The organism is Streptomyces gelaticus, assembly GCF_014649535.1.
Lineage (GTDB): Bacteria > Actinomycetota > Actinomycetes > Streptomycetales > Streptomycetaceae > Streptomyces > Streptomyces gelaticus.
The window spans coordinates 290,281-405,623 of record NZ_BMTF01000004.1 but is presented as its reverse complement, the minus strand read 5'-3'; the positions used below and the strand labels follow the sequence as shown (position 1 = coordinate 405,623).

Here is a 115,343-nt window from a genome sequence, read left to right as displayed (position 1 = left end):
GGCTCCACCCGGTGCGCCCAGTGCGCGGCGGTGCCGGTGAGCACCACCCCGGGAGACGCGCCGGGAGACCGGGGCGACGGGACGGACCGCACGCCGCCCGCCGCGCGCTACGCCCCCGGCGTCCTCGTCCCCGTCGTCACCGCGCTCTCCTGCGCGGTCCTCGCGGCGGCCACCGGGCTCCGCCCCGAACTGGCCGTCTGGCTGCTGCTGGCCCCCGTCGCCGTACTCCTGGCGACCGTCGACCGCCGCGTCCACCGGCTGCCCGACCGGCTGACCCTGCCCGCCGCCGGGGCCCTCGCCGTACTCCTCGGCGCCGCCGCGCTGCTCCCCGAGCACGCCGGATCCTGGCTGTCCGCACTCCTCGGCGGAACCGCCCTCGGCGGCTTCTACTTCCTGCTCTTCCTCATCAACCCGAACGGAATGGGCTTCGGGGACGTCAAGCTCGCCCTGTCGCTGGGCATGGCCCTCGGCTGGTACGGCTGGGCCGTGGTGTTCGCCGGGGGCTTCGCCGGGTTCCTGCTCGGTGCGGCGTACGGGTTCGGGCTGATGGTCCTGAAGCGGGCCGGGCGCAAGACCGGCATCCCGTTCGGCCCGTTCATGATCACGGGAGCGCTGCTGGGCATGCTGCTCGGTGCACTGACCGCCTGACCCGCCGTAAGACCTGACCCCGCCGTAAGGGCTGTCCCGTAATCCCCGGCCCCGCCGCAATCCGGTCGCGTCGCCCGGCGCCCGGCTGACACCATGCCCGCATGTCCGGAGCACCCGAAGAAGCGGCGGCCGAAGCAGAACGAGCACGGTTCGAAGCCCTCGTCACGGAGGCGGCCACCGTCTCCGTCGACGGCTGGGACTTCTCCTGGCTCGACGGCCGGGCCACCGAACAACGCCCCTCCTGGGGCTACGCCCGCGCCATGGCGGACCGCATGGGGCGGGCCAGGGCCGCGCTCGACATCCAGACCGGCGGCGGCGAGGTCCTCGCCTCCGTACCGAAGCTGCCCCCGCTCACCGTCGCCACCGAGTCCTGGCCGCCGAACATCGCCCGCGCCACCGCGCTCCTGCACCCGCTCGGTGCGGCCGTGGTCGCCGACCCGGACGAGCCGCCGCTGCCGTTCGGCGACAACGCCTTCGACCTGGTGGTCAGCCGGCACCCGGTGACCACCTGGTGGACGGAGATCGCGCGGGTGCTCGTCCCCGGCGGCACGTACTTCTCGCAACAGGTCGGCCCGGCCAGCGTCTTCGAGCTCGTCGAGTACTTCCTCGGCCCGCAGCCCGCCGAGGTGCGCGGCGCCCGCGACCCCGAGCAGGCGCGGGCGGCGGCCGGGGCGGCCGGGCTGGACGTGGTCGATCTGCGGGCCGAGACCCTGCGCACCGAGTTCTTCGACATCGGCGCCGTCGTCTACTTCCTGCGCAAGGTGATCTGGATGGTTCCCGGTTTCACCGTCGAGGAGTACCGGCCGCGACTGGCGGAGCTGCACCGTCTGATCGAGACCGAGGGGCCGTTCGTCGCCCACACCACCCGGTTCCTGATCGAGGCCCGCAAACCGGACGCCGGCCCCTGAGGGTCTGTCGGGTGACCTCCGACCGGGCGACCACGCCCTGGCGCGCACGCTTCCCGCGTTGTCGTCGGTCGCCAACGCCCTCCGCCTTGGAATCGCGCGCACCGGACAGCGTTCGCTTTCCGATCTGAGGTCACCTGACAGGCTTTGAGACGCCCCGCCGTCCGCGGCCGGAGGATGCGACCCTGGGCGTGAACCCCTGGGGAAGGAAGTGGCGCATGAGGGCAGGGAACGAAGAGGACGCACCGCGGGTCCCGCGGCAGGGGAAGGCCGACTGGCTCAGAGGCGCGCGGATCATCGGAGTGCTCGGTGTCTTCTACCGCCCGGAGGGACGGCTGGGGGAGCCGGAGGCCGTCGAATTCCTGCTGGCCGACGGCCAGTCGGTGCTTCTGACCTGCGCCTCCGACGGGACCCTGCGCGTCGGACCGGGCGCCTGGCCGAGGCTGCCCGAGTGGTGCGTACCGTCGGGGCAGTGGGAGTTCGCCACCGTGCCGACCCTGCCGCAGCCGCCCGACGGCGGCTGGACGGTCACCCGCACCGAGGAGCGTGGGAACGAGAACGGCCAGGTGCGCGAGGCCGTCATCCGCTGCGAGGGCGGCAGATTCGTGGTCATCGGCGGCGACACCGTGGCGATCCGCTTCACCCGGTGCCACCGCGGCGCACCGGCCGGCACCTGAACGCGCCCGCCCTCGTACGCCACCCGGTCGGACGCCTCGCAAACCAGCGCCCCGTCAGGTCGGCGTCTGTCCCATACTCGGCCCATGACCTCTGCCGGCCGTACCACCCGCGTCCTCGCCGCAGCGGCGGCGCTCGTCCTCGTCCCCGTCCTCGTCGGCTGCGGCACGGAGCGGGCCGGGTCCGGGGCGGCGGCCGAGGGGCCCGGCGCGAGCAGCGCACCGCCCCCCGGGGGCGCCTCCCCCGGCGGCGGTCCGGTCGACGGCAGCGACGCCTCGAAGTACCGGGAGAACCATGCCTTCCAGTCCACCGCCGAGCTGACCCCGGCCGACCGCGCCCGGGGTGAAGCCGAGGTGAAGAAGGTCAAGGCCGGTCTGGCCGGGATCGCGGAGGGCCGCAGGACCACCGAGCCCCGGATCCGGGCGGCCCTCACCGAACTGGGCTATGCCCCCGCCGCCATCACCACCGGCACGTTCGGTCCGCACCGCAACACCTTCGTCCTCGACCTCGGCGCGATCTGCGTGGAGGGCTCCCTGGACGGCATGGTCAACGGACTGGTCACCGCCGAGGCGCACGGCAAGTACCTCGAAGGTACGGGCTGTGTGAAGCCGGTCGGCGGCCACTGAGAGACCGGCGGGAGGCCAACCGGACAGGCATGCGCGCAACGGAGTCCGGCGAATTCGGAGAGTGATTGTGGAGTGGCGTGGCGCGCAGCACCACTTACGAAGGGTTATGGTGGAAACCCCCCCTCGGGCCGGTCCGTATCCCCCCCACGGACCGGCCCGTTTTTTGTCGGCCCGCGGCGCAGGCCGCACCGGCCCCCGCGGAACCGTCCCTTCCGTCAGCCCCGTCCGGCCCAGATGTTGGCGCCCTCGGTGTCCACGGCGAAGGTGTCGATCTCCTTCAGCTCCTCAGCGGTCAACGGCTGCCCGGCGAGCGCCGCGACGTTCTCCTCCAGCTGCTTCACACTCGACGCGCCGATCAGGGCGGACGTCATACGGCTGTCGCGCAGCACCCAGCACAGCGCCAGCTGGGCGAGCGACTGACCACGGCGCCGGGCGATGTCGTTCAGCCCGTTCAGCCGACGCACCACCTCGCCCGAGAGCAGACCGGGATCCAGGGACTTGCCCTGGGTGGCGCGGGAACCCTCCGGGATGCCCGTCAGGTACTTCCCGGTGAGCAGACCCTGGGCGAGCGGCACGAAGGAGATGCAGCCCATACCGGCCGTCTCCAGGGTGTCGAGCAGGTCGTCGTCCTCGATCCAGCGGTTGATCATCGAGTAGGACGGCTGGTGGATCAGCGCCGGTACGCCCATCTCCCTGAGCAGCCCGGCCGCCTCGGCGGTCTGCTCCGCGTTGTACGAGGACACCCCCACGTACAGCGCCTTGCCCTGCCGGACGGCGGAGGCCAGCGCCCCCATCGTCTCCTCCAGCGGGGTCTCCGGGTCGAAGCGGTGGGAGTAGAAGATGTCGACGTAATCCAGCCCCATCCGGTTCAGCGAGGCGTCGAGCGACGACAGCAGGTACTTGCGGGAGCCCCATTCGCCGTACGGGCCGGGGTGCATCTCGTAGCCGGCCTTGGTGGAGATGATCAGCTCGTCCCGGTACGGGGCGAAGTCCTGGCGGAAGAGCTTGCCGAAATTGAGCTCGGCGGAGCCGGGCGGCGGTCCGTAGTTGTTGGCCAGGTCGAAGTGGGTCACCCCGAGGTCGAAGGCACGGCGCAGGATCGCCCGCTGGGAGTCCAGCGTGCGGTCGTCGCCGAAGTTGTGCCAGAGGCCGAGGGAGAAGGCGGGAAGCTTGAGACCGCTGCGGCCGCTGCGGCGGTACTCCATGGAGTCGTAGCGCGAACCGGCGGCCCGGTAGGAGAGGGAAGAATCAGTCACGTTTCTCTCCTTATCACGGACTTGTGACAGGCCGGGTTGGGCCGGTGCCCCGCCTGCGCAGTAATGTGGCGGCTTCGGGGACTGCCACGGCACGGCGGGGCGACGGACCCCGTGGACCAGTGCGGCGATCCCCAGGGAGACGACGACCCCGGACCCCGGGCAGGGGGCGGGCGGGCCCGCACGGAACCGAGAGGTGAACTCAGTGAACTTGCGCGACCTGGTGTACGGGCTCTACGCGCGCCGGGTGGAAGCCCGCCTCGACCACACCCAGGTGCCCAAGCACATCGGCGTCATCCTCGACGGCAACCGGCGCTGGGCGAAGGCGTCCGGCGGCACGGCCGCGCAGGGGCACCAGGCCGGCGCGGACAAGATCAAGGACCTGCTCGGCTGGTGCAGCGAGACGGATGTGGAAGTCGTCACGCTCTGGCTGCTCTCCACCGACAACTTCGACCGCCCCGAGTCCGAGCTGAAGCCCCTCCTCGGGATCATCGAGAACACCGTGCGCGACCTCGCGGCGGACGGTCGCTGGCGGGTCCACCACGTCGGCACGCTCGACCTGCTGCCCGCCCACACCCAGACGGTGCTCAAGGAGGCCGAGCAGGTCACGGCCGGTGTCGACGGAATACTGGTCAATGTCGCCGTCGGCTACGGCGGGCGCCAGGAGATCGCCGACGCGGTCCGCTCGCTGCTGCTGGACCACTCCGCCAAGGGGACCTCGTTCGAGGACCTGGCGGAGATCGTCTCCACCGACATGATCTCCGAGCACCTCTACACCCGGGGCCAGCCCGACCCGGACCTGGTCATCCGTACCAGCGGCGAGCAGCGGCTGTCCGGCTTCATGCTCTGGCAGACCGCGCACTCCGAGTACTACTTCTGCGAGGTTTTCTGGCCGGCCTTCCGTAAGGTCGACTTCCTCCGCGCGCTGCGCGACTACGCCGCCCGGGGCCGCCGCTACGGCGGCTAGGACAGGCCCTGCCCCGCCCACAGACCCGCCCGGCCCGTCCCGGGCGCAACTCCCAGCTCACCGCCCGCTTCAGGGCGGCATGGCTTCGCGTGTTCGAGGGAATACCCCTGACAGGTCGACGTCCGGTCACCAACCAGGCGGACGTCGTGTCCAAGTGAGCGGCATGGAGTCCGTTCGCCCGGGAGGCCCTTTGCACACGAAGGACCGCAGGAACCACGCGGCCGACGCGGAGGGCCGGTGCCCGGCCCGCGCATCGGGGCCCACGCCCGGCCCGTCCTCTCCCATTGGGATGCTCCGCGACGCCGTCGCACCCCAACCTCGTCCGAGGGGGTACGTCCTTCCGTGGTGACCAGCACAAAGCGCCGCATGTCCGACAGGCGCACCTACGTTCTCGACACCAGCGTCCTGCTGGCCGATCCCAACGCCATGGCCCGGTTCGACGAGCACGAAGTCGTGCTCCCGATCGTCGTGGTCACGGAACTGGAGGCCAAACGGCACCACCCGGAGCTCGGATACTTCGCCCGGCAGGCCCTGCGCCTGCTGGACGACTTCCGGGTCCGGTACGGCCGGCTCGACGCCCCGATCCAGATCGGGGATCTGGGTGGGACGCTGCGCGTCGAACTCAACCATTCCGACCCCGGCGTACTGCCCGCCGGCTACCGGTTGGGGGACAACGACTCACGGATCCTCGCGGTCGCGCGCAACCTCCAGGCCGAGGGGTACGACGTCACGGTCGTCTCCAAGGACCTGCCCCTGCGCATCAAGGCGTCCTCGGTCGGCCTCCTCGCGGAGGAGTACCGCGCCGAGCTCGCCATCACCGACTCCGGCTGGACGGGCATGTCGGAGCTCTCCCTCGGCGGCGAGCAGGTGGATCTGCTCTACGGGGAGGAGACGCTGTACGTACCCGAAGCCGCCGAACTGCCCGTGCACACCGGACTGGTCCTCCAGTCCGAGCGGGGCAAGGCGCTCGGCCGGGTCACCGCCGAGGGCAATGTGCGCCTGGTGCGCGGCGACCGGGAGGTATTCGGCATCCACGGCCGCAGCGCCGAACAGCGCATCGCCCTCGATCTGCTCCTGGACCAGGAAGTCGGCATCGTGTCCCTGGGCGGCCGGGCCGGCACCGGCAAGTCGGCGCTGGCGCTCTGCGCCGGACTCGAAGCCGTCCTGGAGCGCAGGCAGCACCAGAAGGTGATGGTCTTCCGCCCGCTGTACGCGGTCGGCGGGCAGGAGCTGGGCTATCTCCCCGGCACCGAGGCCGAGAAGATGAGTCCCTGGGCGCAGGCCGTCTTCGACACGCTCTCGGCGGTCGCCGGGCGCGAGGTCATCGAGGAGGTGCTGGGGCGCGGGATGCTGGAGATCCTGCCGCTCACCCACATCCGGGGCCGCTCGCTCCACGACGCCTTCGTGATCGTCGACGAGGCCCAGTCGCTCGAACGGAACGTCCTGCTGACCGTGTTGTCCCGGATCGGGGCGAATTCCCGGGTGGTGCTCACGCATGACGTGGCCCAGCGGGACAACCTCAGGGTCGGCCGGTACGACGGAGTCGTCGCCGTGGTCGAGAAACTGAAGGGCCATCCGCTCTTCGCGCATGTCACCCTCACCCGCTCCGAGCGCTCGCACATCGCCGCGCTGGTGACCGAAATGCTGGAGGAAGGCCAGATCTGATACGGGTTACGACAGTTGGTGCCGCCCGGTGAGCGAAGCAGCTTAGCCGGGCGGCATCGTGTTGCGGCGCCATTTCCGTAAATCACTTGCTCCAAACGAGGTGTGAGCTTTCACACGCAACGGAGAATTGCTTCCCGGTGTGCCGTTCCGGCAGAGTCTTGCTTCCGTCAGGCCCCGCATACGGCACACCCGCACCTCCAGAGGTGCCACGCACCACACAACTCAACAATCGCCGTCCGTATGCCGCCCGCGAGCACCACGCGGCGCTTCCTCCGGGAAGTCGCCCACCGGGTCCGTGCCTCCCGTGACCCAAGCAGTAGGGAGGCCAGCGCCAGGGGCACGATTGCGCCCGCGAGGTCACCTAAGCGGGCGATGCTGGAAGGACACCGTGTGAGCCGGATCTCGGTCCGGGGGTTCGCCGTGGCATCCGCCACTGCCGTAACCACCGTTGGCGCCGTCGTTGGCGTTGCTTCGGGCGGCGCTGCCGCTGCCGACGACAACAACTTCGAGGCGACCGCAGCCGACACCACGCTGCTCGCAGACATTCCCGCGGGCCAGCAGGCCCAGGTGCAGACCGCCTCGCTGACGCAGCAGGCCGACGCCCAGGCGTCCGCGGCCGACGCCGCGGCGAAGAAGTCCGTGGAGGAAGCGGCCCGCATCCAGGCCGCCAAGGACGCCAAGTCGAAGAAGGCGGCGGCCGAGGAAAGGCTGGAGAAGGAGCGCCAGGAGAAGAAGGAGCGCGCCGAACGCGCCAGCCGCTCCTCGGTCCGCAGCGCCGCCTCCTTCGCCACGCAGAGCTCGTACTCCGTGGCCGAGGTCCAGGCGATGGCCCGTCAGATGGTGCCCGCCGACCAGTTCCAGTGCTTCAGCAACATCGTGAACCACGAGTCGACCTGGAACTACCGGGCGAGCAACCCGTCCTCCGGTGCCTACGGCCTCGTCCAGGCGCTGCCCGGCTCGAAGATGTCGTCCGCCGGTGCCGACTGGCAGACCAACCCGGCCACCCAGATCAAGTGGGGCCTCAGCTACATGGACGGCCGTTACGGCAGCCCGTGCGGCGCCTGGTCCTTCTGGCAGGCCAACCACTGGTACTAGAACCCCCGAGGTTCCGGTTTCAACCACGCAGAGCCCCTCGCCGTCCTACGGTGAGGGGCTTCGTGCGTGTACGGTCGGTCCGCACCGCTCGGCGGGGGAGCGGCGGGGAGAGAAGACGGGGGAAGAGGAACGATCATGTCGAAACTTCCGGGGTGGCTCGGCCGGCTCGGGGCCGAACTGACCGAACTGGGCGACCGGCTGGAGCAGCGCCGGGCCGAGGCCGCGGGGGACGAGACCGGCCTGCCGGTGCCCGACCCCGCAGTGCCCGCCGGAAACGTTCCGTCCGGGGGCGTTCCGGGCGAGGAGGCGCGGCGCGGTGCCGGGGCCGACCGGGTGCCGCCGCCGCCCTCGTACGCCCCCTCCGTCGCCGCCCGGCCCGATCCGGTCGCGGCGATCCCCTGGGGGATGCGGGTCGCGGCCGAGGCGGGCTGGCGGCTGCTCGTCCTGGCGGGCACCCTCTGGGTACTGATGCGGGTCATCAGCGCGGTGGAGCTGGTGGTCCTGGCCTTCGTCGCCGCGCTGCTCGTCACCGCGATGCTGCAACCGACCGTCGCCCGGCTGAGGCACTACGGGCTGCCGCGCGGCCTGGCCACCGCCGTCACGGCGGTCCTGGGTTTCGTCATCATGGGCCTGGTCGGCTGGTTCGTGGTCTGGCAGGTCATGGACAACATCGACACCCTCTCCGACAAGGTGCGCACGGGTATCGAGGACCTGAAGAACTGGCTGCTCGACAGCCCCTTCCATGTCACCGAGCAGCAGATCAACGATGTCGCGAAGAACCTCAGCGACACCATCGGCACCAACACCGAGCAGATAACCTCCGCCGGACTGGAGGGCGTCACCGTGATGGTGGAGCTCCTCACCGGGATGCTGCTGGCGATGTTCTCGACGCTCTTCCTGCTGTACGACGGGAGGCGCATCTGGCACTGGATGCTGAAGCTGGTGCCGGCCCAGGCCCGGCCGGGTGTCGCGGGCGCCGGGCCGCGCGCCTGGCGGACGCTGACCGCCTATGTGCGGGGCACCGTCCTGGTGGCGCTGATCGACGCGATCTTCATCGGGCTCGGGATCTTCTTCCTCGATGTGCCGATGGCGGTGCCGCTGGCCGTCTTCATCTTCCTCTTCGCCTTCATCCCGCTGGTCGGTGCCGTGATCTCCGGGGCGCTGGCGGTGGTCGTCGCGCTGGTCACCCAGGGCGTGTTCACCGCCCTGATGGTGCTGGCCGTGGTGCTCGCCGTGCAGCAGATCGAGGGCCATGTGCTCCAGCCGTTCATCCTGGGACGCGCGGTGCGGGTGCATCCGCTCGCCGTCGTCCTCTCGGTCGCCGCGGGCGGCATGATCGCCGGCATCGGCGGCGCGGTCGTCGCGGTGCCGCTGGTCGCGGTCACCAACACGGTGGTCGGCTATCTGCGGGCGTACGGGCAGGAGCAGGCGCTGCGCTACGCGCCGTCCCCACGCGGGGCGACCGCGATCGACGTCGCGCCGACGCCCGCGCCGGGATCGCCGCCCGAGGACATCGACCACGGCGGCGACGACGAGAACGGCGTCGACGGAGACATGAAGAAGGGCCGCGGCAAGTAGGGCCCACGGGCGGAAGGGAGAAGGGCCCCGGAGACGGTCGGTCGTCCCGGGGCCCTTCTCGTACAAGGGGTGCTGCTGGTCCTACTCGGCGAGCACGGCCTCGGCATCGAGGGTCACGCCGACCGCCTGGATCACCGAGGCGATCTTGACGGCTTCCTGAATGGTCTCACGGTCCACGCCGGCCTTGCGCAGCACCTGCTCGTGGGAGTCCAGGCACTGGCCGCAGCCGTTGATCGCGGAGACGGCGAGCGACCACAGCTCGAAGTCGATCTTCTCCACGCCGGGCTTGCCGATGACGTTCATCCGCAGACCCGCCCGGAGCGTCCCGTACTCGGGGTCCGACAGCAGGTGCCGGGTCCGGTAGAAGACGTTGTTCATCGCCATGATGGCGGCGGCCGACTTCGCGGCGGTGTACGCCTCCGCGGAGAGGTTGGCCTTGGCCTCGGGCTCCAGCTCGCGCAGCACCTTCGGCGAGCGCGAGGCGATTGCGCAGGCGAGGACGGTGCCCCAGAGCTGCTGCTGCGGGAGCTCGCTGTTCCCGATGACCGAACCGAGGTTCAGCTTCAGGTCCTTGGCGAAGTCCGGAACGGCGGCCTTCAGTTCGTCGAGTGCCATGTCGCTGTCAGCTCACTCGCCGGCGAGAAGCGCGACCGGGTCGAGGGTGTTCTCGCCCTTGGTCCAGTTGCACGGGCACAGCTCGTCGGTCTGCAGGGCGTCCAGGACCCGCAGGACCTCCTTGGGGTTACGGCCCACGGAACCGGCGGTCACCATCGTGAACTGGATCTCGTTGTTCTGGTCGACGATGAAGACGGCGCGCTGGGCGAAGCCGTCCTCGCCCTCGATGCCGAGGTCACGCATGAGCTCGTGCTTCGAGTCGGCCATCATCGGGAAGGGCAGGTCGGTCAGGTCCGGGTGGTCCTTGCGCCAGGCGTGGTGCACGAACTCGGAGTCACCGGAGAAGCCGAGGATCTGGGCGTCACGGTCGGCGAACTCGTCGTTCAGCTTGCCGAAAGCGGCGATCTCGGTGGGACACACGAAGGTGAAGTCCTTCGGCCACGCGAAGACGATCTTCCACTTGCCCTCGTAGGTCTTGTGGTTGATCTGCTCGAACTCCTTGCCGCTCTCCAGCGAGACACAAGCAGTCAGGTCGAACTCGGGGAACTTGTCACCGACAGTGAGCACGCGCTCTCCTTGCAGCGTAGGAATTCCCTTTTGGGGTCTTCCTGAGGGTTGGACGGAGTCCACCTTGGCACAGAGTGCATTGATCGCGGAAATAGCTACACTCGACCGTGATGATCGGAGGTGCCTATCAGTGGCTCAGGGCAATACGGGCAGTCGGCCCAAACAACCCAGTCTGTCGCAGCTGCGCGCCTTCGTGGCCGTCGCGGAGCACCTGCACTTCAGGGATGCGGCAGCAGCAATCGGGATGAGCCAGCCGGCGCTCTCCGGGGCGGTCTCGGCGCTGGAGGAGGCACTGGGCGTCCAGCTCATCGAGCGTACGACGCGCAAGGTACTGCTGTCGCCCGCCGGGGAGCGGCTCGCGGTGCGGGCCCGGGTGGTGCTGGAGGCCGTCGGTGAGCTGATGGAGGAGGCCGACGCGGTCCGGGCGCCGTTCACCGGGGTGCTCAGACTCGGCGTGATCCCGACCGTCGCCCCGTACCTGCTGCCGACCGTGCTCCGGCTGGTCCACGAGCGCTATCCGGAGCTCGACCTCCAGGTGCACGAGGAGCAGACCTCCTCGCTGCTGGAGGGGCTGGCCGCGGGAAGGCTGGACCTGCTCCTGCTCGCGGTGCCGCTCGGGGTGCCCGGGGTGACCGAACTCCCGCTCTTCGACGAGGACTTCGTGCTGGTGATGGAGCAGGACCACTGGCTGGGCGGGCGCGCCGACATACCGCGCGAGGCGCTGCGCGAGCTTCCGCTGCTCCTGCTCGACGAGGGGCACTGCCTGCGCGACCAGGCCCTGGACGTCTGCCGGGAGGCGGGACGCACGGAGGGGGCGCCGGTCACCACGACCGCGGCCGGGCTCTCCACACTGGTCCAGCTCGTGGCCGGCGGGCTCGGTGTGACGCTGCTTCCGCGGACCGCGGTGACGGTCGAGACCGGCCGCAACGACGCGCTGGCCACCGGGTACTTCGCGGAACCGGCGCCGTCGAGGCGGGTGGCGCTGGGGATGCGTACGGGGGCGGCGCGGCACGAGGAGTTCAAGGAGTTCGCGGCGGCGCTGCGGGAGGCGATGGCGGCGCTGCCGGTCCGGGTGACGGACGGCACACGGAGCGACTGAAGGGGTGCGGCCCGGTGGAACCGCACCCCTTCGGTCGGTTGCTCCGTCACTCCGTACGCAGGCCGTCCGGGCGCATCATGCGCCACAGCGGCGGCAGCGACACCAGCGTGACCAGCAGGATCAGCGCCGCGCCCGCCCCGGTCATCGGCAGGAAGAGCCACCAGTCGGTGACCTCCTTGTCGAGCATGGTGATCAGCGTCGCGCCCAGGCCGAGCCCGCCCGCCACGGCCACCGTCAGCCCGATGAGCACCGGCACGGCGGTCTGCCAGAGGACCGACCAGGCGAGGGTGGACCGCCGGGTGCCGAAGGCGACCAGCACCGAGAGCAGCCGCTTGCGTTCACGCAGCTGCTCCAGCTGGGCGACCAGCATCGCGGCGGCGATCAGCAGCAGCGTCGCGGTCGCACCGACCTGGAGGCCGCGCTGCACACTGGCGTACTTCTCGTCGCGGGCCACCGACTTGACGGACGAGACCCGCATCGCGGGGTCGAGCCCGGCCGCGGTGTTGCGCACGTACTCCGCGACGTCCTCGACGCTCTCGTCGACCCGGATCTGCGACTGGGTCGTCGCGCCCGGCAGCGTGCTCGGGTCGATCGCGCCGGTGGTGGCCATGATGCCCCAGGAGTCCTCGCCCAGCGGATCGTGGCGGGCGACGACCGTCGGGGAGTCGGCGGGCAGGGTCCATCGCATCGACTTCCCGCCGGGAGTGTCGCTGATGGCGACCTCCTTGCCCTTGCGGGCAGTCTGGTCGACCCAGTCGGACAGCTCCTTGTCGTTCCTGGGGTGGACCACGAAGGTGTCACCGTCCTTGCAGGAATCGATCCGGGCCAGCTCGCGCAGGGTCCCGCAGTCGCCGACGATGAGGCTGGTGGTGGGCTGGATCTCGTCGTCCTTGTACGTGCCGGGCCGGGTGACGTACACCTCGACCTTGCCGATGACGGCCTCCACGCCCTTGGTCGCCTTGAACTCCTTGATGGTGCGGGCGGCCGCCTCCGAGGTGACCTTCTGCGAGAAGGTGTAGAACTGGGCCCGCGAGGGGTCCTGCCCGGTCATCCTGTTGAACTCGTCGCCCACCGCGGCGAACAGCATCTGCAGTGCCACCGCGCCCGCGACCGCGACCGTGATGCCGCTGACCGCGCGGGAGGCCGCGCCGCTGCTCAGCCGGAGCCTGCGGGTGGCCAGCTGCCAGGGCACCGGACCGCCGTGCAGCCGGTTCACGCACGCCTCGACCAGCCAGGGCAGCAGCAGCGCGAGCCCGACCAGGACCAGCACGGCGCCGCCCGCGATCGGGTACGGATCGACCGGGGCGGACTTGTCGACCTTGCCGGTCAGGCCGAGCACCGCCAGACCGGCGACCGGCATCAGCAGCCGCCACCAGAACCGGCGCCTGCGGTCGCGGCCGCCCCGTACGACACCGAGGGGCTCGATCACCACGGAGCGCAGGGCGGCCAGCGTGACCAGCATCGCCGTCAGCGGAACGGCGACGACGACCAGCGCCGTCAGCCGGAGGTCGGGCACCAGGTCGGACGGGAAGACGCTGACGCCCCACATCTCGATGTGACCGACGAAGCGACGCCCCACCAGGAAGAGCACCACACCGGTCAGCAGGCCGAGGAGCGCCCCGAACACGGCCTCGCCGGCCGCGATCCGGCGGGTCGTCCGGACGTCCGTGCCGATCAGGCGCAGCGCGGCGAGCCGGCGGTCGCGGCGGTCGCCGCCGAACCGCACCGCCGTCACGATGAAGATCGCGACCGGCACCAGCAGCACCACACAGATCATGATGATCAGCACGATGAGGACGGGCGGCATCTCCTCGCCCTCGCCCGGATCGCCGTAGCCGGCGATCCGGTGGCCGCCGTCGGCGGGGGCCAGGGTGTCGCTGCCCGCGTAGTAGACCAGGTCTCCCGGCGAGACCAGGCCGGAGTCGGCGATCGTGCCGGTGATCCGGTACGGCAGCCGTTCCCTGAGGAGGCTGCCCTCCGAGGAGTCCAGCAGCTCCTTCAGCGCGGGGGAGACCACCATCTCGTCCGCGCCGGGGAAGCGCGCGACACCAGGTGGGACGACCGGGTGCGTGCCGTCCGCGCGCATCAGCCAGCCCTCGACGGTACGGCCGCGGAACTCGGACTCCGCGCTGATCCGGAGCACCGAGGTGTCGGACTTCCTGGCGTGCGCGTCGGGCCCGCCGGGGGCGACGCTCTCGGCGCGGGCCTGGCTGCGCTGAGAGCGTTCGTGGAGCAGATGCGGCGCGGAGGCGGCGGTCAGGAGCAGCGCCACACCGAGGCCGACACCGACGGCGGTCAGTGCGGTGCGGACCCAGCCCTCGCGCCCGCCGCCCGCGGCGAGCCGGATGCCGAGGCCGAGGTCGCGCAACCAGGCGGCTACGCCGGTGGGCGGGGTGGGCACGGGCGGGGCCTCGGCCGGGACGCCCTGGTGCTCGAGCAGGGTCATCCGGCGTGCTCCAGGTCGCGGGTCCGGCCGTCGCGCACGGTGACGTCGCGGTCGGAGTACGCGGCGACCCGCGCCTCGTGGGTCACCAGGACCACGGCGACATTGGCGGACCGGGCCGCCTCGGTGAGCAGCTGCATGACCCGCTCGCCGTTGAGGGAGTCCAGGGCGCCGGTCGGCTCGTCCGCGAAGATCACCTTCGGGGAGGCGGCCAGTGCGCGGGCCACGGCGACGCGCTGGCCCTGGCCGCCGGAGACCTCGCCGGGGCGCTGGGCGCCGACGGCTTCGACCTCCAGGCGCTCCAGCCAGTGGCGGGCGGTGCGCTCGGCGTCCTTGCGCCTGGCGCCGGCCAGACGGAGCGGCAGGGCGACGTTCTCCACACAGGTCAGCTCGGGGACGAGCTGGCCGAACTGGAAGACGAAGCCGAACTCGGTGCGGCGCAGGGCGCTGCGTTCGGCGTCCGGCATGGCGGAGAGCTCGCGGCCCGCGTAGGTGATCGTGCCCCGGTCGGGCGTGACGATTCCGGCGAGGCAGTGCAGCAGCGTCGACTTGCCGGAGCCGGAGGGGCCCAGCACGGCGACGACCTCGCCGGGGTGGATGGAGAACGAGGCGCCGTCGAGCGCGGGCGTCCGGCCGTACGTCTTGTACAGGCTGTCGGCGCAGAGCAGGGAGCCGGCGGGGATCATGCGCGCACCTCCGCGGCGAGCCGGTCGAGGCGGGCGGCGGTCAGTTCCAGCCAGCGCAGATCGGCTTCGAGGTGGAAGAGGGCGTGGTCGCAGATCAGCTGATCGGCGAGGTCGCCCTTGCGCTTGCGGTCGGTGAGGATGCGCATGAGGCGCAGGTGCTCGGTGCGCTGGGTGTCCAGCAGGGCCTCGGCGCTGCGGCCGGTGAGCAGGGCCAGGACGACCTTGGTGTAGAGCGTGGACTGGAGGTACGGCTCGGGCTTCTCCGGCTGCGCGAGCCAGGCGCCGACATCGGTGATCCCGGCCTCGGTGATGGCGTACCGCTTGCGCTCGGGGCCGCCGCCGCTCTCGACGCCGTCGACCTCGACGAGGCCGTTCTTGAGCAGCCGCGACATGGTCGAGTAGACCTGGCCGTAGTGCAGCGGGCGGTCGTGGCCGAACTTCTCGTCGAACGCGCGCTTGAGGTCGTAGCCGTGGCGGGGGCCGGACTCCAGGAGCCCGAGCAGGGTGTGGCCGATAGACATGCCGAGCACTGTACACGGCGTGTATACCCGTGGTGTATACCCGGGTCCCCGCCCCGGGATCCCCGGCGCTCAGTCGCCGGACTGTCCCGGCGCGTCCTTCGGGGGCCGCCCCCGGCGGGGGATCGGCCGCGCCGTGCCCGGCAGGCGGCCCGCCTCCGCCAGCGCCCTGCGCAGCAGGAACTCGATCTGGGCGTTCGCGCTGCGCAGCTCGTCGGAGGCCCAGCGGGCCAGCGCGTCATGCACCGCGGGATCCAGCCGCAGCAGCATCTGCTTGCGCTGCGGCGGGGTCCTGCGGGCCGGCGGGGTCTGTTCGGTCACTGGTAAAGAGTGCCCGTGTTCAGGACCGGCTGCGCCGCGCGGTCACCGCACAGCACCACCATCAGATTGCTGACCATGGAGGCCTTGCGCTCCGCGTCGAGCTCGACGATGTCCTGCTCGGCGATCCGGGTGAGCGCCATCTCGACCATGCCGACCGCGCCCTCGACGATCTGCTGCCGGGCCGCGACCACCGCGCCGGCCTGCTGGCGCTGGAGCATCGCGGAGGCGATCTCGGGGGCGTACGCGAGGTGGCTGAAGCGCGATTCGATGATCCGTACGCCGGCGGCCTGCACCCGGGCGGTGAGTTCCACGGCCAGCTTCTCGGTGATCTCCTCCGCGTTGCCGCGCAGCGAGAGGCCGCCCTCCTCGTGGGCGTCGTACGGGTACTCGATCGCGATGTGCCGGACGGCCGCCTCGGTCTGGGTGGCGACGAACTCCAGGAAATCGTCGACCTCGAAGAGCGCCTGCGCGGTGTCCTCGACCTTCCAGACGACGATCGCCGCGAGCTCGATCGGGTTGCCGTAGGCGTCGTTGACCTTCAGCACCGCGGTCTCGTGGTTGCGGACCCGGGTGGAGATCTTCCGGCTGCTGGTGAGCGGGTTGATCCAGCGCAGCCCGTCGGTGCGGATCGTGCCGACGTAGCGGCCGAAGAGCTGGATCACCCGGGCCTCGCCCGGTGCGACCATCTTCACACCCGTCATGCAGAAGAACGAGGCGATGGCGAGCAGGACGCCGAAGATGCAGACCGGGACGCCCGGGCCGGGGTTTCCGTTCGAGGCGACGACGCCGCCGAGGATCACGAGACCGATACCGGCGATCACCCCCAGCACGGTCAGCAGCAGGCCGAGACCGCCCGGGATGCTGTGCGCCGTCACCTCCCTCACCTGCGGTTCGGGCATCTGAGGGGCGTCGGGCGTGAGGTCGGCGGCAAGGGTGGCCACATCGTGCGGGCTGTCGTGGTCGGGCATGGGATCCCCCGTTTCGTGGACTGACCAGGTGCTATCAATGTGATTACACATTACCTGGATTCGCAACCTTGGGCATGCTTCATGAGTCGGTTCCCTTGGGAACGGGTGCTGATTGTCACGTCCGGAAAAGACCGCATCGCTCGCTTTTTGTCCTTGCCGACGGTGTTAGCTGGTTTGGCTGAGCGGATCTGGTCGAGCAGAGAAACAGGAGCAAAACAGCGATGGGTCGAGCGGATGCGCGACGAGCCCAGCGGCGCGGAGCCCGACGGGCCGCGAAGAGCGGCGGCATACGCAGACTCTTCACCTGGAAGAAGATGCTGGGCGCCTTCTTCGGATTCTGCCTGCTGATCATGGGCGCCTTCGTCGCGCTCTACATGTACGTGGACATCCCGAAGGCCAATGCCCTGGCCGAGCGGCAGAGCAACGTCTACCAGTACAGCGACGGGACGCTGCTGACCCGCACCGGCAACGGGGTCAACCGCCAGATCGTGGACCTGGCCGAGGTGCCCCTGGAGGTGCAGCACACCTTCGTAGCCGCCGAGAACAAGTCCTTCTACGACGACAAGGGCGTCGACCTGAAGGGCACCGCGCGCGGCCTGATCAACACCCTCAGCGGCAAGGGCAAGCAGGGTGGCTCGACCATCACCCAGCAGTACGTGAAGAACTACTACCTGACGCAGGACCCGACGATCAGCCGGAAGCTCAAGGAACTGGTGATCTCGCTCAAGGTCGACAGCAAGAAGAGCAAGGAATACATCCTCGCCGGGTACATCAACACCGCGTACTACGGACGCGGGGCGAGCGGTATCCAGGCCGCCGCGCAGGCCTACTACGGGGTCGACGCCAAGGACCTCGACGTCTCCCAGGGCGCCTACCTGGCCTCCGTGCTCCAGGCCCCCAGCCAGTACGACTGGGCGACCGCGAGCGAGACCGGCAAGAAGCTGGTCAAGGACCGCTGGGGCTACACGCTCGACAACATGGTCGAGATGCACTGGCTCGACAAGGCCGAACGCGACAAGCTCACGTTCCCGGTCCCGGACAAGCCCAAGCCCGCCCAGGGCATGGAGGGCCAGACCGGCTATATCGTCGAGGCGGCCAACAAGGAGCTGGAGAAGCAGGGCATCACCCCGGAGATGCGGCAGGCCGGCGGCTGGACCTTCACGCTCAACATCGACAAGAAGCGGCAGAAGCAGCTGGAGCAGTCCGTCGACCGCCAGCTGGAGTCCAAGCTGGACCGCAAGGGCAACAAGGTCGACGCGACCGTCCAGGCCGGTGCCACCTCGGTGGACCCGAAGACCGGCGGCGTCGTCGCGCTCTACGGCGGCGTGGACTACGTCAAGCACTACTACTCCAACGCCACGCGCCAGGACTACCAGCCCGCCTCCACCTTCAAGCCCCTGGTGCTCGCCTCCGCGCTGGAGAACGAGTCGAAGACCCAGGACGGCGACCTGATCGGTGTCAACACCCGCTACGACGGCACCAGCAAGCGGCCCGTGGTGGGCAGCGACACCCCGTTCGCCCCGGAGAACGAGGACAACCGGAGCTACGGCGACGTCACCGTGCAGAAGGCGATGAACGCGTCGATCAACTCGGTCTTCGCGCAGATGGTCGTCGACGTCGGCCCGTCCGCGGTGAAGAAGACCGCGCTGTCCCTCGGCGTACCGGACAAGAACTTCCCCGAGCGCCCCGCCATCACGCTCGGCACCATGAACGCCTCGACCTGGGACATGGCGGGCGCGTACGCCACGCTCGACAACCACGGCAAGAAGGTCACCCCGTTCATCGTGAAGTCGGCCAAGCACCGCGAGCGGACGGTCGAGCCGGTCGAGGGCATCGGCAGCCAGGTGATCAGCCGCAAGTCCGCCGACACCGTGACCTCCGTCCTGACCGGCGTCGTGGACAGCGGATCCGGCCGGGCGGCCGACACCTCGGCGTACGAGGCGGCGGGCAAGACGGGTACGTCGGAGAACAACAAGTCGGCCTGGTTCGCCGGCTACACGCCCGAGCTCACCACCGTCGTCGCGCTCTTCGGTGAATCGCCCAAGGAGGGCGGCGGCCAGGTCAGCCTGACCGGCACGGCCAACTCCGGCCGGGCCAACGGTGGTGGCTTCCCGGCGCAGATCTGGGCGGACTACACGCTCGGCGCGCTGGGCGGCGGCTCCAGTGCCCAGTTCGACCTGGAGGACGTCGAGCGCGGCGAGGTCACCCTGCCGACCACACCGCCGACGACCCCCTCGCAGTCGGCGAGCAGCGACACGACTCCCTCCCGGTCGCCGGACGTGCCCTCGCAGAGCCCGAGCCGGTCGCCCGAGGCGCCGCCGAGCCAGTCGCCGGACGTACCGCCGCCGAGCCAGTCCCCGGACGTGCCGCCGAGCCAGTCCCCGGGCCAGCCGGGCGGCGGGGTCCCCGGCAAACCGGCCGACGGCAACGAGAACAACGTCGCCAACAACGCTCCTCCCGCGCGGTGAGTGCTTGAGCCGGCGGTGAACACATGGGTCAGGGGCGGTGCCGGCCGGCACCGCCCCTGACCCATGTCTCCCGCGTACGGCGGTGTCAGCCGCCGTTGACCTTCTTGGCGATCCGGTCGCCGAGGTCCTTGTCCACGTTGCGCCAGTACTGCAGCGCGCGTTCCAGGACCGGGGCGCTCACACCGTCCAGCAGATGGCCGGAAATGTTCGACACCAACCGCTCGCGCGCCGCGTCGTCCAGGACCTTGCGGACCATCGTGCCCGCCTGGCCCCAGTCGTCGTCCTCACGGTGCAGCTTGTACGCCTCGTGGACCATCTCGCCCGCCGTCGCCCAGCCCGCGGGGTCGCCGTAGCGCGCGGTGTCCGCGGCCGGGCCGCCGTAGGAGTTCGGCGCGTAGACCGCTCCCGTATGGTTCGGTTCGTACCGCATCGGGCCGTCCTTCGCGTACGAGTTCCGGCCGAACCGCGGGCGGTTCGGGGGCAGTTGCGCGTAGTTCGGGCCGATCCGGTACCGGTGGGTGTCCGGGTAGGAGAAGAGCCGGCCGAGCAGCATCTTGTCGGGCGACGGGCCGATGCCGGGCACCAGGTTCGACGGCTCGAAGGACGCCTGCTCGATATGGACGAAGAAGTCCTCCGGGTTCTCGTTCAGCGTCATCCGGCCGACCTCGATCTCCGGGTAGTCGCCGTGCGGCCACACCTTGGTGAGGTCGAAGGGGTTGAACCGGTAGTCCGGCGCGTCGTCGAACGGCATGATCTGGACGTAGAGCGTCCAGCTCGGGTGGTCACCGCGCTTGATCGCCTCGAACAGGTCGCGACGGTGGACGTCGCCGTCCACACCGGCCATCCGGTCGGCCTCGTCCTGCGTGTAGAAGTCGATGCCCTGGTCGGTCTTGAAGCGGTACTTCACCCAGAACCGCTCGCCGCCCGCGTTGACCCACATATAGGTGTGCGAGCTGTAGCCGTTCATGTTGCGGTACGTCTTCGGGATACCCCGGTCGCCCATCAGCCACGTCACCATGTGCGCGGACTCGGGGGACAGGGTCCAGAAGTCCCACTGCATGTCGTGGTCGCGCACCGCGCTGTCCGGACGGCGCTTCTGCGAGCGGATGAAGTCCTGGAACTTCATCGGGTCACGTACGAAGAAGACCGGCGTGTTGTTGCCGACCATGTCGTAGTTGCCCTGCTCCGTGTAGAACTTCAGGGCGAACCCGCGAGGGTCGCGCCAGGTGTCCGGGGAGCCCTGCTCGCCGGCGACCGTGGAGAAGCGGGCGAGCATGGCGGTCTGCTTGCCCGGCTGGAAGAGGTCGGCCTTGGTGAACTGGCTGATGTCATTGGTCACCTTGAAGGTGCCGTACGCGCCTGATCCCTTGGCGTGGACCACTCGTTCGGGAACCCGTTCACGGTTGAACTGGGCCATCTTCTCGATGAGGTAGTGGTCCTGGAGCAGGATCGGACCGTCGGCTCCGACAGTGAGCGAGTGCTCATCGCTCTCCACCGGGATTCCGGCGTTGTTCGTGGTGTAGGGGGTGTTCCTGGTCTTGGGTTCCTCGGACACGAGCGTCCTCCCGTCAGTGGGGGTTTCGGTCAGGTCGTCTCGTTCACGACTGAAGTCAAACCCGCCGACAGGAGGTCGGCAACATTTCGCTACCGTGCGTACAGGGCTCTGCCCTGCGCCCGCTCCGGACCCCTTTGCCCGGCCCTGTTACTGGCCCCCCGACGGCATCTCGAACCAGACCACCTTGCCGGTCGAAAGGCGCGTCGCCCCCCACCGCCTGGCCAGCCGGTTCACCAGGAACAGGCCGCGACCGCCCTCGTCCATGTCACGCGCCCGGCGCTGCCGGGGCAGCTGCGGGGAGTCGTCGCCGACTTCGCAGCGCAGGATGTCGGTGCGCAGCAGCCGCAGCGTCACCGGGCGCTCCGCGTAACGGACCGCGTTGGTGACCACCTCGCTCACCAGCAGCTCCACCGCGTCGGAGAGATCGTCGAGACCCCAGCGGCCGAGCGCGCGGCGGGCCAGCCTGCGGGCCCGGCCCGGCGCGGTCTCCTCCGGTTCGAGGTGCCAGTACGCGACATCGCTCGGCGCGATCCCGTCGAAGCGGGCGGCGAGCAGCGCGATGTCGTCGTCCCGGTCGCCGGGGCCGAGCATGTCCAGGACGTCGTCGCACAGCGCCTCCAGCGGCGGCGAGTGGTCCGGGCCGGTCAGCCGGGCGGTGGCGGCGAGGCGTTCGCGCAGCAGCTCGATCCCGGTCCAGACGTCCCGCAGCCGGGACTCCACCAGGCCGTCGGTGTACAGGAGCAGCGTGGCGCCCGCGGGCGCGTCCAGCTCGACGGCCTCGAAGTCCACCCCGCCGACGCCGATCGGGGCGCCCGACGGCACCCGCAGCACCTCCGCACGGCCGCCCAGATGGAGAAGGACGGGCGGCGGATGCCCGGCGTTGGCGATGGTGATCCGGTGTGAGACCGGGTCGTACACCGCGTACAGGCAGGTCGCCATGCGGTCGCTGCCGAGCCGCTGCGCCTGCTCGCAGAGGTGGTGCAGCACCTCCTGCGGCGGCAGGTCGAGCTGGGCCAGGGTCTGCGCCGTGGTGCGCAGCTGGCCCATGATCGCCGCGGACGTCATGGAGTGACCCATGACGTCGCCGACGACCAGGGCGACCCGGCTGCCGGGCAACGGGATCGCGTCGTACCAGTCGCCGCCGACCCGGGCCGTCTCGGCGGCCGGCAGATAGCGGGAGGCGAGCCGGACGCCGGTCGGCTGCGGCAGCGAGTCGGGCAGCATGGTGCGCTGGAGCTCGTCGGCGATGTACGCCTCGCGTCCGTACAGCACGGCCTTGTCGATGCCGAGCGCGGTGTGCGTCGCCAGCTGGGCCGCGACCAGCAGATCGTTGGACTCGAAGGACGGCCGTTCCGTCCCGCGCAGGAAGACGGCGGCGCCGATCACCCGCCGCCGGCCGCGGAGCGGGGCGAGGATCGCACGGTGTCCGGTGGGCACGGTCCGGCCGGCGCCGAGCAGCTCGGGCAGCGCGGCGCGGGCCGCCGCGGAGTCCCCGAAGACCGGGCGCACCCCGCGCAGCACCTCGGCCAGCGCGCCGCCCGACCGGACCTCGCACAGCTCGGCCGCGGGCGTCAGATCGCTGTGCGGATCGATGACCGGCAGCCGCAGACGCTCGGTCTCCGGCGAGCTCTCCGTCTCCTCCTCGCTCAGCCGCAGCCGGTCGGACCGGCGCAGGCGCAGCACGAAGGGGGAGACCGGCCGCTCGTCGCCGACCGGGAGCGGGTCGCGGAGGTAGACCAGTATGGCGTCGGAGAACGTGGGCACGCTGGCCCGGCACAGGCCCAGCACGATCTCGTCCAGGTCTATGCCGCGGGCGATCCGCCGGGTGGCGGCCCCGACGAAACGCAGCCGGTCGCCCTCGCGACGGGCCGCGGCCTGTGGGTCGAGTCCTGCGGGGCCGGTGCTCCCCGCGGGGCCGGCTCCCGCTCCCGGCGCCACGGCCGGGTTGGGGATCGCGGCGGTGACAGGGGAAGCGGCCGACGCGGCGTCCTGCTGCCGCGGCCGGGTGCGTTCCTGCGACCGGGCGGCGAGAGGCTGCCGGCCTTCGTGGGAGGTGGGATGCTCCGTCACGCGTGGGATTCCGTCCGTCCGGGCCGGTTGTATGAGGCAATCACCAGTTGGGGCGTTACTGTGCCCCGGCAGGAGCGGCGATAACAACGGCTGTCACCGGATGCCCCGGAACGAGGGGCTGAAACCGGATGCTCGCGAGGTGGGTCGGTGACAACGTTTCCGGCGACGGGGCGGGCAACAGCGAGCACGTCTCCACCCCCTCGTAGTGGTTCATACGATTCATACGACTGATGTGGCTCATGTAGCTCATTCAGTGCGTGGTGCTGTTGCGGTGACTTGTGGTCAGGTCCTTTGCCGCGCCTTCCGGTTGGAGCGGAGCGGCACTCCGGAGGACGATCCTACGTTTGTCCCCCTGGGGTGCATCAAGGGTCTCACGACGGCATATGCGAGGGGGTGCGGTCCCAGTCATCCGGAAGCGCGGGAACCCGCCATTGTGGATCGGGCCGCCAGTTCTCCCAGCCGTCCCGGAACGGGGCACCCCAGTCCTGGATCAGTTCGACGGCCGCCCGGCCCGCCTCCCGCACCCGCTGCGCGGTCCGCGGGGTCATCAGACCGGCCCGCTGCGCCATGGCGAACTCGTCCTCGTCGCGCCAGACCCAGCTGCGGTCGGGGTAGACGGAGATGTCGAGAAAGTGATCCTCGGAATCGACGCCGCCCTGCCAGCGGGTGTGCGGTTCCTCCAGATTCACGTACCAGCTGCGGAACTGCCAGACCGGCTCCCAGAACAGCCAGACCGACCAGGGGTCGCCGGGCCGGGCGAGCTTCAGCACGCCGTTTCCCAGCCAGGGGGAGCGGGCGGTGGCGCGCGGGGCGGTGTAGCGGGTGGCGAGCGGCTCGGCGTGCACGTCCCGGCCGTTCGCCAGCACCGGCTTCACGCACTCGGTGCCGGGCGCCACCCACACCGCGAGCAGCTCGTCGGTGTCCTGGACGACGGTGACGGGGCGGCAGATGTGGAACGGGTCCGGGGCGCGCTCCGGCGCCCCGGACCCGGCCGGCGCGCCGTTGCGGCGGTAGCGCCACAGGATCTGATCACCCGGCGCCCAGTGCTCGATGTCTCCGGTACCTGCCATGGACGGATCTTAGAGGGATCCGGAGAGCCCGGGCTGCGGCACAGGTCACGGGCGGGTCATGCGCAGCACGTCGAGCGCCTCGTCGAGCTGTTCCACGGTGAGGTCGCCGCGCTCGACGTACCCCGACTCCAGCACCACCTCGCGAATGGTCCGGCGCTGCGCGAGGGACTTCTTGGCGACCTTCGCCGCCTCCTCGTAGCCGATGTACTTGTTCAGCGGGGTGACGACGGAGGGCGAGGACTCGGCGTACTCCCGGGCCCGCTCCGCGTTCGCCGTGATCCCGTCGACCGTGCGGTCCGCGAGCAGCCGGGAGGCGTTGGCCAGCAGCCGGACCGACTCCAGCAGGTTCTTCGCGATGACCGGAAGCATCACGTTCAGCTCGAAGTTGCCCGCCGCGCCCGCCGTGGCGACCGTCACGTCGTTCCCCGTCACCTGCGCGGCGACCATCAGCACGGCCTCGGGGACGACCGGGTTCACCTTGCCCGGCATGATCGACGAGCCCGGCTGGAGGTCGGGGAGGTTGATCTCGGCCAGTCCGGTGCGCGGTCCGGACGCCATCCAGCGCAGATCGTTGGAGATCTTGGTGAGTGAGACGGCGATGGTACGGAGCTGGCCCGAGGTCTCCACGAGTCCGTCCCGGGCGCCCTGCGCCTCGAAGTGGTCCCGGGCCTCCGTCAGCGGCAGCCCGGTGGTGCGGGCGACCTCGGCGATGACGGCGGCGGAGAAGCCGGATGGTGTGTTGATGCCGGTGCCGACGGCCGTGCCGCCCAGGGGCAGCTCGGCGAGGCGGGGGAGGGAGGCGCGCAGCCGCTCGACCCCGTACCTGATCTGTGCCGCGTAGCCGCCGAACTCCTGGCCGAGGGTGACGGGCGTGGCGTCCATCAGGTGCGTACGCCCCGACTTGACCACCGTCGCGAATTCGGCGGACTTTCGTTCGAGGGAGGAGGCCAGATGCTCCAGTGCGGGGATCAGGTCGCCGGTGACGGCCGCCGTCGCGGCGATGTGGATGGAGGACGGGAAGACGTCGTTGGACGACTGCGAGGCGTTGACGTGGTCGTTGGGGTGGACCTCGCGGCCCAGGCGTTCGGTGGCGAGCGTGGCCACCACCTCGTTGGTGTTCATGTTGGACGAGGTGCCCGAGCCGGTCTGGAAGACGTCGACCGGGAAGTGGTCGTCCCAGCGTCCCGAGGCGACCTCGGCGGCGGCCTCCTGGACGGCCGCGGCGATCTCCGGGTCGAGCACCTCCAGCTCGGCGTTCACCTTGGCGGCGGCGGCCTTGATCCTGGCCAGGGCCTCGATGTGGGCCCGCTCCAGGCGCTGCCCGGAGACCGGGAAGTTCTCCACCGCGCGCTGTGTCTGGGCCCGCCACTTGGCGTCCGCGGGCACCCTCACCTCCCCCATCGAATCGTGCTCGATGCGGAAATCCGTACCGCCCGCGGGGACCTGTGCGCCGGCCTGTGACTCATCCATCTCGTTCAACCTCCTGAAAAAGTTGAGCACTTGTCTCGTTCTGTCTATTCCCAAGTCGCCTACCGACCAGTAAATACCGGGGGTAACCACAACCCGGGGAGGCGCAATGAGGCGCACCAGGCACAGACTTCGCTGTACGGTCGCGGCCGCCGCGGCCATGGCGGCGGCACTCGGCGGCATGACGGCCGCCGCCGCGCCGGCCGGCGCGACGGACCGGTCCGGCTCCAGCACTACCGCATCCACCCCCCTGTCGCCCGAGCTGGAGGCCATCCGCGCCGCCGAGGCCACCCGGCTGTACGGCGACCCGGCCGAGCGCCCGCTCGCCCAGCGCAAGACCGGGCTGATCTCGCTCGGCGACAGCGAGATCTCCGGCGAGGGCGTCGGCACGTACGAGGCCGGCACCAACGGCCCCGACAACTGGTGCCACCGCTCACCCGACTCGGCCATCCACCGCACCGGCATCCCGGCCGACGTCACGTACAACGTCTCCTGCTCCGGCGCGTACACCGGCAACATCGTGATCGGCGGCTCCAAGCAGTACGCCGACGAGCTGGTGCAGAGCGACAACCTCGCCATCAAGGCCCGCAACACCCGCATCAAGATGATCGTGCTCGTCGCGGGTGCCAACGACGACCTCCAGTTCGGCCCGGTCATGACGGACTGCGTCACGCGCTGGGTGCTCTCCCAGGGCACTTGCCAGCCCAAGTACGAGGGCGGCTGGCAGGCGCGCGTCGACGGGCTCGTCCCCAAGGTCGAGAAGACGGTGCGCGACCTGAAGACCGTCATGTCCGGGGCCGGCTACGCCGACAGCGACTACAAGCTCGTGGTCATGGGCTACCCGAGCCCCATCGGCCCGGACTTCTACGACAACCCGAACTTCCCCGGGAAGCTTCCCGGGGGCTGCGCCGGATACGACTCCGACGCCGCCTGGGGCCGCAACACCGCCGTGCCCGCCTTCGAGCGCGGCATGCGCAAGGTCGCCACCGACACCGGGGCCGTCTACCTCGACAACTCCCGGCTCTTCCACGGCCACGAGGTCTGCAGCGAGTCCACCTGGGCCCGCGGTCTCTACATCGACCTCGGGCACTTCCCGCCGGACTCCAACTCCCTGCGGCAGTCCTACCACCCGAACGCGAGCGGCCACGGGGCCTTCGCGTCCTGCCTGACCCAGATCTACAACTCGAACCTGCGCGAGGCGAGCTGCGCCGACCCGGCGAGCACCGGAAAGCCGGTCCTGCAGGCCGGGGCGTGGGACGACCTGTTCAAACCCCTGAAGAACGAGGCCACGGGCACCTGCATGGACGCCCCCGGCTCGGTCACCCGCAATGACACGAAGGTCGGCGGCTGGGACTGCCACGGCGGCCGCAACCAGGGCTGGTGGTACGACTCCGGTACGAAGACCCTCCGTACGGCGCTGAGCCACGACCGGTGCCTGGACGTGCCGGGCGCCGACTACAAGGCGGGCGCCACGCTCATCCTGTACAACTGCTCGGGCGTGGCCAACCAGCAGTTCGTGAAGGAGTCGGGCACCCTGCGCCCGGCGGCCTCGACCGGGCTGTGCCTGACGCTGTCCGGTGCGAAGGAGCCGCTGAAGCTGCAGAGCTGCGACGGCGGCGCGCAGCAGCGCTTCGCGTAGCGGGACCGGTCCACCAGTGCGTGGAGGGACGGGGCGGGCCGCCCCGCCCCTCCGGGCCGTTCGGCGCAGTTCAGCCGGACGTCACGAACGCGCCGAGCGCGGCCGCCAGATGACCGGGGTCCGCTGCCCCGCACAGCTCGCGCGAGGAGTGCATGGACAGCCCGGGCACCCCCACGTCGACCGTCGGCACGCCCAGCCGGGCCGCGGTGATCGGGCCGATCGAGGTGCCGCACGGCATCGCGTTGTTGGAGACGAAGGGCTGCCACGGCACACCCGCCCGCTCGCACGCCGCCGCGAACACCGCCATGCCGGTGCTGTCGGTGGCGTACCGCTGGTTGACGTTGACCTTCAGCGCGGGGCCGCCGTTCGGCAGCGGACGGTGCTCCGGGTCGTGCCGCTCCGCGTAGTTCGGGTGCACCGCGTGGGCCATGTCGGCGGAGACGCAGAAGGCACCGGACAGGGCCCGTGACCAGTCCTCCTGGCTGCCGCCGCGGGCGGTGACCGAGCGGCTCAGGACCCGTTCCAGCAGCGGCCCCTGGGCACCCGTATCCGAACCGCTGCCGACCTCCTCGTGGTCGAAGGCGGCCAGCACGGGGATGTACGCGGGCGCTTCGGCCACGGTCGCCGCACCCGTCAGGGCCGTGACGCCCGCGTGCACGGAGACCAGGTTGTCCAGCCGCGCCGACACCACGAACTCCTGCTCCGCGCCCAGGTACCCGGGCGGCTGGATGTCGTGCAGCATCAGGTCCCAGCCGAGCACCTCGTCCGGCTCCGCCTCGGCGGCCGCCGCGACCCGCCGCAGCAGCGCGCCCTCCTCGCGCGCGCCGAGCGCCCACACCGGGGCGAGGTGGCGCTGCCGGTCGAGGGCGAGCCCCTCGTTGACCGTACGGTCCAGGTGGATGGCCAACTGGGGCACCCGCAGCAGGGGTTCGTCGATCCGGACGAGCCGGGAGCCGGTGCCGCCGCCCGGGGTGCGCAGCGCGAGCCGCCCCGAGATGCCGAGGTCGCGGTCGAGCCAGGTGTTCAGCGGTACGCCGCCGTAGATCTCCACACCGATCTGCCGCCAGCCCGCGGAGGCGGTGTCGGGGGCGGGCTTGACCCGGAGATTCGGGGAATCGGTGTGGGCGCCGACGATCCGGAAAGGGGTGTGCGCCGGGGCGCCCTCCGGGACGTACCAGGCGATCAGCGCACCACCGCGGGCGACGAAGCTGCCACCGGTGGTGCCCGTCCAGTCGTCCGTGCCCCGCAGTTCGCGGAAGCCGGCCTTCTCCAGGCGCTGGGCGGCACTGGCCACCGCGTGGTACGGGGAAGGACTGGTGCTGATGAAGGACAGCAGGTCGTCGCTGTGGCTGCGGTGGGGAAGCGGCGTCATGCGGCGTCCGCCTTTCCGGTGTTCGACGGTGAGGGTGGAGGAACCCGCGCCGGGCCGCCGGATGCGGCGCGGTGCGGGAGGCGTTCGAGGCCGGGAGCGGTGTGCTCCAGGAATGTCCGACAACCCACCAAAGCGGCCCGGTACGGCGCAAGTCCGTCGCGCGGCCCGCTGCGTGAAAGCGGCGCCGGCGCACCGGCCGCGGGCACCGTGCCGGGCAGGGGCGCGCCGGGAGCGTGCGGGACGGCGGGCCGGGCGCCGGGCCCCACGCTGATCGCCGCAAGATTGGCTGAATATCGTCGTACACGAATCCGGTGTCGTCGTACGCGGATCCGGTGCATCCCGGGAGCCGTCACCGCACCCGCCCGTCGCACCCCGTGCCGGAGCGATCGGAGCCGGAGCGGGCGGCGGGGACACCGGCCCGCCGGCGCAGCCCGGACACCCGGACGAGGAACACCACCGCGACAACGACGGCCGCCCCGTGCGACCAGGCGACGACGGTCAGCGGGCTGTACCTGTCGAGTGCCGCCGCGACCAGGATCATGCCGACGCCGAAGCCGAGGTTCTCGACGGTCGCGGAGAGCCCGAAGGCATGACCGCGCAGATCGGTGGGGAGCGTCTGCAGATGGGAGGTGTACGAAACCTCCGTGAGCCCGTCGGCCGCCCCCGCCGCAAGGGCGATCACGACGGTCGCCGCCCACGGGAACCCGGCGAACGCCAGGACGAACGCCACCGACATCAGACAGGTGCCGTACCCGAAGCCCGGCGCGCCCACCGTCCGCCCGGTGCGCTCGACGTACCGCTGGATCACCTGCTGCGCGGCGACGTTCCCCAGCGCCCACAGACACCAGAACGCGCTGACGAACACGGCGGGGTGCGCGGCGTCGAGCGCGGCGGAGTGGACCGGCAGCGCGGCATTGTGGGAGGACGAACCGAAGGTGTCCACACTCCGCAGCACCACCATCAGACCGAGACCGGGCGCGGCGGCCGACGCGAGGAACGCGCCCGGCCGCCGCCACCGCCCCTTCCGCGTACCCCGGCCGGGCGCCGGACCGCGTCTGCGACCAGGCCCTCGCGGCCTATCGGCGCGCGCTCGCGGACGGAAGCCTTCCGGCGGGCGAGGTGCCCGGCTGTCTGAGCGCCCTGCATCTGATGGTGGCGGACCGCGACGCCCCGGGACGCCTCATCCCCGTACCGCCCGAGACCGCTTCGTTCGATGTGCTCGGGCCCATCGAGGCGGCGATCGCCCGGCAGCGCCGCACGCTGCGTTCGGCGCGCGCCGCCCTGACCCTGTTCGAGGGCCTGTACGCCGACGCGCACCGGCTCGAATCACCCGCCCTCACCCGGCTCTCCGGCGAGGCCGTCATCGGGAAGGCGCTCGACGCGGGCGTCGCGGGCTGCCGGGAGGAGGTCCGCACCGCCCACCCGGGCGGCGGCCGTCCCGTGCACGTGCACGTGCTGGAGGAGTCGCTGCCCAGGGATCTGCGCAATCTGCGGCGGGGCATCCGGCAGCGGACCATCTACCAGCACACGGTCCGCTCGGACCGTACGACGCTCGCCTACATCGAGCAGGTGACCACCGAGGGCGCCGAGGTCGGAACGCTCGCCGAAGTCGCCGACCGGATCATCGTCTTCGACCGGAACCTCGCGTTCGTCCCGTTCTCCGACGACCCGCACCGGGCCCTGCGCATCCAGCACCCGTCCCTGGTCCGCTTCCTGGTCCGGCACTTCGACGAGGCCTGGGCCCGCGCGGTCCCGGTCCGCCCGGAACGGGTGCCGCTGCGCACCCCGGTCGTCACCTCCGACCTGCAACGGACCATCCTGCAGGCGGTCGTGGGCGGTGAGACGGACGAGTCGATCGCCCGGCGGCTCGGCATGAGCCGCCGCAGCGTCGCCGAGCACGTGCGCAGGGTCTCCGAGCAGCTGGGCAGCAACAGCCGGGCCCAACTCGGCTATCTGGTCGCGACGTCGGGCCCGTTCTCATGCGCGCCCCCGTACCGGGGCGGCGGGTCTCAGGCGAGACCCGGACCGCGCACCGGAATGCTGGTGAACGTCGGTGCCGGGGCGGGCTCGGTGAAGAAGTCGTTGCCCTTGTCGTCGACGACGATGAACGCGGGGAAGTCCTCGACCTCGATCTTCCAGACCGCTTCCATGCCGAGCTCCTCGTACTCGACGACCTCGACCTTCTTGATGCAGTCCTGCGCGAGCCGGGCCGCCGGGCCGCCGATCGAGCCGAGGTAGAAACCGCCGTGCGCGTCGCACGCGTCGGTGACCTGCTTGGACCGGTTGCCCTTGGCGAGCATCACCTTGGAGCCGCCCGCGGCCTGGAACTGCGCGACATAGCTGTCCATGCGGCCGGCTGTCGTCGGACCGAAGGAGCCGGAGGCGTACCCCTCGGGCGTCTTCGCCGGGCCCGCGTAGTAGACCGGGTGGTCCTTCAGGTACTGCGGCATCTCCTCGCCCGCGTCCAGCCGCTCCTTGATCTTGGCGTGCGCGATGTCACGGGCCACGACCAGCGGGCCGGTCAGCGAGAGCCGGGTCTTGACCGGGTACTTGGTCAGCTCGGCGAGGATCTCGTCCATCGGCCGGTTGAGGTCGATCCTCACGACCTCGCCCGCGTCCAGGTGGGAGTCCTCGGTCTCCGGCAGGAAGCGTGCCGGGTCCTTCTCCAGCTGCTCCAGGAAGACGCCCTCGGCGGTGATCTTCGCGGTGGCCTGGCGGTCCGCCGAGCAGGACACGGCGATCGCGACGGGCAGCGAGGCGCCGTGCCGGGGAAGGCGGACGACGCGCACGTCGTGGCAGAAGTACTTGCCGCCGAACTGGGCGCCGATGCCGATCTTCTGCGTCAGCTCGAAGACCTTCTCCTCCAGCTCCTTGTCCCGGAAGCCGTGGCCGGTGGGGGAGCCCTCGGCCGGCAGCTCGTCGAGGTAGTGCGCGGAGGCGTACTTCGCGGTCTTGAGCGCGAACTCGGCCGACGTACCGCCGACGACGATCGCCAGGTGGTACGGCGGGCAGGCAGCCGTACCCAGCGAACGGATCTTCTCCTCCAGGAACTTCATCATGGAGGCCTCGTTCAGCACGGCCTTCGTCTCCTGGAAGAGGAACGACTTGTTGGCCGAGCCGCCGCCCTTCGCCATGAAGAGGAACTTGTACGCGCCGCCGTCGGTGGCGTACAGCTCGATCTGCGCGGGCAGGTTCGAGCCGGTGTTCTTCTCCTCCCACATGGTGAGCGGAGCCATCTGCGAATAGCGGAGGTTGAGCTTGGTGTAGGCGTCGAAGATGCCGTGCGACAGCGCCTCCTCGTCACCGCCCTCGGTGAGGACGTTCTGCCCGCGCTTGCCCATCACGATCGCGGTGCCGGTGTCCTGACACATCGGCAGCACGCCCGCCGCGGCGATGTTCGCGTTCTTCAGCAGGTCGAGCGCGACGAACTTGTCGTTCGACGACGCCTCGGGGTCGTCCACGATCCGCCGCAGCTGCGCCAGGTGGGCGGGGCGCAGATAGTGCGAGATGTCGTGCATGGCCTCGGCGGCCAGAGTGCGCAGAGCCTGAGGGGAGACCTTGAGGAACGTACGACCGTCGGCCTCGAAGGTGGAGACGCCCTCGGAGGTCACCAGACGGTACGGCGTGGTGTCCTCTCCCAGGGGGAGCAGATCGGAGTACGCAAACTCTGGCATTACGGCCATTCCTCACTCGGCAGACAGCGGCTGACCTCCCTTGGGCAGCACCCACCAGGGTAGAACGCCGCAGGGATGCCGAAGTTGTGAGGTAAGGCTCAGTTCGACCGCCCGCCCGGGCCCGGGGGGCCGACACGGCGGAGGCCGGACAGCCCCTAGTCGCGATCTATCGCGTTTGGGTACCCTGGGCCGGTGGACCTCGAAAAGCAGCCCCAGCAGCCAGCGGCCCCGGTGGAACCGGCCGGCATCCGCGCCTCCGACGCGGACCGCGACCGGATCGCGGACATCCTGCGGGAAGCCATGGCCGAGGGTCGGCTCACCGCCGACGAGCACGCCGAGCGGGTCGACGCGGTCTACCGCGCCAAGACCGTGGGCGAGCTGGAGCCGCTGGTACGGGATCTGCCCGCCCCGGCAGGCGCCGCCCGCCCGGCCACCCCCGGCGCCCACGGCCAGGAGGGCCCGGTGGGCCCCGCCGACAACCTGGTGGCGATCTTCAGCAGTTCGACCCGCAAGGGTCGCTGGCGGGTCGGCAGCCGGACGAACGCCTTCGCGCTCTTCGGCAGCGTGGAGGTCGATCTGACCGAGGCGCTTTTCGGTCAGAGACTCACCGTCATCAACGCGACTTCCGTCTTCGGGAGTGTCGACGTCAGGGTCCCCGAGAACATCTCGCTGCGCGGCAGCGGAACGGGCATCTTCGGTAATTTCGAAGTCGCCACACTGGAATCCGCGGACCCCGAAGCGCCGGTGGTCGTCGTCAACGGCTATTCCGTGTTCGGCAGCGTCGAAGCGAAGCCCAAGCGCGGGAAGTTCATCACGGATCTCCAGGAACGGCTGCGCAAACGCCTCGGATAGGGCGGTGCTTCTCGTCGCGCCTGCGACAACTGCGAGAAATCACGGAAACTCCCCGCGGAACCCGACCGGCCCCGGCCGACCCTTCGAAAACAAGCCAAATTCCTGGTCGACGGGAATTCCGCACTCTGGAACCGGGTGCCACTCAGTGCATGGGCGCGCGCACAGCGGGTAGGGAATGCTGCATCGTCTCTCGCTCGCGAAGCCGTCGTCAGGAGTAGACCGTGCTGCAACTGCCGCATCAGCCCCTGCAGGTCGCCGCCGTCCCTTCCCAGCGCACCCCCGCGCGGGAGGACCAGGCCGGCCCCTGGCACTCGGAGGCGGTGTGCCGCCGGGACGAAGCCGGGCTGTTCTTCGCCCCGTCGAAGGAGCCGACTGCTGCCAGACTCGCGCGCGAGGAGTCCGCGAAGCGGGTCTGTGCGCGCTGCCCGGTGATGATCGAATGCCAGGAGCACGCGCTCATACAGCCGGAGCCGTACGGGGTGTGGGGCGGGCTCACCGCCGCCGAACGCCGCGTGGTGCTCGCCCGCCGCAGACGGCGCGAGATGGAGCTCAAGGCCTCGTCCGCGTCGGCCGGCGCGGCGGGCCGCATCGCCGCGGCGGGCTGACCGTCCCGGGTGCGGCCCGGGTCCGTACGGCCCCGCACGCGCGCACTGCCCCGACGGCGGCTACGCGAAGAGGCGCCCCCACCGCACACGGGGGCGCCTCTTCGCGTTCTGCCTCTGCTGCTTCGGGACCCACTGCTTCCGGAGCGACTGCCTCGGGACCCACAGCTTCCGGACCTACAGATTCCGGATCTACGTCTGCTGCTTCCGGATCTACTTCGCGCGGTCGAAGTCGATCGCGCTGTAGGCACGCAGCTTCGAGAGCCGGTGCGTGGAGTCGATCTTCCGGATGGTGCCGGACTTGGACCGCATGACGATCGACTCGGTGGTGGCCGTCTCCGCGCGGTACCGCACACCGCGCATCAGCTCACCGTCCGTGATACCGGTCGCGACGAAGAACACGTTGTCGCCGCTGACCAGGTCGTCGGTGGACAGCACCCGGTCCAGGTCGTGCCCGGCGTCCAGGGCGCGCTGGCGCTCGGCCTCGTCCTTGGGCCAGAGCTTGCCCTGGATGACACCGCCGAGGCACTTTATGGCGCAGGCGGAGATGATGCCCTCGGGGGTGCCGCCGATGCCCATCAGCAGGTCGACGCCGGTCCCCTCGCGGGCGGCCATGATCGAGCCCGCGACATCGCCGTCGGAGATGAACTTGATCCGGGCGCCGGTCTCGCGGATCTCCTTGACGATGCCCTCGTGGCGCGGGCGGTCGAGGACGACGACGGTGACGTCCTCGGGGGCGGAGTTCTTCGCCTTCGCGACACGGCGGATGTTCACCGAGACGGGGGCGTTGATGTCGACGAAGTCGGCGGCCTCGGGGCCGGTGACCAGCTTGTCCATGTAGAAGACGGCCGACGGGTCGAACATGGCGCCGCGGTCCGCGGCGGCCAGTACGGCGATCGCGTTCGGCATGCCCTTGGCGTTCAGGGTCGTGCCGTCGATCGGGTCCACGGCGATGTCGACCTCGGCGCCGGTGCCGTCACCCACGCGCTCGCCGTTGAACAGCATGGGGGCTTCGTCCTTCTCGCCCTCGCCGATGACGACGACGCCGTTCATCGAGACGGTGGAGACGAGGGTCCGCATGGCCTTCACGGCGGCACCGTCAGCGCCGATCTTGTCGCCGCGGCCCACCCAGCGCCCGGCCGCCATGGCGGCGGCCTCCGTGACCCTGACCAGCTCCAGGGCGAGGTTGCGGTCGGGGGCCTCGGGGGAGACCTCGAGCTGAGACGGCAGATGATGCTCGGACATCGAAGCGCACCTTTCTGTACGGCGACGACCGGAAGAGGGTGCTGTGACTCTATCGTCAGGTCGATAAAATGAGCAGACCGGGTCACTTTTGAGCGGTCCGCCCCCGGGTCGGGCCCATCCGGCCTAATGCGACCATGGACCCGTGGCTAGCAAGCGAGGCAAGCAGACGGTGCGGGACATGCTCCTGTCGATGGCGGTCATCTGCGCCGCGGCGGGTGTTATTTACATCTTCGTTCCGCACGACGAGAACGCCAACCCGGTCAAGGCGATCGACTACCGGGTGGAGCTACAGACGGCCCGGCGCGCGGCGCCGTACCCGGTGGCCGCGCCGGACGGGCTGACCGGGAAGTGGAAGCCGACCTCGGTCAGCTACGACCGCAAGGCGGGCGACGCCTGGCACCTGGGCTTCCTCGACCCGGAGGGCAAGTACGTCGCGGTGGAGCAGTCCACGTCTCCGGCGAAGAAGTACGTGACCGAGGTCAGCCAGGACGCCAGGAACACCGGGCGTACGCAGCAGGTCGCGGGCGAGACCTGGCAGCACTGGGAGGGCTCGAAGTACGACGCCCTCGTGCGCCACGACAAGGAATCGACCACGGTGGTCACGGGTTCCGCCTCGCCGGAGCGGCTGGCGGAGATGGCCGCGGCACTCAAGGCGTCCTGACGCCGCCGGGGCGGCCGTCCCGACGCCGTCGAGGTGTACGGCGAAGGCCCTGGAGCACCGAGTGCTCCAGGGCCTTCCGCATGCGCGTGGCGACGGTCAGACGGTCGTGACGACCTCGTCGTAGGCGAGGCGTGGCAGACGCGGGAACCAGGCGTCCTCGCCCGGCTTGCCGATGTTGACGACCATCAGCACGCTGTGGTCGCCGTCCAGGAACTCCTTCTCGATGCCCGCGGCGTCGAAGCCGGTCATCGGGCCCGCGGCCAGGCCGGCGGCGCGGACGCCGACGATGAAGTAGGCGGCCTGCAGCGCGCCGTTCAGCGTCGCGGCCGACTCGCGGACCGGGCGCTCGGAGAAGAACGCGTCCTTGGCCTGCGGGAAGTGCGGCAGGAGGGCCGGGAGCTCCTCGTGGAACTCGTTGTCGGTGGCCAGGATCGCGACCAGCGGGGCGGTCGAGGTCTTCGGCTGGTTGCCCTCGGCCATGTGCTTCACGAGACGCGCGCGGGCCTCGTCGGAGCGGACCAGGACGACGCGCAGCGGCGACTGGTTGAACGCGGTCGGCCCGTACTTGACCAGGTCGTAGATGGCCTGGACCTGCTCGTCGGTCACCGGCTCGTCGGTGAAGGTGTTGGCCGTGCGGGCCTCGCGGAAGAGGAGGTCCTGGGCGGCGGGGTCAAGAGCGAGGGACATCGTGCGTATTACCTTCCGGGCGTACACGTGGATCGAGCGACGCGGACCACGCTAACCGAGAGGTAGGTTAACTTTCAACTAAAAGTGGAGTGGAGTGATTCGTTCCACAGTGGTCCCCGATCATTGCCGCCAGTGGGCCCGGAAGCAGTGGGTGCGGAAGTCGTCGGCCCGGAAGCCGTCGGCCCACGCCGGTCCCGGCGGTCGCCGCCCGCGGTCTCAGTCGCTGCCGGTCGCCGTGCCGCCGTTCTCCAGGGCGTCGGCCGGGCCCGCCAGAGCCGCGTCCAGTCGGGCGCGCGCGCCTTCCAGCCAGTGCCGGCACACCTTCGCCAGCTCCTCGCCCCGCTCCCAGAGCGCGAGCGACTCCTCCAGCGTCGTACCGCCCGCCTCCAGGCGGCGCACCACCTCGATCAGCTCGTCGCGGGCCTGCTCGTAGCCGAGCGTGCCCGTGGTACCAGCCGCCGTAGTCGCGTCGTCCGTCATGCGTTCCACCCTACGTTCCGGCCCATGGCGGGCCATTGACCTCGTCCGTCCCTGCCCGCCGGAGCCTCCCCGGAGGCGGTCACTCGCCGACCCTTACGGCGAACTCGCCGCCCGAGACCCGGGCCCGGAGCACCTCGCCCGGTGCCCCCGCGTCCTCGGGCGTCCGTACGACATGGCCGTCCGCCCGTTGCAGCACCGCGTAGCCGCGCTCCAGCGTCGCCGCCGGTGACAGGGCGACCACCCGCGCCCGGGTGTGGGCGAGCTCCGAGTCCGCCCGGTCCAGCAGATGGCCCAGCACCCGCCGGCTCCGCCCGATCAGTGCGTCGACCTCCGCCGCGCGCTCGTCCACCATCCGCTGGGGATGCTCCATCGAGGGCCGGCCCAGGGCGTGCGCCAGGCCCCGCTCCTCGCGGTCCAGCAGTCCCCGCACCGTCCGCAGCGCACGGTCGCGCAGCTGCCCCACCCGGTCCAGCTCCTCGCCCACGTCCGGCACGACCTTCTTCGCCGCGTCGGTCGGCGTGGAGGCGCGCAGGTCCGCGACCAGGTCGAGCAGCGGGGAGTCCGGCTCATGGCCGATCGCCGACACCACCGGCGTACGGCAGGCGGCCACCGTCCGGATCAGCTGCTCGTCGGAGAACGGCAGCAGGTCCTCCACGCTGCCGCCGCCCCGCGCCACGATGATCACGTCGACATCCGGGAGGTCGTCCAGCTCCTTCACCGCCTGGACCACCTGATTCACCGCGTGCACACCCTGCACCGCCGCGTTGCGCACCTCGAAGCGGACCGCGGGCCACCGTCGCCGGGCGTTCTCCAGCACATCGCGCTCGGCCGCCGACGCCCGTCCGCAGACCAGGCCGATCAGCTGCGGCAGGAACGGCAGCGGCTTCTTCCGGTCGAGCGCGAAGAGCCCCTCCGAGGCCAGCGACTTCTTCAGCTGCTCCAGCCGGACCAGCAGCTCGCCGATGCCGACCGGCCGTATCTCCGTGGCCCTGAGGGACAGCTGACCGCGCGGCGCGTACCACTCGGGCCTGGCCAGGACGACGACCCGCGCCCCCTCCGTCACCACATCCGCGATCCGGTCGAATACCTGCCGGAAGCAGGTCACGCTCACCGAGATGTCCTGCGAGGGGTCGCGCAGGGTCAGGAACACCACCCCGGCGCCCGGCCGCCGCGACAGCTGGGTGATCTGCCCCTCGACCCAGACCGCCCCGAGCCGGTCGATCCAGCCCCCGATGAGCCGTGACACTTCACCTACGGGCAGCGGAGCTTCCGCGGACGTCTGGAGAGCCATGCGAGCGAGCGTATCCGCCCCCACCGACAATCGGGCGGCACGCACGAAGCCCGCGCCGCCCCGGCCGCCCCCGGCTCAGGCCCTGCGCCGCCCCCACTGCAATGCCAGCACCACCAGCCCCACCCCGAACCAGCACAACCCCACCACCTGGGCGCTCCAGGTCGCCTCCACGATCACCGCGATCAGCACCCCCGCACCCACCACCGGCACCAGTACATGCCGCCACCAGCTCGGCGGCCCCTCCATCCGGCGCACGACGAACCAGCCGACCACCGACGCGTGCAGCAGCACGAAGGCCGTGAGCGCGCCGATGTCGACGACCGACACCAGATGATCGAGCCCGTCGGCGCGCCGGGCCGCCCACACCGCGGCGATCAGCGTCACCGCCGCGGCCAGCAGAATCGCCGGCCGCGGCACCCCGGACCCCGGGTCGACCCTGGCGAGCACCCGCGGCAGCCGCCGCTCCCTGGCCATCGCGAAGAGCAGCCGGCCCGCCGCGGCCTGCCCGGCCAGCGCGGCGAAGGCCGCCCCGATCGCCTTGCTCACCGCCACCAGATCGTGCAGCCAGCTCCCGACCGCCGAGTCCACCGTGTCGTAGAACGCCGACCCCTGCGCGGCCGGATCGGCGGCCAGCTGCGCCGACGTCATCGGTTCGAGCAGCGCCGCCAGATATGCCTGCGCCACGAACAGCACACCCGCGAGCACCAGACAGAACAGCAGCGCCCGCGCCACCTTCGCCGAGCCCCCGGTCACCTCCTCCGCGAATGTGGCGATCGCGTCGAAGCCCAGATACGACAGCACGGCCACCGACACCGCCCCCAGCACCGCCGCCGCGGAGAAGCCGGAATCACCGGTGAGCGGAGTCAGCCAGCCGCGCTGCGCCCCGTCCCGTACGAGCACCAACACCGCCGACGCCAGGAACACCAGCAGCACCACGATCTCCATCGCCAGCACCGCGAAGCCGACCCGGGCGGCGGCCCGCACACCCCAGAGATTGAGCAGCGTGGTGACGACGACGGCGAGCGCCGTCCACACCCACCGCGACACCGACGGCACCAGCGCGTTGAGCGCGATCCCGGAGAAGAGATAGGCGACCGCCGGGATCAGCAGATAGTCGAGCATCGCCATCCACCCGGCGACGAACCCCGCCCCCTCCCCGAGTCCCTTGCGCGCGTACGCGAAGACCGAACCCGCCAGCGGGGCGACCCGCACCATCTGTGCGTAACTGAACGCCGTGAACGCCATCACCACCGTCGCCGCCACGTAGACCAGCGCGACGGCGCCGTCCGACTTCGCGTCGAGCGTGCCGAACACCCCGACGGGCGCCATCGGCGCGATGAACAGCAGCCCGTAGACCACCAGATCCCGGAAGCCGAGCGTCCGCCGCAGCCTCCCGCCCTCCTGGTGCGCCCCCGCAGCCCCCGCCGCCTCCGTGAACCCGCCCCCGCCGCCGCTCTCCGACATGAGCCCTCCCTCGACCGCGTACGGATCAGTCCCGCCCGGACCGCGTACGGATCAGTCTCGCCACCCGGCCGATCTTCCGCGCGTTCGACTCGGCCTTACGATGGGTCGCATGACTGCTACGACACCTCGCCGCGTCCTGCTCGCCGCTCCCCGTGGCTACTGCGCGGGCGTGGACCGTGCCGTGATCGCCGTGGAGAAGGCCCTGGAGCAGTACGGCTCCCCGGTCTACGTACGCCACGAGATCGTCCACAACAAGTACGTCGTACAGACCCTGGAGAAGAAGGGCGCGATCTTCGTCGAGGAGACCGCGGAGGTCCCCGAGGGGTCGATCGTGATGTTCTCCGCGCACGGCGTCGCGCCGACCGTGCACCAGGAGGCGGCCGAGCGGAAGCTCGCCACGATCGATGCGACCTGCCCCCTGGTCACCAAGGTCCACAAGGAAGCCGTCCGCTTCGCGCAGGACGACTTCGACATCCTCCTGATCGGCCACGAGGGCCACGAGGAGGTCATCGGCACCTCCGGTGAGGCCCCCGACCACATCACGCTGGTCGACGGCCCCGAGGACGTCGCCGGTGTCGAGGTGCGCGACCCGTCCAAGGTCGTCTGGCTCTCCCAGACCACGCTCTCCGTCGACGAGACCATGGAGACGGTCGGCGCGCTCAAGGAGAAGTTCCCGCTGCTGGTCTCGCCGCCCAGCGACGACATCTGCTACGCCACGCAGAACCGCCAGATCGCGGTGAAGCAGATGGGCGAGGACGCCGACCTCGTGATCGTCGTCGGCTCCAAGAACTCCTCCAACTCGGTCCGCCTGGTCGAGGTCGCCCTCGGCGCCGGTGCGAACGACGCCCATCTGGTCGACTTCGCCGAAGAGATCGACGAGGCCTGGCTGGAGGGAGTCTCCACGGTCGGCGTCACCTCCGGGGCGTCGGTTCCCGAGGTCCTGGTCGACGGCGTCCTGGCCTGGCTGGCCGAGCGCGGTTTCGAGGACGTGGAGATCGTGAAGGCGGCCGAGGAGTCCATCACCTTCTCGCTGCCCAAGGAGCTTCGCCGCGATCTGCGTGCCGAGGCCGCCGCACTCTCGGAGAAGTAGCGCCCGGCATCGGGGCGTTCCGGGAAGTGGGCCGGGCCGCCTGCCCGTACCGTGGACTGCATGCAGATCTTCGGCGTGGACATCGGCGGATCCGGGATCAAGGGCGCTCCCGTGGACCTGGACCGCGGAGACCTGGCGCAGGAGCGCCACAAAGTACTGACACCGCACCCGGCCACGCCCAAGGACGTGGTCGAGTGCGTGGCCGAGGTCGTCGGCCATTTCGACTGGTCGGGCCCGGTCGGCGTCACCTTCCCGGGCGTCGTCACCGGCGGTGTCACCCGTACCGCGGCCAACGTCGACAAGGGCTGGATCGACGCGGACGCCCGCGGACTCCTCAGCGAGCGGCTGGGCCTCCCCGTCACCGTGCTGAACGACGCGGACGCCGCCGGTGTCGCCGAGATGACGTTCGGCGCGGGCCGGGGCCGCAAGGGGACCGTGATCATGCTGACCCTCGGTACGGGGATCGGCAGCGCCCTCTTCGTCGACGGCCGGCTCGTCCCCAACACCGAGCTGGGCCACCTGGAGCTGAACGGCCACGACGCGGAGAAGCACGCCTCCACCAAGGCCAAGGAGGACGAGGACCTGAGCTGGCACCACTGGGCGCACCGGGTGCAGAAGTACCTGACCCATGTGGAGATGCTGTTCTCGCCCGAGCTCTTCATCATCGGCGGCGGGGTCAGCCGCAAGGCCGACAAGTTCCTGCCCCTGGTCGAGCACGTACGGGCCGAGATGGTGCCGGCGGAGCTCCAGAACAACGCCGGCATCGTGGGCGCCGCAATGGCGGCCGCGGACCGCTGAGGACTGCTCTTCACCGCCGCGGGCGGCGCGGTCCCTGCGAGGAGGGGCGTGCCGTCTGCGCGGCGAGCGGCGTGCGGCGCTGCCGCTGACGCATCAGCCGTACCTTGCGTACGGTCGCGATGAGCCCGGCGATGAGCGTTCCGCCGTACAGCCATCCGGCGTGCACGGCGAGCGCGGTGACGACCGCCATGGTCTGTCCGCCGAAGCCGCCCGTGCCACCGGCGATCGGGACGACCCCGACGGCGAACGCGATCGGCATGATGATCGGCGCCGTCACCAGGTCCGCGGGCCGCACCCACAGCGCGGTCAGCGCGCTGACCGGCAGGAACAGCACCCCGAACACCAGCGACGAACCGTCGAGGACCAGCAGGTCGAGGCAGGCGATCGCGAACATGGTGGCAGCGGCGAAGAGCCCGGCCCCGATGCCGGTCAGCCGGGGATTGGGCAGTCTCCGCAGCGCGAGCACAACGGGCGGCACGGGCCGGGAGCGGCCCTCCGGCGCGCTCACCACCCGGTAGACGGTCGCGGCCTCCTCGATGGTGCCCTGCGGGGACAGCGGGGCCTGGCGAGACTGCCTGCGCTGCGGGGGACGTGTCCTGTGCTGCTCCACCGGGACAACGTAGGTCGCCGGGCGGGAGGAAACAGGTGCGGGACACGCCCTTTGGGCGACCTAGGGGATGAGTTCGATGCCACACGGCGGAACGGGAACCGGATCAGCACCCGACCGGACCCGTGGGTACCCGGTTGCCCCCGCCCGTAAACTGGAGAATCGGCCCGCCTGGGCCCGCAGCGTTCCCGCCCACCGCCTCACTCCTCAGGAAGTCGCCAACGTGTCGCTCACGATCGGAATCGTCGGCCTGCCGAATGTCGGCAAGTCGACCCTGTTCAACGCCCTGACCAAGAACGACGTGCTGGCGGCCAACTACCCGTTCGCCACGATCGAGCCGAACGTCGGCGTCGTCGGCGTCCCGGACGCCCGTCTGAACAAGCTGGCCGAGATCTTCGGCTCCCAGCGGCTGCTCCCCGCGACGGTCGACTTCGTCGACATCGCAGGCATCGTCCGCGGCGCCTCGGAGGGCGAGGGCCTGGGCAACAAGTTCCTCGCGAACATCCGCGAGTCCGACGCGATCTGCCAGGTCATCCGCGCCTTCAAGGACGAGAACGTCGTCCACGTCGACGGCAAGGTCTCGCCCAAGGACGACATCGAGACGATCAACACCGAGCTGATCCTCGCCGACCTCCAGTCCGTCGAGAAGGCCGTCCCGCGCCTCACCAAGGAGTCCCGTCTCCAGAAGGAGAAGGTCGCGGTCCTCGCCGCCGTCGAGGAGGCCCAGAAGATCCTGGAGTCCGGCCAGACCCTCTTCGCCGCGGGCATCACCGCGGGCACCGAGAAGGGCAAGCTGCTCCACGAGCTGCACCTCCTGACCACCAAGCCCTTCCTCTACGTCTTCAACGTCGACGAGGACGAGCTGGTCGACGAGGACTTCAAGAACGAGCAGCGCGCCCTGGTCGCCCCGGCCGAGGCGATCTTCCTCAACGCCAAGATCGAGTCCGAGCTGATCGAGCTCGACGACGACGAGGCCCTGGAGCTCCTCCAGTCCATGGGCCAGGAAGAGCCCGGTCTCGCCACCCTCGGCCGCGTCGGCTTCGACACCCTGGGCCTGCAGACCTACCTCACGGCAGGCCCGAAGGAAGCCCGCGCCTGGACGATCAAGAAGGGCGCCACGGCCCCCGAGGCGGCCGGTGTCATCCACACCGACTTCCAGAAGGGCTTCATCAAGGCGGAGATCGTCTCCTTCGAGGACCTGGTCGAAACCGGCTCGGTCGCCGAGGCCCGCGCCAAGGGCAAGGCCCGCATGGAGGGCAAGGACTACGTGATGCAGGACGGTGACGTGGTGGAGTTCCGCTTCAACGTCTAATACGTTCGGCGAAAGGCCGTCTGACCTGCGGCGGAGTGGGTTGGGCGGCCTTTGCGGTCCGCACAGAGTCCGCAGCGTGCTGACTTCGTTCAGCGCGCGGGGGTAGCGGCTACGCCGCTTCGTCGACCTGCGGCTGGGCATCGGCGGACTGGTCCGCGTACGCCTTGTCGACGGCGGCCCGGGTCCGCTCCTCGGAGTCGGGCCACAGGTGGGTGTAGATGTTCAGCGTCATGGCCGCGTTGGTGTGGCCGAGGCGCTCGGAGACCGTCTTCACGGACTCGCCGTGCTTGATCAGCAGGCTGGCGTAGTGATGCCGGAGAGCGTGGGGTCCGGTGCCCTTCGGTATGCCGGCCTTCGCGCAGGCGGGCCGCCAGGACCCGTCCATGAAGTGCGTGTAGACCACGGGCCCGCCTTGCGGCGCCGTGAAGATCCAGCTCTCGGGCCCATCGGCGGGGAAGTCCCGCAGGTGGGCCTTCATCGCATCCACCGCCACGCGGGGGAGTGGGACCGTGCGGTGCGAGCGAGCGGTCTTGGGCGGGCAGACGTACACGCCGTGCTTGGCAGTCTGCTGGATTTGCTGCTCGACCGAGACGGTCGCGTGCAGCAGGTCCACGTGCCGGAGCTGGAGGCCGAAGAGTTCGCCGGGGCGGAGCCCGGTGGCGGCGCCGAGCAGCACGAGGCCCTTGTAGCGGGCGGGTATCTTCTCGGACAGCGTCCGCACCTGCTCGACGGCCAGCGGCACGACTTTCTTCCGGGGCACCGAGGGCAGCTTCGCCTCGGCGCACGGGTTGTGGGGGATCATCCGGTCACGGACGGCCGCCCGGAAGACGGCGTTGACCGTGTTGAAGACCGTCCGTGAGGTGCTGGCGGCCAGCCCGTGCGTGGTGGTCAGGCTGGTGACCCAGCTCTGTACGTCGCCGGGCTTGATGGCGCCGAGTGCCCGCTTCTCCCAGGCCGGGTAGACGTAGCAGCGCAGGTGCTGGGCCACTGCCTTGGCCGTGGAGGGCCGGTGCGGCTGGATGGCCCGCCATTCCTCCGCGTACTCCTTGAAGGGCTTCTTCGCCGATCGCGGGTCGACGTACTGGCCGGTGACCATGCTGGCCGTGACCTCGTCGATCCACCGCTGGGCGTCGATCTTGCGGTCGAAATGGCGGGCGTGCTCCTTGCCGTCGAGGTCGCGGTAGCGGGCCCGCCATTTGCCGTTGGGGCGCTTCTGGATGTTGGCCAAGTGGCCTCTCCTTCGTGTTGGTTGTCAGTAGTGGCCGCCGTCCTCGATGTCGCTGCTGAGCGTGCGAGCGTCGCGCTCGTCGCCCATGAGGCGGAGGCACTGCTCGTGGATGGCCCGCGAGTTGTCGGGATGCGCCTTGATGTGGTCGGCGATGGCGACCACGGCGCGGTGCAGGCGGTCGCGCGCGTCTCGGGTCTCGTAGAACGCCTCGACGGCCTCTTGGACGAGGCGCCGGCTGTCGATGTCGAGCCCCTCCAGGGGCGGTGACATCAGCTCTTCGAGGGGGAGCTCGAAGACGCGGGAGAAGGCGAGGGCCTCGTCGAGGTTGATGCGCCGGCGGGGGGTGCCGTTCTCGATGCGCCAGACCGCTGTCTGGTTCATCTTGATGCCGGCTCTGGTCACCCGCTCCGCCAGCTCGGTCGTGCTCCACCCTCTGACCTCGCGCTCCAAGGCCACGCGCGCGGCCACGTTCCCTTCGCTGTAGAGCAGCGGCACCTCGCCGCCCTCGGGCCTGTCGCCTGCCATCGAACCTCCATCATCACCGCTATCCCAATTGAAACATGAGCTTCCCGATTTGGGTAACCGCCGATCCTGGGGTACAACTCTATGCAGATCGAATCGCCACCTAGCTGAATGGGAATGCACGCGATACCTGACCACCGCAGAGGTCGCCGAGCGCTACCGCACAGCCGAAAGCACCGTCCGCTATTGGCGCCACATCCAGAAGGGGCCGCGCGGCATCAAGATCGGCAAGCGGGTGCTGTACCCGGAGGCCGAGCTGCTGCGCTACGAGCGCACGCTGATCGACGGCCAGGAGGAATGGGGCCTGGCCTCGTGAGCCACCGACAGGCCCAGACACAGCAACGGCCCCCGGCGCGCCAACGCCGAGGGCCGGAGATTCCCCTGCACGTCGCCCATCCCTGAACGAACGAACCGGTGAGGGGCGAGACCTTGCCCGTCCCGTCCCTCACCTGAGAGGAACGTCTATGGAGGACCCTACGTCCACCGCCGCCCCGAACGCATCCGAGGTTGTCTGGCCCACCCCCGCGGTCCCCGGCCAGGGCATCCCCTGGCGCAACGGGGACCGAACGGAGTCACGGTCCCCTGCTTCGATGGGTGTTCCGGTCGGGGACCGAAACTCCGCCAACGCGGCACCTGTGCAGGTCAGCGCCTTGGGGACCGGTCCCGCCGATCCGGACACCGGGGACCGGACAGTGACTTCAGGTCCGCCGGTCCCCGAGCCCGGTCCCCGAATTCCGGGCGAGCACGGCGCTTTCCGGGCCGATGGTGAGAGCCACGGTCCCCACACATCTGCGGGGACCGTGGTCCCCGACGGCGGATCGGGGACCGGGGACCGCGCTGGTACGGGCGGCGAGACGGCCGACGAAGGAGCCGCGCTGCTGGATGATCTACGTGCGGCGATCGGCCGGTACGTCGTGCTGCCGAGCGAGGAGGCCCTGACGGCGGTCACGCTGTGGGTGACGGCCTCCCACACTCAGCCCGCCCTCCAGCACGCACCGCGCCTGGCGGTGGTGGGCCCGACCAAGGGATGCGGTAAGTCCCGCGTCCTCGACGTACTCCACGAGACCGTGTACCAGCCGATGATGACGGTGAACACCTCGCCTGCAGTGGTCTTCCGCGTCATCGGCAAGAACCCGCCGACTCTGCTGGTGGACGAGGCCGACACCATCTTCGGCCCCAAGGCCGGCGATAAGGAGGACCTGCGCGGCCTGCTGAACGCCGGGCACCAGCGCAACCGCCCGGCCTGGCGAATCTCCGGCCCGGAACACAAGCCGACCGCGTTCCCGACCTTCGCCATGGCCGCGCTAGCCGGGATCGGCGACCTGCCGGACACGATCATGGACCGTGCCATCGTCCTCCGCATGCAGAAGCGCAAGCCCGGCGAGAAGATCGCTGCCTTCCGCTCCCGGTACTCCGTCCCGGAACTGAACGCGCTGCGCGACCGACTGACCGCGTGGCTGACCCCGCTGCGCGGGGCAGCGGAGCGGCTGGTGCCGCCGATGCCGGTCGAGGACCGGGCTGCGGACACCTGGGAGCCACTGGTCATCGTCGCCGACCTGGCCGGCGGACACTGGCCCTCGCGGGCCCGCGCCGCCTGCCTGACGATGACCCGCAATGAGGTGGTCCAGGACGAGCAGACGACGCTGAAGACCCGGTTGCTCCGGGACCTCCGCCGCGTCTTCGAGCAACAGGGCGACATGGAGGCGCTGCGCAGCCACGACCTGCTCGCTGCCCTCGCCCAGGACGCCGAGGCGCCCTGGGCCGAGTACGGAACGAAGGGCCTGAACGCCTACCACCTGGCCAACCTGCTGCGCGACTTCGGCATCAGCCCGGCCAACCACCGCTTCGAGAACGGCAGGCAGGCCAAGGCATACGCCCGTAACCAGTTCCTCGACGCCTGGGCCCGCTACTGCCCCGACCCCGCCCAACCGGCCCCCGCAGCCGCCGAGGCCGTGCTCGCACATCGAGCCCAGGGCAAGCCACCGGCCCCTCTGTCGGGGACGCTGCCCATCTGCCCGCCCGGCGGGCCTGCCGGCCCCAGGCCCACTCGCTGACACCAGCTCCGTATCAATCCGTCGCATCCGTTCCCGCGCAGGTCAGCGCGGGGACGGAGTTCCTTGCCGATACGGATCACTCCGTACCTGCGACCGCCTCCGTACCTGTCCTGACCAGCTACGGGACGGATGCAACGGACGTGACGAAGCCCCACCCCACACGACCACCGGAGCACCACCATGCCCGAAACGAACACCGACAACGCCCCCACCCGCCGCCGCAAGCGAATCTTCGGCCTGACCCGCCGATCAGCAGCAAGCTGGAGCGAACGAGCCTCTAACGAGGCTTCGTCCGCGCTTGCCCCAGCCCCAGGGGTGGCGGAGGAGAAGGCCGAGCGCCAGGGGGCGCCCGAGCCGGAGGAGGGCATAGCCGAGACCAGCCGCCCGCCCGCACCCGACTCCGTCGCCCCAAGCACTCAGCCGCCTGCCGATGTCCAACCACCCGTCGAGCAGCCCTCCTGGCGGGACCTCGATGCCCCCACCCTGCCCGCGCTGATGAACCGCAAGCGCACGGTGGAGAAGCGCGACCAGGAGAAGACCATCCGCTTCACCCTGACCGCGGTCCGGGTGATCAGCGCAGCCGCCCACCAGCGCGGTCAGAAGTTCGCCGGATTCGTCGGCGACGCCGCCCTCGCCGTCGCCCTCGGCAAGGCAGGACTGGTCGGCAGCCCGGAGGACGATCCTCTCCGCCCGCTGATCGAGGCCATCGAGGCACACACGGTCGCGCTGAACCGCATCGGCGGAAACCTCAACCAGATCACCGCAGCCATCCACCGAGGAACGGTGCCCGAGCGCGCCGAGGCGGTGCTAGACCGCGTTGAGCAAGCGGCCGAGAACAGCTACCGACTGATCGACGAGCTCCTGACGGAGGGCACCGCGCATGGTTCCTGACGTCTCCACCGGCTCCGACACCCGCGGACTGATCGCCTACCTCTTCGGCCCCGGCCGCCGCGACGAACACAACGACCCACACATCGTCGCCGCCTGGGACATGGCCGGCGCCCCCGACCCCGGCCGCGACCCGGCAGCCACCTACACCCAGCTCGCCAAGCGCCTCGACCACCACATCGACCTGCGCACCCGCGAACTGGGCGGCAAGAAACCACCTCAGCACGTCTGGCACTGCCCGGTCCGCACCGCGCCCGGCGACCGCTACCTCACCGACACCGAGTGGGCCGAGGTCGCCCGCCGCATCGTGCACGCCACAGGCATCGCCCCAGAGGGCGACGACAAGGCATGCCGGTGGATCGCCGTACGCCACGCCGACGATCACATCCACATCATGGCCACCACCGTCCGCGCCGACGGACGCCGCCCGCGCACCCACCACGACGGACAGCGGGCCCAAGCCGAGTGCCGCAAGATCGAGGCCGAGTTCGGCCTGCGCCGCCTGAAGTCCGGCGACCTCACCGCGCCCCGCACTCCCACCGGCGCCGAACGCGCCAAGGCCGAGCGCCAGGGCCAGACGGTCACGGCACGGCAGTGGCTGCGCGAGCAGGCGTACGCGGTCGCCGCAGCCGTACGTACCGAAGCCGACTACTTCACCGTGCTGCAGTCCCTCGGTATCAAGGTCAAGACACGACTCGGCCCCGAGACCGGCGACGTGATCGGCTACAGTCTCGCCGCACCTGGCGACACCAACGCGGCAGGCGAACCCGTCTGGTACGGCGGCTCGAAGCTCGCCCCCGACCTCTCCATCAACCGCCTGCGCGAACGCCTCCCCGACCAGGAGGTGGCCGACCGCCCGCGGTATGTGACGGACCCCGCCGAGCCATGGCGGCACACCACTGCCGCAATACAAACGGCGCACACCGTCCTCGACTCCGGTGACGATGCTGCCGCCCAGGGCTACCTGGCCGCCTTCGGCGATGCCCTGTACAACATCGCCAGCGCCACGACCGGCCCTCACCGGGCGGAACTGCGGGCGGCGGCGATGGCGTTCAACCGCGCCCGCCGTTCCGCCACCCGCGCCGACCACCAGGCCGCCACCGCCCTGCGCAAGGCCGCCAAGGAGCTCGCCTACGCCTCCAGCCAGCCGGGCGGGCTCGCCGTCGCCCTGCTCTTCGCCACCGTGCATCTGACCCGCGCCGCTGCCAAATGGCATGAGCAGCGCGGCCACGATCAGCAGGCCGCTGCGGCCGAAGAAGCCTTCCGCCACCTTCAGGCGGGCTACCAGCAGGCCGCCGCACCCGTCTTGGCGGACTTGGCCCGCCGCGCACCGCGAGCCGCGACTGCCAGCCGCAACGAGCAGGACGTTCGTGCGACCCTCCCCGACCACGCGGACCGGATCCTCACCGACCCCGCTTGGGTCGCCCTGACCACAACCCTCGCCCACGCCGAGACCGCTGGCCACAATCCCCGACGCCTCCTGGCCGAGGTGGGATCCGGACGAGAGCTCGACAGTGCGGAGTACCCCGCTGAGGTCCTCAACTGGCGCATCACCGCTCAACCGAACCGGCAGACGCAAGCGGCTCGCAGGCGAAGTACGGTCAGCGGCACGTCGTCCATGTCCGCCATACCAATCTCACCGGCCACACCAGTGGGCACGAGGCCCGAAGGGCACAGTCGGCACCGCTGACCCCGGCCAGATGCCCCCGCCACGCATCGTGGCGGGGCACCGGGTCGAGTTCAATGGAAGCTTCATGATGGTGCTGCCCTCTGCGGCCCTCACGATGATCGCCGCGGCCGTAGCCGCCCGGCAGCCCCAACGTCGTGATCACCACTGCTCGGGCTACGCGCGAGCTCACCCGCGGGGCGGACCTTCCGTCAGACGCTGTGACCCGGGCTTCGTTGGGCTGAGGTCGAGAACGGGTCAGGATTGTCAGACCGATCATCTACTGTCAAAACCTGATCAGTTCTCAACTGATCTGCTGGCCCGGAGACTTGTATGAGGTGTGCGACGTGGATGTTCCGTACGAGGCACGACTGCGCGACATGCTGGCCGACCTCCTGCCGCTCATCGAGCCGAGCCTTCGGTTGATTGGCACGGAGTACCCGCTGCCCAATGCTCATGGAACACGCGGGCGTATAGACATCCTGGCCCGAGACGGCCACGGGTCGTGGGTGGTGATCGAATTGAAGCGATCCGACTCGACCTCGGCCCGCGCCCTTCATGAGGTCACGAAGTACGCCGAGCTGTTGCAGCAGGAGTTGGGGCTCCGCAAGGACCGCATCCGCGCGATGATTGTCTCCACCACTTGGCACGAACTGCGCGTCCCGGTGAGCAACATGGCGAGAGACTGGTCCCACGATCTCCGCGGGTACCAACTCACATTGGACGACAACGGCGTCCCTGTACGCGCGGACCGGGTGGAATTTCTCGAAGCGGCGGTGCCGCCTCGGGTCACCCCGCATCACTTCATCTACTTCTACAACTCCCCGGAGGAGCGATCGAAAGGCTGGAACGAAATTCTGGCCGCATCCGCCGAGGCGGGAGCACATGATCTCCTCGCGGCGGACTTCCGACGCATCTCACAGAAAGACCTTGTGGTCGCACCGTACGGCCTCTATTTTGCAATTGGGCGTCTGGACCCCGATGAAGCGCCAGCATGGCTCGATGGCAATGAGGCGGATTCGTACGAGGAAACTGGGGGGTATCCCCTAGAGTACTCGGCCCTTTGCCATATCACCCGGCATGTCTTCGCAGCTGGCTATGATACGGCCCGCCCCGGCGTGCTCCGGCATCTGGCGGAGGACCCGCACTGGGAGATTGAGGGCTATCGGGCGGCAGGTGAATTCGAGAAGCGCACTTCGCTGGACGAGCGAGATCTTCTCCGCGACCTGAACGGTGACGAAGAGGGAATTGGCGAAGTCCTCTACACAGGCTCCGCGCGTACCACGGATCGTGGAAGATGGCCGGCTTTCCGGGAGGAGAGCAGGATGTGCTTTGCGGGGAATCCCGATTGGGAGAGGCTCGTGGGACGGTGGCTGGACGACGTCTCGGCTGATGCCGTAGAGCGGGATGTCATGCTCCACGTGTACAACCCCTGCGACCTGATTCGATCCCTGGTGCACGGGTGGCCTGACAAGCTCTCAAACCTTGTTCCGATGGCCTTTGGAGCGGCACTTACCCAGGATGGCGTCAACCGCACGATCCATGGCTCGCTCTATTGGGACGGCATTCCGCACACCAATGTGACTGACCGGGTAAGGTTGGTTTATCGCGACGCTATGCACTGGCAGGCCCACCGACTCATGGATGCGGCCTGGGTCACTGATCTTGATCTCCTTAACCTTCTCGGTCTTCGTTACGTACTCATCGAGCAGATTGGGGGAAATCCATTGAACATCTCCGAGGCGCGCGAACTCCGACTACACTTCGTAAAGGACGCGAACCTCTGCACACTACCGATCCCCTGTGAGGGGTCGCAGCTGCGCGACGCTGGCTGGAACGGCGCCTACTCGCTCGATACATTCCTGGAAAAGTACAGAGATCAGTTTGATGCAATGATTTCGACATATCGATCCGGATTTCATTTGGAGCCCTGATGTTCCACAGCGATCGGCCAACGGGTCACCTCGCGCGATCACTAGAATCCGGAGGTCATAGGGGCAATCCCCTGGATGGTTGATAGATGCCAACAAATTGCTGGTCGAGAGCAATATAGATGAGTAATTTTCGTTGGCGGGTCAATAGAAAATCGATCTCAACGGCGCAAGTCCCCACTATGGAACGCCGAAGCCGCCGCCACCGCTCCGCCGCACGCGCCTATGCCCCCGGCCACCCTGGATGCAGTCGGCGGTGCCCAGGCGCAGGCAGCGCCCACAGTGCACCCTGATGCCCTCGCTGCCTGCGGCAGCGAGGGCATCAGTCGTCAGGCGGCACGGGCTGCCGGCAGCTGCGAGACCCACGTCGTGACCTCGGTCAGGTGCTCGGGTTGCAGCCCGATGCGCGGGTCGGGCTGAACGAGAAGGGTCGCCGTTCCCTTGGCGGTGCGCTCTGCCGCCCAGGCGTGGTCGAGGCCGGTGAAGTCGTCGTCGATCCAGACGGCGGGGGCGTCTGCCAGCCAGGCATCGACGTGGTCGCGTTTCCACAGGTACCCGTTGGGGTGACTGGTGGTGATCTGGGGACGCGGCAGGTCGACGTGGGGCAGAGGCGGGAGTCCGAGGAGCGGTCCGATCAGGGTGGTGGCGTTCTGCCGCCAGCTGGTGCACCAGACCGGCGTGACGAGACCCGTACTGATCACGTCCATGAGCATGGGCCCGTGAGCGGGGTCGAGCCAGACGGTGACCGGGTCGTCGGTGTTCCGGCCGGCGGGGACGACGTCGTGGCGGGCGTGGGCGGCCGGGGTCGAGCCGCCCGCGTCGGGAAAGGGTATGAGGACGCCGTCGATGTCGAGGAGCAGGTAGGGCGGACGCATAGGTTCCTCCAGGGGAGGCCGGGGCGGATGGCTCGTCAGAGCTTGCGAGCGCGGATCAGCAGGGTGGTGGGCCAGTGGCCCATGCGGGGGTCGTAGAACTCCTGGGCCGAGGTGAGCCAGAACCCGGCTTGGCTGAGGTGCCTCTCCCAGCGGGCGGTGTCGAACTCCCAGCGGGCAATGGGGAGCCGGGTGCGGTCAGGAAGGGTGACGAAGTCGCGGCGGGGTCGGTCGTCGCCGGAGGGGCTGCGGCCGCCGCGCTGCGGGTGCGGAGCGGAGAAGGCAAGCACCCGGCCGGGAGTGAGGCGTTGGGCGATGGTCGGCAGCAGGAGTTCAGGAGCGACGAGCCCTACGGCGCCGAAGACGGAGTAGATCGCGTCGAACTGTTCGTCGGAGGCGTGCAGGTAGTGCAGGGCGTGGTCGGCGACGAAGGTGAGGTTGTTCAGCCGTCCGTAGTGGGAGCGGGCGCGGCGGATCTGCAGGCCGACCAGATCGACCCCGGTGACGCGCGCCCCATGCCGGGTGGCGAGGTGGGCGGCGTTGTGGCCGGGGCCGCAGCCAAGCTCCAGGAGCCGCTTACCGCGCAGGTCGGGCCCGAGGGCATCGGTGCCGGGCCCTTGGCCGGGTCTCGTGGTCCATTCCATCCGGGCGGGTACGGAGAGAGGTTCGGCGAGTCCGGTGGCGGTGCGCTGAGCGGCGTGGGGGTGCCATGGGGATGCCTGGGCGAGCACGTCAGATCTCCAGGAGGTGGAGGACGCCCGTGAGGTGGCGACGGACCGCCTTGAGGTATGCGGGGTCGGTGTCCGGGTCGTTGATCCAGCGGATGGACTGCTCCATGAACCACTCGACGGCCCACATGCGGTGCCAGCCCAGGGCCCAGTTCTCGGCGGTGAGCCCGCCGCGCGGGACGAGGGCGTCGGGGGTGCCGCCGGCGGTGACGTACTGCTCCAGGAAGACGCGCAGGCGCACGGGGTGCGGGGGATCGATGGTGCCGTGCCAGCTGGCGAGGTCGAGCAGGCCGGGGCCGGTGAAGGCGCGGGCGAAGTCGAGCAGCCGCCACCCGTGCTTGCCGATGTGGAGGCTGGTGGGGTGGAACTCGGAGTGCACCCAACCGAACGGCGCCAGTGTTGCGCCTGCCGCGCGGGCCTCGGTGGCCTGGGCGATCTGGTCGAGCGCGTCCTCGACGTCATCGGCGTCCTGCCACCGGTCGGCCTTACGCAGCCGTTCGAGATGCTCCAGCGCCCGGGCCGGCAGCGTGCGCAGCCGCTCCTGGTCGAGGACGGGCAAGGGCGGAGCCGTACGGGTTCCGTGCAGGACCACGGCCGCGGCGACGCCGTCGAGGTCGTCGGCCTCGCGGACGGACGCTCCGAGGTCCTCCATGAGCATGCCGAGCCAGCCGTCCAGGACGGCGGAGGCGTGGATCTGGGGGACGGGGACGCCGAGGGTGTGGGCAAGACGGAGGGCCTGGTCCTCGCAGTCGAACGGCTTCTTGGCGTACTTGAAGACGGCCGTGGAGCCGTCGCGGAAGGTCACGCGCTCGACGCCGGACATGGACCACACGCGTACCTCCTCCCGTACGGCGGTGGTCTGGCCAGCCACGGTGAGCAGGCTGTCGAGGAGTTCGGCGCTGGGGTTCGCGGTCACGTGGGGCTCCGGGGGATGGTGGCGTCCGGGGCGGGCGAGGAGTGCCGGCCCGCCCCGGAGCCTGATCGGGTGGGGTTACGCGGCGGGGTTCACGCGGTGGGCATAGACCTGCTCGATCCAGCCCGCCTTGAACGCGGCGAGGTCGTCACGGAAGTTCGCCATCGAGGCACCGTAGGGCGCGACCACGCCGCCGGATTGGTCCGGCACGGACTGGCACCCGTGCACGAGCCGGCCACCGAGCGCGGCGTGGGCCTTGATGGACTCGATCCGACGGTGCTCGTTGAACCAGCCGCCGTGGTAGACCTCGTCGAGCATCCCGCCCATCTCGTCGTCCAAGTCGAAGACGACGGAGGTGGCGGCGGGGAAGAACCAGCACGGGCCGACGTTGGAGATGTGCCCGTCGAGCTCGACCTTGTTGAGCGCCATGAGCGTGGCCGCCTCGCGGAGCATCCGCAGGTGGTCGGCGGTGATCTGCGGCAGGCCGAGGCCGGCCAGGTGCTCGTCGCGGAAGAGGTACGCGTACACCTCGTACGCGGTGGCCAGGACACGGGCGGCGTCGGAGGTCGACTCGCTGTGCTGCTTGATGAAGTCGAGCGCGAGCTGCTCGACCGCGCTCTCGGTCGTCTCGTTCACGTCCAGGAGTTGGGACTTGACCAGCTCCCAGTCAGCGACGAGCCAGGTGCTCGACTCGAAGCGGAAGAAGTACTCGGCCGGGTCGATCGTGATGCGCCGGCCGTCGACCTGGGTGCCGGGCAGGCGGCTCCAGCGCGGGTCGAATGCCTCGGGCAGCCCGACCGTGATGGCCGTGGTGTCGATGGTGGTCACCGTGTCTCCGTCTCTGATCGGCCAGGTTCGGGCACAGGAATGCCCGAGCCTGGTGTGGGCGTACGGAACTTCGGGGTGCCGCCCGGACCAAGGGGGAGCCTGGATCACGGTCGCGCCGTTCCGGGCGGCTGCTGATAAGTGAACCGGTGGTCACGCTCAGTGGGTACGGTGGAAGGCAGTTGAAGCGGTATACGCGGTTTACAGCTCCGGAGTGGAGGCGATCGTGGCGGCGCCGAGAGAACCCAACTCCCGTCTACGCGACGTCATCGCGGCGGTCGACTGCACCTACGAGGCCCTCGCCAGAGACGTGCGACGCATCGCCGCAGAGAACGGCGAGATCCTCCAGACCAACAAGTCGGCCATTTCTCACTGGGTGAACGGCATCCGTGCCCCGTCGGGCCGGGTAGGTCAGTACCTGGCCGAGGCGTTGTCCCGCCGAGCAGGACGCACGGTCACCCAGACCGAGATCGGCCTCCAGGTCGGTGATGACGAAGAGCCGACGGAATCCGACCCCGTGCTCGCGGTCACCAACCTGGGCCGCGCCGACGTCGAGCGCCGCCGCTTCCTCGCCATCGCGGCCTTCACCACCGCCGGCGTTGCCATGCCACTCGGCTACGACCACGAAGCCACCGCCCGCATGCTCCGCGCCCGCACTGGCACATCCCTGGTCGGCGTAGAGGACGTGGACGTCGTACGCCAGATCACCGCGGCCTTCAGCGCCGCCGACGAGCGCCTCGGCGGCGGCCACGGCCTGACCACCGTCACCGCGTACCTCGCCGACACCGCTGCTCCCATGCTGCGTGGGCGCTTCCCCAGCGAAGTCTTACGCCGGGCAGCCTTCGGCGCCGTAGCCGAACTCGCCTACCTCGCAGGGTGGAAGCACCACGACCTCGGCCAGGAAGGCCCCGCCCAGCGCTACTACCAGGTCGGCTACAAGCTCGCCTGCGAAGCCGACCCCCACGGCCACGCCGCCTGGATGATGCGCGCCCTCGCCCACCAGGCCCTGAGCCTCAAGCAGCCCCACCACTGCGTCGACCTCGTCGAGGGCGCCCTCCGGGCTGGACTCGGCCACGTCGACGGCCAGACCGAGGCCCTCCTTCACATCACCCACGCTCGCGCCTACGCCGCCACCGACGAGAACGCGTCGGCCGCACGCGCCCTGCTCGCAGCCGAGGACGCCCTCCTACGTGACGACGGTCCTCAGCCCAGCTACTCCCGCGTGAGCGGCCGCCGGCACCGTGGCCAGCCACACCGCCCGCACCCTGACCGACCTCGCCGACCACATCGGCACCGAGCAGCAGCACCGGGACGCCCTCACCCGCTGGGACCCGGAGAAGTACAAGCGCGTCCACGCCCTCACCCACGCCGACCTCGGCGATAGCCTCGCCGCTCAGGCCCGCGCCGACGAGGCCGTCGCGGCCTGGACCCAGGCCCTGGTCCTCATGGAGGGCATGACCTCCGATCGCACCCGCAAGGCGATCACCTCGATCCGCTCCACCCTCGCGGTCTACCAGCGGCGCAAAGTGCCCGGCGCTGCCGATCTCGCCCGCCGCGCCCGCGAGGCACTCGCCTAACATGCCCAACAACCCGCCCGACGAAGGGAACACCGTGACCCAGCAGACCGACGACCAGCCCAAGGCCCTCAAGCCGGCGCTCGAATCGATGACCCTGCTGGTCGCGGCCGTCATCGTCCACGACAAGGCCACCAACCGTGTCGTCCTCCTCCAGCGCAGCGAAAACGCCAAGTTCGCCAAGGGCATGTGGGACCTCCCTGTCGGCAAGAGCGAACCGGGCGAGCCCATCACCGAAACCGCGGTCCGCGAGCTCTACGAGGAGACCGGCCTCACCGTGAAGCCCGAGTCCCTCAAGGTCGCCCACATCATTCACGGCGCCTGGGGCGTCGAAGCCCCCAACGGCTTCCTCACGGTCGTGTTCGCCGCCCACGACTGGACCGGTGAACCCGAGAACCGCGAACCACGCAAGCACTCCCAGGTCCGCTGGGTTGACGCCAACGCCATCCCCGAAGCCTTCGTGGACACCACCGCCAGTGCTCTACACCAGTACCTGACCGACGGCTTGGAGGTCTCTTTGGACGGTTGGTCCGCAGTGTGAGCCCACGAACTAACTCTTCCGGTGTCGGCCTACCGATACCTTGCACAAATTGGCAGACAGGCAACGTGAAGGCCGAGCCTGGGACATGACGAATGATGGGGATTCGGTGCGAATGGCAGCGGCCAACCTACACAGGGAGCTCAAGGAGCTACGGGAGCGCGCGTGGCGGGCCCGGCGAGCCGCCGGGCACACTCCCTCACTGGGTGCGCTACTGCTGGACGCCCGGATCGCGCAGACTCCCGGCGCGCACTTGCTGAAGGAATGGCAAATGCAGAGCTGGACGGGACCGGCCGCAGGGTTCCGGGTCCCCTCCGCCGTCGGCCAGCGACACCGAGTAACCATCATGGCTCAGGCGATGTGCCGGTGGGCCGGCGAGGACTTTGACCCTGGCCACTGGGATGACCTGCTCCTGGCGGCGATGGATGAACAGCGCAACGCCAACGCGACCACCGGCCGTAAAGGGCGAGGTGGGCGACCACCTGGCAAGCCGACAGCGGATGGGTTCGCATTCCTCACCCCCGAAGCCCTCGGCGGCGTCGACAAGTACCGTGCGTGGTGCGAGGCCACGGGGACACCGATCGTCCCAGGCGGCTACGGCGTGATGTTCACCGAGGACGCCGATGGTAAGCGGGCCACCCTGCTGACTCGGGATGTCGAGTATGTCCGCTACCTTGCGGGCGCTGCCCGGGTCCCTGGGATGCTTTCCAACGCTGAGATAGAACCAGAGAGGTTCCAACTTCAGCGCAATGGATGGCCTGCTGATTGGGGAACCGAGTATGTCGGTTTAGGCATAAAGATTACAGGAGAAGGATCTGTAGAATTCGGCCCGTGGCTCCGCCACGAACTGACCAAGTCGGGCATCAGCCAGGAAAAGCTGGCCAAACAACTCGGCGTGCCTCGATCCACCGTATCCGCCTGGGTGGAAGGGGCGTCTACGCCCATGCAAGAGATTCAGCTCGGAATCATGCAGGCTTTGTGTGAGCTGGGCGCTCAACTGACAGTCACTGCGTTCGTGGGGGTTCCGGATAACGAAGCGGTTCAATTCGACTGCTGGAAGAACGGTGCGGCCGTACTCATCGGCGTCTCCACCTACACGAACATGCCGGACGTTCCGTCAATTGACAACAACCTCGCCTCGATGGAGAACCTGCTGACCGAGCGGCTCGGCATCCCCGCAGAAAAGGTACGGACTCTCAGGAACCCCACCACCCATGTCGAGATCCACGACCAGATCGAAGCTGCGATCGAGGGCGTCGATCCGGTCACAGGCGGCCTGTTCATTTACTACGCTGGCCACGGATGGGCCGATCCCAAGAGCGCACGCCTGCTCCTCGGTCTTCCCGGCTCGCGCCAGCGCCACAGCTACTCGGCATGGGAGTTCGACCGGCTGCGCGAGCAACTGTCGGACAGCCCCGTGGGAACCCGGATCGTGGTGCTGGATAGCTGCTACAGCGGTGCTGCGCTGGACGTCTTGACGGCCGACCTATCTAGCTCGGTGGCCATCGCTGGAACCTACGTTATGACTTCCTCGACCGCCACCAGTGCGTCAATGGCGCCTGATGGCGAGCGGTACACCACATTTACCGGGATGCTCATTGAATCCCTTCAGTTCGGTATTCCCGGTGCCGCTGAGGTGATCAACGCGGAGAACCTCTTCCGTCATCTGGAGAAAGAGTTGGGATCCCGGGGGCTTCCCAAGCCCTGCCGACAGGTTGGCCACAACGGGGATCTGATCCCGCTCAGCTATAACCCGTGGAAGGATGGGAATTAGACATGCTGGAATCGACATCCATCACACTGAAGATCACACTGGCCGGCGGCAGCAGAGTTCCGGACGGCCTGCGAGCATTCATCGCCCGCGACCCCTCGCTACGAGGCGTCGCGCAGGCGCAATGGCAATCCAGGAAGGTGCAGGCAGGAACGCTCGGGGACGGCCTCGATGTGCTCGCCCTCGTGGTCACCGGCGCGCTCGCGCTTCCTTCCGCTATCGAGACGGTCAAGAGGTGGGTGAGCTCTCAGGGTGGCGAGGCAGCGAGCGTCGTGATCAGCCGTGATGGCGTCTCGGTCGCAATCAGCGGAGTGGAAGACTCCGAGCAGCTGCAGAAGCTCGCAGCCGCCCTGCTCCCGTCCTCGTCGGCGGATGTCGGAGATCCGGGGGAGCAGGTCCCTACCGTCGCGCCGGAAGCTGGCTGACCGGGATCACGCACGTTGGCAATCGGGGTCGGTGCTGGGGGCGAATGGGGTGTGACTGCCTGGGGTTCGCGTAGGCCCGGGGCAGGGCTCGCGGTGTAGGGCCCTACAGCCCATCGGGGCCGGATGGCAGCCGGGCTGTTGCCCACGGATAGGACGCCCAGCCCTGATCGAGGACGGGGTTGCGGGCGCACTCGTGCCCGGTGAGGCATTCATTGAGTGCCCAAGTGGAGCGTTGGGGGTCAGCTGCGCGTTCTAGGAGCAGTGAGCTGGGTGTGGTATCGGTCAAGGTCACCAAGCGCTCGATCTCCTGGGCGCCGACGACCGTGGTCGGGATATCGGGGACGGGCAGGTCCACGTGGGGCAGGTTGGCGTTGGCGACCGGGAATGGCTCAAGGGTGACGATCAACGCCTGACGCGGACGGTCGGCCGGAATTCCGGCGAATTCCGGGTTGTTCTGGTCGATCTGGGCGGAGGTGCCGTTGACTTGACGGTAGGCGCGGGCCAGTTTGCTGTCGGTCTCTGCGACTCCGTCTCCCAGCCCGAGCCGGGCGTTCTCGGTCGGCATCATGGACTTGACCTCCACGAGCAGCACCAAGTCGTCGAAGATGACGATCCAATCGACGCTGAGCAGCTTGTTGCGCTTGACCTGGTGCGTGATCTCTCCGATGACATCAGCATCCGGGATCAGGCGGAGCTGGCGGCCGATGTACTCCTCGAAGAGATAGCCGGTTTCCTGCAGGAAGCCGGTTCCGAAGTGCTCACGTCCTGTGTGGTAAATGCCAGCCGGGGTCGCCTTGCGCCAGACCAGCTGGGGTGATGGGCAAAGCAGGCCGGGTCCGAAGCCGGTGACCGCTGGCCGGCCGAGCAGCGGGTTGTACGTGAAGCGTCGCAGCTGGGCTGCCTTGCCGCCAGCCACCCTCGTCAGACTGTCCACGGTCTGTTTCTCGGTCGCTTTGATGGAAGCCACGTCGGTGGCGAAGTGCCGTTCAATGACGCGCAGCACCGTCTCCCGCTTGACCACGCGATTGAACTTCTCACCGTCCCTGCTGTCGAACATCGCGGGATCGAAACGCCCGGCGTTGAGCAGCGCACATCCCCACAGTAGTTGCGCAGTACCGACGTAGTCGGGCAGAGGGCAGCCGAACAACTCGGTGTCCCAGCCCGGGACCATGCAGCGTGGCTGCCGATGGGCTGGAAACGGGGTGTGCAGGTACAGCGCCGCGGTGCGGGCGAGACTGACAAATTCCGGGGCCTGCCAGGCCATTTGCTCGCCGCCCAGGCGCATCATGAAGTCCCGCAGGCGGACCGCTGGTTCATCCGTGCCGTGCAGAGTGGGTTCCTTGAGGCTGGAGTACGCCGCCAGGATCTCCAGCAGATCCCGCTCGGTGGCCTCGGACCGCTGATGTTCAGTGCCGTAGGCCAGGCTGACGCGGGCCGCGTCAGCCAGAGCCCACGGTGTGTACTTCAGAAAGGGGCTTTCCAGCCAGGGCTGTGGCCGCTGGGGTGTGCCGTAGCGGGCCGCCGCTGCGGCGATCAGGGGCAGCAATGAGCTGGGACGATGCCGCCGGATGCGCTGGCGGTATTCGTCCTCCGTCACCAGCCGGTCGTAGAGGTAGGCACCCATCCCACCATGATCCTCCTCGCGAGGAGGTTATACGCGGACTTCACGTAGCCGCAGCAGGCGGCTGCGGATACGGCCGGGTCCAGCCGTTGGCGAAGTCGCACTGGAGGTCTGTCCAGCGGTGCCGTTCGGCGGGGGTGAAGAAGGGGGAGTCCTGGAGGTGCGCAAGGGCCTGGACCCACCGGTCCCAGAGACCGTCGGGCTCCGTGAAGCGGTCGGCGTGGTGGGTGCCGAGCCGGCCGTCGAGGCGGAGGAGGGCGCCGAGGGCGGCGGGCTGGTCGTAGCGGAGGTCGGTGCGGGGGAGGTAGCGGTCGAGGTAAGTGGTGAGGATTTCGGCGTCCGCGTGGGTGCCGAAGCGGGCCAGAGCGAAGCAGTAGGCGCCGCCGGAGAAGCAGAACTCGCTGGCAAGGAGCAGGTCGCCGATGCGTTCGCGGAACGTGGCGCGTCGGCCTACGCCGATCAGCCAGGCGGCGGTGAGGCGTGAGCGCCACTCGTAGCCGAGGATGGCCTCCAGCTCGGCGTCGGTGATCGTGGCCGCGTCGTCGATGAGGTGACGGGTGAAGCGTTCGGCGTGCGGCCACCCGGGCTGCAGGAAGCGACCGCTTTTCAGTTCGCGGTACCGCGGGTGGTACCCGTCCTTCCTCGTCACGTAGCGCTCGATCACGTAGCCGTAGCCGATCTCCTCGGGGTGCTGGGACGGCATAGGTCACCTCTCTGGGTTCAGGTCGGTGCGGTCGATCCAGGTGGGGGCGACGAAGATGTTGTCGCCGGTGGGGGCTTCGGAGGCTTCCAGCAGGGACCGGGTGCGGGACTCTTCGACCAGGTGCTCCCAGGGCGCGGTCCAGTCGAGTTCCCAGTCCAGGCCGGTGCCGGAGATGCTGTACGTGCGGCCGGCGTCCACGCGCCAGAACTGGGAGTAGAGGATCACCTGGGCGTGGAAGGCCAGGTCGTTGATGATCTCGGTGAAGTGGGCCGAGGGCCAGCCCGGGGCGTCGTCCGCCGCGGTGGTTCGTAGACGTGCGGTGAGCGGTGGGACGACGGGGGTGCGGACGCCGAGTTCGGTCAGGGCCCAGCGGATGCCGACGGACTCGGTCCAGTCCGGTGGGGTCGCTCGTTCCAGGCAGGCGCGGTAGGCGTGGCGTAGGGGCTCGGTGGCGCCGTCGATCTCCAGGCTCGCCAGGGCCATGGCCGCCCATTCGCGGACGGTCGGGTTGTCGCTGTCCAGTAGGCCGATGAGGGCGGGGCCGCAACGGGGATCGCCCACCTCCTCGAAGACCTCGATGGCGGTCAGCTGGCCGAAGCCGCCGAGGGAAGGCAGGCCGTTGATGACGGCGGGTATGGCGTCGGCGCCGATCCAGATCAGCTCCGCGCGGGCGTCGTAGGACTCGTCGGCCTTGCCGTCGAGCTGCTGGACGAGTGTCTCGATGTGGGAGGTCATGACGCGGAGTGGTCCCGGCGCCAGAAGGTGGGCAGCCACCAGCAGAGCACCGAGCGGTCCTCGGGCCACGGGGCGTGGTCCTCGGCTGCCCAGTCCTCGAAGGAGTCGCGTGTCAGGTCGATGGGGCGCCAGGCGGGGTCGAGCGGCTCGTCCTCGGCAGGCGGGCGGACGTACCGCCGGCCGCGCTGGTCGCAGGCGCCGAAGTCCTGGTAGTTGCGCTGGGCCTCGATCAGGGAGACCTTGTTCGCGCCGCCTGCCATGGCCGGCCAGCGGAACTGGACCCCGTCGTCCTCCCAGAAGCAGACGGGGCAGATCTCGTACGAGCCGGGCATCTCGCCCAGCACGCGGTGCCCGCAGCATGGGCAGGGGTAGCGGTCGCTCACCCGGGCAGTCTCCTTGCCGGTCCCGCCGGTGCGCCATGGATTTCTCGGCCTCCGCCCGCCCGGCCGGTCCGCAGCCAGTCCGCAGGACACCCGTAAATGGCCGTCGGGAGCCAACGCATGCCAACTAGGAAACCCCAGGTCAGAGCCCTGGATGGAGCTCCGCCGCAGGTCAGGATCAGTCCGCAGGCGTTCCGCTTAAACGTCTGATTGGACGTGAATAACGGCCTGACCTGCGAGAAGGCAGGTCAGGCCGTTGTGCTGTCCGCAGTGGTCCGCAGAACCTGAAGCGGCTGCGTGTCGTAGACCGTGGAGCGGTGTCCGACGTGTACGGCCCACACCGCTGGTTCCCCGTTGTCGATGGTGTGGAAGACGCGATAGACCGGGATCCGGGAGCGGTTCTTTCTATTGCCCACGTCGGCGCGGTCCGGGTCTTCAGCGCCCAGGATCGATGCGCCGTGCCCCGTTGGGTGCTGCCGGGTTGCCACCGCCGAGGCGGGGCTGACGCCGTCAGCTTTCCCAGTCGACGGAAACCACGGCCCCGTCGCGGGCCACCTTGACGGCGAGGAGTTCGTCACTGGCCGCAGCGTCGATTGTGTAGTCCATGACGGTCCGGGCCTTGGCCTCGCCGATCAGGTGCCACAGTCCGATCCGAACGGGGTGCATGGCCGCAGTGAACGCGTCGGCGCTGATCGCTTCGCCGTTCGCTTCCCGGGTGAGGCGTTTGATCACCTCGACATCGTCGAGTTCGGCGGCGTGGTGGTCGATGAAGTAGCGATCCTGCTGCAGATACTCATGGATTGCCGCGCGAGCCGCGATGTCCAGAGCCGGCAGGTGGGTCAGGTGCGTCGCGAACGCATCCAGTTCTCCTGTATCCAGCCCTGGGCTGGGTTCGGCCCACAGCCGGACTTCGACCTCACTGCTTCCCAACGCGGCTGTGCCTTCCCAGATGACTGCCGTCTCGTCCGCCGGCGGAACCTCAAGGTGCCCGAAGTAAGGGTGATCGATACTCTTCATGGGGCCTGTCATTTCGATGGGCGGGGACGGCTTGCTTGAGAAGCGGTGAACGTTCCTGGCCCAGGTTATGCCCTCGATCACTCCGTGCGTGGGTACCGGTTCTGTCGGTGCAGCGCCTCGGGGGCACCTGACCCGTACGCGATGTGCGCGCGCAGTCAGCTCGAAACGACAACCCTGAGTGCACATCGATGCGCAGAACGTCTCCGCGTTTTAAGGCTCGGTCGAGGGTCACGAAGGTAATTACTAACCTCTATGTTGCTAACATTGTTGTTAGCGTCATGCATGGAGGTCGACCAGACGTGGTGGATTTTGTAGGACGTTGCCAGGAGCTGGCGACGTTGGAGCGAGAGCTGCAGAAGGTGGCGGCAGGGATCGGCGGGGAGCGGCCCGGTCGGTGCGTGATGTTGCGTGGGCGGCGCCGGGTGGGCAAGTCGCGGCTGGTCGAGCGGTTTGCGGAGCGCTCCGGAGCCCCTTTCTTGTTTTTCGCTGCGACTGGTGCATCCCCCAGGGAGGATCTGGCACGGCTGGCCAGGGACGCCCAAGTGTCGACGCTGCCGTTGGCGGGGCTGGTGGCCGCCGCGCGGCCGGAGAACTGGGATGCCGCGTTCGATGTGCTGGCCGCGGCGCTGCCTGCCGACCGGGCGAGCGTTCTGATCATCGACGAAGTGCCGTACCTGATGGATACCGACGGCGCCTTTGAAGGGATGCTGCAACGGGCCTGGGACAGGGTGCTGGGGACCAAGCCGGTGCTGCTGGTCCTCATCGGCTCCGATCTGTCGATGATGGAGGCACTGAACAGCTACGGACGCCCCTTCCATCAGCGCGGCCGGGAGATGGTGCTGGGACCGCTCAACCCCGCCGAGGTGGGGCAGATGCTTGGGCTGGATCCGGCGGAAGCCTTCGACGCCGCACTGGTCACCGGCGGGCTGCCGCTGATCTGCGCAGAGTGGCCGCGCGGCGCAGGGCTGTGGGACTTCCTCGGTGAGGCGCTGAGCGATCCGGTCTCGGCCCTGCTGGTGTCGGCCGAGCGTTCGCTGGCCGCCGAATTCCCCCCGCAGGTACAGGCGCGCAAGGTGCTGACGGCCATCGGGAGTGGCGAGCGGACCTTCACCAATATCGCTCGTGCAGCCGGCGGGATCGGGGCCACGCCGCTGCAGCGAGCTCTGGAACTGCTTACGGACAAACGGATCGTCGCAGGCGAGCTGCCTGTATCGCTGCGCCCGTCGAAGGACCGCCGCTACCGGGTGACAGATCCGTACCTGCGGTTCTGGCTGCCCCTGCTCGGCCCGTCGATGGAGGAGATCGAGCGGGGGCGGGGCGATCTGACTTTGGCGCGCATCCGGGAGAACTGGACCAGCTGGCGTGGTCGGGCCGTCGAGCCTCTTGTCCGTGAGGCACTGGCGCGGATACTGCCCGACGACCGGCTGCCCGCGGCCCCCGCAGTGGGCGGCTACTGGACCCGCACCAACGACATCGAGATCGATATCGTCGGGGCCGACCGCGCCCCCGTCGCCAAGGAGCTGTTCTTCGTCGGCTCCATCAAGTGGCTGGAGCAGTCGCCCTTCGACCGGCATGACTTGGCCGCTCTGCATCGGCACCGGGCTGCCCTCACCGACGAACCTGTTCCAGTCGTGGCGGTTTCGCGTGGTGGAACCGACTGTCCGGGGCTCGACGCCACCTACGGCCCCGGCGATTTGCTGACCGCCTGGCCGCTGCGAGTGGCGGATGTCAGGTGAGGTACGGGAGTCGGTGAGGCCTCGGTCGCTTACCGGAGCTGTTGTGCAGCGTTGGCGGTCCTGAGTCTCCTCGTGCCCAGGTCCCGGGAAAGGAAAGGCTCCCCCGCCGCGGTGTGCGGTGAAGGGGGAGCCTCGGAGGACCGACCGTCTACCGGATCAGCTCCTGTCCTCGTCGTCCTCGTCCTGTGCGCGAGGTGCGGCGGGCCGGTGCGGGCTGTGCGAGGTGTCCCAGAAGTAGGGAGGCGCCATGTCGTCCTCGCTCGTCTCCTGCCGGTCTTGGTTCCGTTCGCGTGCGCCGCTCTTCGCGGACCCCGGCGTGAACGTGTCCGCGCCGGCATCCAGGTCCGCGGCCGCGTCGGTGAACGGCGCGCCCTCGGGGGCTTGGAAGCGCGGCGACCAGGGCCCGGCGGCGTCCCCCTCGCTCGGAGGCTCACCTTCCGGCCCCTCGTCGGGCGCCGGGAGAAGCGTCCGCCTGATCTCCTCGGCGGCCTCGTCCAGCCCGGCCGCCTCCAGGCTCCGCACCACTCGGTGCACGAACACCGTGTACTCATCCATGTCCGGCTTCAGGCCCACCGCTGCCAGCAGCAGGAGCAGTCGATCCGAAACCCCCACTTCCTCCTCGCGGTCGAACGTCCCTCCTCCCTGGGCGTGTCCGTCCCACAGCGGGCCTCCGACGGTTGCTTCGGTCCGCGCGTCCACGGGCGGGACGAGCAGGTGCCGGAAGATCTCGGGCACCTCCTCGTTCTTGGCCGCCGCCGAAATCTGGGCGAGCGGACCGATCATGTCGACTGCCTTCTCGATGTCGTCCTCGTGACGGGCCAGCCACCACACCACAGCGCTGCCCGTGCTCTTGAGTACGTCGTCACCGAGGTAGCCCCGCTTGTTGCGCTCGTGCTGACGCTCGTACTCCCAAAGCTCCTCGTCCTTGCGAAGGTCGTTCAATTTCCGCAGGCGCTCGCGGTCGGCGGGGGCGAGGGTCAGTGTCACATCGGCTGCCAGGGCCTTCACCCGTCCGCTCCGGTCCGGGAGCGGGGCGCCCAGCTCCCCTTCCAGGAGATACCGTGCGAAGCTCGCCCGGCCGGGCTCCTCGTGGCGGACGACCTGCAGGGCCCGGCTGACGACCGAGGAAACAGCGAGGGCTGGGGAGGCGCCGTCGGACCAGTCGGCGCGGTCGGGGACCGGCCTCCACCACACGGTGGCGGAGAAGAGGAAGTCGTAGCCGTCCGTGGCGCTCGGCAGCGCCGCGTCGACCACCCGAGTCTCCTGGTACGGCTGCTCCGTCGGCGCCGCGGGCGGCTCAGCTTCCTCGGGCTCGTACGGATCGGCCGACGCGCGGCCACCGCTGAGGACCGTCATCACGAGCAGCAGGGAACCCGAGGATGTGACCATGGACATGAAGCCCCACAGCCACGCCGACCAGTGCAGGAGGTTTCCGAGCGCAGCCGGTGCGAGGCCGCAGAGAGCGACGAACAGCAGGCTGGGAAAGCGGTGTTTCATCGTTCCTCTTCCGTGGTCCTTGGTCCGGCGCCCGCACGCTTCGTACTCTCCGTGCGGACGTACTGCGCGTTGTCGATGTGCTGCCAGAAGAGGGCGGCGACGGCCGCCCGGGACGGGTGGTGCCTGGGCCCTGCCCAGTCGCAGGCGATGGCGTAGAGGCGGTGCAGAGCGGCCGTGCGGCCGTGTGTCGCCCTGACCATCACGCCCAGCGCCATCTCCCGCGTACTGTCGCCCGCTGCGGCGTTCAGCCAACTGCTCACCAGCGGGTTCCAGAGCTCCGTCGGCGGCCGGGAGAAAACCGTCTCCCAGCCCAGGAACAGGTCCGGCCACGGCGGCGGCTCCGGTGCCCGGTCGCTCCTCAACAGTTCAGCGAGCAGCTGGAGATGGAGTTCTGCCCCGCGCGGCTCCCGACGCGTCCGGTCCCGCAGTCGGTCGATCAGTAGCCGGTAGGGCCGACGGTCGCGGCCGGCGAGGTCGAGAAGTACTTCCCTGGCCCCGCGTGCCGCCTCCCCCTTCCGTACGGCGAGGTAGTGGAGCCGCACCATCGCCTGATCCGGGTGCGTCGCGCCGAGGCTCTGGAGGCAGGCAGCGGTCAGGACGCGAACGAGACCGTCCGACAAGGGGCCGGACCTCGCGCACTCGTACATCCGTCTGCGGAACCATCCCCCGAACCTCTCGTGGCTGAGACCGAGTTCGAGGGCCGCCACGGCTCGTGGGTCGCAGGGCGCCCCGGTCGCGTGGTCCGCCCAGCGGACCACAAGGTCGAAGAGGTGGTCGGGCCGCCCGACGGCCAGGGACCGCTCGCCGAAGCGGACGACGACGTTCACCCGGTCGTCGGTGGTCAGACCGCGGAGCCCGGCGGCATGGCCGATCCAATTCCTGAGGTCGTCGCGCGTCCCGGGGAAGTTCGCCCAGAAGTACGTCCGTACCGCGTCGGCGTAGGCCAGCCGCCCGAAGTGGAGCCGCCCTTCCAGGTCCCGCTCGATCCCGAGCGTCGCCAATCGCTCCCCGAAATCCGTCCGTGCGAACTCGGTTGTCGTCTCTTCCTCGTGCCTCACCGCCCTCATCAAGCCGTGCCACGCCTCGTAGACGGTGTCGGCGCGGGCTTCCTCGAACACTGCCGCCGCAAGCAGCAGGGCCCGCTCGGGCGCGGTGCGGACCGTGGCCACCTGCCGACCCACCTCACCGGCACGGTCGGTCACCGCGTGCATCGCTTGGTCGAGCCATCCCGCGAAGTCGACGCCGAACCGGCCGCTGTCGCGAGCAGACCTCACCAGCCCCGCGAGCCGCGCCAGTTCCCGCATGGGGGAGCGTTCGCACAGGCGCTGGAGGTCGTAGCTTCCCAGGTCCGTGGAGTGGAAGACCATCCGGTCCATACGGAGGTACCGGGTGACGACGGCGATCCCCCGAGGGCGCCCCAGCGCCACCGTGTGCGGTTCGAGTTCCGGCGCGTGGGCGTGCTCCATGCCCGACGGCAGGACGACCACCATGTGGGCCCCCGCCTCCTGGACCTGTGACCGGCGCACGACCAGGAGGCGCCGGGCCTTGGCATACGCCTCCTCGTCGGCGATGCCGGAGAGGTCGAGGAGGAAGCGGTCCCCCTCGCCGGGGGTGAGAGTGGCCTCGTCCTTGTCCGTGGCGGGAAGCTCCTCGAACCGGTCCTCCTCCTGCTCCTCTTCAGCGCCTGCGTCCTCACCGAGCTCGTGCAGCAGCATGATCGCTGCGGCGCGCCGGCCGCTGCCGGGCGCAGCCTCCAGCAGCACCACCGATCCGGGCTTCTCCAGGCAGCCGGCGGCGATGCGATAGCCCACCGGCCGAACGAATCGGTCGGCCAGGCGCACCCGGTCCTCTCGGACGATCCGGAGGGACTCGACCCCTTTGCGGATCATCCAATCCGCGCCGCCGTAGAAGACGTACTGGGGCCCTACACCATTGTTCACCGGGCCACGCGGATCGTTGACGGTGACGCGGTCCTGCTCGGTCATCGTCCGTCGTCCGAGCGCCGACGCTCGCGCTCGAAGCGTTGGTGGACCGTACCGCTGTTGTCGCCCGCGGTGAACTGGACCCCGGTGTTGTCGCCCTCGAAGTGGGGAGCGTTGTACTGGCGCCCACCACCGGTGTTCACGGGCCCCTGCGGTTCGTTGACGAAGGTGCCGGACAGATCTCCGTTGAGGTTTCCGATGCCGCGCACGCGCTGTTCGACGTCGCGCGTCCGCATCCTGGTGTGCCTGACATCCTTGGCCGACTTCTTGCGGGACTTCGCCTCCGCCCGCTCCCGCGCCGCACGGGCGTCGCGGTCCACCGCACCCAGCTCGGGCAGGAGCCGGGCGAGGGTGTCGCCGAGCGCCGTCAGGTCCGATTCGGCGTTGCGATGGTCGAACCGCCTGTACTGGCAGTCCGCCAGTTCCAGCAGATCGTCCGGAAGGACGGAGCGGTCGATCCTCGTGGCCTTTCCGACGAGCACGGGGATCACCAGGACCCCGCGGTCGAGCGCGGTCTGGATCTCGCGACGGGTCCAGTCCTGCTCGGCTTCGAGGGCGGGGCCGCCGCCGGCCCCCCGCACCTCTGCCCAGCGCGGGCCGATCACGGCGAGGAGAGCCTCGCACTCCTCCACCGCCCTGACCAGTTCCACTGGGAAACGGCGTCCGGGCTCGATCGAGTTGCTGGCGAAGAAGATCCGCTCGTCGCCGAACCGACGGGCGAGTTCCCGAGCGATCATGGTCGCTGCGGACTCCTCGTCGCCTGTGCGGTAGTTGACGAAGACGTCGGGCATGAAGGTTCCCTTCGAAGGAGGACGGGGGTGAACGGGCACGGGGCTGTGGACCGGGGCTCCGGTCCACAGCCGGGGCCATGAGATCCCGACTGTGTGGACGGCATGGCGCATCCACGGGAGGGCGTGCGGAAGGAGGGGCGCCGCCTGGTGCGTCACTGGTCGCGGGGCAGCCCGAAGAAGCCGGGGGCGCGATGTGACGCGTCGAGCGGTGATCAGAGGGTTCGGCCGGGGATCGTGGAATCCGGAGGGCCGGAGGGACCGGGTAGTCCGGCGAGCCGGGCGGCTCGAGTCTGTGTCGGTCGTGGAGGAGCTGTCAGTCGTGCGCGGGGGCGAGCACGCGTGCCAGCGCGGGCTGCACATCACGTACGGCGCGGCTGCTCCGGAACCGGGAGAGTTCCCGTGCGAGACGCCGGACGTCGCTGTTCACCGTCGCCGAGGGCACGGCCGGCATCACTTCCAGGAGATCCCCGGCGATCGCGCACGCGTGCTCGACCTCCCCGGAGGCGGCATGGGCCAAGGACCGGCGGAAGCCGTACCGGGCGCGGGTACGCAGCGCGTGCGGCGGGAGGCGGCGGTACTCCCGGTCGAGTACCTCGGCGGCGGCCTTGGGACGGCCGAGGTCGTGCAGGCACCAGCCGGTCGACATCGCCGCCGGATCGCTCACATGGGAGGTGCCGATCACGGGCTCGGCGCCATTGCGGGCGTCGTCGCTGGCAAGCAGTTCCCGCGCCCTGTCGAGGCTGCGGAGGCAGTCGACTTCGTTGCCGACGAGTGCGTGCCCCTGGGCCTCCCGCTGGGCCGCGAGTCCCCGGATGCGCGGCGGGAGTTCGCTGCTCTGGGCGCGGCGCGCCAGGGCGACGGTGCCAGCGGCGTCCCCGCCGTACATTGTGACCAGGGCGCGTCGCACCAGTGCGTAGGAACCGAGGTACGGGTCACCCCCGGCGCGCGCCAGTTCGGCGGCCTCGCCCGTCCAGCCGAGTGCCGCGTTGCTGTCCCCGGCCTCCTGGGCCATCCAGCCGGTGAACTCCGCGAACCGCGAGGCGAGCAGGAGCGCAGGGGCCCGAGAAACGGACCGGGCGTCGGCGGCCAGCCCGGCGATCATGCGAGTCTGCGTCTCCAGCAGGGGCAGCAGGACCTTGGGTGCGGTGGACTGACCGAGCTTCCGCAGCTGGTCGAACTGCATGCGGAAGGAGGGCAGGAGGGGGTCGTCGGCGGAGGACAGCGCCTGACTGCCGAGTTTCAGGCCGATGTCGATCAGCGCTCCCGTACCCGCCGAGAGGACCGCCCGACGCCCGACGAGCCAGCGGCTCGGACCGGCGGGGGATTCCGCGGTTCCCGAGTCCGAGCCCGTCTCGGGGCGGGTGACCAGGCGCTGCAGCTCGCCGTCCGCGCCGAGGAAGGCGTCGCACCGCCGGGCTAGTTCGGGGGACGCGGAACGCTCCCCGCGCTCGACCTTGCTTATGTGCCCCTTGTCGTAGTTGAGCGCCACGGAGAACTCAGTCAGAGTCAGCCCCGCTTCTACTCGTAAACGGCGAAGTTCCGGGCCAAAACGTAAAGTCGTGCTCATCATCAACCTCCCCTTGAACAGTGACCGCGAGAGCCGTCCGCCCTCACGGGAGCCGTCATCCGACGATCACCGGTCGACACGAGACCCGACGGCGAACACCTGCTGTGACGGCGTCGTTTCGGTCCGCATCCGAAAGTGAGTCTGGCACGACGCGCGCCTGGAGAATCAGGGTTCGGCGGTGTTGCCTGTTGCCTCTTTCGTTCTCCGTTGTTTCCCGTCGGTTTCTCGGAGTGACCGGGTCGACCGCGATCGGTACATAGCGATCGAGAATGACAGGATCACGGGCGGGGTCCAGTCGTTCACGAAGTCGCGGTTGTTCTGCTCCGTCTGGGGCCGCTGCGGCTCTCGGTGCGCCTTCTTCGCTTCCTTCCTGAGGCGGGTGAGGCTCATCGCCCGGGGCGGTTCTTCCGGGCGCGTTCGGCGTGCGGCGAGGACCGGTGTGCGCTCATTCCGTTGGCGGCGGCCTGGGTGATGTTGCGGGCCATGCCGCCGAAGACCACGGCGTGGAAGGGGGAGACGGACCACCAGTAGGCGTGGCCCAGCAGGCCGTGCGGGTGGAACAGCGCGCGTTGCCGGTAGCGGGTACGTCCCTCGGGGCCGGCCTCGGCGTACATCTCCAGCCATGCGAGGCCCGGCAGCCGCATCTCCGCACGCAGCCGCAGCAGCCGTCCGGGCTCGATCTCCTCGACCCGCCAGAAGTCCAGCGAGTCCCCGACCCGCAGGTGCTCGGCGTCGCGCCGTCCGCGGCGGAGCCCCACACCGCCGACGAACCGGTCCAGCCACCCCCTGACCGCCCAGGCGAGCGGAAAGGAGTACCAGCCGTTGTCGCCGCCGATCCCCTCGATCACCTGCCACAGGGCCTTGCGGGACGCGTCGACCGACAGCTCCCGTTCGTCCTGGTAGAGGCTGCCTCCGGCCCAGTCCGGGTCCGTGGGCAGCGGATCGCTGGGCGCTCCCGGCAGTGCCGCGGACGACCAGCGGGTGGCGACCGCGGCCTCCCGTACCCGCCGCAGCGCCAGGGCCAGTGCTTCGTCGAACGGCAGCGGCAGGCCCGGAGGGTCGGGCACGTACCGGGCGATGTCGTGCTCCTGGCAGACGACCTCGTGACGCAGCGACTCCGTCAGCGGCCGGGCCAGGGAGGCGGGCACCGGGGTGACGAGGCCGACCCAGTGGCTGGACAGCCCCGGAGTGAGGACCGGGACCGGAACGATGAGCCGCCGGGGCAGTCCGGCGACGGCGGCGTAACGGCACATCATCTCCCGGTACGTGAGGACGTCGGGGCCGCCGATGTCGAAGGCCCGGTTGACGTCGTCCGGCATGGTGGCCGAGCCGACGAGGTAGCGCAGGACGTCCCGTACCCCGATGGGCTGGGTGCGGGTGCGCACCCAGCTGGGGGTGACCATGACCGGCAGCCGCTCGGTCAGATGGCGCAGCATCTCGAAGGACGCCGATCCCGAGCCGATGACGACCGCCGCCCGCAGCACGGTGGCGGGCACCGGTGAGCCGAGGAAGATCTGCCCGACCTCGGCCCGGGAGCGCAGATGCGGGGAGAGCGACCCGGTCGGCACGTCCGGTGGAGTGAGCCCGCCCAGGTAGACGATCCGCCGTACGCCGGCGGAGTGCGCCTGCTCGGCGAAGACCCGGGCCGCACGGCGGTCGGTGTCCTCGAACGCGGAGCCGGTACCGAGGGCGTGCACCAGGTAGTACGCCACGTCGATCCCACGCATGGCCGCGGCGACCGAGCCCGCGTCTGTCACGTCGCCCTGCACCGTCTCGACGTCGCCCGCCCAGGGATGGTCGCGGAGCTTGCGGGGAGTGCGGGCCAGGCACCGCACCCGGTGGCCCGCTCGCAGCAGTTCCGGGACCAGACGCCCGCCGATGTATCCGGACGCCCCGGTGACCAGACAGTGCAACCGTTCCGTGTCCGTGTCCGTGCCCGCGTCCCGCTGTCCATCCGTGCTCACGATCGTGCCTCCATGTGCTCGCCCCGGCAGGCCCCGTATGGACCGATCATGGCCGAAATCCGCATGCCGCAGGCTCGCTTCCCGGGTGTGGCGCCGTGCTCGCCTGTCTGCACTAACCTGGCGCGCGCGGCGGACCGGCCGCCGCAAAGCTGTGGGCATACGCGCTCCCGCCGGCATCCCGGCGAAAGACGAGGAAGGTTCTTCCTGTGCGTCTGTACCGAATGGCGCTGTGGGCCACGGTTCCGATGGCGCTTCCCCTGCTGGCGGCACCTGCCGGATTGACGGAGGTGCGAGCCGCCCGTGACGCGGCTCCGGAAGGGGCTCCTTCCGTGCGGCGGCCCGAGGCGGGCAGCCGGCCGGTCGCGTCGGCCCTCGACGCCGGGCGGCCGTTCCCGGCCCTCGGGGCGGCCTCGATGGCTCTGCCCCTCATGGTGCCCCGGCCCGCCGTCGTGTCACGTGCGCAGTGGCGGGCCGACGAGACCAAGCGCGACCCCCGTGCGCACTACGCGGGAGGGGTCAGGGCGGTCTTCATCCATCACACCGACACCCCCAACGGCTACGACTGCGCCGATGTCCCCCGTACCCTGCGCAATCTGTACGCCGGTCAGACCCGTGACCGGAGTTGGGGCGACCTCGGCTACAACTTCCTCGTCGACAAGTGCGGCACCATCTACGAAGGCCGCGCCGGCGGCGCCGACCGGGCAGTCGTCGGCTCCCACACCCTCGGGTTCAACCAGGGCACCACGGGGATCGCGGCCATCGGCACCTTCGGGCCGGGGGTGGCGGTGCCAGCGGCCATGGAGCACGCGATCGCGGCCCTCGCCGCCTGGAAGCTCGGGCTGGGCGGGGTCGACCCGGCCGGAACGGTGCGGCTCACGTCCACGAACGGCAAGAGCCGCTACGCCAAGGGCACTTCGGCCGAGTTCGACGCCATCTCCGGTCACCGCGACGGCTTCGCCACCAGCTGCCCCGGGGAAGCGCTGTTCGCACGGCTCCCCGCGATCCGGAAGCTTGCCGCGGACCTTCAGAGCAGACGCTCGCGAGCGGCCTCGGGCGCCCGCCTCACCGCGAGCCCGGCGAACCCCCGCCGCAACATTCGCTGACGGCCTGTCAGGGGCTGTGTGTGCCGGGGTACGGTGCGCGCGGTGTCCGCCGTCCCAGGGTTTTCCCGGCCGGGCCGGTCCGTGGACAATCGCGGCCATGAGCGAAGAGTCGATACGGAACTACCTGGCCTCGGTCGAGAGCCGGCTGGCGGCCGACGCCTGCGCCCCGCGCTGGGAGGACTGGTCCGGAGTGCCGGTCCTCGTCGGGCGGCGGGCCGACTTCCGGATGCTGTGGGCGGCCACCAATCTGCATCTGTTCACCGTGGCCGCGGCCGTGCCCGAGGTCACCGTGCCCGTCATCGACGCATTCACCACGCAGGTGCTCGCGTACGCCAGGAAGAACAAGGGCGGTCTGCCGATCGGGATGCAGACGGGTGTCGCGGCCTTCCCCGTCCTCGTCAGCGACCGCATCGATCCGGCCGCTATGGCGTGGGCGGAGGAGAAGCAGCGGAACCAGTTCGCCTGCTTCGCACGCCCGGTCGTGGTGGACAGCGCGCAGGGCTATGCGGGCATGTACCGGGGGAAGCCGACCGTGGGGCGGATCTATGCCTCGCATCTGATCGAGAAGGGCGCCCGCTACTTCCACCCGCAGGGCTGAGGCGGCGGGGCGGTTTCCTCCCGTTCTCCGTCTTCCCGGAGAACGGGCCCGTCGGGCGGAATCTGACGGTCATGGTTGCGTCACCCTCAACTCCCTTAGGCCCGCGGGCTTCTGCGCATTCGCGGAGTTGATCGTCAGCCGTACCAGACGGGCCCTGCCTCCCGCACGGTACGGCTGCCAGTGCGTGCCGTCGACCGATGTCTCCAGGCGGTACGAGGACGGCCGCACGTCCGCCCACTCCGGTTCGGCCGAGGTCACCGCGGTCGCGCGCCCCAGGTCCACCGTCAGTGTGCCCGTCGCGCCGTCCGGGGACCAGATGGTGGCCGGGCTGCCGTCCACCGCGGCGGACGCGTACAGGCCGGGGGATTCCGAGGTCGCCGTCGCCGGACGGCAGCGGGCCGCGTCGGTGGTCAGGGCGAGGTCGGGGCGGCGGGTGGGCAGGGTCAGCGTACGGCTGAGCAGGCGGGAACCGGTGGGGGAGTGGACGGTGAAGGGCGCGCCGGAGGTCAGCCGCACCGTTGTCGTCCGGGGGCCGATCGCGACGTCGTACGTCCGGCCCCGGTAGTGCAGGCCCGTCAGCGTGACGCCGCTGCCCAGCTGCGGCGGCAGCAGCGGATCGAGGCGCACCCCGTCCTCCCGCAGCCGCAGGCCCGTCAGGCCGTGCGTGAAGACCTGGAGGAACCCGCCCTTCCCGGTGAGGAAGTCCTCGGCGGGCGCGCCCGACAGGGGGTCCTGCGCGCCCGCCTTCGCGCCCCTGGCCTCGCTGAACAGGGCGTACGGGCCGCGCATGAACGGGCGGACGGCGCGTTCGAGATAGGTGTACGTCGCGCAGCCGGCCTCCCCGATCGCGGCCGCGGCGATCGCATGGACCGAGTCGGTCATGGCCGGGCCGTCCGGGTCGGTGCGCGCCGCGTAGTAGTTGAGCGTGGCCGCGGCGGCACCCGGCACCATCGGCCACTCCAGCGGATAGATCAGCAGTACCGTGTCGGCCTGCTTGATCGTCGAGCCGTCGTAGCCCGCGTACTGGAGGAAGATCTTGCGCGCCGGGTCGTACGGGATGCGCAGGCCGTCCGCGACCCGCGTCCACTCGGGCGGTGCGGGGTGTCCGAGCAGCCGCGCCGCGCGGGTGGCGTTGCGCAGGGCGGTGGCCGCGACCGCGTTGGTGAAGACCCCGTCGGTGACGCCGTTGCTGTATTCGTCGGGGCCCGCGACCTCCTTCACCGAGTAGCCGCCGTCCTTGTCGGCGGTGGCCCGTGAGGCCCAGAAGTCGGCGATCCCCTCCAGCAGCGGCCAGCCGCGCCCGGCCAGCCATTCGCGGTCCCCGGTCGCCAGGTAGTACTGCCAGACGGCCAGCGAGATGTCGCCCTGGAGATGGTTCTGGGTGATGCAGTGCGGGGGGTTCCAGCTCTGGCACTCGGACCACAGATCCCCGCCGCTCGCGCTGGTCCATGGATAGAACAGGCCCTGGTACCCCAGCTTCCGGGCGTTGGCGCGGGCGGCGTCGCGGGTGCGGTAGCGGTACTCGACGACCGGGCGGGCCGGCTCGGGGCGGGTGGCGAGCAGCCCCGGGTACATCCAGGTCTCGGCGTCCCAGAACACCATTCCGGCATAGTTGTCGCTGGTCAGACCGGCCGGTGCGATGCTGTCGCGGGAACCGGCCCGGGTGGACGCCAGCAGTCCGTACTGTGCCGCCCGCAGCCACTTCTGGAGTTCGGGACGGCTCGGTACAAAGATGTCGGCGGCCCAGGCCCGCCGCCAGGCGGCCGCGTTCGCCGCGAGCACCCCGGACCAGCCGCGCCGGGCCGCCCGCCGGGACGCGTCGCGGGCCGAGGCGCGGGGGGCGCGGGAGGTGAGCGCGGTGTCGACGCCGACGTACTTCTCGAAGGTGTACGTACGCCCGTCGCGCACCCGGTGGGTGCTCCGCGCCGCGACCGGTGCTCCGGCCCCCGGCCCTCCGGAGCGCACGGTCTGGACGATCGCGCCCGCGATCCTCGTGCCCCGGGTGCGGAACGTTCCGTCGTCGTCGAGATCGAGCCGGCGCGCGCCTTTCGGGTCGAGGCGGCCGGTGACCGTCGCGGTGCCGTTCCAGTGCGGTGTCATGCGCAGCCGGACGGCGCCGGTGTGCACATCGGACCGGTCGGCGAGCACCTCGTACGTCAGGTCGGTCGCGCGTCCGTCGGCCGTGGTCCAGCGCAGCGACGTCACCACCAGTCCGCAGCGCAGGAAGAGCGTCTGGCGGTAGCGCGAGATCCGGCCGCCGGGCGTGCCGGAGCCGTAGGTCTCGTCGCCGACGCGTACGTCGAGGTTCGTCCAGCTCGGCAGCGCGGCGATCACCTCGCGGCCGGCGGCGAGATCCTTGTCGCGCCCGAACAGACCGGAGACGAAGGCGCCGTCGTAGCGCGGGGTGAACAGCGGCCAGCCGGTCTTCTCCTCGAAGGCGGCGTATCCGGCGCCCGCGGCGGGCACCCGGTGGCCCAGGTAGCCGTTGCCGGTGTAGGGGTCGTACCCGGCTGTCTCGCCGAACCGGGTGGAGGCCGGCGCCCAGGCGGGATCGGTGTCGCGGCCGCAGGCGGTGGCCGCCGCGGCGGGAGCGGAAGGGGGCGTCGCGGCGTACGAGGGGGGGCCCGGAGGCACGATCAGGGCGCCCGCGACCAGGGACGCGAAGGACGTGAGGAGACGGCTGCGCGAGGGGCTCACCGTACGAAGGTAGGAAGCGCGCGCCGCGTGGCGGTGCGCGGCGCGCGGGGTGATCGGCTGATGGAGCGGCAGGTGTGGTGGCGGGCGCCGGTGATCCGCCGTGTCAGGGGGCGAGACCGGTCTTGAGGCCCGCGCCGCACAGGGGGACGACGACGCTGCGGTCCGTCCAGCCGCCGACCGCGGCCCAGCAGGCGACGCCCGTCGTCTCCACGTAGAGCCCGCGGGCGGCCAGTTCCAGCTGCGCGGTACGGATCTGATCCTCGGTCACCGTGAGGAAGGTGCCGCCGGACTCCCGGACCGCGGCCAGGATGGCACGGGCGCGCGGCGGGCGGGGAATGGCGATGCCCTCGGCGAGGGTGGGGGCGGCGGGTGTGTCCGGTTCGTCGAGCAGCCCGCCGGCGTCCGCACGGAAGGCGGCGGCCAGCGGGGAGACGGCCTCGGCCTGCACGGCGATCAGCGCCGGGCGCCGGTCGATCAGCCCCTGGGTGTGCAGTTCGGCGGTGGCCAGGGCGGCGCCGAGCAGAAGGGTGCCGTTGCCGACCGGTACGGCGATGGCGTCCGGGAGACGGCCGCCGAGGTCCTCCCACAGCTCGTACACATACGTCTTGGTGCCGTGCAGGAAGTACGGGTTGAAGACGTGCGAGGCATAGAAGGTGCCGGGGACGTCGGCAGCGGTACGGGCGGCGGCCGCGGTGGCCTCGCGGTCGCCGGGGACGATCTCCAGGCGGGCGCCGTGGGCCCGGATCTGCTCGGTCTTCTTCGGGGACGTGCCCTCGGGGACGTACACCGTGCAGGGCAGCGAGGCGCGGGCGCAGTACGCCGCGACGGCCGTTCCGGCGTTGCCGCTGCTGTCCGCGACGACGCGCTCGGGCGACAGACGGCGGGCCAGCTCGGCGAGCATCACCGCGCCGCGGTCCTTGAACGAGAGCGTCGGCATCAGGAAGTCGAGCTTGGCCGAGACCGTGCCGGTGAGCGGGACGAGCGGGGTGCGGCCCTCTCCGAGCGTGGTCGTGGGCGCGGAGAGGGGCAGCACCTCCTCGTAGCGCCACAGTGAATTGACGCGTCCGGTCAGGGAGTTGAGCGAGAGCGGGCCGGTGGCTTCGAATTCGAGGTCCCAGGGGCCGCGGCAGACCGGGCAGCACCAGGTGAGAGCGGTGGTGTCGGCGCGGGTGCCGTCCTGTGGGCAGATGTATGCGGGCATGCCCGTCAGCATGTCAGGCGTGTGGCAGCCCCATGGCGACGGTGTTGCGGAGCCCTTTGCGCCCTTGTGCGTTTCCCAAGAATCGGTCAATCTTTCGCTGTCGGCAGGGTCTTGGGCGGCGCGGAAACGGCAAGAAGCGATTGTCATGCCTGTCATGTATGTCATGCCCACGTCATTCTGACCCTCCGTGTTCTCGACAGCACGTGCAACCCCCCACCGCAGCACCGCAATCGAGGAGGCCCCCACATGTCAGTGACACGTCACACCCCCCACGCACGCCGAAGACTCGCCGCGGCGAGTGTCATAGCCGGAGCGGCCCTCGCGCTCTCCAGCGCCGCGTTCCCCGCCTCGGCGTCCGGGCAGGCGGCAGAAGGCCGGATCCAGAACGCGGGTGCCCCGGGCACCATCAGTGGCAGTTACATCGTCACGCTCGACGAGTCGGCGGCCGACGCGGGCTCCGCGAAGGGCAGGGCGCTCGCCGAGGAGTACGGCGCCAAGATCAAGAAGACCTACCACGCGGCCGTCAACGGCTACGCGGTGGAGCTCTCGGAGAGCCAGGCGAAGAAGTTCGCCGCCGACCCGGCCGTCGAGTCGGTGGTGCAGAACCGGACCTTCCACGTCACCGGCACCCAGCCCTCGCCGCCCTCCTGGGGGCTCGACCGGATCGACCAGAAGTCCCTTCCGTTGAACCAGAGTTACACCTACCCCGACCATGGCGGCGCGGGTGTCACCGCGTACATCATCGACACCGGCGTGCGGATCACCCACAGCGACTTCGGCGGCCGGGCCTCGTACGGCTACGACGCCATCGACAACGACAACACCGCGCAGGACGGCTACGGCCACGGAACCCATGTGGCGGGCACCGTCGCCGGTACGGCGTACGGCGTGGCCAAGAAGGCGAAGATCGTCGCCGTCCGGGTCCTCGACAACAGCGGCTCCGGCACGACCGCGCAGGTCGTCGCGGGCATCGACTGGGTGACGGCGAACGCCGTCAAGCCCGCGGTGGCCAACATGAGCCTGGGCGGCGGGGCGGACTCGGTGCTCGACGCCGCCGTGCGCAAGTCCATCGCGTCCGGCATCACCTACGCCGTCGCCGCGGGCAACGAGTCCACCGACGCCTCCACGAAGTCCCCGGCACGGGTCACCGAGGCCATTACGGTCGGCTCCACCACCAGCACCGACGCCCGCTCCAGCTTCTCCAACTACGGCAGCGTGCTGGACATCTTCGGCCCCGGCTCGTCGATCACCTCGGCCTGGAACAGCGGCGACAGCGCCACCAACACGATCTCCGGTACGTCGATGGCGACCCCGCACGTGGCCGGCGCCGCGGCCCTCTACCTGGCCGACCACCCGAGCGAAAGCCCGGCCCAGGTCTCCGCCGGACTGGTCGCGGCGGCCAGCACCGGAGTGGTGAGCAACCCGGGCACGGGTTCGCCGAACCGCCTGCTGAACGTCGGCAGCGGCTCCACCACCCCGCCGGGCGGCAAGAAGTTCGAGAGCACGACGAGCTACACCATCAACGACAACTCCACCGTCGAGTCGCCGATCACCGTCAGCGGTGTCACCGGCAACGCGCCGGCCGCGCTGAGCGTGCCCGTGAACATCACGCACACCTACAGCGGCGACCTGAGGATCGACCTGGTCGCGCCCGACGGGTCGGTCTACAACCTGAAGGCGTACGGGAGCGGTGGCAGCGCCGACAACGTGAACACCACCTACACGGTGAATGCCTCGTCGGAGGTGGCCAACGGCACCTGGAAGCTGCGGGTCAGCGACAACGCGGCGGCGGACACCGGGAAACTCAACTCCTGGGGCCTGCAGTTCTGATGGCGGCGGATCGGATGACGCCGCGTCCGTGACGCATGGAACAGGTGGGGCGGCTGCTTCGGCGGCCGCCCCGCTTCCGTGCGGGGAGGAACGCGGCTGTGGTGAACCGGTGGAGGGGGCGGTGCGAGGGGAGAGCCGAGAACCCTCTGGTGGCCGAGGGTCGGACATGCGTGAGGACAGGGCAAATCATCACTTCGGGTGAATCTTTGGCCTGCGCTTGCGGTTCACAACCCACGGTTGTCACCCTGTTGCAGACTGTCAACCTGTTGGGAGTGGCCTGTGACTTTCGGTGAGCAGCCCGCGTATTTGCGCGTTGCAAGCGACCTGAGAGAGAAGATCGTCAACGGTTCGCTGCCGCCGCATACGCGCCTGCCTTCGCAGGCCCGTATCCGCGAGGAGTACGGGGTCTCGGACACCGTCGCGCTGGAGGCGCGGAAGGTGTTGATGGCCGAGGGCCTGGTGGAGGGGCGCTCGGGTTCCGGTACCTATGTGCGCGAGCGGCCCGTTCCGCGGCGGATCGCCCGCTCCGGCTACCGGTCCGCGGCCGGTGCCAGTCCGTTCCGCCAGGAACAGACGGCGGAGGGGGTGCACGGGACGTGGGAGTCCCGCAGTGAACAGGAGGGGGCGAGCGCGGAGATCGCCGAGCGCCTGGGCATCGAGCCCGATGACCGGGTGATGCGTACGAGATACACCTTCCGCGAGGCCGGGGAGCCGATGATGCTCTCCACCTCCTGGGAGCCGCTCGCCGTGACGGGGCGTACGCCGGTGATGCTGCCGGAGGAGGGCCCGTTGGGCGGCTGTGGCGTGGTCGAGCGGATGGCCGCGATCGATGTCGTCGTGGACAACGTGGCCGAGCAGGTCGGCGCGCGCCCGGGGCTGGCGGAGGAGCTCCTGGCGCTCGGTGGTGTGCCGGGTCATGTGGTGATGGTGATCGAGCGGACGTATTACGCCTCGGGCCGCCCGGTGGAGACGGCGGACGTGGTGGTGCCCGCCGACCGGTTCCGGGTCGCCTACCACCTCCCGGTCCGGTGACCGGTACGCGCAGAGCGCCATCCGGCGGTGGCGGCGTGCTGACGCCCGGCCGGTTCCCGTGACCGACGGGACACCGCCGGCTGTATGAGGTTGTCATGTCCCGTTCCTGTCGTCCGTTCCGTACCCGCGGGCCGGGCGAGCAGGGGCGGGAAGGCGCCGATGACGGGACGCAGTCGCACCGGCGACGTCCGGGCGCCGACCGGGCCGTCCTCGGCCGCCGGTCGCACGGGCGCGGAAATTGGAGGTGGATGCTCCGGTCCCGTCCCGGCCCGGCCCGCGGTTGCGCGGAGCCCGCCGCCGGGGCCCGGGAGGGTGACTCCCCCCGTTGTGCGACGCGGCACTTCTTCGGGCGCTGGTCGCCGGGAAAGGGGTGCGGGCCCCGCGCTCGGCCCGATCGCCCCTTGCGCCGGCTGTGCGACCGCGCCTCGATCGTCTTCGTCTCCGGCTTCACCGGCGGACACGCCGCATCCCCCTTCGCCGCATCCTCTTCGCCGCGACCTCCGCCGCCGCGGTCCTCTCCGCCGTGACGGGCGCCGTCGCGACGATCGTCTTCCTCGCCGACGCCTCGATCGCCCCGGCCTGCGCGAAGTGCGGGGGCGTCTGTCGCGGCGCGTCCAGCCGGGTGTGCCCCACTTGTCGACCGGATCGGTGCCTCTTTGTGTAATTACGTATCCGTTGCGTGAAGGTCAGGCGTACGCTCGGGCATATGCGTACTGCGGTTTCCTGGGGATCTTTAGTGACCTGCACGACGTTCGAGGGAGGGGCGCGATGCTGGGGAGGGACACGATGAGCGACAGTACTGCCGCCCTCCCGTGGCTGGTGATAAGGCAGGACGACAACGGCAATCGCTACCGCGTCGGCAAGTACGCCACGCAGGGCGAGGCCCAGAGGATGGCCGACAAGCTCGATGAGCACGGACACAAGCAGCTCTACTGGGTGGAGCGGGCCGAGTCGAGCACCCGGCCGTAGGGGCGGCCGCGGGGCGACGACGAGGAGTACGGCGGGGGCGGCGGTCGCGCTCCGGCGTAGGCGGATGTGCGTCCGACGGGCCGGCCGTCCGGCCCCGCTAAGGTCCTGTCCGTCCGGGTTGTACATGAACGAAGGCGGAATGATGTCGGTCCTCATCGACACGGTGGCGTGGGTGCGGGTGGAGAACGGCAGGATTCTCTGCGCGCGACCACGGGGCAAGGACGTCTTCTACATCCCCGGCGGCAAGCGGGAGGGCGCGGAGACCGACCTGCAGACCCTGCTGCGCGAGGTCGAGGAGGAGCTGGCCGTGGCCATCCTCCCGGCGACCGTCTCCCATATGGGCACGTACGAGGCGCAGGCACACGGCCATCCGGACGGTGTGGTCGTGCGCATGAGCTGCTACGCCGGCGAGTACCGCGGGACGCTGGCCGTCAGCAGCGAGATCGAGGAGATGGCGTGGTTCTCCTACGCCGACCGACCGCTCGTCCCGCCGGTCGACCAACTGCTCTTCGACGACCTCAAGGCCGCGGGCGCGCTGGCCTGATCCGGCCCCGCCCGCCCGCGGCCTCCGCCGCCAAGTGGCGCGGGGGCCGGGGTACTTCACCGGCAGCCGTCGCCGGGCACCGGCGAACCGCCCGGTCACCGGCTCCCACCTCGTGGGTTGCGTACGTCAACTGCGCACGGCCCGCCGCGACTTCGCAGCCCGGAGCGGGGCGTCGTCCAGCGGTGCCGGAGGACCGGCGCGCGCCGGGGCGCCGGGGAGGTGGTTGACCGGGGCAAACGCCGTGGCGGCGGCGCGTACCGGTCGCCTCGTGCGCCCCTTCCCCTGGTGGACATCCGTTCGTGTGCGCGGCCATACACCCGTACGCCCCACGTGTCGATCCTGGCGGTAATTCATAACGAATATCGGGTATGTGCTGAATAGCCCTTGTAAACAGGGTGTTCCCCGCTGCTGGTCTTGGGAAGTGATCGGCGTGATCGACAGTGAAGGCGACTGCGCCGAGTGGACCTTTCCGGCTGTGCCGGGCGCCGTGCGATCCGCACGGCACGCCGTCCATGAGGCGTTGAGTGCCTGGGGCCTCGACACGGCCGTCGGAGATGTGACGGTTCTGCTGGTCAGCGAGTTGGTGACCAACTCGATGCGCTATACATCGGGCCCGATCGGCGTGCGGCTGGTGCGCCCTCATCCCAATGGTGACGGCCCCGCCGCCCACCCCGGACTGCTCGTGGAAGTCTCCGATCCGCTTCCGGATCCGCCCACCGAGCGCGCCGCTGGACCCGAGGACGAAGGGGGCAGGGGGCTGCAGCTGGTGGCGTGTTCGGCCCGCCGCTGGGGGACCCGGCGGGGAAAGACCGGCAAGACCGTGTGGTTCGAGCTGGCCCTGCCTGGTTAGGAGTGGGGTGGGACGGACGGCGATCACCAAGGGTCGGCCAGAAGCTGGCTGAAAGCGACTGAGACCGTGCTGTGATCGTGAACGCCGTGTCGGTTGGGGCCGGAGTGCTGAATACTGCGGGCAGGACCGGTCCGGTGTGTGAGCTGGAGGGGACGGTCGCGTGAGCGAAATACCTGGGACAGCGGGCGACGTCGTGTGGCAGAGCAGCCCGCCTGGCTCGATCTATGACTACATCAGGGTCGCCTCCTTCTCGATCGGCCCCGATGGCCTGATCGAGCAGTGGAGCCGCCGGGCCGCCGGCCTCTTCGGCATTGCCGCGGCCGAAGCGGTGGGTATGGACCCGGTCGAGGCATTCATGCCCGCCGAACTGCGTACCGACGGCCGCCACAAGGTCGGCGAGATCCTCGACGGCAAGGAGTGGACGGGCCTCGTCCCCTTCCGGATACCGGGCGAGAACGGTGTGCACGGGCTCGCCGAGATCTATGTGATGCCGAGCGAGACGGCCGGCGGGGAACGGGCCGCGCTCTGCATCGTCGTGGACGTCCGGGCGCTGCGCCACATCGAGACGGACCTTGCTGCCTCACAGGCCATTTTCGGCCAATCTCCCTTCGGCTTCGTGCTGTTCGGTACCGACCTCTCGGTCATCCGGGCCAACCAGCGCTTCGCCACCGTCTTCGGCGGCCGGGCCGAGGACCACCGCGGCCGCACGGTCGAGGACTACCTCTCCGGCCCCGAGGCCGACCGGCTCAACGCCACCATCGAACGCGTCCTGGCGACCGGGACCTCCGTCACCGATCTCCAGCTCATCGGCACCGCGCCCGGCGAACCCGGCAGCCGCCACTGGTCCATGAACCTCTACCGCGTGCACAGCGGCTCCGGCCGCCCCATCGGTGTCGCCGGACTGGCCACCGACGTCACCCGGCGGCACATCGCCGCCCGCGAGGCCGCCAGCGCCCGCCGCAACCTCGCCCTGCTCAACGAGGCCAGTGCCAGGATCGGCAACTCCCTCGATCTGGAGACCACCGCCCGCGAACTGCTCGACGTCGCCGTGCCCGGCTTCTGCGACCTCGCCTCCGTCGACCTCTACCAGGGGCTGCTCACCGGCGACGACGCACCGCCCGGGAGCTGGGATTCGCTCCGTCAGGAATCCGTCGGCACCTCCGCCGAACTGCGCCGCGTCGCCCAGGCCAGCGCGGTGTCGGACGCCCTGCCCGGCATCGCCGCGGACACCGGCTCGCCCGAGCTCGGCTCCGTACACCGTTTCTCGTTCGGCTCGCCGTGCGCCATCGCCCTGCGCACCGGCCATGTCGAGGACGTGCTCGGCGACGACCGGGGCTTCGTCCAGTCCACGCTCGCCGTGCCGATGGTCGCCCACGACACCGTGGTCGGACTCGTGCAGTTCTCCCGTACGAAGGGCAGCGAACCCTTCGGCGAGCGGGACCGGGCACTGGCCACCGAGCTCGCCGCCCGCGCCGCGGTCTGCATCGACAACGCCCGCCTCTACCGGCGCGAGCACGAGCGCGCGCTGATCCTCCAGCGCAGCCTCCTGCCGCCCGGCGACCCGGTCGCCGCGGGCCTCGACATCGCCTGCCGCTACCTCCCGGGGAACACGGCGACCGAAGTGGGCGGCGACTGGTTCGACGTGATCGAACTCCCCGGCCACCGCACTGCCCTCGTCGTCGGCGACGTGATGGGCCGCGGGCTGCGGGCCGCCGTGGCCATGGGTGAACTGCGCACCGCCGTACGGACCCTGGCCCTCCTGGACCTGGAACCCGCCGAGGTGCTCTCCGCGCTCGACGAGGTCGCCCGCGGACTCGGTACCCCCGGTGGGGGCAGCGCCTCCGGCGGCGGCTCCCAGTGGCCCTCGCGGGCCGCCCACAAGTCCCGCGAGGCGGACCTCTCCGAGGTCTATCTGGCGACCTGTGTGTACGCGGTCTACGACCCGGTCACCCGGCGGTGCACCTTCGCCAACGCGGGCCACCTCCCGCCCGCCGTGGCCGAACCGGGCAAGGCCGCCCTGCTGCTCGACGTCCCGCCCGGAATGCCGCTCGGCGTCGGCGGCGAACCCTTCGAGGAGGTCGAGGTCGAGCTGAAGGAGGGCTCCGTTCTCGCCCTCTACACGGACGGGCTCGTCGAATCCCGCGACCACCCGCTCGACGAGGGGCTCGACGCCCTGCGCGGAGCGCTCGTCGACCCGCGACGGCCGGTCGAGGAACTCTGCGACCACGTACTGACCACCCTCGACACCCGGCACGGCGAGGACGACATCGCCCTGCTGGTGGCCCGTATCCAGGGACTGCCGGCCGAGGCGGTCGGCGACTGGCGGCTGCCCCGCGAGCCCCGCTCCGTCGGCCGCGCCCGCGAACTGGCCCGTGGCCGGCTGTTCGCCTGGGGCTTGGACGACCTGGTGGACACCACCGAACTACTGGTCAGCGAGCTGGTCACCAACGCCCTGCGGTACGGAGAGGGCGAGATCCGGCTCAGGCTGCTGCGCGACCGCACCCTGGTGTGCGAGGTGTGGGACGCCGGACTCGTCCAGCCCCGGCGGCGGCGGGCCCGCGACACCGACGAGGGCGGGCGCGGACTCCAGCTGGTCGGACTGCTGAGCGAGGCCTGGGGGTCGAGGCGGATGCCGCGCGGCAAGACCGTCTGGTTCGAACTGGCCCTGCCCGACGGGGAGCCCGCCGCCGAACTCTCGATCGAGCAGCTGCTGAGCATGTACTGAGCCGAGCCCGTACCGGGCCGAGCCTGTACGGGGCCGGGCCTGTACGGGGCTGGGCACGGATGGACCTTTCCTTGTACGAGTGCCGAGTGCCGAGTACTCTCCGGTGGATTCCGTGCGCGTTCCCCGCGCATGAAGCCCCGCGCCGCGTCCGTCGTTCCTGCCGACGGTTCAGAAACGGTCGCCGCCACCGCGCCGGCCGCGCGTGCCCCCGCCGCCGAAGCTGCCCGGCCCGCCGCCCCCGGTGCGGCCCCCGTCGAAGCCTCCTCCGTAACCCCCGCCGCGTCCGTCCCCGCCCAGCAGCCCGCCGAGAAGGATCCCGCCGAGCACCGCGCCGGCCGTCCCGCCGTCCCCTGCCCGGCCACCGCACGGACCGCTCCCGTACGAGCGCACGTCCTGCTCGGCCAGGCTCCGGGCCTGGCCCGCCAGCGAGTCCGCCTGCTGCGCCTCGGCCAGCGCGCCCTGCGGATCCTGAGATCCGGCCGGCTCGCGGGACCGGTCCAGCCGCCGCCGGGCCTCCGCCAGACGGGTCCGGGCCCGGCTGCCCACCGCCCCCCGGTTCGTGGTGATGTAGTCGGCCGCGGCGGCGATCGCCGAACGCGCGGTGAGCGTCGCCCCGTCCAGGAGGGAGAGCGCCCGCCGGTCGCGCTGCTCCCGCTCACGGGCCCCGGCCAGCGGCGCGTCCGCCACCTCCACCCGGCGCAGCGCATCGATCGGGTCGTACGGACCGGCCTCCATCTCCTCCCGCACATCGCCGAGCACCGAGCGTGCACGGGCGATCAGGCCCCGCAGAGCTGCGGCCGGCGCACCGTTCCCGGTGCCTTCGAGCAGCCCGACCGCTTCGGCCAGGTCGGTCTCCGCCCCGGTGAGGGCGCCGGGCAGCCGGTCCGCAGCCTCCGCGAGTTCCCGGGCCCGCCGGTCCACGGCGTCGACGAGGGTGGCCACCTGGTCGACGGCGCCCTCGGCGGCCCGGAGGTGGACCGCCGCGGTTGCGTGGTCCGCGCCGTCCACCGACTGCCGGGCCCGGTTGAGGTTCGACGTGGCGAACAGCAGCCGGTCCTTGGCCTGCTCGATCTCACCGGCGACGGACGCCGACGCGGAGCGCGCGTACCGTTCGCGCATCGCGGCCAGTGCGCTCTCGGCCGCGGGGACCCGCCCGGCGAGCGCCCGGAACGCCGTCTCGGCGGTAACCAGGGCCTGCGAGGCGTCGCGCTCCAGGCCGCGCAGCCGGTCGAAGTCCTCGGCCACGGCGTCCAGGCGGGAATCCGCGCCCGCGCAGCGGCCGATGATCTCGTCCAGCATCCGGCGCCTGGTCGCGTCGTCCTCGGGAAAGGCGTCGTCCAACTGCTGACGCAGCCGGAACGCGGCCGTCAGCTCACCCTTCGCGTACCCGACGGCCTCCGCGAACGGGGCCGCCGCCTCCTCGCCGGACCGGGCCGTGGCGAACCCCAGTTCCTCCTCGCTGGTGCGGACCGCGTTGTCGGTCTCCACCAGCACCTCCTTCGCGCGGGCGTCCAGCTCCGGCAGCGGAGTCGGCGCGGGCGGCCCGCCCGGCCCGCCGGATGCGGGGCCCCAGCCCTTCGCACCGGGCGTGGTACGGGTCGTGGCGCGCCGCCTGCGCCGGACGTACGCATAGCCGGCCGCCGCTGCCGCCCCGCCCACGACGGCCACCGGAAGGATCAGGTCCGCCCCGCTCGTCCCGCCGGAACCGCCGGTTCCGGGATCGGCGGCCCCGGGCGTGAAGGCCGCGGTGGGCACGGCCTTGCCGGCCGGCACGGCGGAGTGGCCGTTCGCCACGCCGATCGCCGCACCGGCCCAGTCGTTCTCCCGGGGCGCGGGCCCGATCGCCGTCCGCGCCACGTCGTCGAGCTGCGCGGCGGTGAGCCGGGAGTCCTGTTCGACGGTGTACGCATACTGCCGGTCGTGGGCGGCGACGACGAGCTGGTCCCGGGACAGCGTGACGGGACCGTCGGAGCGAGCGGCCGTCGCTGCGGGAAGGGCCGGCCAGCACACCGTCAGCAGCGCGGCGAGAAGGGCCCGGCCCGGTACGGATATCCGGGTACGACTCACGAGCGGCGTCACGTCTGTGAGGCTATGTCCACCCTCCGTCACCCGCGACCCGGCGACCCGCCCCGCCGTCGTCCCCCGAGCAGTGCGCCATGATGCCCTCGTACGGCGACGACGGCACACCGGCACACAGGGGGAGACGGACGTGCTCACGGGGATCAGGCACCTGGGCGGGCAGATACGGGGACGGGCGGCCCGGTACCGGTGGGCCTGGCCGAGAAGGATCGCCCTGGGAGCGGTCCTGGTGATCGTGGTGCCGGTCCTCACCGCGGGCGTCACCCTGCGGCTCAACTACTCCGGCGACCCCGGCGACGGCACCCGCACCCGCGGCCGCGACGCCATCTGGCTCGGCCACGCCTGGGTCGACGGCCGCAAGGACGACGCCGACCTCGCCGCCTTCGCCACCCGGATCGAGGGGACCGGGATCAAGGACCTGTACGTCCACGCCGGACCGCTGGAGCACGACGGCACGCTGCCCGCCGGCCGCTACCCCCGGGCCAAGTGGCTGCTCGACGCCGTGCACCGCACCCTGCCCGGCATCCGGGTCCAGGCCTGGCTCGGCGACGTACTCGCCACCGAGGGGCCCGACGGGCTGCGCCTGGAGCGGGCCGCGTCCCGCACCGCCGTGGTCGCCTCGGCCCGGCAGATCCTGGACGCCGGGTTCGACGGCGTCCATTTCGACCTGGAACCGCTGCACTCCGGCGACCGTCACTACCTCTCGCTCCTCGACGACCTCGGCGCGCTCACCGGGGCGCGCGGCGCGCGGCTGTCGGTCGCCGCCCACCAGATCGACCCGCTGCCGGCGGCACACAGCGTGATCGGCGCGCTCAGCGGCAGTGAGAAGTGGTGGTCGCAGAAGTTCTTCGGACAGGTCGCGCGCCGGGTCGACCAGATCGCCGTCATGTCGTACGACACCTGGATGCCCCTGGAGGGGATGTTCGGCGGCTATGTCGCCCACCAGACGGCGCTCGCCCTCGAAGTGACGCCGAAGGACACCGACCTGCTGATGGGGCTGCCGTTCTTCCACGAGAGCGACCTCGGACACCACGAATCCGCCGAGACGGTCGAGGCCGCGGTGCGCGGCACCCGGCTGGGACTGGGGCGCACGGACCGCGGCCGTGAACGGTTCGGGGTCGCGCTCTACGTCGACTTCGCCGCGCGCGACGGCGACTGGGCGGCGTACCGCGCGGGCTGGAACTGAGAGCGTCCGGCAGCAGGCCTCGCGGCTCGCGGGGCTGGACGCTCCGAGCGGCGGCGTACCGGGCCGGGGCCGGGCCCCGAGCGCTCCGCCCCGGACCGGTACACCGCCACGCCTTCAGGCGGTTCAGATGGAGAACCGCTCCTTGGCGAGCAGCGGTCGCACCTTCGACCGGAATCCACCGGTCCGGAACGGCCGCTGGAGCAGGCCGGGGCGGATCGCCTGGGCCAGCGCCGCGGCGATCATGCCCTGGTCGAGCGCGAGCAGGTAGTCACTGACCCGCCCGGTGCCGACGTTGACGGAGTCCCGGAAACCGTACCCCGCGTGATAGGCGCCGAAGTCGCGGTCGAGCGCGCGCAGGTTGGCGATCGCCTCGTCCGGGGCGTAGGGCAGCGCGAGGAAGGAGGCGTGCGGAGTGACCACCCCGTTGGTGAACGCCGAGGCGGGCGGCAGCGGTTCGCCGTCCTTGGTGTACGTACGGTCGGTGTTGGAGGCGTAGCCGTCGACCTGCATCCCGATCGCGTCGACGCCGTACTCCTGGTAGCCGCCCTCGGGGATGTTGGCGGGGGAGAAGCCCCAGTACCCGTACCCGGCCTCCTGCATGCCGTGCTCGATCTGGCTGCGGACGTACCGCTGGTGCGTGAGGCCCCAGGAACTCGGCGACCACTGCGCCTCCGGCACGAACAGGGGCACCATCAGGGCCTCGAACATCGACCCGCCCCAGCTGGGCACGATCTTCCGGCCGCGATGGGTGTAGTGCCCCTGCCAGACCCGCACGCCGTCCATGGCGACGTAGCCGCCCTGCGGGTGCTGCTCCTGCTCGTGCTCGGGGAGCATCGTGCGCAGCAGGTGCCAGTAGTGGTCGGCGGGCAGCGAGCCGTCCGCGATGCCCAGGTAACTGGCCATCCGGGGCTCGGTGTTGAGCGCGCCGTAGTGGTGGCCGGTGGGTTCGCCGGTGTCGGTCCAGAAGCCGCCGCGCAGCTGGCCGGGGCCGGTGACCGGGTCGGCCGGGTCGTACGGCGTGTAGTAGTACGACCAGTCGGCGGTGGCCAGGATGCGGGCGATCCGGGGACGCAGCGCGGGCGCGGCGTCGGCGGCGATGCGCAGACCGGTGATCAGCCAGGCGTTGTCGACGGAGGACAGGAACGGGCGCACCGGATCGCCGGTGCCGGGCCACCGGGTGAGGACCGAACCGTCGTGCGCGTCGTACCAGTTGAGCCAGAAGCCGTGGTGGCGCTCCAGCTTCTCGACGGCCCGCACCGTGTGCTCCAGCCTGCGGCGCATGGTGGCGTCGTCGATCACGCCGAGCCCGGCGGCGGCCACGGTCGACCAGAGGCCGCAGCCGATGTTGGTGGGGGAGGTCTGACGCGACTGCACGGGGGTGCCGGGCCCGCTGACGTCGATCTTGTCGACGGCGAGACCGAAGTCGGTCGTCATGGCCTCGATCGAGCGATACGTGTCGCGGAACCAGCGAAGGAGCAACGGGGAGTCCGAGCCACGCACGGGCTGGGCGGCGGCACCCGCCGCCGGTGCGGTCAAGGCACCGAGCGACAGGGCGGCGGCCCCTGTCCCCGCTGCGGTGAGAAACGTACGACGGTTCATCAGAACCCCTCGAAGAAGAGCCACCGACTGTGGGCGGTGGACGGATTTCGTTCGTCGGTCGTGATTGCGGGCGCGGGGCGCCGTGCTGCGTACGGCACCCGCGTGCGCCGCCGCTCGTGAGCAGGGCAGGACACGAGTGGCGCCGCACGCGGGCACAGGGTCCGCAAGGACCCTGCTGTACGGGAACCGGCGTCCGTCAGGTGTCGCCGGTTCCCGTACGGGCGGGAGCTGTCAGGTTGCTCCCGGTCAGGGGGAGCCGAGGCTGCTCGGCTCGGGGCCGGGGTCAGTCGGCGATGCGCGGCAGCGCGCGCGTGCGGCCCATCTCGCCGAGCCGGACGGCGGACGGCTTGGGCAGGCGCTCGAAGGTCTCCGGGTCCCAGCCGATCAGGCCGAAGGTGGGCTTGTAGGAGCCCCACTCGTAGTTGTCGAGCGCGCTCCAGGCCAGGTAGCCCTGGATGTTCAGGCCGTCCTGGATCGCGGAGGCGACCTCGTTCAGGGCGCCGGTGTAGTAGTCGATGCGGCGGGTGTCGTCGTCGGTCGCGATGCCGTTCTCGGTCACGATCAGCGGGATGCCGTTGCCCAGCACCTCGGCGGTGTGGCGCAGCGCGTAGCCGACCGCGGAGGGGTAGTACTCCCACTGCGTGAGGGTGCGCTCGGCGCCCTCGGCGGTGGGTATCGGGCCCTCGGGGCCGATCTTGGTCCGGGTGTAGGACTGCACACCGATCCAGTCGTCGCCGCGGGCCGCCTCGATGAAGACGTCCTCGCGGGGGTGACGGTAGGCCGCGGTGACCTCCTCGGCGCCGGGCAGGGCCTGGTAGACCTGGTTGGCGATGGTCCAGCCGACCTTGATGTCCGGGTTGATGGCGCGGACCTGCTCGACGGCCGCGTGGTGCGCGGCGATGACGGCCTCGGTGGTCTCGTCGTCGGGGGTCGGCAGGCCGGCGGGCGGGAAGCTGTTGTCGCCCCGCTTGGCCTGGCCGGCCATCACGGCGATCATGTTCGGCTCGTTGATGGTGCAGACGTGGCCGACGCCCTCGGCGATCACCGGCGCGCAGGCCGCGACGTAGCGCGCGAAGAGCTCGGTCGCGCCCTCGGCGGTCCAGCCGCCGCGCGCCTCGAACCACTGCGGCACGGTGAAGTGGTGCAGGGTGATCATGGGGCGCAGGCCGCGCTCGATGCAGCCCTCGACCATGCGCCGGTAGTGGGCGATCTCGGCCCGGGAGAACGTGCCCTCGACCGGCTCGATGCGCGCCCACTCGATGGAGAACCGGTAGTCGGTGAAGCCCAGACCGGCCAGCACGTCCATGTCCTCGTGCCAGCGGTGGTAGCTGTCGCAGGCGTCCAGGCTGGGCTCCTGGATGTGGGTGCCCGCGGCGTGCTCCTTGACCCACCAGTCGCTGTTGATGTTGTTGCCCTCGATCTGGTGGGCGGCCGTGGAGGCGCCCCACAGGAAGCCTTCGGGGAACGGGACCTGGGTGTGCGTCATCGCAAACCGTCTTTCTGGTGATGAAGGGGTGTGGCCGACGGGGTGTGGGGCCGTGGCCTCGTACGTTTCGGGGGCCCGCGGCGCGGGCCGGGCCGGTGCTACTTCATGCCGGCCGTGGCGATGCCCTGGGTGAAGTGCCGCTGGAGCGCGACGAACAGGACGATGACGGGCAGGACGACCAGCAGGGAACCGGCCATCAGCATGCCGTTGGAGCCGCCCGCCTTGTTGGGGTCGGTGGCGAAGGTGGCCAGCGCGACCGGCAGGGTGTACTTGTCGGGGTCGTTGGTCGCGATGAGCGGCCAGACGAAGTTGTTCCAGGAGCCCAGGAACGTGAAGATCGACAGCGTCGCCAGAGCGGGTTTCACCAGCGGCATCACGATGCGCCAGAAGATGTACCACTCACCGGCGCCGTCCATCCGGGCCGCTTCCAGCAGCTCGTCCGGGATCGACTGCATGAACTGCCGCATCAGGAAGACCCCGAAGGCTCCGGCGGCGAACGGCAGCACCAGACCGGCGTACGAGTCGATCAGCTGCAACTTGCTCATCAGCACGAACAGCGGCAGCAGCATCAGGTTGCCGGGCACCATCAGGGCGCCGAGGACCAGGCCGAAGATCTTGTTGCGGCCGACGAAGTTCAGCTTGGCCAGGGCGTAGCCGAGCATCGAGCAGAACACCAGGTTCGAGACGGTGACCAGCACCGCCACGATCACCGAGTTCATGAAGTACAGCGGCAGATCGAGCTTGTCGAGCAGCTCCCGGAAGTTGTCCAGGGTCCACTCGGTCGGGATCCACACGGGCGGACTGGCCGTCAGTTCCTGCGGCGTCTTGAAGGCCGAGAGAGCCATCCACAGGAACGGCGCCGACATGATCAGCAGGCCGACGGACAACAGGACGTAGACCAGGACGCGCTTCGGGTTGCGGGCCTTCTTCGTCACGGACGGCCGCGTGTCCCCGGGCTTCTTCGACGGCGCCGTCGAGACGGCGCCCGGTGCACTGGTGGCGCTCATTTCGTGTTGTCCTTCAGCAGTCGGAGCTGCAGCACCGTGATGCCCATGATCACTACGAAGAGGACATACGCCATGGCGCTCGCATAGCCCATGTGGAAGAAGTTGAAGCCCTCGCGGTACATGTTCAGCGAGACGGTGAGCGTGGAGTCCGAGGGACCGCCCTGGGTCATCACGAACGGCTCCTCGAAGACATTGAGGTAACCGATGGTCGTGATGACCGTGGCGTAGAGCAGCGTCGGCCGCAGCAGGGGCACGGTGATGCCCCTGAACTCCTGCCAGACACCGGCACCGTCCAGCCGCGCGGCCTCCCGTACCTCGGTGGGGATGGCCTGCAGACCTGCGATGAAGAGCACCATGACCGTGCCGAGGTTGCGCCAGACCGCCATCGCGATCATCGACGGCATGGCGAGCGTCTCGGAGCCCAGGAAGTCGGGCGAGGTGAGGCCCACTTCGGAGAAGAGCCCCGCGACGAGCCCGTCGCTCGGGTCGAGCACGAACCGCCAGACCACGGCGACCGCGACGATGGTCGTGACCACCGGGGCGTAGAAGCCGACGCGGAAGAAGGTCCGCGCCCGGTCGATGCCGTTGTTCAGCAGTACGGCGACGACCAGCCCGAGGAGGATCGTCAGCGGAACACCGATCACCACGAAGTACGCCGTGTTGAACAGCGACGTGAGGAACTTGTCGTCGCTGAACAGCTTGACGTAGTTCTCGAAGCCGATGAAGTTCGCGTCCAGCGGGTGCGTGACATTGCGCAGCCCGAAGTCGGTGAAGCTCATCGCCAGTGTGGCGACGATCGGGAACGCCATGAAGACGAGGAACAGGACGAGGAAGGGGGTGGAGAACAGCCAGCCGGCGAGGTTCTGCACACCCATCGACTTGCCTCGGCGCCGGCGACCCGCGGGCCCGGTGGCCGGGGACCCGGAGGCCCCCGGCCCGGCCTGCACCTTGGCCGTCTGCGCGGCCTTTGAGGTCATGGTGCGCATGACTCCTACTTCACGAGGCCTTCGATTTGGGACTGGGCGGTCTTGAGAGCGTCCTCGGCGGACGCCTTGCCCTGGGTGACCTTGGCGATGGCCTGGTCGACCTTGTCGGTGATCTCCGTCCAGTTGGACAGCGACGGGGAGGCCTTGGCGGTGTCCATCTGCTTCTTGAACACCTGGAGGTTGGCGTCGTCGGCGAGGTCGCCGGAGGTCCAGGCGGAGGTGTTGGCCGGCAGGTCCTTGGTGCGCTTGTACCAGTCGGCCTGGCCCTTGGTGTCGGTCAGGTACTTGATGAACTCGGTGGCGGCGGCCTTGTGCTCACTGTCCTTGGAGATCACCAGGGAGGAGCCGCCGGCCATGGAGACGGAGGACTTGTCGGCGGGCACGTTGGCCACCGCCCACTTGCCCTTGATCTGCGGCTGGCCCTCGTTCAGCAGGGTGACGTGCCAGGGGCCGCCGAAGAACATCGGGACGCGGCCGTTGCCGAAGTCCTTCACCACGTCGTAGCCGGGCTGCACGGACTTGTTGGAGAGCCCCTTGTCGAAGTACGAGCCGTACTCCTTGAGCGCCTTGACGGCCTCGGGGCTGTCGATGACGGCCTCGCCCTTGTCGTTGACGATCTCGCCGCCGGCCGAGTACAGGAAGGAGTAGAAGTTCTGCACCGTGTCCAGGCCGCTGGGCTGGATGGACAGGCCCCACTTGGTTCCGGCCTTCTTCTGGTAGGCCGTGGCGAGGTCCTGCATCTCCTTCCAGTCGGTCGGAGCCTTGGTGATGCCGGCCTTCTCGGCCAGGTCGGTGCGGTAGTAGAGGACGCGGGTGTCGACGTACCACGGCACGCCGTACGCCTGGCCGTCCACCTCGCCCTGCTTCCAGCCGGACGGGAAGTAGTCCTTCTCGTTGAAGGTCTTGGTGTCGACCGGCTCCAGCACACCGAGCTCGGCGAACTCGCCCATGTAGCTGCCGCCCATCTGCGCCACGTCCGGCAGCGTGCCGGCGGCGGCCGCGGAGACCAGCTTCTGGTGGGCGACGTCCCAGCCGACCGGGGTCACCTTGACGGTGATGTTCGGGTTGGCCTTCTCGTACACCTTGGCCACATCCGCGAGCTTCTCGCCCTCGGCCCCCATGGCCCAGACAGTGAGCGTCTGCTTCTTGTCCGCGGCGACGTCGTCGCCACCGGAGCTGCCGCACGCGGTGAGACCGAGAGTGAGCGCAGCCGTGACTGCGATACCGATCGAGGCGTTTCTGGCGGTGCGGGACATGGAGGGCTCCTCCTCGAGCAATCCGGATGTATGCGCTGCCTGTAAGCGCATACATCACTCTGCGGCAGAGATTCAGGAATCCGCAAGAGGGTGCTAGGTCACACTCGTGCAACGTGCTGGACATCTGAATGTTCAACTTGGCACGGTAAGTGCCTCGTTTGCGAAATTGGGGATGGTGTGACCGATTTCGCGGATTCCTTGACCAAGATCACAGGACTGTTCCGCCGGGACCCGGGCCGATACGGTCGTGCCCATGGCTTCGTTCGAACACGACTTCCCCTTCGATCCCGCGTACGGCTACACGCTCCAGGACCTGCTGCGCGTCCCCGCTCCCGCCGCCCCGGACGATTTCGACGCCTTCTGGCAGGCCCGTCACGAGCAGGCCCGCCAGGTCGCCACGGAGCCGGAGCTCGGGCCGGTGGAGGAGGAGCGCGACGGGGTGCGGATCCACGGCGTGACCTTCACCTCGGTGGGCGGGGTGCGGCTCGGCGGCTGGGTGGCACTGCCCGTCGAGGGGCCGGCGGAGTACGGATTCGTCATCGGACACGGCTACGGCGGCCGGCACGAGCCGGGCCCCGATGTGCCGCTGCCGCTGCCCCGGGCCGCGGCGATCCTGCCGTGCGTACGGGGCATGGGTGCGCGCGGACTGCGGCCGGGCGTCCCGGACGTGTCCAGCGGGCATGTGCTGCACGGCATCGGGTCGCGCGACACGTATGTCATCGGCGACTGCGTGGCGGACCTGTGGTGCGCGGCGTCGGCGCTGCACGAACTGGTGCCGGAACTGGCGCCGGGGGAGGGTGGCCCCGGGCTCGGCTACCTCGGGGAGAGCTTCGGCGGCGGGCTCGGCGCGCTGGCGCTGCCCTGGGACGACCGCTTCGCGGCCGGTCAGCTGACGGTGCCCACCTTCGGCAACCACCCGCTCCGGCTCACCCTGCCGTGCATCGGCAGCGGGGAGGCGGTGCGGGAGTACCGCCAAGGCCACCCGGAGGTCACCGAGGTGCTGCCGTACTTCGACGCCGCCACGGCCGCGACGCGGCTGGAGACGCCCACGCTGGTGGCCGCGGCGCTCTTCGACCCCTCGGTGCCGCCGCCGGGGCAGTTCGCCGTGCACAACGCGCTGGCCGGTGAGCACGAGCTGCTGGTGCTGAACGCGGGGCACTTCGAGTACGAGGGCACAGAGGCGGAGGTGGCGGAGCTCCGGGCAGCCGGGCGGCGGTTCTTCGGGGAGCGGCTGAAGCGGGCCTGAGGGGCGCCGGGCGGGCCCGGGGAGGGCCGGGCCCGCGGGAGCCGCCGGGGCGGCGGGAGCCGCCGGGGCGGCGGGAGCCGCCGGGGCGGCGGTTCCCGTCAGCCGCAGCCGCAGCTGGCGCGGCGGACCACGGACACCGGCAGCATCAACGACACCGGCTCCCGCCCGCTGTCGCCCAGTCGCTGCACCAGCAGCTCCACCGCCTGCTCGCCGAGTTGGCGGATCGGCTGGCGCACGGTCGTGAGCGAAGGGCGGACGATCCGGCTCAGCGGAATTCCGTCGAACCCGGTCACCGCGATGTCCTCCGGCACCCGCACCCCGCGCCGCTCCAGCGCCCGCAGCGCGCCCACCGCCATCTGGTCGTTGGCGAACAGCATGGCCTCGGGCCGTTCGCCCTCCCGGTCCAGCAGCGCCTCTGCGGTCCGCGCGCCCTCCGCCTGCGTCATGATCTCCGCCCGCAGGTCCGGCGCGTCCGGCACCGGCAGCCCGGCGTCGCGGCACGCCTCCCGGAAGCCGCGGAACCTCGCCTCGGCGTCCGGTGACTCGACCTCGCCGCCGACGAAGGCGAGCCTGCGCAGCCCGTGGTCCTCGATCAGATGGCGGGCCAGTTCGCGCTCCCCGTCGGCGTTCGCGACGACGATGTGGTCGAGGTGGTCGATCTCGCGGGGGCCGGCGATCATCACCACCGGAAGCCGGCGCGATATCACTTCGAGGTCCTCGGTCGGCACGGTCTGCGCCAGCACGGCGAAGCCGTCGACCCGGCCCGCCACCTTCGCGACGCTCTCCGGTCCGCCCTCCAGCGACGCGGCGATCAGCAGCGCGTACCCGTGCCGGCGCGCCGCCCGCTCCATGCCGCGGATGATCTGGTCGGAGTAGAGCATCACCGCGTCGTCGGCGTCGCTGTCCGCCTCCGCGTCGGCCTCGGCGTCGGGGTCGGCCATGTCGGGGAAGCAGAGGCCGAGCACGCCTGTGGTCCGGCTGGCCAGACCCCGGGCGTTCCCGCTGGGTACGTAACCGAGCTGGCGGGCGGCTTCGAGGACCCGTTCACGGGTCTGGGCGCGTACCGAATCGGGGGTGCGGTAGACCCGCGAGACCGTGGCAATGGAGACTCCCGACCGCTCGGCGACGTCGTACACCGTTGGGGCGCTCACTCGACCGACCGTCCGCTTCTTCTTCTGTACCGAAGCACCTGCTGTTGCATGCGCCGACCCTCTTCTGAAAGCGCATTCACCCTAGATCGCGGGCCGCGTGACGAGCAAGACCGGACCGGCCGCCACGCCCGCGCCGGCCCGCGCGGAGCAGTGCGTCCGCAGTGCGGTTGATTCCTGGCGCGCCGGAGAGCGGGGCTCGTCGAGCGGGCGCCCGTGCGGCGCGACAGCCGGTGCCGCTGCGCCGCACGGGTGAGGTTCGGGGCCGTCGCGCCGTGTCTGCGCCGCCGCTCGCGCGGGGGCGCCTTCAGTGGTGGGCGGAACCAGTGTGATCAACTGCAAATGCCACCAAAAACGCACAATTCGGCACGCCCGCTGTCGGGTGGGTCGGGCCGGCCCCGGAGGTATCAGCCATGTTCCACGTCGGCGTCCCGCGGAGGACGGCCCGAAAGCGCCGCTCCCTCGCGCTCCTCACGACGGGTGTGCTGACGCTCCCCGTGCTGGCGGGCTGCAGCTCCGGCGACGGCGGCGCGACCGCCGGGCCAGCCCCCCAGGACATCGCGGTCACCGACCGTGACCTGGTCGCCGAGGGCGGCACGGTCGACTGGGCGATCGACTCCGTGCCCGCCACCCTCAACGCCTTCCAGGCGGACGCCGACAGCTCCACCACCCGGATCGCCGGCGCCCTGCTGCCGACGCTCTTCCCCCTGGACGCCAGGGGCAGGCCGCAGCTGAACCCGGACTATCTGGAGTCCGCGAAGGTGGTCGAGAGCGAGCCCAGGCAGGTGGTGCTCTACCGGCTCAACCAGCGGGCGGTGTGGAGCGACGGCCGGGAGATCGGGGCGCCCGACTTCGTCGCCCAGTGGCGGGCGCTGAGCGGCACGGACTCGGCCTTCTGGACCGCCCGCAACGCCGGCTACGACCGCATCGAGAAGATCGAACGCGGCGCCGACGACCTGGAGGTACGGGTCACCTTCGCCAAGCCGTACGCGGACTGGCGCTCGCTGTTCTCCCCGCTGTACCCGAAGGAGGTGACCGGCTCCCCGAAGGCCTTCAACGACGCGGCCCGGACCACGCTCAAGGCCACCGCCGGCCCCTTCCGGCTGCGCGGGGTGGACAAGAAGACGGGCGAGGTCACCCTGGTCCGCAACCCTCGCTGGTGGGGCAGCCCGGCCAAGCTCGACTCGCTGGTCTTCCGGGCCGTGGCGCCGCAGGACCGGACCGAGGCGCTGGCCGCGGGCAAGGTCGACGTGGCCGATGTCGACGCCGCGGCCGCGCACCGCATCGCGCAGGCGGCCGACGGCAAGGGCGTGAACGGGCAGCCGCTCGCCCAGGGGCCCGGCGCCGCGACCGATCCGTCCGCCGCCCTGCGCTCCTGGGCCATGGCGCACGGCTCGGACGCCGCGGAGGCGGCCGCCGCGCAGGCGGCCAGGGAGAAGAGCCGGGCCGCCGCCGAGACGTACGCCGCCGAGCAGAGCGGGCTGAGCGCCTACGTGGTGCGCAAGTCGCTGGAACCCGCCTACACCCAGCTGGCGCTGAACGGCGAGTCCGGTCCGCTCGCCGACGACCGGGTGCGCCGGGCGGTCGCCCGTGCCCTGAACCGCCAGGAGCTCGTCGACACCGTGCTGGAGCCGCTCGGCCTGCCCGCCCGGCCGCTCGGCAGCCATCTGGCCCTGGCCGGGCAGCCGGCGTACAAGGACAGCAGCGACGCGCTCGGCGGCCAGGACACCGAGGAGGCGCAGGCGCTGCTGGCCGATGCGGGCTGGACACCGGAGGGCGCGGTCAGCGCCTCGGACGGCACCAAGGCGGGCAGCGAAGCCGGGAAGAAGAGCGGGAAGGACGCGGAGAAGAAGGGAACGGGCGCGGCCGGGAAGACGGGCGGCACGGACGGCAAGCCCGGCGACGGCACGGACGGCAAGCCCGGCGACGGCGCGGACGGCAAGCCCGGCGACGGCGCGGACCGGCGCGAGCCCGCCCCCGACGACGGCCTGTACATCGTCGGCGACGACGGCAAACCCGGCGACGGCGACCCGGCGGGCGACGCCACCCACGTACTCGCCCCAGCCCCCGCCGCCGCGCTCCACAGCTCCGCCCTGCTGCGCCAGGCCGGATACCTCTCCGACTCCGGTACGTCGGAGGACGTCCCTTCCCGGGCCTTCGCCCAGGACAAGCAGCCGGGCGGCGCCACAGGTGCGTACGCCCCCGCGGGCACCGCGGCCCCGGCCCCCGGGGCCGACGGGCGCCGCGGCCCGCTCGGCAAGGACGGCAAGCCGCTGACCCTGCGCTTCGTCCAGCCGTCCGGTCCGGGGTCGGAGCCGCTGCGCAACGTCGGGGACAAGATCTCGGCAATGCTCGAATCGGTCGGCATCCGTACGGAGATCACCAAGGTCTCCGACGAGAGTTACTTCCAGGACCACATCGCCTCCGGCAACTACGACCTGGCGCTGTACTCCTGGCCCGCGACCGCCTACCCGGCGACCGACGACCGCCCGATCTTCGCCAAGCCGGTGCCCGCCACCGACGGCTCGCTGCAGGTCGAGCAGAACTACACGCGCGTCGGCACGGACCACATCGACCAGCTCTTCGACCAGGCGGTCTCGGAGCTGGACGAGGATGCCGCCCAGGAGCTGATGAAGCAGGCCGACGCCCGGATCTGGGCCGCCGCCGGATCGATTCCGCTCTACCAGCGCCCGCAGCTCGTGGCCGCGAGCCGGAAGCTGGTGAACGTCGGCGCGTTCGGCTTCGGGGCACCGCGCTACCAGGACGTCGGCTTCAAGGCTCCGCAGGCCGCCGGAGCCCCGGCGAACAAGAAGAAGTACGACGAGAGGCTGCGGTAGCGGGGGAGAACCAGCAGGTCAGAACACGACGTAAGCTCAGAACTGGCTCAAATCCCTTGCCCGCCGGATTGCCCGGCGGGCAGGGTCGCTTCTGCCCCGCTGACCCGAGTGGCCGCTCACTCCCCCCACCTCCGAGCCCCCCCAACCCGGGCCCCTGCTCCGGTTCTCTCGGAGATTCCGCTTCGGAGCCCCACCTCCGGAGCCCCGCGATCCCGTGTCCGCCTCCGCCGCCCGCAGGGCCGTGGTCGTGCCACCGGTGAAATTCACCGGAAGAACCGGCCACGGGGGCGGGAACACGCGGCGGACGCGGGCTCTCGCCCCTGCGGCCGTTACACGTCGGCGCTCGGCCCGACCACCGTCACCGCGGGCTCCGCGGACCGGGGGGAGGCCCTTTCCGAGGCCGGCAGGACTTGCCCGGGAAGCCGCTGCGGCGCCAGCCCCGTACCATTGGACGAGCCGTGGCGTGTCCGCCCGGCGGGCGTACGAGGACTTGAGACCGACTTAGACGCCTGATCCCACGATCCGAGAGAAGCGCAAGCCACCCATGCCCACGCGCCACGACATCCGTAACGTAGCCATCGTCGCCCACGTCGACCACGGCAAGACCACGCTGGTCGATGCCATGCTCAGGCAGGCCGGCGCCTTCGCCGCGCACGCCGCCGAGAACCTCGACGAACGCATGATGGACTCGAACGACCTGGAGCGTGAGAAGGGCATCACGATCCTCGCCAAGAACACGGCGGTGAAGTATCACCCCAAGGACGGCGGGGACCCGATCACGATCAACATCATCGACACCCCCGGCCACGCCGACTTCGGCGGTGAGGTCGAGCGAGGTCTGTCGATGGTGGACGCGGTCGTGCTCCTGGTCGACGCCTCCGAGGGCCCGCTCCCGCAGACCCGCTTCGTGCTGCGCAAGGCGCTCGCCGCGAAGATGCCGGTCATCCTCTGCATCAACAAGACGGACCGCCCCGACTCCCGGATCGCCGAGGTCGTCGACGAGACGTACGACCTCTTCCTGGACCTGGACGCGGACGAGGACCAGATCGAGTTCCCGATCGTCTACGCCTGCGCCCGTGACGGCGTCGCCTCGCTGACCAAGCCGGAGGACGGCACCGTCCCGGCCGACAGCGACAACCTGGAGCCGTTCTTCTCCACGATCCTGGCGCACGTCCCGGCCCCGGAGTACGACGAGGACGCCCCGCTCCAGGCCCACGTCACCAACCTGGACGCCGACAACTTCCTCGGCCGTATCGCCCTCTGCCGCGTCGAGCAGGGCGAGCTGCGCAAGGGGCAGACCGTCACCTGGATCAAGCGCGACGGCACGATGTCCAACGTCCGCATCACCGAGCTGCTGATGACCGAGGCGCTCACCCGCAAGCCGGCCGAGAAGGCGGGTCCGGGCGACATCTGCGCCATCGCCGGTATCCCGGACATCATGATCGGCGAGACCCTGGCCGACCCCGAGAACCCGATCGCGCTGCCGCTGATCACGGTCGACGAGCCGGCCATCTCGATGACCATCGGCACCAACACCTCGCCGCTGGTCGGCAAGGGCGGCAAGGGCCACAAGGTCACCGCCCGCCAGGTGAAGGACCGCCTGGACCGCGAGCTGATCGGTAACGTCTCGCTCCGCGTCCTGGACACCGAGCGCCCCGACGCCTGGGAGGTCCAGGGCCGCGGTGAGCTCGCGCTGGCCATCCTCGTCGAGCAGATGCGCCGTGAGGGCTTCGAGCTCACGGTCGGCAAGCCGGAGGTCGTCACCAAGCAGATCGACGGCAAGACGCACGAGCCGATCGAGCGCATGACGATCGACTCCCCCGAGGAGCACCTCGGCGCCATCACCCAGCTGATGGCGACCCGCAAGGGCCGCATGGAGACGATGACGAACCACGGTTCGGGCTGGGTCCGCATGGAGTGGATCGTTCCGTCCCGCGGACTCATCGGCTTCCGTACGGAGTTCCTGACACAGACCCGCGGTACGGGCATCGCGCACTCCATCTTCGAGGGCCACGAGCCGTGGTTCGGCGAGCTGCGCACCCGCCACAACGGCTCGCTGGTCGCCGACCGCGCCGGTTCCGTGACGCCGTTCGCCATGGTCAACCTCCAGGAGCGCGGTGTCATCTTCACCGAGGCCGGCACCGAGGTCTACGAGGGCATGATCATCGGCGAGAACTCCCGCGCCGACGACATGGACGTGAACATCACCAAGGAGAAGAAGCTCACCAACATGCGTGCGGCTTCCGCCGACACCACGGAGAACGTGGTTCCGGCCCGCAAGCTCTCCCTGGAGCAGTCCCTGGAGTTCTGCCGCGAGGACGAGTGCATCGAGGTGACCCCGGAGACGGTCCGTATCCGCAAGGTCGTCCTCGACCAGAAGGAGCGCGGCCGCGCCGCGTCGCGCGCCAAGCGCTGAACCGGCACCGGGCGCCGGGCGCGCCCGTATGAACAACGGGGCCCGGTCCTCCGTCAGTTGACGGAGGACCGGGCCCCTTGTGCGACCGCCCGGGCGGTCGTCCGGACCCACAGCGTCTCACCCGGCACTGCACCCCCGCAGGCACCCTGAATTGCATCCGGTGTTGCGTCAGCAACCACGCAGAACCAGCGGTGTGCTGTCAAGCAGGACGGTCAGGCCTCTGTCCAGTGCTTTTCTTCGGTGATCCGTCCGCATATCGATCGTCGCTCTCCGAAAGCTGCGCTAACGGTCCGTTTCGAGTGTGTCTGTCTGAGATCGCTTTGTCCGGATTTCGGGCAATCGAGCTTCCTCGATGTTGTCAAACCGAGACCCCTTAAGTGTGGTTTACGGCCCCGTCGTACTTAATAGTTGGCTCCGTTGAGCTCGGGTCAATGGGTCACGCACTGTGGGGAGTGCCGACTCACGAGCACACTAGGGGCACTGAACGATCACCGTCAGGGGTGTCGGTGTATCACTCCAGTGCCCTTCTTGTAGTCAAAAGTGGACTCATGAGGAGGAAACCCATGCGTGGTGCCAAGAGCGCCAAGTGGGTCGCGGGAGCGGCCATCATCGCCCTGGCTGCGACCGCCTGTGGTGGTGGCGACAAGGGCAGTGACAGTGGCATGAACTCCGGCAAGGCGGACCCGAACGGGATCCTGACCGCCCAGCTGAGCGAGCCGCAGAACCCGCTGCAGCCGGCCAACGCCAAGGAGAGCCAGGGCAGCCGTGTCCTGCGCGCGATCTTCTCCGGCCTGGTCGACTACGAGCCCGGCACCGGCAAGCTCGTGTACGTGAACGCCGAGTCCGTGACGCCCAACGCGGACTCGTCCGTGTGGACCGTCAAGCTCAAGCCGGGCTGGAAGTTCCACGACGGCACCACGGTCACCTCCAAGTCCTTCGTGGACTCCTGGAACTGGTCGGCCAACGTCAAGAACAACCAGACCAACTCCAGCTGGTTCCAGGACATCAAGGGCTACGAGGACGTCCACCCGGAGAAGGGTGCGCCGAAGGCCGACAAGATGTCCGGTCTGAAGATCGTCGACGACAACACCTTCACGATCACCCTGACCGGCTCGGTCTCGTACTTCGCGTACAAGCTCGGCTACGACGTCTGGGCGCCGCTGCCCGAGTCCTTCTTCAAGGACCCGGCCGCCGCCGGCCAGAAGCCGATCGGCAACGGCCCCTACAAGTTCGTCGAGTGGGACCACAAGAAGCTGATCAAGGTCCGGAAGTTCGAGGACTACCAGGGCCCGAACAAGGCCAAGAACGGTGGCATCGACTTCAAGAACTACACCACCGCCGAGGCCGCCTACTCGGACCTGCGGTCGAACAACCTCGACTGGATCGAGCAGGTCCCGACGACCTCGCTGACCAGCTACAAGCAGGACCTCGGCGACCGTGCCATCGACGCCGAGTACTCCGCGGTGCAGTCGATCGTCCCGGCGTTCTACACCAAGCAGTTCAAGGACATCGACCCCAAGGTCATCCAGGGTCTGTCGATGGCCATCGACCGTGACACGATCACCAAGACCGTGCTGCACGGCACCCGTACCCCGGCCGACTCGTACGTCGCCCGCGGTGTGCTCGGCTACAAGCCCGGCGCCCTCGGTGACATCACGAAGTTCGACCCGGCCCAGGCGAAGAAGCTCATCAAGGAGGGTGGCGGCGTCCCGGGCAACAAGATCTCGATCCAGTACAACGCCGACCAGTCCCACAAGCCCTGGGTCGACGCGGTCTGCAACAGCATCCGCAAGGCCACCGGCGTCGAGTGCGTCGGCGACTCCAAGCCGGACTTCCAGGCGGACCTGAACGCCCGCGACAACAAGCAGGTCAAGTCCATGTACCGCGGTGGCTGGGTGCTCGACTACCCGGTCAACTCGAACTTCATGCGCGACCTGTACGGCACCACCGCCGCCGGTAACACCTCGGGTTACTCCAACAAGGAGTTCGACAAGCTCGCCGAGAAGGCCGACAAGGCCAAGACGCTCGACGAGACCGTCAAGATGTACCAGGACGCCGAGCAGCTCCTGAAGAACGACATGCCGGCCATCCCGCTGTGGTTCTACAAGAACAACTCGGGCCAGTCGGAGAACGTGTTCGGCAAGATCGTCTACGGCCAGGACGGCGACCCGATCTTCACCGACGTCCAGGTGAAGGCCAAGAAGTAATCATCGGGATCCGAAGGCCGGTTCCGCCGTCCCTCTTCGGGGGCGGCGGAACCGGCCCGTAGGCGTAGGCCCCGGGGTTCTCCCCCCACACCCCCGCGGCGGAGACCACTCTGAGAAGGCCATCGCCGACCCCTCACGGCATGGAGGCATGATGGGGCGTTACGTCGCAAGGCGACTGCTCCAGATGATCCCGGTATTCATCGGGACCACTCTGATTATTTTCCTCATGGTCCACATTCTTCCCGGTGACCCAATCCGGGCGATGTGGGGAGACAAGGCGGCAGACCCCGCACAGGTCGCGTCGTTGCGCCATGAGTTCGGACTCGACCAGCCCCTGTGGAAGCAGTACGTCGACTACATGGGCAATCTCTTCCAGGGCGACTTCGGCAAGACCTTCGGTGGCCGCGAAGTCATCGACGAGATGTCCGAGTCCTTCCCGGTGACGCTGCGGCTGACCGCCGTAGCCATGATCATCGAGATCATCGTCGGCATCGGGCTCGGCGCCTGGGCGGGCCTCAGGGCCGGCAAGGCCGCCGACACCGGCGTGCTGGTCTTCACCCTGATCGTCATCTCGATCCCGGTGTTCGTGCTCGGCTTCCTCGCCCGCTTCGTCCTCGCGGACCAGCTCGGCTGGGTGGCCCCGAACGTCCAGGACTCCACGGACTACGCGCAGTTGTTCCTGCCGGGCTTCGTGCTCGCCATGCTCTCCATGGCGTACGTGGCACGGCTGACCCGCACGACCTTCGCGGAGAACCTGCGCGCCGACTACATGCGCACCGCCATGGCCAAGGGCCTGCCGCGGCGCCGCATCGTCGGTGTCCACCTGCTGCGCAACTCGCTGATCCCGGTCGTCACCTTCCTCGGTACGGACGTCGGCGGATTCATCGGCGGCGCGGTCGTCACCGAGGGCATCTTCAACGTCCAGGGTGTCGGAAACCTGCTCTTCAAGGCGCTGCAGCAGCGCGAGGGTTCGACGATCGTCGGCGTTGTCACGGTCTTCGTCCTCGTCATCCTTGTGATCAACCTGCTCGTCGACCTGCTGTACGCGGTCCTGGACCCGAGGATCCGTTATGCCTGACGCGACCAAGACCCAGACCGAGACCGAAGCGGTGGCGGACGCCACCGCCGCTCCCTCGGCCGCCACGGGCAAGACCCAGGACAAGCCGCGCAGCCTCTGGGGCGACGCATGGTTCGACCTGCGCCACCGCCCGATGTTCTGGATCTCCTCGATCCTCCTGCTGATCCTGCTGGTCATCGCGGCGTTCCCGGGGCTCTTCACCGGTGCCGACCCGCGCGACGGCGACCTGACCAACCACTTCCTGACCAAGCCGGAGCTGGGGCACTTCTTCCAGCCCGACTGGTTCGGCTACGACGGCCAGGGACGTTCGATCTACGCGCGTGTCATCTACGGCACCCGCGCCTCGATCCTGGTCGGCGTCGGCGTCACCGCCGCGGTCACCCTGGTCGGCGGCCTGCTGGGCATGCTCGCCGGTTACTTCGGCGGCTGGCTCGACTCGATCATCTCCCGGGTCACCGACATCTTCTTCGGCATCCCCTTCCTGCTCGGTGCGATGGTCGTCCTGAACGCCTTCGCCGACCGCAAGGTGTACGTGGTGATCCTGGCCCTCGCCTTCCTGGGCTGGACCTCGATCTGCCGTGTGATGCGGTCCTCCGTCATCACCGCGAAGCAGGCGGACTACGTGACGGCGGCGCGCGCACTCGGCGCCGGCACCTCGCGGATCCTCTTCCGGCACGTGCTGCCGAACGCGCTCGCCCCGACGATCGTCGTGGCCACCATCGCGCTCGGCGGGTACATCTCGGCCGAGGCGACGCTCTCGTTCCTCGGACTCGGGCTCGCTGACCCGACGATCTCGTGGGGCATCGACATCGCGGAGGGCAGCCAGGCCATCCGTGACAACCCGCATGCGCTGCTGTTCCCGGCAGGAATGCTCAGCCTCACGGTCTTCGCGTTCATCATGCTCGGCGACGCGGTCCGCGACGCCCTCGACCCGAAGCTGCGCTGAGGAGGGCGTACGACGTGACCATCATGGACAAGACAGCAGACATCCCGGCGCCCCGCTCCGGGGGGCCGGACGACGCCAGGCTCCTCGAAGTGCGCGACCTGCACGTGGAGTTCCACACCCGTGACGGGGTCGCCAAGGCCGTCAACGGTGTGAACTACAGCGTGGACCCGGGTGAGACCCTGGCCGTGCTCGGTGAGTCCGGTTCCGGCAAGTCCGTGACCGCTCAGGCGATCATGGGCATTCTCGACATGCCGCCCGGCAAGATCCCGCAGGGCCAGATCCTCTACCGCGGCCAGGACATGCTCACCATGAGCTACGAGGAGCGGCGGAAGATCCGTGGCCAGAAGATCGCGATGATCTTCCAGGACGCGCTCTCCTCGCTCAACCCCGTGCTCTCGGTCGGCTACCAGCTCGGCGAGATGTTCCGGGTCCACCAGGGCCTCTCCAGGAAGCAGGCCAAGGCCAAGGCCATCGAGCTGATGGAGCGGGTCAAGATCCCCGCCGCCAAGCAGCGGGTCACCGACTATCCGCACCAGTTCTCCGGCGGTATGCGCCAGCGCATCATGATCGCCATGGCACTGGCGCTGGAGCCGGACCTGATCATCGCGGACGAGCCGACCACCGCGCTCGACGTGACGGTCCAGGCCCAGGTCATGGACCTGCTCAAGGATCTCCAGACCGAGTTCAACATGGGCCTGATCCTGATCACCCACGACCTCGGCGTCGTCGCCGACGTCGCGGACAAGATCGCGGTCATGTACGCGGGCCGGATCGTCGAGACGGCGCCGGTGCACGAGCTGTACAAGCGGCCCGCGCACCCGTACACCCGGGGTCTGCTCGACTCGATCCCGCGGCTCGACCAGAAGGGCCAGGAGCTCTACGCGATCAAGGGCCTGCCGCCCAACCTGCTCAAGATCCCGTCCGGCTGCGCCTTCAACCCGCGCTGCCCCAAGGCGGAGGACATCTGCCGCACGGAGATTCCGGCTCTGGTCCCGGTCTCCGAGCAGGACGGCAGTGAGCTGCCCGGCCGCGGCAGCGCGTGCCACTTCTGGAAGGAGACGATCCATGGCTGAGCTCGACAAGAATGACGGTTCCATGGACGCCACCCCGAACGTCACCGAGGTGGTGGCGGTCGACGCCACCGACGAGACGGCGGCGGTCGCGGCCATCGAAGCCCCGGTGGAGCGCGGTGAGCCGATCCTCCAGGTGCGCAATCTGGTCAAGCACTTCCCGCTGAGCCAGGGCATCCTGTTCAAGCGCCAGGTCGGCGCGGTCAAGGCCGTGGACGGGGTCTCCTTCGACCTCTACCAGGGCGAGACCCTCGGCATCGTCGGCGAGTCCGGCTGTGGCAAGTCCACCGTCGCCAAGCTGCTGATGACGCTGGAGACGGCGACCGCCGGCGAGGTCTTCTACAAGGGCCAGGACATCACCAAGCTGTCCGGCCGCGCGCTGAAGGCGGTCCGCCGGAACATCCAGATGGTGTTCCAGGACCCGTACACCTCGCTGAACCCGCGCATGACGGTCGGCGACATCATCGGCGAGCCCTTCGACATCCACCCCGAGGTGGCCCCGAAGGGCGACCGGCGGGCCAGGGTCCAGGAGCTCCTGGACGTCGTCGGCCTCAACCCGGAGTACATCAACCGGTACCCGCACCAGTTCTCCGGCGGCCAGCGCCAGCGCATCGGCATCGCCCGCGGCCTCGCGCTCAACCCGGAGATCATCATCTGCGACGAGCCGGTCTCCGCGCTCGACGTATCGGTGCAGGCGCAGGTCATCAACCTGATGGAGAAGCTGCAGGACGAGTTCAACCTCTCCTACGTCTTCATCGCGCACGACCTGTCGATCGTCCGGCACATCTCCGACCGGGTCGGCGTGATGTACCTCGGCAAGATGGCCGAGATCGGCACGGACACGGAGATCTACGACCACCCGACGCACCCCTACACCCAGGCGCTGCTGTCGGCGGTCCCGGTCCCGGACCCCGAGGCCCGTGAGCGCGGCGAGCGGATCATCCTCACCGGTGACGTCCCGTCGCCGGCGAACCCGCCGTCGGGCTGCCGCTTCCGCACCCGGTGCTGGAAGGCCCAGGACAAGTGCTCCACGGAACTGCCGCTGCTGGCCGTCCCCGAGCGCTTCAAGGGCTCGGAGAGCGCCGCCGCGCACGAGTCGGCCTGCCACTTCGCCGAGGAGAAGGACGTCGTCGGCGCGGCCTCGTAGCAGTGCCCGAGTGACCCGGAAGCGCCCGGAACCGATCGGTTCCGGGCGCTTCCTGCATTTCCCGGAACCGGGCGTGCAGGTGGCTCGGGTCGATGGGCTCACGTGCTCGGTTCCGCGGGATCGGGGAGCCCCTCGGCCGGGGAACGGTCGGGTCCCCGGCCGCGAGGCGCCCCGGGGCCGGGGCAGGGGTGTCAGGCCCCGGCCCCGGGGTCTTCGGTGGTCTTCTTGCCGAGCTTCGGCCCGGACGCGGCGTCACGGGCCTTCGGGACGGCCGGGACGGCCCGGGTGTCCTCGGGGTGGTGGCAGGCCGTCAGATGGCCTTCCCGGCTGCCCTCCACCCGTACCAGCGGCGGCGCCTCGCTCGCGCACTTGTCCGTCGCCTTCCAGCAACGGGTACGGAAGCGGCAGCCGGACGGCGGGTCGACCGGGGAGGGCACGTCGCCGGCCAGCCGGATGCGCTCACGGGCCGGTGTGTCGTCGGCGGTCGTCTCGGGCACGGCCGAGAGCAGCGCCCGGGTGTACGGGTGACGCGGGTTGCCGTACAGGTCCTCGCGGTCGGCGATCTCCACGATCCTGCCGAGGTACATGACCGCGACGCGCTGCGAGAAGTGGCGCACGACGGCCAGGTCGTGGGCGATGAACAGGAACGCGATGCCGAGTTCCTTCTGCAGCTTCTGCAGCAGGTTCACCACCTGGGCCTGGATCGACACGTCCAGCGCCGAGACCGGCTCGTCGGCCACGATCAGCTTCGGCTCCAGGGCGAGCGCGCGGGCCACCCCGATGCGCTGGCGCTGGCCGCCGGAGAACTCGTGCGGGAAGCGGTTGTAGTGCTCCGGGTTGAGCCCGACGGTCTCCAGCAGCTCCCGCACCCGCGCCTCGCGGCCGCCGGCGGGGTTGATGTCGTTGATCTCCATCGGCGCGGTGATGATCTTGCCGACGGTCTGCCGCGGGTTCAGCGAGGCGTACGGGTCCTGGAAGATCATCTGGATCTCGGAGCGGACCGGGGCCAGCTGCTTGCGCGTGGCGTGGGTGATGTCCTGCCCGCGGTAGGAGATCGTGCCGGCCGTCGGTTCCAGGAGCCGGGTGATCAGCCGGCCCGTCGTCGACTTGCCGCAGCCGGACTCGCCGACCAGGCCCAGGCTCTCGCCCTCGGTGATGCTGAAGTCCAGCCCGTCGACGGCCTGGACCGCGCCGACCGTCCGCCGGATCGGGAAGCCACCCTTGATCGGGAAGTGCTTGGTGAGTCCGGAGACGTCCAGGAGGGGATCTTTGCTGCTCATGGTGGGGAAGTCCCGTCTCTTGTACGTCAGTTGGGCCGGGTGCCGGCGAAGTCCGTGAAGAACTCGGCGCGCTGCTCGGCGGTGAGGTGACAGGCGGCGCCGCGCCCGGCGGTGAGCTCCAGCGGCGGCTGGTCACTCGCGCAGCGCTTGCCGCCGACCTGCTCGGTGAACGTGCACCGGGGGTGGAAGCGGCAGCCGGTCGGCGGGTTGAGGAGGCTCGGCGGGGAGCCGGGGATCGGCGACAGCGGTACGTCGACCGGCCCTTCGAGGCTCGGCATGGAACTCAACAGGCCCCAGGTGTAGGGGTGCTGGGGAGTCCGCAGCACCTCCTTCTTCGTGCCGCGCTCGACGCAGCGCCCGCCGTACATCACCAGCACGTCGTCCGCGATGTCGGCGATGACCCCGAGGTCGTGGGTGATGAAGATGATCGAGGTGCCGGTCTCCTGCTGGAGGTCCTTGAGCAGGTCCATGATCTGGGCCTGCACGGTGACGTCCAGCGCGGTGGTCGGCTCGTCGGCGATCAGCAGCTCCGGGTCGCAGACCAGCGCCATGGCGATCATCGCGCGCTGGCGCATACCGCCGGAGAACTGGTGCGGGTAGTCGTCCACCCGCAGATCCGGCTGCGGGATGCCCACCTTGGTGAGCATCTCGACGGCCCGCGCGCGGGCCTCCCGCTTGGAGGCGCCGGTGTGCTTGCGGTACGTCTCGCCGATCTGCCTGCCGATGGTGTGGTACGGCGAGAGCGAGGCCAGCGAGTCCTGGAAGATCATGGCCATCTTGTTGCCGCGCAGCTGCTCCAGCTCCCGCTCCGAGGCGGCCAGCAGATCCTGCCCGTCGAGCAGGATCTCGCCCTCGATCTCGGTGTGGTCGGGGTGGTGCAGGCCGAGGATGGTCAGGTTGGTGACGGACTTGCCGGAACCGGACTCGCCGACGATGCCGAGCGTCTTGCCCTTCTCGATGTCGAAGGACAGCCCGTCGACGGCCTTGACCATGCCGTCTTCGGTGGAGAAGTGCACGCGCAGATCGCGCACGGAGAGGAAGGGGGTGCTCACTGGATCTCTCCCTAGGCGAGGCGGACGCGCGGGTCGATGAGGGCGTAGACGGCGTCGACGATGATGTTGAAGACGACGATCGCTCCCGCGGCGACCAGGACGACTCCGAGCAGCAGGGGCAGGTCGTTGTCGCCGACCGCCTTGACGGAGAGCGCGCCGATGCCGTGCAGACCGAAGGTCTTCTCGGTGATGATCGCGCCGCCGAGCAGCACACCGAGGTCGAGGCCGAAGATGGTGACGATCGGGCCCATGGCCCCGCGCCAGGCGAATCTGAAGAACACCGTCCGCCGGGAGAGGCCCTTGGCGCGTGCGGTGCGTACGTAGTCCTCGCTCAGCGTCTCGACGAGCTGGGAGCGCGCCATGCGGGTGTAGTTGGCGGTGAAGATCAGCGCCAGCACCAGCCAGGGCAGCAGCAGCCCGGAGAACCAGGCGGACGGGCTCTCGGTGAAGGGGACGTCCTTGGGCCGGCTCAGGATGTGCCACTGGTCCGCGAGGTAGTACATGGCGACGACGCCGACGATGTAGATCTGCATCGAGGAGCCGATCAGCGACGCCGAGGACGCCACCTTGTCCAGCGCCTTGCCCTGCTTGACCGCGGCGAGCATGCCGGTGCCCACACCGAAGATCACGAAGACGACCGCGCTGCCGAGGGAGAGGGAGAGCGTCGTCGGGAAGCGGTCCAGGATGGTGCCCAGGACCGGCTCGCGGTTGTGGAAGGAGTAGCCGAGGCACGGCGCGGGGCAGTGCCCGAACGACGAGTAGTCCCTCCCGACGAACACCGCCTGCAGCCAGTGCCAGTACTGCACCGGCAGCGGGTCGTCGATGCCGAGGTTGCGCTTGACCAGTGCCAGCGTCTCGGGCGTGCACACCTTGCCGCAGGCCACACGAGCTGGGTCGCGGGGCGCGACGTAGAAGAGGACGAAAGTGATGGCACTGATGATCAGCAGGATGACCAGTGCGCCGATTGCCCGGCGGATGAGGAAGCGGAACATGGCGATGGATTTCCCTGGCAGACGCCGACGAGGGGGAGGGGAGCGGGCGGGGCGCCGCAGGGGCGCCCCGCCTCGGGAGTGTCGGCGTCAGGCCTTCACGAACAGCTTGTAGAAGACGGCCGAGGAGTACTGCGGGTGGAACATCGCGCCGCCGACCTTCTCGCCGTGGAGGTAGAAACGGCGCTGGAACGTCTCGGGGATGATCGGCGCCTCCTCCGTCATGATCCGCTTGTCCAGCGCGGCCCAGGCCTTTCCGGCCTCCTTCGGGTCGGCGATGACGACGTTCTTCTTGATGGCCTCGTTGACCCAGTCGACGTTCAGCTGCGAGATGTTGTTGGCACCGTTGGCGATGGTGCCGCCGTCGAAGAGCGGCTGCATCAGCGTGTAGCCGGTCGGCCAGTCCGGGGACCAGCCGAACCACATCACGTCGAACTGGTTGTCGATCTGCTGGATCTGGTCGTAGTAGCTGGTGGAGTCCAGCGGCTTCATGACCGGGGTGAAGCCGGCCGCCTTGAGGGCGTTCTCGATGACGACCTTGGTCTTGTTGTAGATGTTGCTCGTGGGGAAGGCGTAGACGACCTTCTGGCCCTCCTTGCCGGCCTCCTTCAGCAGCTTCTTCGCCGCCTCCGGGTCGCCCTGCGGCTTCTTCAGCTTGCCGTAGACGTCGTCCTTGGCGTAGCCCAGGATGTCGGGGCTCAGGATGGACGTGGCGTAGTCACCGGCCGAGGGGCCACCGTAGATCTTGCGGATCTGCTCCAGCGGCCAGGCGTGGATGATGGCCTGACGGACCTTCAGGTCCGTGATCCGCTTGGTGTTGATCGCGTAGTAGTAGATGCCGGTCAGCAGGCCGTTGAAGGTCCGCTTCTTCAGCTCGGGGTCGGTGAGGACCTTCTGGATGCGCTCGGCCGGGACGCCGCTGTACGCCATGATCGCGTACTTGTCGTCGCCGTCGTCGGCTATCAGACGGTCGGCGGCCTGCAGGGCCTCGGGCCCGAACTCGTAGACGAAGCTGTCCGGGTACGCGTTGCGGATCGAGTCCTTGTCGGGGTCCCAGTGCGGGTTGCGCACCAGCGTCATCGACTTGTCGATGGAGTGCGCCTTGATGCGGTACGGGCCGCAGCTGACCGGGTCCTTGTCGTACTTCTCCTTGGTGTCGCCCTTGACCGGGACGGCGCCGTAGGAGGTCATCGCCAGGGTGAAGTTGAGGTCCGGGCGGGCCTCGGCCAGCTTGAAGGTGATCGTCCTGGCCTTGTCGTCGGTCACGACCGAGTCGAGGTGCTTGCCGCTGAACGGGCCCTTGTACTTCGAGCGGTAGTCGGCCGTGCCGGTCAGCGCGGTCTGGGTGTAGCCCGCACCCTCGGTGGTGAAGCTGGCGAAGCCGCGCTCGATGCCGTGGCGGACGTCGGCGATGGTGAGTTCCTTGCCGTCCTCCCACTTCAGACCTTCCTTCAGGGTGAAGGTCCAGGTCTTGCCGCCGTCGGACATGGTGCCTGCGTCGGTGGCGAGGTCGCCGACCAGCTTCATCGAGCCGTCCGCCGCGATCTTGTAACCGGTCAGGCAGCGGATGAAGAGGTCACCGACCGCGGAGTTCCACGAGAAGTAGATGCGCTGCGGGTCCAGGTGCGAGAAGTCGTCCGGGGCGAGGCCGCGGATCGTGCCGCCCTTCTTCGCCCCCGGTATCTCGGCGGCCGGACCCGTGGAGTCGGCCTTCGTGCCGACCACGACCGAGCCGGTGTACTTGTCGGCACCGCCGTGTCCGGCGCTGCCGCCCTTCTTGGTCGAGCTGCCGCTGCTGCACGCGGAGAGGACCATCGA

The 115,343-nt window shown here is 70.0% G+C and carries 92 protein-coding genes and 3 pseudogenes (2 of these 95 only partly in view); 45 read left to right on the top strand and 50 right to left on the bottom strand.

Annotated features, from left to right (window positions below; translation table 11 throughout):
- From IE107_RS08655 to IE107_RS08640, 4 genes are all read left to right on the top strand, one after another.
- Window positions 1-648: the 3' portion of a prepilin peptidase gene (locus IE107_RS08655; protein ID WP_189542794.1), read on the top strand. It extends 159 nt beyond the left edge of the window; only the last 648 of its 807 coding nucleotides appear in the window; its start codon lies beyond the left edge, outside the window; its stop codon occupies window positions 646-648.
- A 101-nt stretch (window positions 649-749) separates the two neighbouring features.
- On the top strand, window positions 750-1,556 hold the full coding sequence (locus IE107_RS08650) for a class I SAM-dependent methyltransferase (RefSeq protein ID WP_189542792.1): 807 nt from the start codon (window positions 750-752) through the stop codon (window positions 1,554-1,556).
- 215 nt (window positions 1,557-1,771) lie between these two features.
- On the top strand, window positions 1,772-2,230 hold the full coding sequence (locus IE107_RS08645; RefSeq protein ID WP_189542790.1) for a hypothetical protein: 459 nt from the start codon (window positions 1,772-1,774) through the stop codon (window positions 2,228-2,230).
- A gap of 84 nt (window positions 2,231-2,314) precedes the next feature.
- A complete protein-coding gene (locus tag IE107_RS08640; protein ID WP_189542788.1) occupies window positions 2,315-2,854 on the top strand; it encodes a hypothetical protein in 540 nt (179 codons plus the stop codon).
- A gap of 215 nt (window positions 2,855-3,069) precedes the next feature.
- Here the strand turns inward: IE107_RS08640 and mgrA are convergent, their stop codons facing one another.
- Window positions 3,070-4,110: an L-glyceraldehyde 3-phosphate reductase gene (gene mgrA / locus IE107_RS08635; RefSeq protein ID WP_189542787.1), complete on the bottom strand. Its 1,041-nt coding sequence runs from the start codon at window positions 4,108-4,110 to the stop codon at window positions 3,070-3,072.
- A 202-nt stretch (window positions 4,111-4,312) separates the two neighbouring features.
- Between mgrA and IE107_RS08630 the strand changes: the two genes are divergently transcribed.
- From IE107_RS08630 to IE107_RS08615, 4 genes are all read left to right on the top strand, one after another.
- Window positions 4,313-5,074: an isoprenyl transferase gene (locus IE107_RS08630; RefSeq protein ID WP_189542785.1), complete on the top strand. Its 762-nt coding sequence runs from the start codon at window positions 4,313-4,315 to the stop codon at window positions 5,072-5,074.
- Between the two features lie 342 nt (window positions 5,075-5,416).
- Window positions 5,417-6,739 (top strand): RNA 5'-3' helicase PhoH2, encoded by a 1,323-nt coding sequence (phoH2, locus tag IE107_RS08625; RefSeq protein WP_189542783.1) that lies wholly within the window; start codon window positions 5,417-5,419, stop codon window positions 6,737-6,739.
- Between the two features lie 390 nt (window positions 6,740-7,129).
- Window positions 7,130-7,834 (top strand): aggregation-promoting factor C-terminal-like domain-containing protein, encoded by a 705-nt coding sequence (locus IE107_RS08620; RefSeq protein WP_189542782.1) that lies wholly within the window; start codon window positions 7,130-7,132, stop codon window positions 7,832-7,834.
- Between the two features lie 135 nt (window positions 7,835-7,969).
- Complete coding sequence (locus tag IE107_RS08615; RefSeq protein ID WP_189542779.1) at window positions 7,970-9,412, top strand: AI-2E family transporter; 1,443 nt, start codon at window positions 7,970-7,972, stop codon at window positions 9,410-9,412.
- Window positions 9,413-9,493: 81 nt separating this feature from the next.
- On the opposite strand, the gene IE107_RS08610 is transcribed toward IE107_RS08615, so the two are convergent.
- Together IE107_RS08610 and IE107_RS08605 are read right to left on the bottom strand one after the other, a co-directional pair.
- The gene (locus IE107_RS08610) at window positions 9,494-10,027 is read right to left on the bottom strand and encodes an alkyl hydroperoxide reductase (protein WP_072483998.1); all 534 of its coding nucleotides are present in this window, start codon (window positions 10,025-10,027) and stop codon (window positions 9,494-9,496) included.
- A 12-nt stretch (window positions 10,028-10,039) separates the two neighbouring features.
- A complete protein-coding gene (locus IE107_RS08605) occupies window positions 10,040-10,594 on the bottom strand; it encodes a peroxiredoxin (protein ID WP_189542777.1) in 555 nt (184 codons plus the stop codon).
- Between the two features lie 130 nt (window positions 10,595-10,724).
- Here IE107_RS08605 and IE107_RS08600 point away from each other — a divergent pair, with 130 nt between their 5' ends.
- Window positions 10,725-11,693: a hydrogen peroxide-inducible genes activator gene (locus tag IE107_RS08600; protein ID WP_189542775.1), complete on the top strand. Its 969-nt coding sequence runs from the start codon at window positions 10,725-10,727 to the stop codon at window positions 11,691-11,693.
- A 46-nt stretch (window positions 11,694-11,739) separates the two neighbouring features.
- Here IE107_RS08600 and IE107_RS08595 read toward each other — a convergent pair whose 3' ends face one another.
- From IE107_RS08595 to IE107_RS08575, 5 genes are all read right to left on the bottom strand, one after another.
- Window positions 11,740-14,139 (bottom strand): FtsX-like permease family protein, encoded by a 2,400-nt coding sequence (locus IE107_RS08595; protein WP_189542773.1) that lies wholly within the window; start codon window positions 14,137-14,139, stop codon window positions 11,740-11,742.
- On the bottom strand, window positions 14,136-14,822 hold the full coding sequence (locus tag IE107_RS08590; RefSeq protein WP_189542771.1) for an ABC transporter ATP-binding protein: 687 nt from the start codon (window positions 14,820-14,822) through the stop codon (window positions 14,136-14,138). Before IE107_RS08590 ends, IE107_RS08595 begins: the two co-directional genes overlap by 4 nt.
- Window positions 14,819-15,343 carry a PadR family transcriptional regulator gene (locus IE107_RS08585; RefSeq protein ID WP_189542769.1) on the bottom strand — a complete coding sequence of 175 codons (525 nt, stop codon included), beginning with the start codon at window positions 15,341-15,343 and terminating at the stop codon, window positions 14,819-14,821. Before IE107_RS08585 ends, IE107_RS08590 begins: the two co-directional genes overlap by 4 nt.
- A gap of 69 nt (window positions 15,344-15,412) precedes the next feature.
- Window positions 15,413-15,661, bottom strand: a complete 249-nt coding sequence (locus IE107_RS08580) for a type II toxin-antitoxin system antitoxin (protein ID WP_189542767.1) — start codon at window positions 15,659-15,661, stop codon at window positions 15,413-15,415.
- Complete coding sequence (locus IE107_RS08575) at window positions 15,658-16,629, bottom strand: SPFH domain-containing protein (protein WP_189542764.1); 972 nt, start codon at window positions 16,627-16,629, stop codon at window positions 15,658-15,660. Before IE107_RS08575 ends, IE107_RS08580 begins: the two co-directional genes overlap by 4 nt.
- Before the next feature lie 221 nt (window positions 16,630-16,850).
- On the opposite strand from IE107_RS08575, the gene IE107_RS08570 reads away from it, so the two are divergent.
- A complete protein-coding gene (locus IE107_RS08570) occupies window positions 16,851-19,097 on the top strand; it encodes a transglycosylase domain-containing protein (protein WP_189542762.1) in 2,247 nt (748 codons plus the stop codon).
- Between the two features lie 85 nt (window positions 19,098-19,182).
- Here IE107_RS08570 and IE107_RS08565 read toward each other — a convergent pair whose 3' ends face one another.
- From IE107_RS08565 to IE107_RS08550, 4 genes are all read right to left on the bottom strand, one after another.
- Window positions 19,183-20,652, bottom strand: a complete 1,470-nt coding sequence (locus tag IE107_RS08565; RefSeq protein ID WP_189542760.1) for a catalase — start codon at window positions 20,650-20,652, stop codon at window positions 19,183-19,185.
- A gap of 147 nt (window positions 20,653-20,799) precedes the next feature.
- On the bottom strand, window positions 20,800-22,722 hold the full coding sequence (locus tag IE107_RS08560) for an ATP-binding SpoIIE family protein phosphatase (RefSeq protein WP_189542758.1): 1,923 nt from the start codon (window positions 22,720-22,722) through the stop codon (window positions 20,800-20,802).
- A 371-nt stretch (window positions 22,723-23,093) separates the two neighbouring features.
- Window positions 23,094-23,792, bottom strand: a complete 699-nt coding sequence (fomD, locus tag IE107_RS08555; protein ID WP_189542756.1) for a cytidylyl-2-hydroxypropylphosphonate hydrolase — start codon at window positions 23,790-23,792, stop codon at window positions 23,094-23,096.
- A 45-nt stretch (window positions 23,793-23,837) separates the two neighbouring features.
- The gene (locus tag IE107_RS08550) at window positions 23,838-25,262 is read right to left on the bottom strand and encodes a class II fumarate hydratase (protein ID WP_189542754.1); all 1,425 of its coding nucleotides are present in this window, start codon (window positions 25,260-25,262) and stop codon (window positions 23,838-23,840) included.
- A 106-nt stretch (window positions 25,263-25,368) separates the two neighbouring features.
- Between IE107_RS08550 and IE107_RS08545 the strand changes: the two genes are divergently transcribed.
- Complete coding sequence (locus IE107_RS08545) at window positions 25,369-26,898, top strand: ricin-type beta-trefoil lectin domain protein (RefSeq protein ID WP_189542752.1); 1,530 nt, start codon at window positions 25,369-25,371, stop codon at window positions 26,896-26,898.
- Window positions 26,899-26,968: 70 nt separating this feature from the next.
- Here the strand turns inward: IE107_RS08545 and IE107_RS08540 are convergent, their stop codons facing one another.
- Together IE107_RS08540 and IE107_RS08535 are read right to left on the bottom strand one after the other, a co-directional pair.
- Complete coding sequence (locus tag IE107_RS08540) at window positions 26,969-28,270, bottom strand: M18 family aminopeptidase (protein ID WP_189542750.1); 1,302 nt, start codon at window positions 28,268-28,270, stop codon at window positions 26,969-26,971.
- A gap of 349 nt (window positions 28,271-28,619) precedes the next feature.
- Window positions 28,620-29,288, bottom strand: a pseudogene (locus tag IE107_RS08535) (MFS transporter); the annotation flags it as partial.
- Window positions 29,289-29,419: 131 nt separating this feature from the next.
- Between IE107_RS08535 and IE107_RS08530 the strand changes: the two are divergent.
- Window positions 29,420-30,205 (top strand): annotated as a pseudogene (locus IE107_RS08530) (LuxR C-terminal-related transcriptional regulator); the annotation flags it as partial.
- A gap of 74 nt (window positions 30,206-30,279) precedes the next feature.
- Here IE107_RS08530 and IE107_RS08525 read toward each other — a convergent pair.
- On the bottom strand, window positions 30,280-31,944 hold the full coding sequence (locus IE107_RS08525; protein WP_189542748.1) for a fumarate hydratase: 1,665 nt from the start codon (window positions 31,942-31,944) through the stop codon (window positions 30,280-30,282).
- 192 nt (window positions 31,945-32,136) lie between these two features.
- Between IE107_RS08525 and IE107_RS08520 the strand changes: the two genes are divergently transcribed.
- Window positions 32,137-32,796 (top strand): DUF1707 SHOCT-like domain-containing protein, encoded by a 660-nt coding sequence (locus tag IE107_RS08520; RefSeq protein WP_189542745.1) that lies wholly within the window; start codon window positions 32,137-32,139, stop codon window positions 32,794-32,796.
- A 221-nt stretch (window positions 32,797-33,017) separates the two neighbouring features.
- The gene (locus tag IE107_RS08515; RefSeq protein WP_189542743.1) at window positions 33,018-33,401 is read left to right on the top strand and encodes a WhiB family transcriptional regulator; all 384 of its coding nucleotides are present in this window, start codon (window positions 33,018-33,020) and stop codon (window positions 33,399-33,401) included.
- 210 nt (window positions 33,402-33,611) lie between these two features.
- Here the strand turns inward: IE107_RS08515 and glpX are convergent, their stop codons facing one another.
- Window positions 33,612-34,643, bottom strand: a complete 1,032-nt coding sequence (gene glpX, locus IE107_RS08510; RefSeq protein ID WP_189542742.1) for a class II fructose-bisphosphatase — start codon at window positions 34,641-34,643, stop codon at window positions 33,612-33,614.
- Between the two features lie 142 nt (window positions 34,644-34,785).
- Here glpX and IE107_RS08505 point away from each other — a divergent pair, with 142 nt between their 5' ends.
- On the top strand, window positions 34,786-35,304 hold the full coding sequence (locus tag IE107_RS08505; protein WP_189542740.1) for a DUF4245 domain-containing protein: 519 nt from the start codon (window positions 34,786-34,788) through the stop codon (window positions 35,302-35,304).
- A 96-nt stretch (window positions 35,305-35,400) separates the two neighbouring features.
- Here the strand turns inward: IE107_RS08505 and IE107_RS08500 are convergent, their stop codons facing one another.
- From IE107_RS08500 to IE107_RS08485, 4 genes are all read right to left on the bottom strand, one after another.
- A complete protein-coding gene (locus IE107_RS08500; RefSeq protein ID WP_189542738.1) occupies window positions 35,401-35,991 on the bottom strand; it encodes a malonic semialdehyde reductase in 591 nt (196 codons plus the stop codon).
- A gap of 216 nt (window positions 35,992-36,207) precedes the next feature.
- Window positions 36,208-36,471, bottom strand: a complete 264-nt coding sequence (locus tag IE107_RS08495) for an exodeoxyribonuclease VII small subunit (protein ID WP_189542735.1) — start codon at window positions 36,469-36,471, stop codon at window positions 36,208-36,210.
- A 79-nt stretch (window positions 36,472-36,550) separates the two neighbouring features.
- Entirely contained in the window at window positions 36,551-37,762 is a 1,212-nt protein-coding gene (gene xseA, locus IE107_RS08490) for an exodeoxyribonuclease VII large subunit (RefSeq protein WP_189542733.1), read from the bottom strand.
- 75 nt (window positions 37,763-37,837) lie between these two features.
- The gene (locus IE107_RS08485; protein ID WP_189542731.1) at window positions 37,838-39,226 is read right to left on the bottom strand and encodes an APC family permease; all 1,389 of its coding nucleotides are present in this window, start codon (window positions 39,224-39,226) and stop codon (window positions 37,838-37,840) included.
- Window positions 39,227-39,326: 100 nt separating this feature from the next.
- On the opposite strand from IE107_RS08485, the gene IE107_RS08480 reads away from it, so the two are divergent.
- Together IE107_RS08480 and ppgK are read left to right on the top strand one after the other, a co-directional pair.
- Entirely contained in the window at window positions 39,327-40,316 is a 990-nt protein-coding gene (locus IE107_RS08480) for a 4-hydroxy-3-methylbut-2-enyl diphosphate reductase (protein ID WP_373302414.1), read from the top strand.
- A 60-nt stretch (window positions 40,317-40,376) separates the two neighbouring features.
- Window positions 40,377-41,114, top strand: coding sequence for a polyphosphate--glucose phosphotransferase (gene ppgK / locus IE107_RS08475; RefSeq protein WP_189542728.1), 738 nt, complete (start codon window positions 40,377-40,379; stop codon window positions 41,112-41,114).
- A gap of 10 nt (window positions 41,115-41,124) precedes the next feature.
- On the opposite strand, the gene IE107_RS08470 is transcribed toward ppgK, so the two are convergent.
- Window positions 41,125-41,622 (bottom strand): DUF6542 domain-containing protein, encoded by a 498-nt coding sequence (locus IE107_RS08470; RefSeq protein ID WP_189542929.1) that lies wholly within the window; start codon window positions 41,620-41,622, stop codon window positions 41,125-41,127.
- Between the two features lie 322 nt (window positions 41,623-41,944).
- Between IE107_RS08470 and ychF the strand changes: the two genes are divergently transcribed.
- Complete coding sequence (gene ychF, locus IE107_RS08465; RefSeq protein ID WP_189542725.1) at window positions 41,945-43,033, top strand: redox-regulated ATPase YchF; 1,089 nt, start codon at window positions 41,945-41,947, stop codon at window positions 43,031-43,033.
- A 109-nt stretch (window positions 43,034-43,142) separates the two neighbouring features.
- On the opposite strand, the gene IE107_RS08460 is transcribed toward ychF, so the two are convergent.
- Window positions 43,143-44,261: a tyrosine-type recombinase/integrase gene (locus IE107_RS08460; RefSeq protein ID WP_189542723.1), complete on the bottom strand. Its 1,119-nt coding sequence runs from the start codon at window positions 44,259-44,261 to the stop codon at window positions 43,143-43,145.
- Between the two features lie 24 nt (window positions 44,262-44,285).
- Entirely contained in the window at window positions 44,286-44,786 is a 501-nt protein-coding gene (locus IE107_RS08455; protein WP_189542721.1) for a helix-turn-helix transcriptional regulator, read from the bottom strand.
- Between the two features lie 127 nt (window positions 44,787-44,913).
- Here IE107_RS08455 and IE107_RS08450 point away from each other — a divergent pair, with 127 nt between their 5' ends.
- From IE107_RS08450 to IE107_RS08430, 5 genes are all read left to right on the top strand, one after another.
- Window positions 44,914-45,099, top strand: a complete 186-nt coding sequence (locus IE107_RS08450) for a helix-turn-helix transcriptional regulator (RefSeq protein ID WP_189542927.1) — start codon at window positions 44,914-44,916, stop codon at window positions 45,097-45,099.
- A 484-nt stretch (window positions 45,100-45,583) separates the two neighbouring features.
- Window positions 45,584-46,837 (top strand): DUF3631 domain-containing protein, encoded by a 1,254-nt coding sequence (locus tag IE107_RS08445; protein ID WP_189542718.1) that lies wholly within the window; start codon window positions 45,584-45,586, stop codon window positions 46,835-46,837.
- Window positions 46,838-47,152: 315 nt separating this feature from the next.
- Entirely contained in the window at window positions 47,153-47,728 is a 576-nt protein-coding gene (locus IE107_RS08440; RefSeq protein ID WP_189542716.1) for a hypothetical protein, read from the top strand.
- The gene (locus tag IE107_RS08435; protein ID WP_189542714.1) at window positions 47,718-49,415 is read left to right on the top strand and encodes a relaxase/mobilization nuclease domain-containing protein; all 1,698 of its coding nucleotides are present in this window, start codon (window positions 47,718-47,720) and stop codon (window positions 49,413-49,415) included. Before IE107_RS08440 ends, IE107_RS08435 begins: the two co-directional genes overlap by 11 nt.
- A 323-nt stretch (window positions 49,416-49,738) precedes the next feature.
- The gene (locus IE107_RS08430) at window positions 49,739-51,325 is read left to right on the top strand and encodes an endonuclease NucS domain-containing protein (RefSeq protein WP_189542712.1); all 1,587 of its coding nucleotides are present in this window, start codon (window positions 49,739-49,741) and stop codon (window positions 51,323-51,325) included.
- 326 nt (window positions 51,326-51,651) lie between these two features.
- Here IE107_RS08430 and IE107_RS08425 read toward each other — a convergent pair whose 3' ends face one another.
- From IE107_RS08425 to IE107_RS08410, 4 genes are all read right to left on the bottom strand, one after another.
- Window positions 51,652-52,197, bottom strand: coding sequence for an HAD domain-containing protein (locus IE107_RS08425; protein WP_189542709.1), 546 nt, complete (start codon window positions 52,195-52,197; stop codon window positions 51,652-51,654).
- A 35-nt stretch (window positions 52,198-52,232) separates the two neighbouring features.
- On the bottom strand, window positions 52,233-52,925 hold the full coding sequence (locus IE107_RS08420) for a class I SAM-dependent methyltransferase (protein ID WP_189542707.1): 693 nt from the start codon (window positions 52,923-52,925) through the stop codon (window positions 52,233-52,235).
- A gap of 1 nt (window position 52,926) precedes the next feature.
- Window positions 52,927-53,838 carry a phosphotransferase family protein gene (locus tag IE107_RS08415; RefSeq protein ID WP_189542705.1) on the bottom strand — a complete coding sequence of 304 codons (912 nt, stop codon included), beginning with the start codon at window positions 53,836-53,838 and terminating at the stop codon, window positions 52,927-52,929.
- A gap of 75 nt (window positions 53,839-53,913) precedes the next feature.
- Window positions 53,914-54,663, bottom strand: coding sequence for a hypothetical protein (locus IE107_RS08410; protein WP_189542704.1), 750 nt, complete (start codon window positions 54,661-54,663; stop codon window positions 53,914-53,916).
- Window positions 54,664-54,886: 223 nt separating this feature from the next.
- Between IE107_RS08410 and IE107_RS08405 the strand changes: the two are divergent.
- The 4 genes and pseudogenes from IE107_RS08405 to IE107_RS08390 all read left to right on the top strand — a co-directional run bounded on the left by IE107_RS08405 (window position 54,887) and on the right by IE107_RS08390 (window position 58,968).
- Window positions 54,887-56,237, top strand: a pseudogene (locus IE107_RS08405) (NsdA family TPR-like regulatory protein).
- A 1-nt stretch (window position 56,238) separates the two neighbouring features.
- On the top strand, window positions 56,239-56,775 hold the full coding sequence (locus IE107_RS08400; RefSeq protein WP_189542702.1) for an NUDIX domain-containing protein: 537 nt from the start codon (window positions 56,239-56,241) through the stop codon (window positions 56,773-56,775).
- A gap of 268 nt (window positions 56,776-57,043) precedes the next feature.
- Window positions 57,044-58,546, top strand: a complete 1,503-nt coding sequence (locus IE107_RS08395; RefSeq protein ID WP_189542700.1) for a caspase, EACC1-associated type — start codon at window positions 57,044-57,046, stop codon at window positions 58,544-58,546.
- Window positions 58,547-58,548: 2 nt separating this feature from the next.
- Complete coding sequence (locus IE107_RS08390) at window positions 58,549-58,968, top strand: effector-associated constant component EACC1 (RefSeq protein WP_189542698.1); 420 nt, start codon at window positions 58,549-58,551, stop codon at window positions 58,966-58,968.
- A 103-nt stretch (window positions 58,969-59,071) separates the two neighbouring features.
- Here the strand turns inward: IE107_RS08390 and IE107_RS08385 are convergent, their stop codons facing one another.
- The 5 genes from IE107_RS08385 to IE107_RS08365 form a co-directional block, all read right to left on the bottom strand.
- Complete coding sequence (locus IE107_RS08385; RefSeq protein ID WP_189542696.1) at window positions 59,072-60,592, bottom strand: hypothetical protein; 1,521 nt, start codon at window positions 60,590-60,592, stop codon at window positions 59,072-59,074.
- 40 nt (window positions 60,593-60,632) lie between these two features.
- Window positions 60,633-61,292, bottom strand: coding sequence for a DUF6000 family protein (locus tag IE107_RS08380; RefSeq protein WP_189542694.1), 660 nt, complete (start codon window positions 61,290-61,292; stop codon window positions 60,633-60,635).
- A 3-nt stretch (window positions 61,293-61,295) separates the two neighbouring features.
- Window positions 61,296-62,027 (bottom strand): HEAT repeat domain-containing protein, encoded by a 732-nt coding sequence (locus IE107_RS08375; protein WP_189542692.1) that lies wholly within the window; start codon window positions 62,025-62,027, stop codon window positions 61,296-61,298.
- Window positions 62,024-62,410 carry a CPCC family cysteine-rich protein gene (locus IE107_RS08370; RefSeq protein WP_189542689.1) on the bottom strand — a complete coding sequence of 129 codons (387 nt, stop codon included), beginning with the start codon at window positions 62,408-62,410 and terminating at the stop codon, window positions 62,024-62,026. The genes IE107_RS08375 and IE107_RS08370 overlap by 4 nt, the downstream gene beginning before the upstream one ends.
- Window positions 62,411-62,917: 507 nt before the next feature.
- On the bottom strand, window positions 62,918-63,424 hold the full coding sequence (locus IE107_RS08365; protein WP_189542687.1) for a DUF2004 domain-containing protein: 507 nt from the start codon (window positions 63,422-63,424) through the stop codon (window positions 62,918-62,920).
- A 299-nt stretch (window positions 63,425-63,723) separates the two neighbouring features.
- Between IE107_RS08365 and IE107_RS08360 the strand changes: the two genes are divergently transcribed.
- Window positions 63,724-65,160 carry an ATP-binding protein gene (locus IE107_RS08360; RefSeq protein ID WP_189542686.1) on the top strand — a complete coding sequence of 479 codons (1,437 nt, stop codon included), beginning with the start codon at window positions 63,724-63,726 and terminating at the stop codon, window positions 65,158-65,160.
- 156 nt (window positions 65,161-65,316) lie between these two features.
- Here the strand turns inward: IE107_RS08360 and IE107_RS08355 are convergent, their stop codons facing one another.
- The 5 genes from IE107_RS08355 to IE107_RS08335 form a co-directional block, all read right to left on the bottom strand.
- Window positions 65,317-66,657, bottom strand: a complete 1,341-nt coding sequence (locus IE107_RS08355) for a hypothetical protein (RefSeq protein WP_189542684.1) — start codon at window positions 66,655-66,657, stop codon at window positions 65,317-65,319.
- On the bottom strand, window positions 66,654-68,642 hold the full coding sequence (locus IE107_RS08350; RefSeq protein ID WP_189542682.1) for a hypothetical protein: 1,989 nt from the start codon (window positions 68,640-68,642) through the stop codon (window positions 66,654-66,656). The genes IE107_RS08355 and IE107_RS08350 overlap by 4 nt, the downstream gene beginning before the upstream one ends.
- Window positions 68,639-69,430: a toll/interleukin-1 receptor domain-containing protein gene (locus IE107_RS08345; protein ID WP_189542680.1), complete on the bottom strand. Its 792-nt coding sequence runs from the start codon at window positions 69,428-69,430 to the stop codon at window positions 68,639-68,641. The genes IE107_RS08350 and IE107_RS08345 overlap by 4 nt, the downstream gene beginning before the upstream one ends.
- A 313-nt stretch (window positions 69,431-69,743) precedes the next feature.
- On the bottom strand, window positions 69,744-71,000 hold the full coding sequence (locus IE107_RS08340) for a helix-turn-helix domain-containing protein (RefSeq protein WP_373302413.1): 1,257 nt from the start codon (window positions 70,998-71,000) through the stop codon (window positions 69,744-69,746).
- Window positions 71,001-71,383: 383 nt separating this feature from the next.
- The gene (locus IE107_RS08335; protein WP_189542677.1) at window positions 71,384-72,961 is read right to left on the bottom strand and encodes an SDR family oxidoreductase; all 1,578 of its coding nucleotides are present in this window, start codon (window positions 72,959-72,961) and stop codon (window positions 71,384-71,386) included.
- A gap of 206 nt (window positions 72,962-73,167) precedes the next feature.
- Between IE107_RS08335 and IE107_RS08330 the strand changes: the two genes are divergently transcribed.
- The gene (locus IE107_RS08330) at window positions 73,168-74,064 is read left to right on the top strand and encodes a peptidoglycan recognition protein family protein (RefSeq protein ID WP_229866766.1); all 897 of its coding nucleotides are present in this window, start codon (window positions 73,168-73,170) and stop codon (window positions 74,062-74,064) included.
- A 97-nt stretch (window positions 74,065-74,161) separates the two neighbouring features.
- Entirely contained in the window at window positions 74,162-74,662 is a 501-nt protein-coding gene (locus IE107_RS08325; RefSeq protein WP_189542675.1) for a levansucrase, read from the top strand.
- Window positions 74,663-74,731: 69 nt separating this feature from the next.
- On the opposite strand, the gene IE107_RS08320 is transcribed toward IE107_RS08325, so the two are convergent.
- Window positions 74,732-77,359: a discoidin domain-containing protein gene (locus IE107_RS08320; protein ID WP_189542673.1), complete on the bottom strand. Its 2,628-nt coding sequence runs from the start codon at window positions 77,357-77,359 to the stop codon at window positions 74,732-74,734.
- 103 nt (window positions 77,360-77,462) lie between these two features.
- The gene (locus tag IE107_RS08315) at window positions 77,463-78,560 is read right to left on the bottom strand and encodes a threonine synthase (RefSeq protein ID WP_229866765.1); all 1,098 of its coding nucleotides are present in this window, start codon (window positions 78,558-78,560) and stop codon (window positions 77,463-77,465) included.
- A 246-nt stretch (window positions 78,561-78,806) separates the two neighbouring features.
- Here IE107_RS08315 and IE107_RS08310 point away from each other — a divergent pair, with 246 nt between their 5' ends.
- From IE107_RS08310 to IE107_RS08285, 6 genes are all read left to right on the top strand, one after another.
- On the top strand, window positions 78,807-80,390 hold the full coding sequence (locus tag IE107_RS08310) for a S8 family peptidase (RefSeq protein ID WP_189542669.1): 1,584 nt from the start codon (window positions 78,807-78,809) through the stop codon (window positions 80,388-80,390).
- 279 nt (window positions 80,391-80,669) lie between these two features.
- Window positions 80,670-81,422, top strand: a complete 753-nt coding sequence (locus IE107_RS08305) for a GntR family transcriptional regulator (protein ID WP_189542667.1) — start codon at window positions 80,670-80,672, stop codon at window positions 81,420-81,422.
- 786 nt (window positions 81,423-82,208) lie between these two features.
- Complete coding sequence (locus tag IE107_RS08300) at window positions 82,209-82,391, top strand: SPOR domain-containing protein (protein ID WP_229866764.1); 183 nt, start codon at window positions 82,209-82,211, stop codon at window positions 82,389-82,391.
- Window positions 82,392-82,530: 139 nt separating this feature from the next.
- Window positions 82,531-82,935, top strand: a complete 405-nt coding sequence (locus IE107_RS08295; RefSeq protein WP_189542923.1) for an NUDIX hydrolase — start codon at window positions 82,531-82,533, stop codon at window positions 82,933-82,935.
- 421 nt (window positions 82,936-83,356) lie between these two features.
- The gene (locus IE107_RS08290; RefSeq protein ID WP_189542663.1) at window positions 83,357-83,785 is read left to right on the top strand and encodes an ATP-binding protein; all 429 of its coding nucleotides are present in this window, start codon (window positions 83,357-83,359) and stop codon (window positions 83,783-83,785) included.
- Window positions 83,786-83,978: 193 nt separating this feature from the next.
- Window positions 83,979-86,510, top strand: coding sequence for a SpoIIE family protein phosphatase (locus tag IE107_RS08285; RefSeq protein WP_189542921.1), 2,532 nt, complete (start codon window positions 83,979-83,981; stop codon window positions 86,508-86,510).
- A gap of 168 nt (window positions 86,511-86,678) precedes the next feature.
- Here the strand turns inward: IE107_RS08285 and IE107_RS08280 are convergent, their stop codons facing one another.
- Entirely contained in the window at window positions 86,679-88,577 is a 1,899-nt protein-coding gene (locus tag IE107_RS08280; RefSeq protein WP_373302415.1) for a TPM domain-containing protein, read from the bottom strand.
- A gap of 142 nt (window positions 88,578-88,719) precedes the next feature.
- Between IE107_RS08280 and IE107_RS08275 the strand changes: the two genes are divergently transcribed.
- Entirely contained in the window at window positions 88,720-89,775 is a 1,056-nt protein-coding gene (locus tag IE107_RS08275; RefSeq protein WP_373302412.1) for a glycoside hydrolase family 18 protein, read from the top strand.
- 123 nt (window positions 89,776-89,898) lie between these two features.
- Here the strand turns inward: IE107_RS08275 and IE107_RS08270 are convergent, their stop codons facing one another.
- The 5 genes from IE107_RS08270 to IE107_RS08250 all read right to left on the bottom strand — a co-directional run bounded on the left by IE107_RS08270 (window position 89,899) and on the right by IE107_RS08250 (window position 96,109).
- A complete protein-coding gene (locus IE107_RS08270) occupies window positions 89,899-91,374 on the bottom strand; it encodes a glucoamylase family protein (RefSeq protein ID WP_189542661.1) in 1,476 nt (491 codons plus the stop codon).
- 283 nt (window positions 91,375-91,657) lie between these two features.
- Window positions 91,658-92,860 (bottom strand): glycoside hydrolase family 1 protein, encoded by a 1,203-nt coding sequence (locus tag IE107_RS08265; RefSeq protein ID WP_189542659.1) that lies wholly within the window; start codon window positions 92,858-92,860, stop codon window positions 91,658-91,660.
- 98 nt (window positions 92,861-92,958) lie between these two features.
- Entirely contained in the window at window positions 92,959-93,867 is a 909-nt protein-coding gene (locus IE107_RS08260) for a carbohydrate ABC transporter permease (protein ID WP_189542657.1), read from the bottom strand.
- Complete coding sequence (locus IE107_RS08255; protein WP_189542655.1) at window positions 93,864-94,853, bottom strand: carbohydrate ABC transporter permease; 990 nt, start codon at window positions 94,851-94,853, stop codon at window positions 93,864-93,866. Before IE107_RS08255 ends, IE107_RS08260 begins: the two co-directional genes overlap by 4 nt.
- A gap of 5 nt (window positions 94,854-94,858) precedes the next feature.
- The gene (locus IE107_RS08250; RefSeq protein WP_189542653.1) at window positions 94,859-96,109 is read right to left on the bottom strand and encodes a sugar ABC transporter substrate-binding protein; all 1,251 of its coding nucleotides are present in this window, start codon (window positions 96,107-96,109) and stop codon (window positions 94,859-94,861) included.
- A gap of 253 nt (window positions 96,110-96,362) precedes the next feature.
- Between IE107_RS08250 and IE107_RS08245 the strand changes: the two genes are divergently transcribed.
- A complete protein-coding gene (locus IE107_RS08245; RefSeq protein ID WP_189542651.1) occupies window positions 96,363-97,355 on the top strand; it encodes an acetylxylan esterase in 993 nt (330 codons plus the stop codon).
- A 98-nt stretch (window positions 97,356-97,453) separates the two neighbouring features.
- Here the strand turns inward: IE107_RS08245 and IE107_RS08240 are convergent, their stop codons facing one another.
- Window positions 97,454-98,506 (bottom strand): LacI family DNA-binding transcriptional regulator, encoded by a 1,053-nt coding sequence (locus tag IE107_RS08240; RefSeq protein WP_189542649.1) that lies wholly within the window; start codon window positions 98,504-98,506, stop codon window positions 97,454-97,456.
- Between the two features lie 410 nt (window positions 98,507-98,916).
- On the opposite strand from IE107_RS08240, the gene IE107_RS08235 reads away from it, so the two are divergent.
- The 7 genes from IE107_RS08235 (at window position 98,917) to IE107_RS08205 (ending at window position 110,204) form a co-directional block, all read left to right on the top strand.
- The gene (locus IE107_RS08235; protein WP_189542647.1) at window positions 98,917-101,340 is read left to right on the top strand and encodes an ABC transporter family substrate-binding protein; all 2,424 of its coding nucleotides are present in this window, start codon (window positions 98,917-98,919) and stop codon (window positions 101,338-101,340) included.
- Window positions 101,341-101,884: 544 nt separating this feature from the next.
- Entirely contained in the window at window positions 101,885-103,756 is a 1,872-nt protein-coding gene (gene typA, locus IE107_RS08230) for a translational GTPase TypA (protein ID WP_189542645.1), read from the top strand.
- 563 nt (window positions 103,757-104,319) lie between these two features.
- Window positions 104,320-105,963 carry a peptide ABC transporter substrate-binding protein gene (locus IE107_RS08225; protein WP_189542643.1) on the top strand — a complete coding sequence of 548 codons (1,644 nt, stop codon included), beginning with the start codon at window positions 104,320-104,322 and terminating at the stop codon, window positions 105,961-105,963.
- A 151-nt stretch (window positions 105,964-106,114) separates the two neighbouring features.
- Entirely contained in the window at window positions 106,115-107,041 is a 927-nt protein-coding gene (locus IE107_RS08220; RefSeq protein ID WP_189542641.1) for an ABC transporter permease, read from the top strand.
- Window positions 107,034-107,987, top strand: coding sequence for an ABC transporter permease (locus IE107_RS08215; RefSeq protein WP_189542639.1), 954 nt, complete (start codon window positions 107,034-107,036; stop codon window positions 107,985-107,987). The genes IE107_RS08220 and IE107_RS08215 overlap by 8 nt, the downstream gene beginning before the upstream one ends.
- A gap of 14 nt (window positions 107,988-108,001) precedes the next feature.
- On the top strand, window positions 108,002-109,060 hold the full coding sequence (locus IE107_RS08210; RefSeq protein WP_189542637.1) for an ABC transporter ATP-binding protein: 1,059 nt from the start codon (window positions 108,002-108,004) through the stop codon (window positions 109,058-109,060).
- Window positions 109,053-110,204 (top strand): ABC transporter ATP-binding protein, encoded by a 1,152-nt coding sequence (locus IE107_RS08205; protein ID WP_189542635.1) that lies wholly within the window; start codon window positions 109,053-109,055, stop codon window positions 110,202-110,204. The genes IE107_RS08210 and IE107_RS08205 overlap by 8 nt, the downstream gene beginning before the upstream one ends.
- Before the next feature lie 191 nt (window positions 110,205-110,395).
- On the opposite strand, the gene IE107_RS08200 is transcribed toward IE107_RS08205, so the two are convergent.
- The 4 genes from IE107_RS08200 to IE107_RS08185 all read right to left on the bottom strand — a co-directional run.
- The gene (locus IE107_RS08200; RefSeq protein WP_229866761.1) at window positions 110,396-111,484 is read right to left on the bottom strand and encodes an ABC transporter ATP-binding protein; all 1,089 of its coding nucleotides are present in this window, start codon (window positions 111,482-111,484) and stop codon (window positions 110,396-110,398) included.
- Window positions 111,485-111,510: 26 nt separating this feature from the next.
- Window positions 111,511-112,476, bottom strand: a complete 966-nt coding sequence (locus tag IE107_RS08195) for an ABC transporter ATP-binding protein (RefSeq protein WP_229866775.1) — start codon at window positions 112,474-112,476, stop codon at window positions 111,511-111,513.
- Window positions 112,477-112,547: 71 nt separating this feature from the next.
- Window positions 112,548-113,528 (bottom strand): ABC transporter permease, encoded by a 981-nt coding sequence (locus IE107_RS08190; RefSeq protein WP_189542631.1) that lies wholly within the window; start codon window positions 113,526-113,528, stop codon window positions 112,548-112,550.
- A gap of 87 nt (window positions 113,529-113,615) precedes the next feature.
- A protein-coding gene (locus IE107_RS08185) for an ABC transporter substrate-binding protein (RefSeq protein WP_189542629.1) crosses the window boundary here: on the bottom strand, window positions 113,616-115,343 show its 3' portion. 54 nt of this gene lie beyond the right edge of the window; only the last 1,728 of its 1,782 coding nucleotides appear in the window; its start codon lies beyond the right edge, outside the window; its stop codon occupies window positions 113,616-113,618.

What these genes read in the sequence shown, in the direction of transcription:
- IE107_RS08650 (WP_189542792.1), top strand. Translation starts at nt 750, where the DNA reads ATGTCCGGAGCACCCGAAGAAGCGGCGGCCGAAGCAGAACGAGCACGG.
- IE107_RS08645 (WP_189542790.1), top strand. Translation starts at nt 1,772, where the DNA reads ATGAGGGCAGGGAACGAAGAGGACGCACCGCGGGTCCCGCGGCAGGGG.
- IE107_RS08640 (WP_189542788.1), top strand. Translation starts at nt 2,315, where the DNA reads ATGACCTCTGCCGGCCGTACCACCCGCGTCCTCGCCGCAGCGGCGGCG.
- IE107_RS08615 (WP_189542779.1), top strand. Translation starts at nt 7,970, where the DNA reads ATGTCGAAACTTCCGGGGTGGCTCGGCCGGCTCGGGGCCGAACTGACC.
- IE107_RS08610 (WP_072483998.1), bottom strand. Translation starts at nt 10,027, where the DNA reads ATGGCACTCGACGAACTGAAGGCCGCCGTTCCGGACTTCGCCAAGGAC.
- IE107_RS08595 (WP_189542773.1), bottom strand. Translation starts at nt 14,139, where the DNA reads ATGACCCTGCTCGAGCACCAGGGCGTCCCGGCCGAGGCCCCGCCCGTG.
- IE107_RS08590 (WP_189542771.1), bottom strand. Translation starts at nt 14,822, where the DNA reads ATGATCCCCGCCGGCTCCCTGCTCTGCGCCGACAGCCTGTACAAGACG.
- IE107_RS08585 (WP_189542769.1), bottom strand. Translation starts at nt 15,343, where the DNA reads ATGTCTATCGGCCACACCCTGCTCGGGCTCCTGGAGTCCGGCCCCCGC.
- IE107_RS08575 (WP_189542764.1), bottom strand. Translation starts at nt 16,629, where the DNA reads ATGCCCGACCACGACAGCCCGCACGATGTGGCCACCCTTGCCGCCGAC.
- IE107_RS08570 (WP_189542762.1), top strand. Translation starts at nt 16,851, where the DNA reads ATGGGTCGAGCGGATGCGCGACGAGCCCAGCGGCGCGGAGCCCGACGG.
- fomD (WP_189542756.1), bottom strand. Translation starts at nt 23,792, where the DNA reads ATGGCAGGTACCGGAGACATCGAGCACTGGGCGCCGGGTGATCAGATC.
- IE107_RS08550 (WP_189542754.1), bottom strand. Translation starts at nt 25,262, where the DNA reads ATGGATGAGTCACAGGCCGGCGCACAGGTCCCCGCGGGCGGTACGGAT.
- IE107_RS08545 (WP_189542752.1), top strand. Translation starts at nt 25,369, where the DNA reads ATGAGGCGCACCAGGCACAGACTTCGCTGTACGGTCGCGGCCGCCGCG.
- IE107_RS08540 (WP_189542750.1), bottom strand. Translation starts at nt 28,270, where the DNA reads ATGACGCCGCTTCCCCACCGCAGCCACAGCGACGACCTGCTGTCCTTC.
- IE107_RS08525 (WP_189542748.1), bottom strand. Translation starts at nt 31,944, where the DNA reads ATGCCAGAGTTTGCGTACTCCGATCTGCTCCCCCTGGGAGAGGACACC.
- glpX (WP_189542742.1), bottom strand. Translation starts at nt 34,643, where the DNA reads ATGTCCGAGCATCATCTGCCGTCTCAGCTCGAGGTCTCCCCCGAGGCC.
- IE107_RS08500 (WP_189542738.1), bottom strand. Translation starts at nt 35,991, where the DNA reads ATGTCCCTCGCTCTTGACCCCGCCGCCCAGGACCTCCTCTTCCGCGAG.
- IE107_RS08495 (WP_189542735.1), bottom strand. Translation starts at nt 36,471, where the DNA reads ATGACGGACGACGCGACTACGGCGGCTGGTACCACGGGCACGCTCGGC.
- xseA (WP_189542733.1), bottom strand. Translation starts at nt 37,762, where the DNA reads ATGGCTCTCCAGACGTCCGCGGAAGCTCCGCTGCCCGTAGGTGAAGTG.
- IE107_RS08485 (WP_189542731.1), bottom strand. Translation starts at nt 39,226, where the DNA reads ATGTCGGAGAGCGGCGGCGGGGGCGGGTTCACGGAGGCGGCGGGGGCT.
- IE107_RS08480 (WP_373302414.1), top strand. Translation starts at nt 39,327, where the DNA reads ATGGGTCGCATGACTGCTACGACACCTCGCCGCGTCCTGCTCGCCGCT.
- ppgK (WP_189542728.1), top strand. Translation starts at nt 40,377, where the DNA reads ATGCAGATCTTCGGCGTGGACATCGGCGGATCCGGGATCAAGGGCGCT.
- IE107_RS08455 (WP_189542721.1), bottom strand. Translation starts at nt 44,786, where the DNA reads ATGGCAGGCGACAGGCCCGAGGGCGGCGAGGTGCCGCTGCTCTACAGC.
- IE107_RS08435 (WP_189542714.1), top strand. Translation starts at nt 47,718, where the DNA reads ATGGTTCCTGACGTCTCCACCGGCTCCGACACCCGCGGACTGATCGCC.
- IE107_RS08425 (WP_189542709.1), bottom strand. Translation starts at nt 52,197, where the DNA reads ATGCGTCCGCCCTACCTGCTCCTCGACATCGACGGCGTCCTCATACCC.
- IE107_RS08400 (WP_189542702.1), top strand. Translation starts at nt 56,239, where the DNA reads ATGCCCAACAACCCGCCCGACGAAGGGAACACCGTGACCCAGCAGACC.
- IE107_RS08395 (WP_189542700.1), top strand. Translation starts at nt 57,044, where the DNA reads ATGCAGAGCTGGACGGGACCGGCCGCAGGGTTCCGGGTCCCCTCCGCC.
- IE107_RS08390 (WP_189542698.1), top strand. Translation starts at nt 58,549, where the DNA reads ATGCTGGAATCGACATCCATCACACTGAAGATCACACTGGCCGGCGGC.
- IE107_RS08385 (WP_189542696.1), bottom strand. Translation starts at nt 60,592, where the DNA reads ATGGGTGCCTACCTCTACGACCGGCTGGTGACGGAGGACGAATACCGC.
- IE107_RS08380 (WP_189542694.1), bottom strand. Translation starts at nt 61,292, where the DNA reads ATGCCGTCCCAGCACCCCGAGGAGATCGGCTACGGCTACGTGATCGAG.
- IE107_RS08375 (WP_189542692.1), bottom strand. Translation starts at nt 62,027, where the DNA reads ATGACCTCCCACATCGAGACACTCGTCCAGCAGCTCGACGGCAAGGCC.
- IE107_RS08365 (WP_189542687.1), bottom strand. Translation starts at nt 63,424, where the DNA reads ATGAAGAGTATCGATCACCCTTACTTCGGGCACCTTGAGGTTCCGCCG.
- IE107_RS08355 (WP_189542684.1), bottom strand. Translation starts at nt 66,657, where the DNA reads ATGAAACACCGCTTTCCCAGCCTGCTGTTCGTCGCTCTCTGCGGCCTC.
- IE107_RS08350 (WP_189542682.1), bottom strand. Translation starts at nt 68,642, where the DNA reads ATGACCGAGCAGGACCGCGTCACCGTCAACGATCCGCGTGGCCCGGTG.
- IE107_RS08345 (WP_189542680.1), bottom strand. Translation starts at nt 69,430, where the DNA reads ATGCCCGACGTCTTCGTCAACTACCGCACAGGCGACGAGGAGTCCGCA.
- IE107_RS08340 (WP_373302413.1), bottom strand. Translation starts at nt 71,000, where the DNA reads ATGATGAGCACGACTTTACGTTTTGGCCCGGAACTTCGCCGTTTACGA.
- IE107_RS08325 (WP_189542675.1), top strand. Translation starts at nt 74,162, where the DNA reads ATGAGCGAAGAGTCGATACGGAACTACCTGGCCTCGGTCGAGAGCCGG.
- IE107_RS08315 (WP_229866765.1), bottom strand. Translation starts at nt 78,560, where the DNA reads ATGCCCGCATACATCTGCCCACAGGACGGCACCCGCGCCGACACCACC.
- IE107_RS08310 (WP_189542669.1), top strand. Translation starts at nt 78,807, where the DNA reads ATGTCAGTGACACGTCACACCCCCCACGCACGCCGAAGACTCGCCGCG.
- IE107_RS08300 (WP_229866764.1), top strand. Translation starts at nt 82,209, where the DNA reads ATGAGCGACAGTACTGCCGCCCTCCCGTGGCTGGTGATAAGGCAGGAC.
- IE107_RS08295 (WP_189542923.1), top strand. Translation starts at nt 82,531, where the DNA reads ATGATGTCGGTCCTCATCGACACGGTGGCGTGGGTGCGGGTGGAGAAC.
- IE107_RS08270 (WP_189542661.1), bottom strand. Translation starts at nt 91,374, where the DNA reads ATGAACCGTCGTACGTTTCTCACCGCAGCGGGGACAGGGGCCGCCGCC.
- IE107_RS08265 (WP_189542659.1), bottom strand. Translation starts at nt 92,860, where the DNA reads ATGACGCACACCCAGGTCCCGTTCCCCGAAGGCTTCCTGTGGGGCGCC.
- IE107_RS08260 (WP_189542657.1), bottom strand. Translation starts at nt 93,867, where the DNA reads ATGAGCGCCACCAGTGCACCGGGCGCCGTCTCGACGGCGCCGTCGAAG.
- IE107_RS08255 (WP_189542655.1), bottom strand. Translation starts at nt 94,853, where the DNA reads ATGCGCACCATGACCTCAAAGGCCGCGCAGACGGCCAAGGTGCAGGCC.
- IE107_RS08250 (WP_189542653.1), bottom strand. Translation starts at nt 96,109, where the DNA reads ATGTCCCGCACCGCCAGAAACGCCTCGATCGGTATCGCAGTCACGGCT.
- IE107_RS08245 (WP_189542651.1), top strand. Translation starts at nt 96,363, where the DNA reads ATGGCTTCGTTCGAACACGACTTCCCCTTCGATCCCGCGTACGGCTAC.
- IE107_RS08235 (WP_189542647.1), top strand. Translation starts at nt 98,917, where the DNA reads ATGTTCCACGTCGGCGTCCCGCGGAGGACGGCCCGAAAGCGCCGCTCC.
- typA (WP_189542645.1), top strand. Translation starts at nt 101,885, where the DNA reads ATGCCCACGCGCCACGACATCCGTAACGTAGCCATCGTCGCCCACGTC.
- IE107_RS08225 (WP_189542643.1), top strand. Translation starts at nt 104,320, where the DNA reads ATGCGTGGTGCCAAGAGCGCCAAGTGGGTCGCGGGAGCGGCCATCATC.
- IE107_RS08220 (WP_189542641.1), top strand. Translation starts at nt 106,115, where the DNA reads ATGGGGCGTTACGTCGCAAGGCGACTGCTCCAGATGATCCCGGTATTC.
- IE107_RS08215 (WP_189542639.1), top strand. Translation starts at nt 107,034, where the DNA reads ATGCCTGACGCGACCAAGACCCAGACCGAGACCGAAGCGGTGGCGGAC.
- IE107_RS08205 (WP_189542635.1), top strand. Translation starts at nt 109,053, where the DNA reads ATGGCTGAGCTCGACAAGAATGACGGTTCCATGGACGCCACCCCGAAC.
- IE107_RS08200 (WP_229866761.1), bottom strand. Translation starts at nt 111,484, where the DNA reads ATGAGCAGCAAAGATCCCCTCCTGGACGTCTCCGGACTCACCAAGCAC.
- IE107_RS08195 (WP_229866775.1), bottom strand. Translation starts at nt 112,476, where the DNA reads ATGGTCAAGGCCGTCGACGGGCTGTCCTTCGACATCGAGAAGGGCAAG.
- IE107_RS08190 (WP_189542631.1), bottom strand. Translation starts at nt 113,528, where the DNA reads ATGTTCCGCTTCCTCATCCGCCGGGCAATCGGCGCACTGGTCATCCTG.